The following is a 115,343-nucleotide window of genomic DNA, read 5'->3' on the forward strand; positions in this document are numbered from 1 at the left end:
AATTCAATACCGGAGATTAATCGCACACAACTGGGTTTTTCAGTGTCAGAGGATTGGGCTGGGGTTAACAAGCATAGAGTTATCAAAGCGAAAGAAAGGAGTGCGGCCAATCGAATCTCATTTTTTCTCATAAATTATCCAAATCCTGCTCTCCTCGCTCAAGAAGACTTTTGATAGGCTCTTAACGCGTGCAGGATTAATTATTCAAATCGACCAATGGCGTCAAGCGCCGACCAGAAATATGAATTTATTGCTCAAATTATTTGCAGAGCCCTTTAGAGTATGCGTCAACACTAAATGTAAATGCCGCCCGAGAAAATGTCCACTTTTTCTGGGGAATTCCACCTGGTATCTGGTTCCATCAGGATTGAAAGGATTGCCCAATGAAACTGTTGGCGCGGGTTTTTTGAGTCAAGATCAAGAACAATACGCTCTGCAAGATAAATTTGGAGTCTGGATAGATAAAAAGGCCTACAACAAAATGGATCATATGGCGCAGGCGCGCTTACTTCTTCATGAGTGGGTGGCTGGTCTCTACATTATGAAAAGAGTCCACACTCAAAAAGAGATATGCCGCTATTTTATGAGTGTGCTTGCAGGTATTCCAACTCTAAAAGATCAAATGGGTATAGATAAATCTGCCTGTGCTGAAGCTCCTGATGTGCCACTGAGTGAAGGTGGTCCAAGGCTTTTTCCTGATGATTATGCCCACATTCGAGCCGTCACCAACCGTATATTCAATTTAGACGAAAATGAAAACCCTGAATCTTTTAAAGCCTTCCTTCAGGCAAACCAGTTATGGTCTGAAGAAGCCAATGATACTCCTGAAGACGATTTGACCTTATACAAATGGTTCCAACAGACTGACAAGAAAATTACCGAGAAGTCATTTGTCGATATGATGGCAACAGCTAAGCGTGACGGAGAACTCTCAGGAAAGTGTTACGACATCCTCGAATCTGATCTTCCAAAGGGATCTCAGAAGATAATAGAGGATGTTTGCCGTCTGGAATTTAAAAAACTCTCAGAAAGCTCACAATTCTACAAGTTGAGTGCAACAAATTCAGCTGGAGAACTTGTGATCTCTTCACCCGCATTCTTGGGCGGTGGTCAGTTGATATATTCTAGGAATCTTCCCATCGGTAATGACATCTACGTGTACACAGACGTTGCTACTCATTCATTGACAGAGCAGCAATCAAGAACGGTAGGGACGGAAATCTCACAATTGTCATTTTTATTTACAAGTAAAATGCTCTTTATAGGCGTCGTTCACTTTTATAGTCAAATCAGCAGTATCACGACCACAGAAATACGCTTGAACAGCGGTGAACATCGTCAGGTACCTTATCTCAATTTAGAGACTCCCAAGCAATTAAATCGTCGATGGGTTACGACTTTCTTCCCAGCCAAATCAATTGAATTGAAAGAATTAAATCAAGAAATGGGAGAGGCCCTGTTGTCCTTGCATAAAAATGGAGTCACTTCGCCATTCGTGATGGATATCTCAGATGGCACCCAAAACTCAAAGCTAAGAAAGGCAGAAGGAACCAAATAGTACTCTAGGGGAATATACAGCCTCAATCCTCGATCTGAATGTGCTGGGACTGTCCAACGCAATACCGGTATCAGTGCATTCAGATTTGGTTCATCACAGTTTAAGTTAAGGCGGAAAGCGGTGCGTTATTTTCGTTTCAATGGATTTGAAAGATGAGGTTCATGGTGACCACGGCAAGGATTGAACTTGCGACCTGCAGTTTAGGAAACTGCTGCTCTATCCAACTGAGCTACGTGGTCAACTTCTACCCCGCTCAGCACTCGGCTTCGCAAGGATTTTCACTTCATATACCGCTTTTGGAGCAAAGTTAAGACCACATTTGGGTCATCATGAAAAAACCTGTCAGCCTGCTGCTTCCTCATCTATTTCGTCATCGCTGATTGTTCCGAGATTGTATTTCTCAACACGATAGCGCATCGAACGAAAGGTGATATTGAGCAGTCGAGCAGCCCTTTTTTTCACACCGTTGGCCGCATGGATGGCTTTGACCAAGAGCTCCTTTTCGATCTGACCTATTATCTTGTCCAGTTCTATCCCATCTTCAGTGATCTCTATTTCATGGCTCGAGGCCAATTTTCGACCGCTCGGGGTGTTAACAAAAGGAGGAAGAGATTCGGGTAAAATCGTCGCTCCGCCCTCAAGGGCAACTGTTCTTTCAATAATGTTTTCTAACTCACGCACGTTTCCAGGATATTGATATTTTTGAGCATATCCATCGCTTCTGCGCTGATACCACTTATAGATTTGGTCAATCTCTCGTTATACTTTGCTAAAAAGTGGTTCGCTAGAAGAGGAATATCACCGGCACGTTCTCTCAATGCTGGCATTCGAATGTTTATGACATTTAAACGGTAAAACAGATCCTGACGAAAATCACCGGTGCTCACCATTTCTTCGAGGTCTCGGTTCGTTGCCGCTATGATTCGCACCTCTACCTTGGTGTCGTCAATACCTCCGACACGACGAATGACTCGTTCTTGAATGGCGCGAAGAAGCTTGACCTGAATAGATGGGGGAAGTTCGCCCACCTCATCAAGAAATAAGGTCCCACCGTCGGCGACTTCGAATAGCCCTGCCTTGTCGACGACAGCCCCTGTAAAGGAACCCTTCTTGTGTCCAAACATTTCTGATTCCATGAGAGATTCAGGAATCGCACCACAGTTGATGGTAACAAAAGCCTTGTCCTTTAAAGGTCCGTTGTAATGTATGGCTTTGGCTACCATTTCCTTACCAGTTCCACTTTCGCCAGTAACCAAAATGTTCGTGGGCGTTGATGAAACCCGGCGCACCATCTCAAATATTCGGTGCATGGCATCCGAGTTTCCTACCACACTCTGAAAACTAAACTCTCGAGTCAGCTCTTTTTTTAGGACGCGATTTTCAACTTCAAGATCTTTGCTGCGTAAAGCATTTGCTATGTTGATTCTTACTTCGTCAATTTTAAACGGCTTTGTCAGATAATCATAGGCCCCCAATTTCATTGCCTCCACGGCATTTTCGGTAGACCCAAAGGCTGTGATCATCATAAACAACATGTCGGGGAACTGATCCTTCACCTGGCGCAGCAGCTCAATTCCCGTCAAATTCGGCATCTGCAAATCAGAGATCACCATGTCGATGGCTTTTTTCTTGAGAATCTCCAAAGCTTTCTGTCCATCTTCGGCACAGGTAACTTCATAGCCCTCCTTTCGAAGCATAATGTCTAGAAATTCGCGAATTGACTCCTCATCGTCCACAACCAAAATTCTCGGTTTCATTCCCTGATCCCTCTTCCAGTTTGTTTCCCATTTTCTTACGTAAACCTACTCTTTACAACATCTAACAATAAAGACCGGACAGGTGAACTCGACAGAGGGCCAGAAGAACCGCCTGGTCAGGCTATCCGCAAACGGGGCTTCTCCCCTTGGGTATCAGGACTAGGAAATTCTATGATGAAGGAGGTTCCCTTGTTTAGGGTGGATTCCACGCTGATCGTTGCCCCATGACTATCAAGAATCTTGTGCGCGATCGCAAGGCCCAAGCCTGTTCCGCCCGGCTTTGTGGTGTGAAATGGTTCAAAAATTCTTGCTCGATTTGATTCTGCAATTCCACAACCATTGTCCTCAACTCTCAATTGAACTCGCTGGACAAGATCGAGATCCTTCGTCTCTATTCTCAAGACAGGAGCACTTACCTCCCCCATTGCCTGGTAGGCGTTAATTACAATGTTGAGTAAGGCCTGACGAAGTTTGTCTTTGTGTCCATAGATCAAACGACCGCTCTTAAGTATGAGATCCCGTCTCACGGGAACACGCGAAGGAGTCCCATTCCCGACGAAATCAGAAATTTCCTGAATGAGTTGATTCAGATTTATCGGATCTTCAATTCGAGCATGAGGTCTCACATAGTCCAAAAACTCCGTAATTAAATCATTCAGCCTGTCGATTTCCTTGAGGACGATACTCATTAATTTCTTATCTTCACCAGAAGAAGCGAAATTAGAGGTTGATAAAAGCTGAATACTCCCACTGATGCTTGCCAAGGGATTGCGTATTTCATGCGCAATTCCGGCCGCAAGCTGACCAACGGCGGCCATTTTTTCCTGTTGTCTCATCGCATACTCAATTTTTTTAACTTGTGTCAAATCTTGAAATGTAAAAACATACCCTAGAACCATACTATCGGCATTACGCAAAAATCCAAGAGTTACCTCAATCGTGGATTTCTCTCCTCGATAATTTTTGTATTCAACTTCAAAACGATTATTCGTGTTCTGATCATGATGAACTGTTAATAAACTAAAATCGCTATTCAAATTAGGAAAAATGGAAAAAATTGATTTGTTCAACAAATCACGATCCTCGAGTATTCCAATCGCAGCCTGATTAACTTGGGTGACGAGTCCATCGAGACCAGTGGTAAGAAGCCCTGTTACCATGTTATCTACGATCATTTGATTGAGGTCACGGAGCACCTCAATGTCTCTCTGCCGCTCCGCCAACTCAGAACCCATGAAATTCAATTGTTCACTCAGTATCCCCCCTAGGAAGGCCACGGCATAAAAGGCAATGTTGTTCAATCCAACAGCAAAATAGAGAGTTTGGCCTTGGATTGATGGACCGATGATCATTAAAAAGCTAAAAAGAATAGAGGTCCAAAGAGCTAAAAGAAGAGCCCCCTTCCTCTGAAAAACCAGCCCACAGAGAATGATGTTCACTAGGTAAAGAAAAAGAAATACCGACTGGCTCGTGCCGGTAAAATAGATTAATACTGTTACAAATAAAGCATCAAATCCAAAGAGACCGGCATTGAAAAAACTGTGCCACTTTCCTGCGTTCTCAAAAAAATGTATGTAGATCGCATTAAAGGAAAACGAAAGAAACAGCAATAAATAGAACGGGAGCCACACATCAAGACTGATGAAAGGTCCCTGCGTTGATTGAAAAACGAGCGCAACAAATAAAATAGCAACAAGAAATAAAACCCGACAGGCCTCAATCATAAGTAAACGTCGCTTTTCGTTATCCAATCCCGTTGGACTTGTACCCGAAATGCTGGTTACCAAATTGAGGGTCGTCATGATTATTTGTCTCCGACGACGCTGGCCATATTAAAGATTGGAAGATACATGGCCACAACGAGGACCGCAATGATCCCTCCCAAAAAGACCATGAGTAAAGGCTCAATCATACTCGTTAATGTATTGGCTGCTTGATCTACCTCATCCTCATAAAAATCCGCAATTTTCCCCAACATTGTGTCCAAGTTTCCAGTCTGTTCTCCCACCGAGATCATTTGAACAACCATGTTAGGCATATACTTTTCCTGTTTGAGAGGCTCAGCGAGCGTTTTCCCTTTGCTCACAGAGGTCTTTGCTTTCTGAATGGCATTTTCAATTATCCAATTACCAGCCGTGTTGGCTGCTATCTCAAGTGAGTCCATGATTCGGACACCTGCTTGTAACAGAGTTGACAATGTCCGAGTGAATCGAGCAATAGAACCTTTAAGAATTAAGTCACCAAAGATAGGTACGTCCAGAATAAAGGCATCGAGAATCTTTCTTCCGTTTTCTGTCGCATAATATGCCTTAACGGAAAGTGGAATTCCGACCACAACCGCAATGACCAAATACCAATATTTCTGCACCATCTTACTGGCGTTAATCACCCATTGCGTGAGCGTGGGTAACTCCTGACCCATCCCCTCGAACATCGCGACAAACTGTGGAATCACAAACACTAAAATTCCGACGATGACCCCTGTCGCGACAACAACAATAGCTCCCGGATACCACAATGCACCTACAATTTTTCCCTTCATTTTGACGGATTTTTCAATGTATTCTGCAAGGCGATTGAGGACTCCATCGAGCATACCGCCCTCCTCGCCCGCCGTGATCAAATTGACATACATTCGGTCAAAAACATGACCGTGAACTCCCATGGCTTGGGCCAGCGGCTTTCCTTTTTCAACATCTTCCACAACCTTTTCAAGAACTCGACCTAATGCTGGACTCCTCGCCCCTTGAATCATGGCTTCCAGACTTTGCACGACAGGAACTCCAGCCCCGATAAGAACGGCCAGCTCGCGAGTAAATATCTGCAGATCTTTTCGACTGACAGAATCCTTAAAAGAGCAAACTTCTTAAGTTCCTTATTCAAGGCTGCTCGAGCGGTGATCTTGATCGGAATCATTTTTTGAGCGCGTATTTTTACCCGGGCCTCAGCCTCGTTAAGTGCCTCGACTTCACCCTTAACGAACTTCCCATCCGCAGACTTCGCTTGAAATATATAGATTGGCATAGCCTAACATCCCATCGCTGCTTCTAAATGCCAGCCTGTTTTAATAATTTATCAAGTTCCTCAGGATCGGCTGTGACCGAAAATGCACTACGAATATCTATTTTTCTTTTGAGAATAAAATTAAGAAGAGATTGATTTAGGGTCATCATTCCTGATTTTTCCTGTCCAACCTGCATCATACCATAGATTTGATGAAGCTTACCTTCCCTGACTAAATTCCGAATTGTCGTATTCATCAGCAAAAATTCGACGACTGGAACAACTCCCCCCTTGCTTCCAGGGACCAAACGCTGACTCACAATGGCGTTAAGGGTAAAACTCAATTGCACCCGAATTCTTGACTGTTGCTCACCGGGAAAAACTGAAACGATTCGATTGATTGTCTGCAAAGCTGAATTTGTGTGAAGGGTTGCAAAAACCAAGTGACCAGTTTCAGCAATGACCAAAGCCGCTTCAATGGTCTCCAAGTCTCTCATCTCACCCAACAGGCAAACATCAAGATCTTGCCTGAGTATAGCCTTGAGAGCGTCCTTATAACCATGAGTATCATGGCCCACTTCCCGCTGGCTGACAATGCAGTTCTTGTGGCTATGAACGTACTCGATCGGATCTTCGATAGAAATAATATGCCCGCGGCGCTCACGATTTACTTTGTCAATAAGAGCTGCAATAGTCGTTGATTTGCCGGACCCCGTAGGGCCCGTCACCAATACAATTCCCGAAGGAAAATTGGTTACCTTCTCCAGGACTGGCGGAAGAGACAACATACGAAGATCAGGAATTTCCAACGGAATTCTTCTAAAAACTCCAGAAACGGCCCCCCGTTGAAAAAAGAGATTTCCTCGAAAGCGAGCCATGTTTTTGATTCCAAAACTAAAATCAATTTCCTTATGTTCCTCAAAACTGCTCTTCTGCAAATCCGTTAAAATAGAATAACACAGCCTTCGCGTGTCCTCTCCAGAAAGATCACGAGTCTTAACTCGGACAATTCGCCCATCTATTCGCAAAACTGGTGGCGATCCAACAACAAGATGCAGATCTGACGCCCCCTGCTTAACCGCTGCCTTGAGCAACTGGTGAAGTGTAATCATTTTTGGTCTCCGACGGAAGAATTGATAACTTCCTGAACTGTAGTCAAACCCATCTGCAACTTTTTAAGCGCACTTGCTCGAAGAGTCAGCATGCCATCGGCGACAGCAGCTTTCTTCATCTCAAACGGAGTCGCACCTTTCAAAACGGACTCCTTCAAGGCGAGGGTCATGGGCATCATCTCATAAATTGCCACTCGACCCTTGAGCCCCGTTCCATTACATTCTCCACATCCTTCGCCCTTTTTCAAATCTTTAAATGCATCAATCTCATCGGGATTAACACCCAATGAAATCAAAACCTCAGGTGCCACGCGAACATCTGTCTTGCAGGAAATGCAAATTTTTCTCATCAGTCGCTGGGCAATAATCAAAGTAATCGCCTCAGCCACCATGAACCCAGGGACCCCCATGTCCAAAAGACGAGCGACTGAAGCCGGTGCGTCATTTGTGTGAAGGGTACTAATTACCAAATGACCCGTGGAGGCCGCCTTGAAGGCAATATTTGCTGTTTCCAAATCGCGGATCTCTCCTAACATGATGACCTCAGGGTCTTGGCGAAGAAAGGCTCTTAAAATCTCTGTAAAACCAACCCCAATTTCTGACTGAACCTGCACCTGATTGATCCCGTCAAGATTGAACTCAACGGGATCCTCGGCCGTCGAAATATTTCTTCTTGGTTCATTCAGAGCCGCCAGGGCTGAGTACAAAGTCGTTGTTTTTCCGCTCCCCGTGGGTCCCGTCACAAGTGTCATCCCTTGAGGGTGATGAATTGATGCCTTAAAAAGCTCAAGCTGTTGCTCATCCATTCCCAACTTGGCCATATCAACCTGAAGATTTGATTTGTCCAAGATACGGAGCACAATCTTTTCTCCGTAAATAGTTGGAACGCTATTCACCCGAAAATCGACTTCCTTGCCACTTTTCACTCGCACTTTCAGCCGACCATCCTGAGGTCGACGCTTCTCTCCAATGTCCATCTTACTGATAATTTTAATACGGCTCACAACGGCCGCAGCCGTTCCTGGCGGAGGCTGCGTCTTTTCATGAAGAATTCCATCGATACGAAACCTAATGCGAAAACGCTTCTCATAAGGTTCAATGTGTATATCTGATGCCTTCAATTTAATGGCCTCTGCCAATGTAGCGTTCACGAAACGAATGATGGGCCCCGCATCGGCCTCTGACTCCCGATCCACCACCTCCGCCGCAGATCCAGAACTCACAAATGATTCATCTGCATCCGCAATTTCGGACATGATGCTGTCAAACCGAGCGGATGTGCTTCGATAGTACTTATCGATGGCATTGGCAATGGAGACCTCTGAGGCCACGACAACATCAATCTTACAACGAGTCAGAAGAGCTAAATCATCTTTGACAAAAATATTTGATGGGTCGGCAAAGGCCACGACAAGGTTTTTTCCAGCTAAGGTCACAGGAATAACGTGGTGCTTTTCACAAACCTGTCCTGAAATCATTCTCAAGGCCTCAGGATCTATCTCAAAGGAGTTCAGATCAATCGTCGGCACCTCAAATTGCCTTCCCAAAAATTCTGCCAGGTCTTTTTCCGCCACATATCCCAGTCGAACAAGAGCCGAGGTCAGTCTTCCTCCAGAAGCTTTTTGCTCTTTTCTCGCTTGCTCCAATTGATCATAATCAATCAGACTCTCTTTAACTAAGATCTCACCCAGACCCTTTCTTGCCGCGCTCATCTGAATCCTTCCTCATTTTGATCGAAATGACTCGCTTTGAGGTATAAGAGGAAAAAAATGTTTAAATGCACGCCAACCCTCTTAAGCCTCCCAAACTTCTTGAAAAATATATCGGAGATTTCAGCGATAATTTTGAAGGCCTATTGTCTAATAAGATTGGCCGGAGGGCCCTTGCTCTGCAAGAGAGGGCTTTTTATACAGATTTGTCAGTTTACTTAAATACGTTTCTCGGTCGAGTTTCTCGCCAAAAGTCCAGTCCGCCCAAATAACGTCGGCCCAGCTGGCAATTTCAAAGCCTTGAATAACTTTGGTTCCAATCTGTCTGGCTTCGTTTATCAGAAAACTTGTCTCCTCTGTCAAATTGAGATCCCAAACAACCCCACCAGGTTCAAGAAAATTAAAATAAAGGAGTTCTGGGATGAGCTCGTTCTCTGGACCGCCCGGAGTCGTATTGATCATGATACTATTGGTCCCAGGCAACATGATGAGTTGGTTTACCGGGGTAAAAGAAAAACTGACACCAAAATAACTCTTTTTTAGATCTGCTATCAGACTCAAACCCTGGTCCAGAAATTGGTTGGTGATTTTAAATTCCCTGAAGCCTATTTTGATCAAAGAAGAGATCGCCACCCTTGCGGAAGCACCTGACCCCACAATCAAAGCAGAGGCTTCTACATTCAATCGGTCTCCGTACTGGCACAATACGTGATGAAAAGCTCCAAAAATAGCCGAATAGGTCCACCATTTGCCGTCGACCTCAAGAAGCGTATCGGCAGCGCCCAGACTCATCATCCCTGCATTCTCATGAGGAAAGGATCGTGTAACCAGCTCACCAAAGGGGCTCCCAATCCTAATTCCTCTGCACTGCCTGAGGGCTTCCTTCAGTTTTGAGTCAAAGGATTCAGGATCAACCACAAAAGACTCGTATTGATTTTTGCATCCAGCCTCATTCAGTTCGGTCGAAAGAAGATTCCACCTCTCATTCTGAGGATGCAAGGCTATTTCAGTCCAAGTTTGTTTCGTTGGCCCTCCCAAAATAACTTTGCCCCCTCAACATCAATTCTCATCTGTGTTTTCAACGCCTCAATGTCTGAAAATTTCCTTTCGGGACGAGAAAACTCATAAAAGGAAACCCTCACCTCTTGATTATAAAGCTCCTCACTTAAATTTTCCAATATGTGGGTTTCAATGCGAGGTCCAGATTCTTTACCCCCAACCGTCGGAGCTTCCCCCACATTCGTAATTGAAGGCCACGCCTGGCCATCAGAAAGGCTGAATTTTGTGAGGTAGACGCCATAAGGTGGCAGCAGCGTTCGCGGGCTTCCCAAATTTGCTGTTGGGAAACCAAGCTGCCTCCCCAATTGGCGCCCCTTGACCACGGTTCCGGATATCTCAAAACATCGACCCAAAAACTCCCTCACCTCTCTGACTTTCCCAAGACCAATTAACCCTCTTATGAGGGTACTTGAGACGATATCACCCTTGTGCCTAAATGGCGGCATTACGCTCAAATCAAATCCGTACCTGGAAGAAAGGGATCTCAGAAAGTCGAGATTACCCGCCCTCCCCGAGCCAAAGCCAAAGTCGTAGCCAACAACAACTTCTCTGGGTTCTAAAAAAGCTTGAACCCGATTTTCCCAAAACACTTCGGGTTCCATCTGAGCCAATTCCTCGGAAAAAGGCTCTACAACCAGGTGGGTAACTCCCAGCAATGCCAGTTGTTCCTTAAGATCATTTATGGGAAAGATCCTGAGAAAATTCCCCTGGGGCTGAAGAATTTCCAGAGGATGGGGGTCAAAAGTGAGAACAGCAGAGGCCGAAGAGTTATGGCGCGATGCGTTTATGCACTTCGCAATCAGGGCCCTGTGACCCAAGTGCACGCCATCGAAATTTCCGATGGTAAGCGTAACTCCTCTGAGCGGAGGCTGGATATTACGAAGACCCCTGATTGTTTCCATGGCCGGAAAAATATCAACTTTCTTCATCTAACCAATTGATTTCTTTCGAAACTATTGATACGTAGCGTTAATATGCCGCAAAGCTGGATTCGAAATTACAGAGCGCGCGTTTTGCTCTGGGGTCGCTACATCTGGAGACGCAATGCTATTTGGACCCGAATCATCCTATCCCTTGCAATAGGAACGGCTTTTGTATTGCTCGACGAAAACTCCAACTATGACCTCAGATTTCATATTCGCGGGATCCAAGAGATTCATCCTAAAATCGTTCTTCTGGAAATAGATCAAAATGAATGGATAGACTTTCACGGACGAAGTCGCAATCTCATTCGTCCATTAAAAGAAATCACTTCTCTGACCGACAGTTTTTTTTGGAACGAAAGATCCTGGCACAGACTTCTATCGAAGGTTCTTGCTTCTGATCCTCTTGCTGTTGGAGTGAGTTTTTATTTCGGTGAGAATCTCACCGAAACGAACCACAACCCCGCCGAGAAATCTGTGTTTTCAGATGACAGGGTCATCTGGTCAGCAAGTCAAGACAGCGAGGGACGAAACCTCTACCCCCCATTTTCGCAAAACTTTTCACAAGGCACAGGACTCAATCGACTTCGCGCTGACGAAGATGGGGTCATCAGACACTTTTCTTCAGCGCTAGTCCAAATACCTCATTTGACTCAACGTCTAGCTTCAAGACTTGCCTTAAGGCATTCAAGATCAATCCAGTTTGTTGCAGGAGAAAATTACCTTATTAACTTTCAGGGGAAACCTGGTTCCTATCCCAGAGTTAGTTTTGGAGATATCATCAATGGTCGGGTCGCTCCGGAATTCTTTCGCGATAAAATAGTCATCATAGGGGGAAGCGACACAGAAGGTCACCTCTATAGAACCCCCGTCGGCGAACTCAATCGTTCCGAAATTATGGCCGAACTTGTTGACAACATATTCAACCATCGCTGGATCCAAAAACCGGCCAGGTCTTCACTCTTTATGTATCTGCTGCTCATATTGCTCGTAGCAATCTGGATACAATTTGCATACCCACAGTCGGTGGCCTTTGTGTTTACGGTTTGGCTCGGCACAACGACAACAGCCTTCTCCCTTTGGATTTTCGATACCTTTTACATTTGGGTCCCTATCCAAGCAGTTCTTGTACAGTTAGGTGCAACCTACATTTCATTTCTGAGCTATCACTTGGCCGTTAAGGACAATTTAAATTGGAGACTTGAACAGGAAAAAATCTATTTCACTCAAGTTGACCAAATGAAACACAATTTTATCAGTCTTTTTAGTCACGACTTGAAAACACCTATAGCTAAAATTCAAGCCATCTGTGACAGGCTCATAGCAACTCATCTCGACAGCACTCTTCGAAAAGACCTTGTCTCTCTGCGACTGGAGAGTGCAGAACTGCACAAATACATCGAAAAAATTCTTCAAATCTCTAGGGTTGAATCCACAGATTTTAAGTTGCGCAAAGAGGGATCAGATATAAACGAAATCATTCTTCAAGTTATTGAACAATTGAAACCACTTGCTATTGAAAAATCTATTCGGCTTGATACTAAATTGGAACCAATGTTTTTGATTGAAATCGATAGTATTTTGATTCGTGAAGTGATAATCAACTTGGTCGAGAACGCCATTAAGTACACCCCCAGCGGTGGGACTGTGTTGATCTTTTCTCGGGAAGAGAATAACGTCGTGCAAATCATCGTCACCGATACTGGCGTGGGGATAGCGCCCTCCGAGCAAAGTAAGGTTTTCGGCAAGTTCGTCAGGGGTCAGCACCAGGAAATGCTCACAAAGGGAACTGGACTTGGATTGTATTTGGTGAAGTATTTTATTGAACTCCATGGTGGTTCAATTCGCTTAGAGAGTGAACTGGGCAAAGGAACCTCGATTGAGTTTTCGCTCCCGGTCGAAAATTTAGATGAAAGTGAAATGTTGGGTTTAGAAACTCGTCATTAATTGAAGGAGAGAAAAGTGACAGATAACATAAGGGCATTGATCGTGGATGATGAAGCTGAGCTTCGCAAAACCGTTGCTGGTATTCTTCAAGACTGTTTCAGTGAACTCAAAGTCAGCACTTCTGAGGCGAGCAATGGTCTTGAGGCCCTTGATAAGACGAGAGCTCAAGATTATGACCTCGTATTAATGGACGTGAGAATGCCTGCAATGGATGGTCTCACCGCATTGGCCGAGATCAAAAGGCAAGACCCGCGCACCTTTGTTGTCATAATGACAGCTCATAGCAATCTTCAAGATGCCGTCGAAGCTATTAAAAGTGGAGCTTATGATTATCTTGAAAAACCAGTTCAACCAGAAAAACTAAAGGAGTTGGTAAAGAAGGCCATTGAGGCACGTGAAATGGTTTCAAGTATTGCACTTTCTAATCCCATCTTTGACGATGATGTTGATAGCGAATTTGTTGGCCCCTCCGATAAGATGAGAGAAATTTTTGATCTCACAAGTCGTCTGAGTAAGGTAGATACAACAGTTCTTATTCGTGGAGAAAACGGCACTGGAAAAGAGCTTGTCGCGAGAGCTATTCATTACAATTCACCTCGCAAGCACGGTGAATTTGTGACCATCAACTGTGGAGCTATTCCCGAAAATTTGATGGAGAGTGAACTTTTTGGTCACGAAAAGGGAGCCTTTACGGGAGCGATTGAAAGAACCATCGGCAAATTTCAGTTTGCAAATAAGGGTACAATTTTTTTGGATGAAATCGGAGAATTAAAGCCCGACATGCAAGTGAAGCTTCTTCGCGTTTTACAAGATAGAAAATTCGTTCCCGTAGGCGGCACGAGAGAGATTAGAACCAACGCAAGATTTATTGCTGCAACCAATCGAAACTTAGAAAAAATGATTGAAGAAGGTCGCTTTAGGGAAGATCTTTTTATCGCCTCAACGTCATGCCCCTATTTCTTCCGCCACTGAGAGATCGTATTGACGATCTTGAGGGACTGGTTGATTTTTTTATCCGTCGCTTTAATCGAACATTGCATCGCAATATCAAATCGATAGAGCCTGATGCTCTGGCTGCTCTCAAAGCTTATAAATGGCCAGGCAATATTCGAGAACTTGAGAACGTTATTGAGAGGGCTTTTATAATTGAAAATGGGCCTTCAATCAGTCTACCTAGCCTCCCAGAATCAACTCGCAATTTGACGGAGTCGGCAGGAACCGGTGCGCAGCTTAATTTACCTAGCTACTATTCCGGTCCTTTGGATTTCGATCGCTTCAAGGAAAAATCTGAAAGGGAGTTTATTATTGCGGCACTCTCAGCGAATAGCGGAAGAATCAACAAAACAGTCGCGCAGGCCAACATTCCTAAAAATACTCTCCTACGTAAGATCAAAAAATATGGAATCAATGTCAGAGAACTTGGACGAGACTAGATCCATAGACCCGACATCGGATTGGCTCGCCCTTAGCCAATTCGTCTTTCGTCTGACCGACCGAAGACTGCGGCTCATCCTTAGTCCTGAACTTTTACCTGCGAAGGTCCTGAAAACCTCGACGAAAATACAGAACTGACTGGACAAAGCTCCTGATTTCCTCGTCCCGACTTAAGCTTGTGCTCGACCGGCCGAAAGAGTAGCTGTCACGAAGACAAGACCCCGACTAGATCACTGGACTCTCTGAGCTCTGGTGGACTTTTTCGAGTTCGAATCTGAGTGGCAGAGGGTCACACAAACAAAAATTTTGATGAGTGCTTCTGCACAGTGATGGTCACTGTGAAGGGCACTTATCACGCAAAACCGCAAGGAGAATACCATGGGTATCAGGGTCGCCACCAATATCGCCGCAATCAACGCGCAAAGATCAATGGCTTCTAGCCAACGAAGCATGCAAACTAGCTACGCTCAATTGAGTAGTGGTAGCCGAATCACCAAAGCAGCAGACGATGCAGCTGGCCTATCTATATCTGAGACTTTAAAGTCAACCATTCGTGGATACAGTCAAGCTCAGCGCAACGCAAACGATGGAATTTCGATGATTCAGGTCGCAGAGGGTGGCCTTGGAGAAGTGAGCAACATATTGACTCGCCTGAGAGAGCTGGGAGTTCAGGCCGCCTCCGACACCGTCGGCGATCAAGAGAGAAAATTTGTCAATATGGAAGTTCAACAGCTCAAATCTGAGATCCAACGTATCGCCGAATCAAATCGATTTGGAGACGCGAAATTGCTTGATGGATCAGGATCTGAATATGCATTTCAAATTGATGTGAATAACAATGACTTTCAAGATCGAATTGCCTTTGACGCCTCCAAACAGAACGCAACCCTTGAATCTCTCGGTATCGACAACTTCGACTTTTCGGATAAAGTCGATGCCCGCGAAGCACTCAGTGTTCTTGAGGCAGCCCAAAGAAACGTAAACGGAATGAGAGCCAATCTTGGCGCCATACAAAACCGTTTGGTCTCCACAAGTGATAATCTTGGTGTCGCTATCGAGAATTTCTCAGCTGCCAACAGTCGGATTCGTGATACTGACATGGCAACATCATCCGCGGAATTGACCAGAAACAGTGTGCTATTGAACGCTTCAATTGGAGTTCTGGCACAAGCCAATCAAACTCCAACCGCGGCTTTGAGACTTCTTCAATAAATGAAGCGGAACCAGACGTGAAAAATATTTGAATATAGCAGTTGACCCATGGGGTGGGAAGGCGATCTCCCACCCCAATCTTATCGGACTCAGCCTCTGGGCCTCAAGATTTCTTGATGAGACCCATTTTTTCTATCGCTGCCAGCACGTGCTGAGACTTGATCCGCTCCATGCATTCGTGAGTGCCTAAAGGACAGACCCGAGCCCCATGCTTTCCACAGGGTCGGCACTTGAGATCTTCTTGAACAACCTGTGCACGATCACTCCAAGGTCTGTAGCCCAACTTCAAGGTCGTCGGGCCAAACTGCGTAATGACGGGAATCGAGGCGCAAACCGCCAAATGAGATGCCCCACTGTCGTTTCCAACAAAAAAAGCCGACTGTGTCATAAGAGCAAATGTGCTAAATAGGCTCGTTCGTCCGGCCCAGTTTTTTGCTGAAGGAACGGCAAGGGATATTTGCTCGCAAAGATCTCTTTCTTGCTTTGATCCCGTCAAAACGATCCCAAAATTTTGCTTTGTCAGCTCTTTTATCAAATCTGAATACCCCGCAAGGGTCCATCGCTTCGTGGGCCAAACGCTACCTGGTGCCATCACCACATATTTTTGACTGTCTAAACCCAATTGGCTTCGCTGGGATCGCGCCTCCGCAGCAACTTTATCCCTTACCGCTAGACTAAGAACTCCTTCGTCCATGAGATCCATTGATGCCCATACGGGAATGGCAGGAGTTTGAGTAGAATCCCAGGAACTCAGAGTGGTTGGATTTTCAAATTGTTTTAAATCCGCTATTTGGAAAGCTAAATCTTGATCATCGCCCGCAAGCAAAGTTAGCTGTCTCAATACTTCAGGAAGCTGCAGAGGACGCTTCACTCGAAGATCAAAAAATCCAGAATTCCACCAATGTGAAAAACCAACGCGCTTTTGGGCATTGATTCGTCTCACGACGAGCGCACTCCGAACAGATTCATGAACACACCAAACGCGGTCATATCGTTCGGACAAAAGACCTTTCAATAGGCGACGGTAGGAAACATTCCCTTCGCTCTTATCAACTTCGAAGACCCGATCAACAAGACTCAATTCAATGAAAAACGATCCAAATCCCTTTCGACATACCAAATGGATTGGCACCTCTGGATTTCTTTTGCGCAAATGCAGAATCAAAGGGATGGAGAGAAGGAGGTCTCCAATAAATGCTGTCTGATAGACGAGTTGTGCCAAATCTTTCCCTCTTGGACTCCGGCAATAATTTGCCGCAAGTCGACCTGATCGTAGCACATATTCTGATTATGACAACTTCGACGCCAGCATGGTCCGCAGGGAACATCAGCCAATACTGCGACTCCTCTGTCATAGAAATCAATTTCGTGAGAACAGGTGGGACCGAACCACGCGACGACCCACTTTCTCAATCCAATTCCCATGTGCATGCCCAAACTATCTCCGGTGACGACTATATCACAAGCCGCTACGTTGACCAGTCCATGACGTAACCCCTCCTGTGTAGGAGACTGAATCACGGGAAGCCCCTTTCCAATTTCCAGATTTCGCGCGGCATCCTCAATGCCTCCAAGAAGGACTATGCGAATTCCATCTAAGAAAGAAAGATCACGAATCAATTCACGATGCTTTTCTATTGTCATTTTCTTATAAGGAATTGCCTGACTGCATCCCGTGTTAATTCCAATCAAAGTGTATCCTTCTCCACCCCACTCTTTCCGACGATTTTGAGAGAGTGCTTTTTCAGACTCACTTAGCTCAATGACGTAAGGATCCCTGACGAATGGGCCGAGCTCCAAACTCTCGATAAGCAGCTGAGTCTCAGGCTTTTTATTTTTGAAGAATTTCAAATGGTTATCCAATCCTATGCGCCAAAGCTCATCGGCGGCCGGTGTCGCTGGTAAAATAGCCCCCGTTTTGGAATCCGCAACAAAACCAAAAGCCTTTTCGAAATGAGTTTGTTTAGTTACCCCTATGGCCTTCAGTGATTTATCAACGACGAAACAAAAATCGAATTCCCTCGATGAGAGTTCCAGCAGGTCGTTGGGATGGGTCGTGAGAATTCGATCAATGTATGGATTGTTTTCCAAAAGTTTATCTGCAGGAGACTGGGTGACCCATGTGATGTGGCTCAATGGATATTTGCGCTTCATCGCCAAAAGAATCGATGTCGCCCTCAAAACAGCTCCGAGAGCCTCCAAATGAACGATAAGGATTCGCTCGTTGACTTGTCGATAATCCGCGCAATGAGAATCACAGGGACCAGGATATTGGCAAGGCTTATACCCTGTGAATCGCCCACAATCTGACTGTACCACTGGATCATTATAAGCTTGATCACCCGTTTAATTCACGACACAAGAAGCGAAAACAAGCCTATGGTTGAGAAAATATCAACTCTGCAGCTCTAAAGGCTAGGTTGAAGACTTTGAAGAGACCCCACCAAAGTACCAATTTTAATCTTACTCTCTATTCGAACGGGAAATTTTCGATCGTCCTTCGTGAGCCAAATAAAAACATCCCCAGTCTTTTGAAACACACCATCTTGTTCAAATTCAATTTTCAGGACTGAGGTTTGGATATCTTTTTCCTTAAATTCAATGGATTCTTCCCTCACAACTTCTGCACGGAATAAGATATTCTTTCCAGAATCGGCAATCTTGAAAGTTATGATCTTTCCCTGCTTCAAGCTGAAAGTCCTCAGGTAAAAGATTGCACTCAAGACATTTTGAGAATAGGGCTCTATTTTCCATGAAATTTTCTTGTTCTCTTCTCCCTGATCGCTGGTAACTCGCTTCTCCCAGAAATCTGCTTCGAGTTTGGCAAAATCATAAACAGATCTACTTTCCTTAATCTGCTTTGACTCTTTTAAATGAACAGCAAGATTGTAAGGAGTCAATTCCTCGTAGTCTAAAAATGTTTCGGCCCAATCATCGACTGCGTAGATACGATCAAATAAACTATGGCTCTTAATCCGCATTAAAAAGTGATAAGCTTTTCTGCCATTGACCTCAACCAATGGGCGGGACTCCAGGGAAAGCTCGCCAGCTCTCATTCTGAAATAGCTCACTGAAAGAACAATTTTCTCTCCCTGTACGAAGGGATCAACAAGAGGTCCCTTGGACCCTTTTGCCAAACTTGCTTCTGCAGACTGAACCGACCCCTGTGATACCGGGGCTAAGTCACTCACGGGCTTAGTTTGAGGAATTTCCTTAACTCGAATCATTTTATCGTATTCTTCATTGATCTCTAGCTTTTCTACCTGTTTATATTGAAGTACGCCCGACGCACACGAGAAGAGAAGGCAAAGTAAATAAAAAAGGAGTCCCCTGTGGACGATTCTTTTAGATTTACCCAAATCAGGGCCCTCCGATTACTAGTGGGTGAACTTCTTCCATCGGCGATGAACCCACATCCATTGGTCCGGATGCAGCCTCACAATTTCCTCTATCTTATCATTAAACTTCTGAGTCATGTGTACAAGAGTGGACTCTTTGTTTTCCTGCTCTTCCCAGATTAATTCGTCCTCAATCATGATAATTCCTCGACCGTCGTCCTGCCTGTAAATATAAATGGGCAGGATTGGAGAATGAGTTTTTCGTGCAATTACGGATAACCCGAGAGCACTTCCCGTTTCAATACCAAAAAATTTCGTTTTTGCCCCAATAGGAGGACCCATAAATTGATCTTGAACAAAAATAACAAAATGATTGGCCTTCAGGGCCCGCAAAATATCAAAACTGCTATGACGGGCTTTGATGAAACGAGTGCCCATTTTTTCCCTTAGCCCAAACCATAGCCGATTGATCCACTCAATTTTAAATTCCTTGGAGATCAAATGAACTGGCAAGCCCTTGAGAGAAAGTGCAGCAGTTCCAAAATCGCCAGCTCCCAAATGACAGGTCAACAAGCAGACCCCACGCTCTCTCTTTTGCGCTTCCAACAACTTGTCATAACCATAAATAGTGAAATAGCGAGACAAATTCTGAGTCTTCAAGAAAGGAAAATAACAAAATTCCACAGCTGTCCGACCCATGTTACACAATGAACGGCGGCCAATTTTCAAATGTTCTTTATATGTAAGATTTGGAAATGCTCTTTGAAGATTTTCAAGAACAAGCTGGCGTCGGATACGTAAAATATCAAACCACAAAATACCAATGAGGTCTCCCAAGGCAAGTTGGATGCGCCTTGGCAACGAAATGACGCATAAACACATTCCTTTAACTAACCAAGCACAAGATTTCTGCATCCAATTTGTCACGCCCGTCTCCCCATAACAGCCCTAGCCTTGCTTCAAAGAGAAGCCCCGTGAGGTCACTGTGCCCAATGAGTTTGGTCAAATCTTTACTCGTTGTTAATACCTTATTTACTTGGGCCTTTTTTAGGTCACTCAGAATATTTTGCACGTCAGCTTGAGAATAATCATGATGATCTACAAAGATCGAATGTCCCCTTATCGAATAACCCGCCTGCTTAGCTAAGGATTCGAAGGATGAAGGATTTCCTATACCAGAAACAAGCCAAACGGCCTCAGCTTTTTTCAAGGCAATGCCGTCCGCAACTGAGCGCGTTTCCAACAAACTATAGCTCACCTCTATAATCCGATCCAACGAAACCCATTTCTCTACTGCCTGTCGCCAAGCCGCGCAGTTTTCTTCGCTGCCTAGATTTCTCTTATTGAGAACAACAAAGTGAGCTCTTTCCAAAGAACTCAGCCTCTCCCGCGCTCTCCCTTTCGGCAAGGAATTTAAATGCCAAAGTGGGGCTGAAAGATCACAAACCACAATGTCCATTTGTCTATGGAGCCGCCGGTGTTGAAAAGCATCATCGGCAAGGAACCATCTCACGGGTGTTTGCTCTAGGAGCATCTCGCCTGCCAAAACGCGATCAGGATGAACAAACACAGGAATATCAGGAAATCTTCTCGCCAACATTGTCGGTTCATCACCCCAGATCGGTATTGCATGAACATCAGATGAGACTCTCTGAACGCCCTTGTAAGATCCCTTGTATCCTCGACTGATAACGCCGACTGGGATTTTCAATTGCTGGGACCAGGCCACAAGGTCCGCAACAATGGGAGTTTTTCCTGTTCCACCGGCCGTGAGATTACCGACGCTGACAACAGGTACGCTCAGTTTGTGACTCAGACAGATACCCGAATCGTAGAACCAATTCCGCAAACTCATGACTCCCTGATAGAGAAAGCCAAAAGGATCAGAGTCCATGTTCAGAGGACCTTTCATCTTTCTGAATCCCATTTTTGGGAGATAAAAACATTTCCAATTCTTCTGCGACTCTGACTGTTGCTCCCTTTCTTCCAAGGCGATTTTTTGCTTCATGCATTTCAAGAGACATCTGCTGCCGCGCCTCTGGCGATTCGACAAGCAAACTCAGAGATTCTCCCAGAACTGTCGGGTTAGCACGATCCTGAAAAAACTCAGGACAAGTTTTCTTTGCCCAAAATCAAATTGATCATTCCAAAGTACGGGATGTGTTTCACAAATTTTTTTGCCAAATATGCTGTGAGAGAATTCATGCGATACATGATAATCATGGGCTTCTCGAGAAGACCCACCAGAAGCGTGGCGGTCCCACTAGCAGCGAGAACAACGTCTGTCATTTTCACCATGTCGATCGGAGACATCTGAATAATCCTCAACGGTATTTTAATATCACCCATAGCAAGCTGTAGTTTTTCCTTATCCAAAGTGGGTGCAACCAAGAGCGCCACTTTCAATCGTGGAAATTTTTTAAGAAGCCATTCGGCCGTTTCGAGCTGGATATGAAGATGATGCTTAATCTCTGATTCGCGACTTCCCGGCATAAGCCCCAAAAGCACGTCATCAGATTTGATTCCAAAGCGATTTCGGACACGGTCACTCTCTTCCTCATTAGAACCTACCTCATCCAACTCATCTAAAAGGGGGTGACCAACAAATTGGCATGGAACTTTATGATTATCATAAAACTCCTTCTCAAAAGGAAAGAGGACAAGCATTTTGTCTACGCACTTTTTGATGGTCTTGACCCTTCCCTGTCTCCAAGCCCAAACTTGCGGGGAAATATAATAAACGACAGGTATTCCCAATTTCTTGAGTTTTGCTGCTAGCCTAAGATTAAAATCGGGATAATCCAGCAATAAAGCGACATCAGGACGTCGCTTCTTCGCCTCTGCCAAAAGGCTGTTAAAGGCCCCCTTGATAATACCCCAATGAGAAATCACCTCTTGAATTCCCACAACGGCCATTTCCTCAGATTTGCCAAGGCGCTCAAATCCAAGATCTTCCATTGCTCTGGTTCCAACACCAAAAGCTCTCAAATCTCTATTTTGTCTTTTCCAATATTCAAGCAATCGCTGAGCATAGAGCGCACTTGAGGCCTCCGCTGCAACTACCAGCACCTGAAAACTCATTGGGCCACAACCCGCTCCCGACGCTGGCGTATTTCTCGATCAATCTGTTCGGCCAGTCTCAAAGCAACAAGCCCATCATGCCCACTCACGATAGGTGCGGTTTGCTTCTGAATACAATCGACAAAAGCTATCGTCTCCGCCATGAGGGCGTCACCTTTTTCCAGATTCCAACTCTGCTGCTCCAGAGGGACGTTTTCACCACTCCAATCTCCCGTTTTGGTCAGAAGAGCCACTTCTCCCCCTCCAAAATCCATTGATAAGTATTGATTGGCTTGAAAAACTCGAAATTTTCTCTCAGATTTTTGTGATACGCGAGAGGCGGTGATATTTGCAACTGCTCCACACTTAAATTCAACTCTCGCGTTTGCAATATCAATCTCCCTTGTCAAAACAGGAGTGCCGATCGCTGAGACCGCAACGGGCTCGCTATTAACCAAGGACAAGACCACATCAAGATCATGAATCATAAGATCGAGAACAACAGAGACGTCAAATCCGCGAGGTTTAAAGGGCGCAAGGCGGTGACATTCCATAAATAAGGGATTTTTTAATCTTTCCCTTACCGCAATAAAAGCCGGATTAAACCTCTCAATGTGTCCAACTTGGAGCTTCAAGCCATGTGTCTCGGCCAGCCGACAAAGCTCCTCACCCTCTTTGGAGTTCATCGTCATCGGCTTTTCAACCTGCACATGAACCCTATTTTCTAAAAAAAATTTAGCAATTTCAAAATGAGAGCTCGTGGTAGAAGCAACCGTCACCGCATCTACCTGACGAACTAGCGATTTATAGTCGGCAAATGATGGGACTCCCAGTTCACGCCCAACCTCCTGGCTCCTCTCCTTACTTGAATCGCAAACTCCCACCAAATCGACATTGGGTAGGGCCTTATATTTTTGGGCGTGGAATCGGCCCAAATATCCAACTCCAATGACGGCACACCGCAAGGGGCTCTGCTTCATCGAGCAATTCCCTTTTTGGACTGTCGAACAAAGTCCAATAATCTTCCAATTTCGTCAGAGGGTTGGCAAAGTCGCTCAATTTTCTCAACGGCCTCTTCAATTGTTCCCTCGCCTCTAATCAAAAATCGAATAGCCCGATGAATACTTTCTATTGTCTCCTTAGAATATCCAAAACGCTCCAAACCAATTTTATTCGTGGCCCTTATTGTCGCGTAATTGCCTGCGGCAATTGAATAGGGAAGAATATCCTTATTCACAGCCGTATCACCCGCAATATAACAGTGCGTACCCAAAGTGATAAACTGGCTAAATAAACACCCACCGCTGATTTTCACGTGGTCCTCAACTATGACATGCCCAGCAAATTGGGCACAATTGGCGACAACAACCTCATTGCCAATCTTGCAATCGTGAGCCAAGTGAACATAGGCCATAAAAAGGCAATCGTTACCAATGACCGTCGTACCTCCCCCTTTCGGAGTACCTAAGTTCAGGGTGCAAAACTCACGAATCGTATTATTGTCACCAATTACAAGCTTGGTGACTTCACCCTTATACGTGAGGTCCTGTGGGGGAGTTCCGACCGAAGCACCTTGAAGAAAGTGGTTACCGCTCCCAATTTCAACAATTCCGGCTTCATTTCCAATGACAACATGACTCTCGATCACACAGCCCTTCCCAATTTTGGTCTTTCCCTTGATCACGGAATAGGGTCCGATGGACACGTCCATCCGCTAAATCTGCCTCTTTTGAGACAATGGCTGTAGGATGTATAGACAATTTGCTCACTCCAGAAAATCAGTTGGACTGGGGACTCACGTCTGTCATATAGGCCATAATTTCGGCCTCAGCAACCTTTTGATGGTCCACCTCAATAAAGCAACCCATGAGAATCATATTCTTACGCTCGCGCAAAATTTCGGCCTTTATGATCATTGCATCTCCGGGAACAACGGGAACGCGAAATTTGGCATTTCTGATAAAGGCAATCGCCACATCCATTTGTGGATCCGTTGGTCGATATGCCGCCAACGCCCCCGCCTGAGCCATCGCCTCAATGAGAATAACGCCTGGCACCACTGATCGATGAGGAAAATGTCCCGTAAAAAAGTGCTCATTGATAGTCATGTTCTTAAGGGCAATAATTTTCCACCCCTCCCGCGAATTCGGAGAGGGACCTTCAGTTCTAGCAATAAGCTTATCCACGAAGAAAAAAGGATACCTGTGAGGAAGAATTTTTTTGAATTTGATCAGCCCTCATACCCGGTTCTAACGGAAATCCCATTCCCAACCCCAATTCATCTTTTCATAAAATGTAATTGTTCAACTTCGAAAACTATTTTGCCGCCTCGAAGTCCTTGATTAAGCGGTCCGTCAAGTCGACCTCTTTTACCGCAAAGAGAACATTCTGCTCAGACTTCTCCAAGACCATTGTGTACCCTTCCTTCTGCGCCACCTTTTCAAGAATTTCCCTCAGTTTTTTTACAATCGGCAAAGTCAAGTCACGCTCCTTCTTTTGAATCTCAAGCTGACTTTGACCAACCAATTCCTGATATTTCATCATCTGTGTCCGAATTTCATTGGTCTTTTTTTCCTTTACTTCATCAGAAAGAACCAACTTCTTTTTTTCGAAATCTTCATTCATTGCCTTAATATCGGCTTCCTTCTTTTCAAGTTCTTTCTTTTTCTTGTTGAATTCTGCTTCAAGGGTCTCTTTCGCTTTCTTCCCCACCGTGGTTGTTTGAATTGCTTTTTGCATGTCCACATAACCAAGCTTTAAGGGTGTCTCCGCCCAAACAGAAGCCGAAAGAGCGAACAATAGCATCCCGATAGCACTTTTGCCGAACCTTGAAAATATCACTTTTTTTACCTCACTTTAACCTGGTCAATAATTAGTCTATGAAACCCGCTCATTAAAACACAATTTAGAATGGAGCACCAATAGCAAATTGGAAGTTAATCGAATCCTCTCTGAACTGCAATTTCCTCTCAAATGGGAATCCCCATTCGAATCGAAGTGGACCGATCGGCGAAAACCAACGAAATCCAAATCCCGCATCGCTTCGAAAATCACTCAATGCCAGGGTATCATCGGCATTACCAATATCATAAAAAACAACGCCATTGATATTTGCCTCGGTAATGAGTGGGAACTGAAATTCAAGGTTGTAATAGAATTGTTGAGTTCCGCCATAAGGACGAAGCGCCGTGTAGCTCGCATACTGATCGCCTGCTGCTATCGCTTCATCATAGGCCTTCTGACTCCTGACCTTTTTCCCTATCGAAAACCAATCATATCCACGAAGACTGTTCGCTCCTCCCAATAAAAATAATTCGTTAAAGGGCTCGCTCTTACCTGGATCATTGGATTGAATGAAACCATAAGTTAAATTGTTTCGCCATATCAAGTCCCAAAACAGCCTCTTGTAATACCTGAAGGTTCCGAAACCTTTGTGTAAGAAAGATCCCCACCGATCCCCGCATATTCAAGGTTTAAGCTTGAAAAGAGACCGTCTTTCGGTGCAAATCGATCATCTCGCTTGTCATATTCGAGTGTCACAGTCACAGAACTGGTGACACCGTTAACTGTTTCAACAGGAAAAATGGTCGGATCGCCTTCACTGCTCAGTTCAATATCCGTGTCGTCAATTTTATAACGCAAAAAGCCTTTGAGATACGGAGCGAGAGGATGCCCAATTCGAACCGCTCCTCCATTCTTAGTTTCTTGATACTCACTCAAAATACGTCGACTCTGATAAGCGTCAAATCCCACCGACCACTCGGTATCCCTAAAGTAGGGTTCGGTAAAGTTGATGTTAAACTGAGACTGTTTCTTACTGAGATCAAGGGAAACGCTTAATTTCTGCCCTTTGCCCAGCAAATTTGTCTGGCTGACCTGGCCATTAAATACAAAGCCCGCGTAGGTACTGTACCCTGCTCCAACTTGTATTGTTCCTGTGTTTCTCTCCTTGACGACAATGTCGATATCCATTCGATCATTGTTTCCTTTTGGAGTTCTACTATTGAAAGTGACGTCTTCAAAATAGCCGAGACGCTTGACGTTGGCTATGGACTCTCGCTTGCGAGTCTCATTGTAAAGCTCTCCTTCGTTTATCTGAAATTCGCGCCGAACAACCTTGTCCCGCGTTTTTGTATTCCCCAATACATTGATTCGTCCAATATAAACTTTATTGCCCTTGTCTATTTCAAAGGTAACATCCACCCTCTTGTCTTTTTCTCGAATTGAGGTCCGAGGAATAATATTGGCGAAAGCGTAACCCAGATCACCGTACTTTGCCTGCAAGACGCGTAAGTCATTTTGCAGAGTCTCATAGACGAACTGGTTGCCCTCCTTAATGCCCACTTGGGCCATCAATTCTTCGTTGGAAAATAAGAGATCTCCCGTGAAATCAACCCCACCAATGTCAAATTGGTCACCTTCATCAACCCGAATTGTGATGTAGATGCCCTTTTTGTCTGGGGTTACATAAACCTGAGGGCGATCTATTTTCACCTGAACAAATCCCTCATTAAAGTAAAGAAAATTCAAGATCTGCATGTCCCGATCAAAGGCGTCTTGCTTAAAAGATCCGGACCCCCCCAAAAAACTAAAAAAACCACCTTCCTGAGTGGCCATCACTGATTTTAACTTGCCGCTCCTCAGCTTTTTGTTCCCAATGAAGCTCACACGCTTCACTTTTACCATTTCATTTTCTTCGATATCGAATCGCAGATTAACGCTCTCATTTTCCTTTACAGTCACTAGGCTGTGATTGATGCGGGCTAAAAAATACCCTTTTTCTTCGTAAAGTTTTTCCATTTTCTGAACGGCTTCTCGAATCTTAGTGTAATCGAGTATCTGATAGGCTTTCAAACCCGAAGCTTCAGACAAAGCTGTGTCATCCACTTCGGAATTACCCTTGTATTCAATCGAAACAATCGAAGGCTTTTCGACCACGGTATAGGTCAAAACAGCTCCATCCCCTCTGTCTTCCTGGTCAACAACAACATCGTAAAAAAAGCCGGATTTAAAGAGTTCCTTCACGTCCTGTCGAATCTTCTCGGAACTCAAAGGTTCACCTTCAAGTGTTTTCAGACGGGCTCGAATGGCATCCTCTTCGATCTTTCTATTCCCTTTGATAGCAATTTTTCGAACAATTAAAATGGTGGGATGAATGGGAGCGGCCTTACTGACAGAAGTTACCTTTTTTGAAGAGCGACGAGCAGCAGGCTCCCGCGCTCCCTCGATCTCCTGTCCCAAGACCGCATGCAAGGGAACAATCATTGCCATCAATAAGCCAACTACGAGTCTCGTCAAGGTGAGAAATTCCTAATGGTTTTAAATACTTAAAGTCAGACTGAGACCGGAGCCTAGCCCGAAGCGGCGGGTTTGTCAAAATCTGCGAGAAGGGATGTTTCCATTTTTTTTCAGCAACGCACATTGCCGTCAAGCAAAACCCCTATAAACTCCCTGTAACACATTAAACTGGCCCACGTAATTGTTGTTCCAAACTCCAAGGGCGCCTGGCTCCGTGAGTCTTGAATACAACAGATTCACCGAAGGCTTTCGGCCAAGCCGCTGCATTAAAATCAAGATCCTTAAAACCTGGTGTACAACGAAAGCTTCCATAAACCTTGAGTATCATATGTCATGATCGCCTTCCGAAGTTGGAATCCTTGGTTGGCCCGCAAGCCTTCGGTGATTCGGTTGTGTCCAAAAACACAGGGAGCTGGCTGAAGCAATCTCAGGGGTTCAGGATCGAGTTCGGCTTGGTGCAGTGCTCACAACGTGAGCGCTGCTGCCGGACGTATGTTTGAAGATCCTGAACCCCTGAGATTGCTTCAGCCAGGCGCCCTTGGAGTTTGGAACAACAATCAAGTGGGCCAGTTTATGTTATGTAAAGAGAGCCGTGGCGTCCTTCACCCAGAGCCCATCTTTCATCCGATGCACCCGAGGAAACTGAGAGGCAAACTCCTGGTCATGCGTGACGACCACTAAAGTCAGCTCCAACCTCTGCTTGAGTTCAAAAAATAATTCCTGGATGCGGTGACTGTTCTTGGTGTCAAGATTCCCTGTTGGCTCATCGGCGAGCAGAATCTCTGGCTCGTTCAGAAGAGCTCTCGCTATAGCCACTCGTTGCTGCTCTCCCCCGCTCAATTCGGAAGGAAAGTGGTCTTTCCTGTCCATCATTCCCAACGTGGCCATGAGTTCTTCCGCCCGCTCTCGTGCCATTCGCTTTGAGCCTCCGCCAATGCGGGCAGGCATCATCACGTTTTCAATGGCAGTAAACTCTCCCATCAAGTGGTGAAATTGAAACACGAATCCAAGCTTTGAATTTCGAAATTTGGCCAAGTCTTCGTCTGATTGACGAAACAGATCCTTACCTCGATAGAGAACAGTACCCATGGAAGGCTTGTCGAGTGTTCCCATGATATGTAGCAAAGTGCTCTTTCCAGCTCCACTCGCACCCACGATGCATACTGCGTCCCCCTTGTTCACATTCAAATCAATTCCCTTGAGAATATCCAAACGCCCAGATCCCATAGGATAAAATTTTTGAATACCACGCGCTGAGAGCATAGGTAGGCCATCAATCATAACGAAGTCCTTCCACAGGAGGTAATTTTGCCCCACGCCTGGCTGGGGCCAATGTCGCAAGGTAACAGATCAACATGGAGACACCAAAAATAGCAGAGAGATCCGTCAATCTGAATTCAATGTCGACTCTTTCTAATTTATAAACTTCACCAGGAAGAAGCCCCCAGCGTTTTTCTGCGTAGAGAAAACCAAAACTCAAAGCGGCTCCGAGAAGAAGCCCCATGAGGGCGCCAATCCCACCGATGAGGAGACCTTGAATCGTGAATAATTTCACTAAAAACTTCTGCGTTGCACCTAAAGTCTTCAAAATCGAAATATCTCCAAATCGCCGCATGACACTGACAAAAAGGGTGCTGGAAATATTGAAACAGGCCGCGATAACCATGATCAACAAAACAAAAAATATAACAAGCTTTTCAAGTTTTACGGCCTCAAACAAATTGCGATTGACATCCTCCCAGTCGCGAGTCCAATAGGAGTGACCCAAAGTTTGACTGAGGGCAAAGGCAACTTCCTTTGCCTTGTCATCATCGTCAAGCTTCAGTCTGTATCCCATAATCTGATCACCAATCTGTGCAAAATCCTGAGCAGCCGACAGTTGGGTCAATACAAATCGTTGATTCCAATCGTGACGACCTAGGTCCAAGATGCCTCTCACAAAAAATTTTTTGAGCCGAGGGTGAATTGATGAATTGTCAAATTCTCCCGACAGAGGAATGACCACCCGAAAAACATCACCAACAGAAAGATGAAAAGACTCTGCCAAGCCTCGACCCACAAGTGCACCATCAACACCTTCGGCGTTGACCCCAAAGGCAAACTCCCCTCCAACTATTCTATTTTTCAATCGAAGTACATTCTCGTAAGTAGCGGGATCAATACCCTGGACGACAACTCCGGCCACTTTTTTTTGGTGAGCAATGACTGCCTCAAGATATACAAAAGGAGTTTCGGCCTTTATATGGGATGATGTATTGTGTATCTGATCAAGAAACTCCTTCCTGTCGTTAATGGGCGAGCCTCTCTTCATGACCAGAACGTGCCCCACAGAATCAATCACTGAATTTTTTAATGTTGTCTCAAATCCGCTGACTACGGCCATTGCGACGACCATTGAGGCCACCCCAATCACAAGGCCAAAAATACTTAAGATAGTGGTGAGGTTTAAAAACTTTTGACCAGACCGAAAAAATTTCCAAACTAGCCAAAGCTGATACACTAACCACCACCGGTTGAAGTTGAAACTGTGGCTTGAGACTTGAGAAATGCCTCAATAAATTCATCCAGATGACCATCCAGCACACGATCGGGATTCCCCGATTCTGCATCCGTCCGATGATCCTTCACCATCTTATAGGGATGTAAAACATAGGAACGAATCTGACTGCCCCATTCGTTCTCAGCCTTCGCACCCTCAATCATTTCCTTTTCCTTTTTGGACTCCGTTCATTCTGACACTGGACGACCACTCCAGTTGGCAAGTGCGTGATCCTCACGGCAGAATCAGTTCTATTCACGTGCTGACCACCGGCCCCGCCAGAACGATAGGTATCAATGCGAAGATCCTCATCTTTGATGACTATCTCAATGTCATCTTCAACCTCAGGCCAGGCGTAAACGGAGGCAAAGCTAGTGTGGCGTCTTGCGTTAGAATCGAAGGGGCTAATTCTTACCAAGCGATGAACTCCTGACTCTGATTTCAAATTCCCGAAGGCATAGGGCCCCTCAACCAGAAGCGTGGCAGATTTAATTCCGGCACCCTCACCATCGGTAAGAGCCAAGGTTTCTAATCGATAGCCCTTTTGTTCCGCATACCGAATATACATTCGATAGAGCATCTGAGCCCAATCGCAGGCCTCTGTTCCTCCGGCTCCTGCATTGATGCTCAAATAAGCACTGTTCAGGTCCGTCTCCCCGCTCATGAGTACCTTTAACTCAAAACCTCGAATCACAGAGCCAAGACTTGCGAGCTCTTGCTCGATTTCCTCGAAAGATTTTTCATCTTCTTCCTCGACAGCCATTTCCAGAAGAACGCCGGCGTCTTCAATTCTTTGGTTGAGAGTATGCCAATCAGACACAGATTTTTCTAGAAACACCTTCTCGGAATTAATTTTCTGCATTTCTTTGTGATTGTTCCAGATGGCCGGATTTTGAGCTTGCTGTTCTAATTCCTCTGCTCTCTTCCTTTTTCCCGCGATGTCAAAGATACCCCCTCAGATCAAGGGTTCTGACCTTATACTCATTCAATTGGGATCTTACTTCTGCTAAGTCTGTTGCTATCGACATGATTGCTCCTTCTGGTCCCACAAACACCAGAGACTAGCAAATCAAAGACTATCAGGCAACCACTGCCTGATTCATCGATGCCTCTGACAAAATTTTTCCCAAATTTCATCCTGAATTTTAAACATGCGCTGGGCATCGCGTTCAGATTTCTCATGCTCAAAACCTAACAGATGCAAAAGACCATGCAAAATAAGATAGGACAACTCCTCCTTGATTCCTAAATGATGCTCCCTTGCCTGACGACGAACGACATCAAGAGAAATTACCAGCTCCCCCAAACTGTCGTCATCAGTACCAGCGAAGCTAAGAACGTCCGTCGCGTAGTCTTTCTTTCGATACTTACGATTCAATTGCCGGGCTTCCGAGACAGAGAGAAACACAATCACTACCTGAGATACCTTTCCTGTGCCCTTTATTTTTCTTTTGGCGAGAGTCCTCAGGAAATAACTCACACACAAATCTGTAAAGGCTCTCGGTACTCGGCCCGGAGTGCGATTAATTATGAGGCAGTTCATGCCGTGTGAGCACCCTTCTTCTCGGACTTGACAACAGAGGCTTGCTGTTGAGACGAAGACTTCCCAGAACCATATTGGTACGGGTTCGTTTGAGGATAATCAATGCGCTGATGATAGATACCAAGCAAAATCCGTTTAAAGGATTTCTCGATGACGGATAAATCTGCCAAAGTCAGATTGCATTCGTTCAACTGACCGTCGAGAAACTTTCCCTGAATAATATTTTTGACCAAATTCTGAAGTCGTGTCGCCGTTGGCTCATCTAATGATCGCGCTGCCGCTTCTATGCTGTCAGCTAACATCACCAGAGCAGCTTCACGAAACTGCGGTTTGGGACCAGGATAACGAAAATCATCTTCAATGACCTGATCCACATTTCTATCGGCTTCATCTAAAGCCTTATTGTGAAAATAGGAAATCAATGTTGTGCCATGGTGCTGAAGAACCCCGTCAATGATTGGCTTACCAAGTTTGTGCTTGAGTCCCATTTCAACCCCATCTTTAACATGGGCAATGAGAATGGTCTTAGAGAGATAGGGAGAAATGTGATCGTGAGGATTATTTCCCTGCCTCTGATTTTCAATAAAGTATTGGGCATGCGGCATCTTCCCGATATCGTGATAATAAGACATTACTTTGCCCAAAAGAGCATTGGCACCAATCTCCTTCGCGGCAGCTTCCACCATGCTTCCCACAACAAGTGAGTGGTGATAGGTCCCTGGTGCTTTGACGATCATTTCCTGCATCAACGGATGATTGAGATTACTCAACTCCAATAGTTTTACATCCGTCGTGTAATTAAATCCCGTTTCGAGGAGAGGAACGATCATCATCGCCACCATTGAAGAGAGTAACCCACCCAACAAACCAGCCGGCACATTCCAAAGAAGATCATTCAAAAGAGCCTCGCTCCCGATTCCCTGGATGAGCGTGAAAAACGCGATAATCAGAGCCTGAATCAAACCTGTCCGAATTCCCGCCAAATAGATGTCGTTTCTCTTTTTGCAAGCGTAAACACCGCGGGCAGCCGCCACTCCCCCAATCAGCGAAACCATTAAGAAACTAAAATTAAAATCCACCATAATGGCCCCAGCCGTGGCGATAAAGGCTGTAAAAAGCCACACCACCTCACCCGAACTGATCACCAACCCCACGAGCATTGGTCCCGCTGCAAAGGGGGCCGCGTAAAGAAAAACACTCGGAGGAATCAATTTGCCATACTTTACAACAAATGCTGCATCCGTCATGAATAGAAACACTTTGGCAAGGAAAACTACCACCACTGTCACTAAGGCCATGACGGCGAAATCTCTATTTTCTACTTTGATTCTCTTTTGAGTGAATCGGCGAGAGTACGAAAAAAAGACGAGAATCAAGGTCAAGAACAAAAGGGCTGTCACCAGAGAAATAAAATCACTGCGCCGATCAGACTTTAAGTTTCGGATCTCTCCCAACAAAGTGACGTGAATCTGTTGAACAACAGCTCCCTCAGCAATGACCGTCTGGTTTTTTGCAACGCTGAGTTGAACAGGCAAAACAGAATTCCGGGCCTTGAGCTTTCGTGCTGTTGTTTCCTGTCGATTAAATGTCAAATTTGGAACCAGAAGGGAAAACGATAAGCTGAGCAAATGCTTTGCATCTTTCGGAGACAGTTGGTCCGCTCCTGGAATTCCCTCAAGATTAAAATTTTTTCGAGTTCTTAAATCCTTGAGTTCTCCTCTGACAGAGGTATATTCTTCGCCGCCTCCTTCACGATCAACCACTCTCACGGTCAGAGCTGAATCCGGCGCTGAAAGCAGATTATTGGACTCATCTATTATGCGGAAATTCGACCATTTACTGATTGCCTCTATAAGAATATTTTCAAGGCGTGCACTGAATCGCCTTTCAATGAGCCACTGAAAGAGAATATCTGACACTCCATAACCCAGCTCCTGTTCAAAAACCTTCTTATTTTGAAAGAATTTACTTTCTACATCCTCACGTTTGGACTCGCTGACCGGCCATTCGACACTTTTCACAAGCAAACGCATATGCCGCCACGATTTATAAATATTTCGCGACAGATTTTCATAAACGTCTGGATCGTAGTCAAATACTGGCAGCACGCCTTGTTCTGCCTCTTTTCTCTTTACTTCGGTGGCTATTTCATCCACAATTTGAAACCCGATGGGCGATTTGATATCTGAAGTCGCTACATCGCCTACCTGCAGGAAGTAGGGAAAATCAATGTCCCAAAAAAGCAGGGATGAAAGAAAAATTGAGAAAGAGAGCAACAAGGCCAAGCGCCGAAACTTAAACTGAGAATCCACCCTGTGGATGATCTTTCCAACCAGAGTCTGCTCAAAGCCCAATTTATCAACCCACTCCAAAAATCGACGAGAGTGGTCAATATACTTGGTTCGAGAATGAATTTCATTTTTACGCTTATCTTTACCCAAAGATCATGATTTCCTTAGTAAACTGCTCTATCTATTTTTCGGTATGCCCACGAAAAAAGATGCAAGTTCCTCGACTCAGTGGCATGAATCCGGACTTAAAGATAGACAATTGTCTCTCACATTTAAAGTCAAGGTGTGTAAAGGTGTTTAAGTGGCGTCTGAAATCCCAAAAAATCTAAATGATTTCAATTCATTAATAAATATTGTCGCCTCTTTGCGGGGACCTCATGGTTGCCCCTGGGACCAAGAGCAGACACACCAAAGTCTCTCTCGCTTTGCGATAGAAGAAGCCCATGAGCTGGCGGAGGCCATTGACAGTGGCCTAGACGAACATGTGATCGAGGAGCTCGGTGATCTGATGCTTCAAGTTGTTCTCCACAGTGAGATTGCCCGCCAAGAAAAGCGTTATAGTATCGAGGATGTTATTTCAAATGTTTGCAAAAAAATGGTCCGCAGGCACCCGCACGTCTTTGGCGACCTCAAAGTCCAAGGAAGCAAGGAGGTCCTAAGCAACTGGGCAAAGATAAAGGCCGAGGAGAAAGGGCTTCGAGAGGATTTTATCGAACTTCGTAATCCTGAAAAAATGCCCTCCCTCATCACAGCTCACAAAATTGGAGAAAAGACCGCCGAATATCATTTTGACTGGCAAGAACCTAAGGAAGTAATGGCTAAGATTGAAGAGGAGCTCGAGGAATTAAGGTCCGCACTGGCATCCAAAAAATCAGACGAGATTGAACATGAGATAGGAGACCTGCTCTTTAGCCTTGCCCAACTCGCCCGCCATCTTGAGATGGACGGAGAATCTGCGCTCCGAAAAACAAACCACCGGTTTACCCAACGATTCAAAAAAATGCAGGAGTTCTCTCGTCAGGACAATAAGACTTTCACTGAACTATCAAAGATGGAATTGGAATTGTACTGGTCCAAAGCCAAACAAACTGAAACAAGCACGCAACAAGAATTTCCTGAGTGAGTCTATATTCCCAAGTGAATCTATTTTCCTAAGTGAATCTACGTTTAAACAATTGAATAAACTGTCGCGCTTCCCTTACCCCAAAGTAAGCAGAAATGAATATGTATAGAGCTGCGCCTGGTCCAACGAGGATGGCTAGCTTCAGGCTTTTGATAAGACTACCTGCCTCAGGCAAAAGGCCAGAAAGCAACAAATGCATGCCCCAAAGCCAAACTCCCATCACGACTAGACCGGGAATCCATTTGAAGGAAGCCAACAAAATCTGCGCAACACCAAGTGGACCTATCATTCTTCGGTAACAGAGAGTTAGAATCAAAACATTGAAGATTCCGGAAAGGGTCGTGGCACCCACCAAACCCATAAGTCCAAAGGACCTTGTCATCAAAACAGCCACACCCAAATGAAAAAGGAGGGTTAAACCTGAAACGACCGCCGGCAACCAAGTATTTTTTCGGGCATAAAAGCTAGGAACTAAAACTCGACTAAAGCTCGACGCCAAGAGCAAAATTGTGTAAATTTGAATGACTTTGGCCGTAACAGTGGCATCCACTTTTGAAAACTGACCTCGCATAAACAAGGCCTCTGACAGAGGCTGCGCCACAAGAAAAAGTCCCACCGCGCACGGGACCGTCAGAAAAAGGAGAAATTGGAGATGGTCAGTAGCCGACTGAAGCATTTCCTGAAATTTTCTTTCTGCATTGAGTTGAGAGAGACTCGGAAGCATGGCGGCCCCAAGGCTCACGGCAATGATCGCCTGAGGCAATTCAAGAATCCTATCCCCCCAATAAATATAAGAGTGAGCCCCTTCGGGTAGTTCACTTGCTAAATTAACATTTACGATGGCGATAATTTGCAAGACTCCCAAGCCCGCTACTCCTGGCACCATATTCATCAAGACCCGCTTCACGCTTGGAACGCTCCACGGCTTCCATCTTAAGCGCGGAAGAAGCCCCATCTTCCAAAGCAAATGTGCCACAAGAAGCATCTGGCCCAAACCACCGACAAGGACTCCCCATGCCAAAAACTCTCCCGCAGGACGCTGTGCAAAACCATCGGGAATCAAGGCAAAAATAATGAAAATAGCATTAAATAAAGCCGGAGCAAGGGCCGGAATGAGAAACTTCTTTGAGGCATTCGCAATCGCCATGTAAAAGGCAAAGAGAGTCACAAAAAATACGTAGGAAAACATGACTCGAGCAAGCCATATGGTGGTATCAAGCTTTCCCGCAACGGCATTGTAGCCATCCCCCCCAACAAGTACACTCATCAATTGGGGCATCCAAATGATGCCAACAGCTGACAAAATTCCCGTCAATAAAACAAGAAGAGTAAATATGCCGCTCGCCAGGGCGGCGGCCTCGGAGCCAACCGTTTCAGATGAGGTCGCCTTATCTGCAGTTTTGCGATCTATGTAGATGGGCATGAAACTAACGGAGAGAGAACCCTCGCCCAACACCCTCCGAAACAGGTTCGGCAAACGAAATGCGACGACAAAAGCATCGGTTACCGTTCGGGAAAAATAGGAGGCAAGCACGATGTCGCGAGCCAATCCCAGGATTCGACTCACGATCGTGCCTACGGACATAGCCCCGGCGGACCTCATAACAGATTGTTTTCCCTCACGCTTTTCCAAAAGGCCTGCTCATTTCCCTTCTCCGGCTTTATGGGCTCTCCACTTGCGCTCCGCCCCAGTCCATGATATGTCCGGACGATGAGTGTGTTTAAGAGTGTATCTTTATTCAGTTTTTTCCCGTAAGACTCTCAATTACATAGAGTTAATCATTGGAGGTTATAATTGGCAAATCATAAGTCAGCCGCAAAACGGGCCCGCCAGACAGTAGCAAAAACAGCACGCAACTCACGCGGAAAGAGTTCCGTTCGAACCTATGAAAAGAACCTAAGAAAGGCCTTGGAGCTAGGAGATAAAAATTCAGTTCAGCAGTTACTGGTTTTGTTCTCTTCTAAAGCAGGAAAAGCGGCCCAAAAGGTGTTTGCACAGCTAAATCTGTCTCAAGAAAAATTGGCAGACTTTCTAAACAGGTTCACCAGCTGGTTTCATCCAAATAATTTTCGTTTCCAAAACTTTCTCTCACTGAATGATTAACACAATAAAATCTGCTATTCGGGTTGCATGACAACCCTGAATAGCCTCAAAATTGATTGGGGTTAAGCATTATACTTAGGGGTTTTCAGTTTCGGCCGCCATTTTAGAGGCAACATATATTCTGATTCTTCTTTTCATCTGAAAGTCTAAATTTTGAAACTCAATTCCGAATTTCTTTCCTTGGGGATGACAGTAACGCACAACCCCTCTCACGACCACATATTTGGAATCAAGCAAAAGAAACGTGAGAAGGACTAGCTGATTTTCGTACATTGGAGTATTCGATCCGATGAGCATTCCTCCCTCACCAATTTCCCAGCTGTTTCCAATGTAATATTGACCTTTAAGCATAATCCCAATTTGGCGCACAAAAACACGACGAGGAACTCTCCGTCGTTTTCTGCCGCTCTCCGCGGTCTGGCCTTCTATATTTATTTCTTCTGTTATCGCCATATTTGCCCATGCCAAATGCAATTCCGCACGTATGCTGGACCTATCGGCACAATATCGAGTGATCTTAATACTCTACTCTGCACTACCGGCAAAGAATGTCGCATTTCGCCTCAATCTGTCCCCTGCCTATTGTGCGCAAGTTCGAATGATGAAGTTTTCCAACCAAATATGACTTGAAAGAGGAGTGGATTTAAGAGCTCGATCGGTTTCGTGAAGGGCTACCAGAGTTCGATTGATCTTATCGAAGGACCAACTGCGAGACTGATTAATGTATTCCTGTAGAAAAAATTGAGAAACTCCCGCCTTGGCACTCAGCCTTTTGCCACCCAATCCTTCAGATAATCCCTCTCGCACGACATGGAGAATACGGACGTGGCGAGTGATCAAACTCAAGGCTCCAACCTCGCTTTGGCCATGTTCCAAAAGATTAGCGAGACAAATCAAAGCATGAGCCCGATCTTTCCGACCAATGGCGTTAGCCAAATCAAAGACACTGTCAATTCTTGAGCGAGAAACGAGCCGCATGACATCGTCTTCCGGTACTGGCCGTTTATCATCTCCCAAATATTGGGCCATTTTCAGCATCTCATTGTTAATTTAGCCAAGATTATTACCCACAAATTGTTGCAGCAGAAAAATCGCACCCGCCTCAATCTGAGTCCCGTGATTCAAAGCGATGTATTCAATCCATTGGGGCATTTGATTATCATAGGGCCTCCTCAGCTCGACGACAGTTCCAGTCTCGTTGACGACGCGAAAGTACTTTTTTCTTTTATCGACCTTCTCGGCCACAATTACAAACGTGGTTGTAGCAACTGGATTCTCTAAAACCGGAAAAAGTGATTCCCAATCCTTATCTTTTAATCCACTGCCAATTTTATAAAGGACAAAACGACGCGGACTGAGAATAGTCAAGGTCTCGACAGCATCCTTTACTTGCGAAGGGGAAGTGTCCGGATAGTGAAATTGATCACAGCTAAAGTCATCCGACCCATCAGAGAGAGTCTTTCGCTTGAGCAATCTGACGGTTTCATCAACCATATAGCCGTCATCACCATAAACGAAATAAAGCGGACCCGGAGACTTCTTCTCCAAGTGCTTTTGCAGTTTCCTCAAATCCCAAATTATTTTTGACATCAAAAACTTTCTGTCAATCGGTCGTGAACCTCAACCATCATATCCTCGGCCATTTTTGCAATATTTTGATGACGATCACTTTGATTGTAAAGTGCGTCTGCTGAATTAATTCCCGCTGAACCCAAATTGGGAGCAGAATAAGCACGTTCATTCTGAACAACATCCTGCCAAATAATTTTATTGTCTGAGATACGACGAAGTAGAACCCGCGCTGACAAATGAATCCGATATTCAGTGGTGAGAACAGCGCCCAAAGGAAGGAGTTTGATTTCGTTCTGAGTGGCCTTGGCACTGCGAACAAACCGCAGGTCTTCGACAATCCCTTCGAGAACGACGGCTGCATCCTCTTTGTCCACGACCCGCGCAACACCACTGCGGGCCATTTGGCGTATCAATTCGTTGGTAAAATATGTCTCGATTCCAACTTCGTTCGTCGAATTTTTAAATACCACAATTGCCACTTGATTATATCCACCCGGCAAAGCCCGCTCATGAAAACCCAGCCGGTACCCACAAGCAAGAGGCGAAAACAGAAGAATTAAAGCAAAGACTCTTTTCAGAAATTCCACGAACCCAAGCTATCGAGACTCAGCCTGCATATCAAGCCCAATTGAGAGTTGCCAGAGAGTGGCGAATAGTATATTTCTACTGCACTTTTGCTCAGGAATCCGATAAGACGGAGAGTCACCAGATGTACCCATACCGCCTTCTTGCCCCTGGCCCAGTTCCGCTCTCTGATGGAGTTCGACAGGCATTGGCCGAGCCAATGATTCACCACCGCAGCGAGGCTTTTCAGTTAATCTTAAAGGAAGCTCTTGAATTGCTGAGACATGTGTTTCAAACATCACAGCCGGTGATGATTCTGAGTGCTGCAGGAAGCGGAGCAATGGAGGCCGCACTGGTCAACGTTCTTTCTCCGGGGGACGAAGCCCTATTTATTGTTTCCGGTAAGTTTGGCGAGCGCTGGCTCAAGATGGGAAAATCTTTTGGGCTCAAATGCCAGGTATTGGAGACGCCATGGGGCTCTGCGACTCAGCCCGATGAACTTGCAGCAGCACTTGCTCAATACCCACAGGTGAAGGCCGTCTTTAGTCAGGTCTGTGAAACGAGCACTGCAGTGGTTCATCCCATCAAAGAACTGAGCGAAGTTGTCCACGCTCATCATCCCACAACTCTTTTTATTGTTGATGCAATGACGGCGATGGGTGCCATGGAGCTGCCCATGGATAAATGGAAATTGGATGTTGTTGTCTCGGGATCGCAAAAGGCATTTATGCTCCCGGCAGGTCTGTCGTTTATTGCGCTTTCAGAGCGAGCTTGGCTGGCCTATGAGAAAAGCCGCATGCCGAAGTTTTATTTTGATCTCGGACCAGAGTTGAAGGCAAATCAAGACAATGAAACTCGATTCAGCTCAGGGGTTGCTCTCATTCGCGGGCTTCATTGTGCCCTAAAAGAAAGCTTTGCGGGAGATGGATTGAGTCGTTCGATTCTTCGCTCGCAAACGCTGGCAAAGACAACCCGCGAGACTTTTATTCACTACGGCTGGAAAGTTTACGCCCAGTCTCCCTCCTCTTCAGTCACTGCGGCCTGGATTCCAGAAGAGCTTCAAGAAAAAAAAATAGGATCCTTACTGCTGAAAAAGTTCAATATCTATGTTGCCGGTGGCCAAGACAGCTTGAAGGGCAAGATCATCCGAGTCGGCCATTTGGGACATATTACAGACGAGGACCAAGTTTTTTTCGCTCAGGCATTGGGGTTGGTTCTTCAAGAATGCGGATGGGCAAAGGCTTCGGCACAACAAATTGACCAGGCGGTCCGACTCACCAAAAATCTCCTCAAAAGTGAAACTTCCATTTAAGTGACCACAAATATTTATCCACTCGACAAAATTTTGGTCACAGATGTCTTTACAGCCGATTCTCTCGCCCTTTTGAAGGCTAGATTTGGATCAAACATTTTTCTCACCAAAGACCGAAGGCCGACCTCTGAGGAACTGAAGGGAGTCCAAGGAATTCTGATCCGTAGCCGCACGCCCATTGATCAGGATCTTCTTGACCAAGCTCCTGAACTTCAAATTGTTGTCACAGCCACGAGTGGCTTTGATCACATTGATCTGTCAGCCTGCAAGGCACGAGGAGTACTTGTGATGCATACTCCCGATGCCAATGCGCCGAGTGTCTGCGAACTCACTTTTGGTCTCATGATCACATTGTTTCGACGACTTGACGAAATGAAAAAAACAATACGTAACGGACAATGGAAAGACTCTCTCCCTTGGGGAAGAGAGCTTTACGGTCAGCATCTCGGAATTTTTGGGCTCGGCCGGATTGGTTCCCGCGTTGCAAAAGTTGCCAAATGTTTTGGTATGCAGGTCTCCGCCCATGACCCCTACCAATCAGATGAGGTGTTCGCTCAACTTGATGTTGAGCGCCTCGGTCTTTCAGAGCTTCTAATCACTTCTGATGTCGTCAGCCTTCACGTGCCACTCACTCAGGAGACGCGTCACCTTATTAATCATCGAACCCTTGGAGTAATCAATCGCTCGGCCATTTTGGTAAACACTTCGCGGGGACCGGTGATAAATGACATTGAAGTTATCGAAGCCTTGGAACTCAATCAACTGGGTGGGCTGTGTCTGGACGTCTTTGAACGGGAGCCCCTTCATCATAGTTCAAAGCTCTTAAAACTACCCAATGTTGTCCTCAGCTGCCACATTGGCGCCTACACCGAAGCCGCATTTCAAAGGGCTTCTCTTGAAGCCGTACAAAAAATGATTTTGTGGTCGAAATCAGGAGAACACTCAGACGTCTTGCCTCCCCCAGTTATTTGGTAAAAATTCTCAGTGTCCCTATGAGATACTGCGCGCCGCGTCTCTTTCTTTGAAAAATTTAGAAATTCGAAAGGGACGTTTTTATTGAAAATTGAATTCGGATGCGTATTATGCCGAGCTGGTTAACAAATGGGGTCCCTCGAATTCTGAATCCTTCAGATGCGATGGACCGGTTTCTTTCTGTCGCTTTGCCTTAACGGCTCTGCGGATGGCGAGCTGTAGAGGTATTTATGCCAGGAATTGTTGTTGTTGGTTCGCAATGGGGTGATGAAGGAAAAGGCAAAGTCGTTGATGTTTTTTCTGCTGAAGCCGACTATGTCGTTCGATATCAAGGTGGTGCAAATGCTGGACACACTTTGATTGTTGACGGAAAGAAGACAGTTCTTCATTTGGTTCCCTCTGGCATCCTCCACCCCACGGCCACCTGTATCATTGCCGCAGGGGTCGTGCTCGACGTTGAAACCCTATGGGATGAAATCTGCGCCCTTAAGGTGAATGGGCTTCTTTCAAATCCCGCCCAGCTTCTCATTTCAGATTCCGCCACTGTGATTGGTGGCTATCACAAAGCCTTGGACCTTGCTCGAGAGACTGCGGCCGGAAACGAAAAAATAGGAACGACAGGACGAGGAATTGGCCCTGCCTATGAAGACCGAGCAAGTCGCAAGGCCTTGCTGTTCGGAGATCTGTTTCAAACAGATACCCTTCGACGCAAGCTTGAAGTCTCCCTTGAGGAAAAGAATTTTCTATTAGAAAAGTTTTACAAAGCCAAACCCATAAATCTCGACGAACAAATCGAAATCTTTAAAAAGCTCGCTAGCGATCTCGCTCCTTATCGTTGCCGCGACACCTCCTTGATTATTCACAAGTCCCTTAAAAAGGGGAAAAAAGTTCTATTCGAAGGAGCTCAAGGGTCTCTGCTCGACTTAGTTCATGGCACTTATCCCTTTGTGACAAGTTCATCGACTCTGGCTGGTTCGGCTTGCGTTGGGGCCGGTGTCGGCCCGGGGGCCATTGATAAAGTCATTGGAATCACCAAGGGCTACACAACCCGAGTTGGTAGCGGTCCCTTTCCAACTGAGTGCGACAACGATATAGGTGAAGAAATTCGGGAAAGAGGTCGTGAATTCGGAGCAACGACCGGTCGGAAGAGACGTTGCGGCTGGCTCGATCTCGTCGCTCTCAAATATGCGATTCGCATCAACGGCATTACTAATATTGCCCTGATGAAAATTGACGTTTTAAGCGGTTTTAACGAGATCATGGTTTGCACGGCCTACGAACTTGATGGCCGCAACATCAAAGAATACCCTGTCACTCCTGGCGATCTGGCCCGTTGTAAGCCCGTCTATCAAAAGCTCTCTGGATGGAAGGATGACATCAGCCAGGCACGTCATTCAGAGGACCTCCCAAAAAATGTCCGAGACTATATTGACTTCATCAGTCGTGAGCTCGAAACGCCGATCGACGTGGTTTCTGTTGGACCGGGCCGTGACGAAACCCTTTGGATAAGACCCCTGTTTTAACAGTACCTTACCGACTTGGGTGGATCGACCAAGGGTCCTGCCATTTTCTTGAATTGAGTGTTGACAGGCAGGGGCAAATACTTGAAATATGTGGACCCTTAGGCAAGTAAGTGAATCTTAACGGAAACGAACGAGCCCAAACATAAGTGATCCGCTAGCTCAGCTGGTAGAGCATCTCACTTTTAATGAGAGGGTCGATGGTTCGAGTCCATCGCGGGTCACCAACTAGTTTTTGTTCGTTTAGATTTTGTTCGGTTAGTTTTATTTCTGTTGAGTGGTTCTCTTTTTCGCCTAAGTTTTTTTGATCTCAGTTTTTTTTGATCTCAGTTTTTCCAGAGTCCCCTTCGTCTAGAGGCCTAGGACAACTCCCTTTCACGGAGTAGACACGAGTTCGAATCTCGTAGGGGACGCCAATCTTGTTTTTCGCGCATTTCAGCAATAGTAGCGAACGGCTTTCTCAAGCCGTATCGCAGGTTTACACCATCTAAAATCGGTTCTACGGTTCTACGGTTCTACTCGGTTCATGGTGGGTAATTCAAAAAAGTCATTTAAGCACAAGCACTTAGGTATCTGAGTCTGTACAATTTAAAACTTTTAACGCCGTAAGCCCTCTTCTGGATTAGCTTTGCGACGTTGTTAAAGCCTTCTGTTCTGGCATTGGTAATGCGATTGACGAAGTAATTCAAGATTTCATTTCTCCATTTCATGAGGGGTGCGCCTGAGGTTTTTTATTTCGGGGATTTGGCTTAAAGCCATTTGATCTGTAATTCAATTAACACTTTGGCAGCTGTTCTGTTTCCTTTGATTCGGTAAAATCCATGGAGGGCTTCTTTGTAATGGTAAATTTCCTTTAGCTGGGGATGAAGATTGAGCCATTCATAAAGAGCCTTTCGTTCATAAGACTCAAGCTTTTTACCATTTCTAAGCTAGGAGTTTTCGAAGGGGACTGGTTCTTTTGTCGCCAGTGACTTGTTTTCGGTAGCGATTAAGAGCTGGATTTAAAAGCCTGAGCACATGGAACTTATCAGCAATCATCTGGGAGTTAGGAAAAAACTCTCGAACAAAGCTTTTATAGCTATCTGACAAATCTAGAACGACGTTTTTACATTTTTTCTCTACCAGGGATATGTTTAAGTTGTTCAATGAGTTGCCCTTTTACTTTTCCATGAGCGAGTTCACGAACACGCTTATTGTTGTAATCAACAGTACGGTTGCAAACTCTCTAAACCCATTGGCTCGAGAAAGAAAGTGTTCATCTATGCCAATGGTTTTTGGCCACGGATAATTGATATGCCTCTTGAGGTTCGTCTCTAACCTCTCATAAAGAGTCTGATAGACCGTCCACGTTGAACATGCATAGGCCCTTCTGACCTTACTGAGATCCGTAAAGTTCTCACAGGCCCAAGAACACCTCGTTTAAACCTCTCGGTGGTTCTTTTTCCTTTTCTGATTCCTTGAACTGGTTCGGTGAAAGGCTTTCGGCAGGTCTTACAATAGAATCTGCGTTTTAAAACATGGAGCCAGACTTGATTGCCGTGGATGGGAGCATCGTGTGCTTTGGCCCACCTTCGATCATAAACAGTCTTAGAAGGTGTCGCACACTTTGGACAGATTTCAAAGCTGGATACTTTTTCAACCTGTTTGTGCTTTCGGCCAGATCGATCTCTCCCAAATTTTAAAAGTTTTAATTCTGGTAATAATAGAAATTGTGATATTTTTTCGTGCTGAGGCATAAGTTCTTTTCCTTTCAAAGGTTTGAGTTGTCAGGCACCCAAATCTTAGCTTGAAAAAGTCTTAGGCCTCTTCTTTTTTGACTTACCGCATCCCACCTCCAACCGTGGAGAACCAATGGTTTTTGGCCACGGATAATTGATATGCCTCTTGAGGTTCGTCTCTAACCTCTCATAAAGAGTCTGATAGACCGTCCACGTTGAACATGCATAGGCCCTTCTGACCTTACTGAGATCCGTAAAGTTCTCACAGGCCCAAGAACACCTCGTTTAAACCTCTCGGTGGTTCTTTTTCCTTTTCTGATTCCTTGAACTGGTTCGGTGAAAGGCTTTCCGCAGGTCTTACAATAGAATCTGCGTTTTAAAACATGGAGCCAGACTTGATTGCCGTGGATGGGAGCATCGTGTGCTTTGGCCCACCTTCGATCATAAACAGTCTTAGAAGGTGTCGCACACTTTGGACAGATTTCCTTGAGTTGTCAGGCACCCAAATCTTAGCTTGAAAAAGTCTTAGGCCTCTTCTTTTTTGACTTACCGCATCCCACCTCCAACCGTGGAGAACCCTAAAATCGGGTTCCAACAGACCTTCTTTAGGATTTCCAGTCGCTCTGTCATACTTCCCTTTTTCCATAATTCTTTCGCTTCTTTAGCGAGTTCCAATACAGTTTCAGCAGTAACCTTCCATGCATCAGAAATTTTGTACTGAGCATCTTCCAAAAGTTTTGTGAAATGTTTTTGGTCAGCTTCGATTTGTTCAAGCTTTACTGCATAGTCCTTTTCACTAATCACTCTATCAGCCAACAAATCAAATAACTCAGCCTTCGCTTATGCAAGTCCTCCAATGCCTTCCTATATCCATTCATTTCAGCGGCAATGGCCTCTTTCGCGATCCTATCGGTCTCATTCAAAGCATCAGCAATCTCTTGTGCTCTTTGCGCAGTAATACTGATTCTATCTAAAGCAGGTTCAAACGCTTTCATTAAATCCTCCTCAGTTGTGTACATACCCTTCAGAGATTCATGGACCCCCCTGGAATTTGAGCATCTGTAGTACTTGAATTCTTTTTTCTCTCCAGTCTCCTTAATCTTCTTTTTGGTATGTTCGCATACTATCTGCAATCCACACTCTGGATGACCACATCGAATCCAGCCCCCAGAAAATATGCCCTTTTCTACCGAAGCCCTTCTGTGGACTCTCTTGTGTCCAAATCTTTCGTCAACAGCATCAAGTATTGGTTTTGGAATAATGAGTTCGTGTTTGCCCTTGTACTCAATGCCTTGCCAATCAAATGACCCACGATAAAATTTGTTCTTCAGGCGAGCTTCAATTCCGTGCTTTGAGTATGTTTTTACTTTTGATGGCGGAACAAAACCTGCTTCGATGATGAGCTCTCGAATCGAGGCCACTGAGTACCCCTGAGCACAAAGTTCAAATTCACGCTGAACCTGCTTTACAGCGTTTTTGTTTGGGTTTTTAACGATTGTTGAACCCCGTTTCTTGGCTCTACCATTTTCATCAATAGGAAAGCTATGGATATAGCCTAGAGGTGCATGGTTGTTTGGAAACCAGCCCTCTTCTGCTTTTCTCCTCATGGCATCCACAACCTTAACCCTTAGCCTTCTAGAAAAGTCTTTGCTGCCAACTGCCTGGTAATCTCTTGCTGTAAAATCTGACTCAGGACTGTCTTTATGCAAAATCTTCCGCTCTTGAACGTAGTGAAGGACAATTCTGTCTTGTAAAACTAACTTTTCGTTGTACTCGTTGTCGGTTAAATTGCGAGCCTCACGGTCACCCATATAAAATAGGATGTGCCTAGCACCATTTTTTAAAGCCCACGAAATCGCGTGATGATACTTCTTTCGTGAATCCGAATCCTTCGCTGATTCATATATTTTGAAGACCTCTATTAGATCCAATCCCTTTTCTTTAATCCATTCAGCAACACGCTCGGCCTGAATAGTATGGGATAATCCCTCCACTTGCTTTTTTGTACTTACACGCAAAATTGCAATCGCTTTGTTTGAATTGCCAATCCACTCATTATTATTGTTTGAATATTTCATTTTATACCTCTCTATTATTTAATTTTAGTTTTGTCGAACACATGAGGAGTTCCAATCCCCTAGGACCTAACTAGCTTTGAGTTTGATTGCGTGTAGCAATGCAAACAGCTCTCTTAGGTTATTGAAGTCAGATGGGCTCAGTTCATTTGCTTCTGGTTTAGTTTTACTGTCTTTACCATCCAGTGGGTTCGCCTGGTTGGTCTCAACAACAGAATGCTCACTATAGCTATATAGAAAGGGGTCGCCTCTCTTGCCGCTACCTGTTCTGTTCACTAATTTATTCTCTAAGCAATACCGAACAACTTTAACTTTGTACTGCTTGCGACCAGTGACCCTTTCGAGCAGATCAGACTCACTCATGGGCCTTGGTGAATTTTTGACTGTTGATAGTATCCGCTCCATCAACGAAGAGAATTGCTGTGGAGGGATTCCTTGGATTCCTCCGATAACTGTTTTGGACATAAAAGTTCCTATCCAAGCTCTGTCCAAAACCGTTTGTTATGGTTTTATAGGGCTTATGGTTAGGCTCTGTCCTTTTGTTATCGGAGTGAGCGATATTTGATTTTTCCTATATCCAATCATACTAAATTCAAAAACATTTGTGAATAGCAGCTGAGTAAGAAAACAAAATATTTTTTGTGGATTTCATTTTTGAAAAAACGCGCTGTCAAAAAGATCTACGAAAATAATTCTGAAAAGAGAATTGAAAAAGTACTTCTCATGGATTTAAAAAAAATGATAAACCTGGACTGGAAGCAGTAGAGCACCTCTCGTAACTTCACTCTAATAAATTCCACACAACCAAACTAGATCTCAAGATGAGGCACTCGTCCGTCTTAAGGTCAAAATTTAACTAAAAGTAGTGTTCAAACGCGATGGTCGCATAAGGGCATTGCTATACACAAAACCATAGGAGGTAACTTATGGACGAAATAATTAAGGCTAGGCTTCACCAACATCTAAAGGTTGCGAAAGAAATTAATAAATTCTTAGCCCAGAATTGCGAGGCTGGAGCTGACTTCACCATTACTCAGGACGCAGTTCTCTTTGAACTTGGCTTCATAGAGTTCAGCAAACCAGAATCTGCTTATAGAACGGCATCACTTTTCTACATTGCTGGATTTGAAATCGAATGCATTGTTTCGATTACCTGCGCTCTGGCCACTTTGGGCTACGAGGTAAAAATTCAACCATTTATTGAGTGGAACGACGATGGAAAAGAAACAGAACTAGTCCCATTAGTACAAAGCAATGAAGAATCATTTGTCGATGAAACTGAAAAGGTCTTCTTGTGTGGCTATAAAATCTTGGAACCAAATCGACTAGATAGCCCAACTGCGCGGTTCTATATAAAGCGATTTTGCAAAACGCCAAAACCTGCAAACAAACTGGCAATCTAGAGCCAACAAAGGAGAACACATGAACACATCTTAAAGCCTATCTAAAAGCATATCTGGATATTAATGTGGGAGCGTACCTAGAAAGTAGTATTTCAATTACAGGAACACCTCTCTCTACTCCCTTTTTATCCTTTTATTCTAACCACACGCTACTCTTTGTATTCTCGTTAACCTTCTAAACATACCGTTTAGATACAACCAACTAACACCCAGTTAAACTGGAGAAAGTATAAATATGAAAAACAATGATATTAATAAGAATAGAGACAGAGAATTGGAAGCTAGGGTTCTTCAAAAACTTAAAGGCTTAAACTTACAGCTTCATAGTCATACTCTACTAGAAGATGCACCTGATGATGAGCTGTGGGGTCTAATAAGAAGACTTTACGAAGATGGTGAAAGTACATCAAAAATTATGGCAACTGTGCTGAACTACGCAGCGACATCAGGCCAAAGTGTTTTCACATTGTCGATGTCAATTCTTACGGCTCTAATCCGAGATGATGAGAATTTAGAACTAAAGAAGCCAAGTGATGCGACTTTAAGAAAATTCTTTGCGATGGCCAAGGGCTCAGTGCTGAAAGAGCTTTTCCCTTATCAAGAGGCCGGAGAAGGCTGCAGAGCAAGAGCTGGCCTCTATCTCATAAATGACGAAGACATCCGGTCTCTATTAGCTGACGAAACCTTGGATAAAGAAGAGAGCATTATTGAGCTTTACGCTAAATCCAATAAAATCGAACCTGAAGAAGTCAGCAATGACTGTGAGGTAACCGAAGAAGAATAAAGTAGAGACCACTTGGGAATGGCATTAGGAGGTAGTGCCGTTACCATTTTTTCTCTACTTTGGATTTCTTAAGGTGGTCTTAAGTGCCTCTTATTTCCTCTTACAGCTCGTTAGAAGCAGTTAGAATGAGATAGAGCCTCTTATTTTATTGGAGTTTTTCAATCAAAGATGCGCCAACTGAAATATATTGGAAATGACAGGAAAAAATAGCTTAAACGCTATACGCATCTTCTGCGATTGATGCCGAAGTTCAAAATCTTCCATTGGCTGAAGTAAATTTCAGTCCTCTCCCAAGTAGGTCCGAATTAATTGCTCAACAACTTTATTCATCGTCAGTCCTTTGCCACTTGCCTTAACTGATTTAGAGAACCGCTCATGAAGATCTGACGGAATTGAAAACGTTAGATTGTCCTTTTTGACAACTTTCTCCTTAATTTTTCGGTTGATTGCTGATTTCCTAAAAGATGTCTTGTTTTGATTCATTTCATCTCCAAACACGTATAAAATACACGTAAATATTACACGTATTTTTTACACGTGTAAATATTGCAACGTTGCGTTATAATAAAGGAATGGACTCAAATCGATTTACAGCACTCTATGCGAGAGTAAGCACATTGGCCCAAGGTTCTGGCCTTGAGTCTCAGCTAAACGCTCTGGAAACCCACTGCAAACGCAATAGCGTTGAATCCTATAGGATCTATACAGATGAGGGTATAAGTGGCGCAAAATCCAGCAGACCAGGTCTCGACAAACTAATGGATGATGTCCGGCAGGGACACATATCCCAAGTTGTGGTCTTTTCCTTCTCTCGATTTGCAAGATCAACAAAACACCTTTTACTGGCTTTAGAAGAATTCAATTCTCTAGGAGTTCGTTTCGTCAGTATTTCTGAATCATTAGATACATCCACTCCAATTGGCAAAACAGTCTTTTCAATTTTGGCAGCAATATCAGAGCTAGAAAGAGAGCTAATACGTGAACGTGTTCGTAACGGTCTGGTCAACGCCAGACGCAAAGGCAAAAGGCTAGGACGTGCTAAAACCAGAAACTCTGATCTGATTCAAGAACTGAGAGCCAAAGGTTTATCATATAGAAGAATCGCTAAACTCTGCAGATGCAGTATCTCAACAGTACACAAAGAATTGAATTCATCACCGTTCGATAAGTCGAAGCCAAAGGTTAAGTGAACGTTCTTGTAAGAAATGATTAACGAACACCCCACCCCGGCCATTTTCTGCTTGGGTAAAAAGGGGTGGTAAAGGAACATGCTATGAACAAATGGTCACTTGAGAATTTTAAAGTCTATAGCAAAATCATTCTGGGCCTACCTGTCCCACACTCACCCGTAGCAGTGTCTTGGCAGCTTGCTGTGGATCTTAGAAATTTGGGCTATGAAACAATCGATACAAACCGTTTTGATTCTCTACAAGTAGAGCTCATAAGAAATCAAGCTCCATACATTTGTGTGATTCATTCAAGCCTCTGTAAGCCTGATGGCAATAACAACTCTAGAATTGCTTTCCTTACAAATTTAGCCCAACGATTCGGTGATTGCGAATTCAGGATCATGAATGTGGATAGTGATTTTGAAAGCTCAGATGGGTTCCCTCCAAACCTCCAACTTTGGAATTTCACAAGTACCGACCAGATCAAGACTCTTATAATCACCCAGATACAGGTCTGGAATTAACCAATCTAATCGGATTGATTCTTATGAAATCGGATAACAATAAAAAATTCGACAGATTTAGAGAGACTATTCTGGTGAAAGAATTAAAATTCGCATCAGTTTTAAAACGTGAACTATCAGGAAAGAATCTTGCCCAAGTCGCTCGCGATATAGGTGTGGCTCCTTCATTACTTCATGACTGGTACGCAGCTCGACGTAGCCCTAATGCACGAAACTTTCCCCAACTACTAAAGTTAAGTCATTACCTAGGACTGACACTTGAAGAGCTAATATTCGACAAGCCATTAAATGATAAGGTTACCATCGCTTCTACAACTTTCACTTCTGATGGCAGCCAGTTCAGAGTTCAAATAGAAAAATTAAAAAGCAAGTGAGGCACTATGAAAGAATTTTTTATTTACGTCATTATATTGTCTGCTAGCATCTCTGAGGCCAAAGTTTCATTTTTTGTTGTGGATGAGGTTAAAAAGGGAATTCTTCCGTGTACAGAGACAGAATCTCCAGACTATGCAGCGTGGAGAAAGTTGGTATTTGATATTGGCGAAGAGCGTAAAATGACTTGTGCTCGCTCCCCAAAAGTAGACTATCTGGTTGAGTGTCACAAAGGTAAATCAAAAAAAGGATTTGTTTTTGTTGGATCAGAGTCATTATCCGAATGTGAGTCAGAGCGTACTGAAAAATCAAAGCAAATGAAATTTAAACTAGTTGGGGATACCCCCAAGCCGAAATCGGCAGAAACAAACTACTTTTGGAAAAAATCATCGTTTGGCGAAGGTTGTGTCGACATTGCCGCCGACGCTAAAATGTTTCGCGAAATGTGTAAAACAAAGTCTTCGTCTTCCTCAAAACTTATCCTGGACTGCACAAATGTACCGGATATGACAATGAAGGGAATTGATCTATACTCATCAGAAAATGAATGTGAAGCTGATAAGTAGAGGCTTGATTGTATAAACGACTTAGAATCATAAGTTCACTGATATCGATTTTTTTCTTTAGCCATTCATTAGCAACGGCATCAGAGAACTGTGCTCATGATCAAAAGACCTTCAGATGTGTAAAGTACATTAAAAACTATGACGGAGATACAGTTACAGTTGAAATCCCAGATATACACCCCCTACTTGGGAAGAATATTTCGGTACGGATTCTCGGCATTGACACTCCTGAGAAAAATGGAACCAAACCTTGCGAAAAGGCCAAGGCACGGGATGCCCGGAGGCTTGTTGAAAATTTGATGAAGCAAGCAAAGAGAATTGATCTTAAAAATATAGATAGAGACAAATACTTCAGAATCTTAGCTGATGTTTGGGTCGATAATAAATCCATATCCGAAGTACTTATCAAGAATAAATTGGCATACCCTTATGACGGCGGACGAAAGCCAACTAGCATTTCATGGTGTAAGTAGATCAAGACTAAGAGCCAGTAACCAATTAATCTTGATGGAGCTAATGAGGACCGCGTTTTAACTTCCATCTTTCTATTGCTATCGGAAAACTGAATCAAGCTTCCAGGTTGCCTTCAAAGCCTCTGGCCAACCGACTTCAGCGAAAATATCTAGCAAATGAATCACAGACTCTAGTTCGTCAGCATTTTTGGAAAGTTCATTCTTATGCATGGACAAGAGCGTTTCGACCAGTTCAACAACTTCCTTCACCGCCATTGAATCGATGTGATAGTCACCTGTCTTGCTCACTGTTACCAACTTGTGAGTCCAGAAGATTACACTTCGGGGCAAATACTCTACAATGTTACCCATCATTTGGACGAAGTAGTGAGTCGCTCCCGCATCTAAATATTTTGTTGCAACAGCAGTTTCAACAATCGAATCGATCAGCTTAGATATGCTTTGGAAGTATCCTTCAGCAACTTCAGCATCCAGGTCCTTCACTCCCTTAAGTTCAGAGTTAAAGTAAAGGCGAGTGATGAACTCGGTTACTACGCTATAAACATCCCGAAGATTTTCCAGTTTCCGTCCTGGCGCAGAGAGTACCTGCCGGCAACTACTGAGAAGCTGCTGAGAATATTCAAGAGACTTATGAAAACCAGGTTTGTCTTCAGCAAAAGAGGCATATACCAAATTGCTAGTCAGCCGAAGCGTAACATGGCGGAGAATAGTCGGATACTTCTGAGGATCTTTAATGACCTTCTTGAGCTCCTCGGTACCAAATGTACCTATGGACCCAATTGCCAGCTCAACAATACTATTCCCAAGATTTTCTGAAAAATGATCAGAGTGGCTGATGTCAAAAAGTTGCTTCAGCACAAGCTCGGATTTGCTTACGTTTTTAAGAAAAACTCTGCTTAGAGAAAGTACTAAAGCATCTTTAATCGTGCGCTTATCTTCCGTCACCGCTCTTTCATTCAACATTTCCCAGAAGAATGACTCGTCAAAGAAGTAGACTCGAAATAGCTCGGCCGACAGCAAATATCGAACGGCTGGGACCTTGTCTGAGAGAAGTGTCTTAATGATTTCGTTTATATCATTGTGCTTATATCGGAGACCCAATTTACAGACTATCTCCGCAGCTTCAGTTCTGGGCGCAGGAGACCATCCAGGACTATCAAAATCTGAATGATATTTCGGATCAAATGCAGGCTCTGGGTGTTTTGCAGCAAGCTTCAGTAGTTCATGCACCAACTTGAATGTTGTTGTCTGATTTTCAGGGATTTCAAAAAAGTGCTTATCAACTTTATCTAAGGTCCTTCTTATAATATCCGATTGAAGGTCAGAGTTTTTAATCTGACAAACGTTTTTCAGAAGTTCTTCGATGATCGATTGAAACTGCTTAGATTGTTCCGCTGTCATTTGCTCTTTTGAAAATTCCAGTTTTTCAAATTTATCGATCAAAGATAGATTGCTCTTTGTTTCTTGAGCATCCATGTTCACGCCAGCTTCTTTTAGGTAGTCATCGTGATCCCGCTTCGTCCAGCCAGATTCCATTTGAAAGTGCTTAACGAAGTAAGATTTGACATCGCTTTCATCCAATACATCTCGTCGATCCTTCAGCCCTTGATCGGAAATCAAATCCTTGGGCAGCGCCAGAATGTATTTATCCTTTGCTTGAGAGTGGTATTTGCGAATTTCTTCCGATGCGGTATCCATATCGATCGCCATAATTGCGCGTTCAATTCCTACGCGATCTGCCTGCACCAGATGACTGTAGAGAGCGCCAATATTATTTCCGATCACATAATCTAGGTCAGTGGCTCGTAACACTTCAGAAGAATGAAGGAGGAATGCAATCTTGGGAGCAAAGGATGAAGGATACTGGCTAGCTAGATCGAGAAGGAGGTTCCATGAAAATGCCACATGAGCATTGGCGACTGCTAAATCAAAAAGCTCATTCGTCAAATCAAGTTTGCCTTGTTCGACCATTGTTCCAATGTAACCAATTGCTTTATCGATGATCTGAAGACCATATTCTCCGAGTCTGTGACCGTCTCCCCAGATGCAGCTAAAATCCGGGACAATTTCGTAACTCTTCCCTCTGTAATCAATGCGAATAGTTTTTTCGTCTGTTCTGCCTCTTATGTGAGATCGATGAATCTCCTTTTCTCCGGCTTTAATTCCAGCCTTTAGGGCCTCCTTTGGTTCGACCTCAAGAAAGTGGCTAAAGGCTTCATCCAACTGGTAGAAGCACATCTCATAATCTTGGCGCTTGTTAGATTGAAGGGGGAGAATCGGAGTCCCCATTCCTACTGGGTCCTGGCTTTCTTCCTTGTAGCTAAATATCGCGACATATATTTCAGCTGCTAGAGCCGGATAAAAATCTACAATTTGCTCGATATGGGAACAAAGCCTGTACAACGGCTGCACATCGTAATTGGTCGACCCAATTGATTGAACAATGCTTTTAATGAAGGTTTCTTTATATTGTTGATCAATATCCAGCGTCTTGATAAATCCCGGCAGAATCCAATTTGCGATAAGTGGACGCGAAAAGGAGAACTCCTTACTCGCAATATACTTGTGAGCCAAAATTAATGCGCTCGAAAGAGTTTTACGTCCAATTTCGTCCTTAGCTTTGTCCATTTCCGATGAAACCTGTACGCACAGATTCCAGACAAACGACTCATTTAGGACTGCGGCCAAAGTTTCGTAGACTCTTGGACGAATCGACGAATTTACATCTGGATACACCTGAAAACCAAACATCAGATACTTGGCAAAATAGTTTCTAAATGCCTCGGCGCCCTTTATGGCAAAGTCGATTTCCGCAATATCGGTAAGTCCATTAATAATAGGTATGAAGGGAATCGTCTTCGAAATCAGAGAAATTGCAGGTTCTTTGTGGTTGTACATCAATGAAACTAAAGACCAATAGGCTGTCCGATCGTTTTCCCAAAGCTTGAAAAAGAAGAACTTTAGACTTTGTTGCAAGAAAAGAGAGCGTCGTTTGTCAGCTATTAAATATCCAATGAAGTTCATCGGATTAGAGTCAAAGCAGTAAACCGATACAAAGTAATCGAACAAAATATTGTGCTTGAAATGGACTCGGCTCGCTCCTGATGCCGAATATACAAAAACCTCAGAGCTAAATAGCCTATCGATTTCAGTTTTAGAACCGAGTGCACTCACAGCTCTGAGTTCCACATTTAATGTGCCCGAGTTCACCATGCTCTGGGTAACACCCGCTACGATCGTATTCACACCAAGGTCAGACCCTACTACTCGGTCAAAATATGCCTTCAGCAATTGAGACTCTGTATGAAGCGATAAATAGATGGCCTTATCTTTAGGATCAAAAATCCGACAGAACAACCAAAGGTTAAAAGGATTCTTAAGAAGGCGCTTTAAGCCAGTAGGATTTCCAGAAAGAATAATGTTTGCATCAAAACCAGCGCTTGTTAATCCTTCCGCTAGCTCCTCTTCGCTGAACTCATCTATTTTGAAGGCATTCTTTGTTTTGCCTGTTTTAATCAGGGCAAGGAGTCTCTGAAGAGTGAGATTTTTGTCTAAGTCATACTCACGAATCGTTATAATTAGATTCCAATTGTCAAATTTACTCTGAACGTCCCGAAGTGCCTTCTGTAAATTTGCTTCGACAACTGCATCTCTGGCGGCATCATATCCATCTAAGAAAATGATTCCACGCTCGCTGCCGGCTTCACTCGGTATCTTATTTACCGTTTCTACGTCCCCTAAATTGGTCTTGAGAAAGTCAAAAATTTCTTGTGAAGACCCACTTACAAACTGTTCGACTGAAATTACAATTGCGGGGATGCCTTTTGAAATTAGCGACTCCGCCAGAGTGCTAATAGCATACGATTTTCCAGCACCTGGCGCTCCATAAATAACCCCGTGGCCCTTGTTCACAAAAGCCACTAATTCATTGTTCAATTGTTCTCGCACTACTTTTAACTTACTCATGCGCGGGAACCGCCTGTTTATTTATCTTCTTCATTTTCTCAAAGACTTCTGGATTTGTCGCAGTAGGTATTGGCTTCGGATCTTCTACCTTTATTGTCGTGGATTCTTTCTTTTCTTGAAGCCACTGGAGCAGATCCAGGAGTTCTTCGTGGTTGTTTTTATCGTTATAGAAAACTGTCTGAATCGAATATTCTTTCAAAAAGAAGTTCTTCTTCGCTTCGAGAAGATCCTTCTTTGCAGGGTTATATGGGAACAACGCAAAATGCCGTTCCCTAAAATTACCCCAAACTTCAGCACATACTTCTTTTAGAATTTCATTCAAGTAATCGTCAGTAAGACTGAATCCGACGAATATGAGACAGCGAGTAGTCAACAGCGCCCAAAGAACTTTTCTGTAGAGAGAATCGCCGACGACTTTTTTTCCATCTACTTCTCGATTCTGCTTATAAGCTCTATCGTAATCATCTCTGGCCAAAATGATCGACTTTGCGCCTTCAAAGTCGCCGTGAAGGTGAAACACGCATTGAAGTTCACGCCGATCCTTAAGACCAAACAGAAAGTCCCCAACACTTCCCTCATAGTCGGGTAGAACTTTTTTGACATGGATGTTGCGACCAAGTTGGCGAGTGTAATACTCCAATGCATGGTCATAATTCGTTGTAACAATCGACCTGATTGGAAATGCGAACATCAACGCATGCAGCTTCGACTCTGGCCATTCTTCGTCTTTACCTAGGCCAGATTTTGGAGGAGGAACTCTGAAACGACCATGAAGATACGAATGATATTGGTGTAATTCACTTTTTGCTTCGAGAAAGGTCTTAACCTTTAAAGCGAGGTCTAAGTAATTGGTAGCCCCATCATAAGGGATTTCTCTTTTTGTAAGCTGCTCTACTAAGTCTTCAATCAGCTTGCCCCAACTCGGAAAGCCCAGTCCCTGACTGCAACCCGCGCCAGCAAAATACAAAGATTCGCCACAATTAAGTGCCGAGCTGAGAGATTCTAAGGTCTCCTCTGTATTAAGTTCTTTGAAGCTATCCACTTATTTTCTCCGGGGATTTGACCCCTAGGAAATTGTATCGAATCTGGCGCCTCGAGTTAACTCGAAAATTCCCTTAATCCCATGCTGCTATGCGCATCTGCCTCAACGATTACCCCCTAGGAGTCAATTTCAATAATCTAGTCAAAGCAGTGTTTTAAATTGCTCGTATCTAGGGGAAGTCCCGCTCATCTACAGATCAAAATTTGGAAATTGATACTGAAGCCCAACGTCACTTCTAGGCTCTACGGGTACCCCAGCAAATCGCCATCCATAGCCGTAAGCCTTTTTGCGATACCCATAGCCGGTAGTACATGGCTTTCGTAAGCAAACAGAACTAATTGATGAGACACAATTCATATTTTTGGCTATGCCATTTTCTACGAGCCATTTGGCAGCGGCATGTTGGCTCTCAAACTTTTTAAGGACTTTGCCAGATCGCAATTCGATCATTAGCACTTCTTTACTCAGTTTCACCGCTGCAGCTTTAGCTCTCTTTTGTGCATTAGCCTCTGCTTCTTCTGGGTTCCTATCTCTCCAGTTTTTCAGAGATGTCTTACGCCTTTCTTTAGATTCTTTGCTTGCAAGTGATTGCAGCCGATTCTTTTCCCATGCTGCATGCTTTTCTGGGTTTTCAGTAAGGTACTTTTTTAGACTGGCTTTTCGCTTATCTTGGACTACTTTGGACTTTACTGCTTCGTGATTTTTGCGTCTTGCAGCTGCATATTCTAAAGGACAATCATTCATCCACTTCTTAATTCGATCCGCAGACATCTTGCGGTATTCTTCCGTGCTCATTACTTCTTTTATTCTTCGACTTCGCTCACGGAGTGCTGGAGTATCACCTGATCGAAATGCCTTTCTTGCGGCCTCAAGCATTGGCTTGAATTGTTCAGGGTGACTTTTCATATACTGGCGCTTTTTTTCGCTTGTTTCAGCCACAGAGGGATGCTTGGTCGTTCCACCTCCTCCCGCAACTAAATTAAGGCATTTTTCGTCTGCTAGAAGGTCTTGGTCGACAATCGTGGCTTCTAGCTGCTCAGTCTCCTCAGCTGTTTTGCATGAGGCTATATAGTAACGTACAAACTTTCCCTTACTGCTCTTCAATTTATTTACGAATTTTAGACCTGACCCTTGATACCGCGTTAACTCAGACCACTTAGGACGGTTAACTTTACCGATATAGTATTCGCCACTATCCCAGTTTATTTGGATGTAAAGGGCTCTGTAGTAACCATCAGTATTGTTCCGTTTACGAACAAGCTCACTGTGGGTCAAAACATCAAACCAACGATCCTTAATGGCAATTCGCTCTTTATTGAAACCTAATCGCGCTAAAGAGCGCTTTGAATCATAGGAATTGAGAGGGCTTTCTTCATAGGACAATTCAAAGGGACTAAACTCCCTCCAAAGTCTTATATTTTCATTTATTGTGATTATATGCCCTGCTCGCTCTTCCAAATACCCACCCAATTAACATGCGTTGAAACCTCCCAAATGTGGGCTATTTAAGCTCTCTGTCAAGGAGAGTGCGGTTTTAAGGGAACTAGAATACTCTCTAGGAACCAACTAATTAATTGACCGGAACCACAATCAGGAACTAGATTCGAATCTGTAATTAACTAATGCTTTCGTAGTGTTATGCCTAAGCAACGTAAGCAAAACAGTCGTTCCTAAGCTTTAAGGCCAAGGGACGCCAATTTTGATTTTCACTCATTTCAGCAATAGTAGCGAACGGCTTTCTCAAGCCGTATCGCAGGTTTACACCATCTAAAATCGGGTTCCAACATCCTTGTCACGCCCTAGACCTAATTTAAATTTCCCACAGCCAACTCAATAAAGGCCTTCACTTTTGCTGGCACAAATCGATGTGGCGGGTAAACAAATGACATGACAACTTTGGCAGATGGGCCGATATCTATTCTCCACTCTGGCAATAGTTGAACTAGCTTTCCGCTTTTTATTTCCTGTTCACAAATAATTGAAGGCATAATTCCAATTCCATGGTCTGCTAATACAAATATTTTAACTGCTTCCATATCATCAAGTGTAATTCTGGGACTAATTTGAATTGTTGCTGTCTTTTTTCCATCAGTGAATTTTAACTTGTTACCAATTATCTTAAATCCCAGAAAATCATACTTTTCTAATTCTGAAATATTCTTAGGCGCTCCATGTTTATTTATAAATTGACTACTAGCCCACAATGAGCCTTCGGTTTCTTTAAACTTCTTTGTGATTAAAGTTGAATCCTTCATAGGCCCAGCACGTAAAGCAAGATCAACGGATTCTCCAACCAAATCAATCATTCGATTTGTTAAAATAAGCTCAATTTTGACTTTTGGATATTTGGCTAAATATTTTTTCACTAATGGTGGTAAAACAGCATGTCCAAGATCTGGAGCCGCTGTGATTCGCAAAAGCCCTTCTGGTTCTGCCTTTGAATCTTTTAAAGCATTTTCCGCCGTTGTCACTTCATTCAATGCTGTCAAGCAATGCTTAAAGTAAGTTTGGCCAGACTCGGTTATACTCAGTTTTCTAGTTGTCCGGTGAATTAACGTAACACCTAGCCTTCTTTCTAGTTCTCTAATTTTACCACTGACAGTTGTGACAGGCATATTTAGTAACTTTGCAGCTCCCGTAAAGCTACCCGCCTGAATGACTTTTACAAACACATCAATTCCATCTAATTGTCCCATAATTAGATTATACTATATGTCGCAAAGTATTTCCATATAATACCGTCTAATAAAATATATCAATATCGACGACACTAGACCTAGAGCCACAATTAACTGTGTGGAAAAAGGAGAAAAGAATGGCAAGCGCAAATCGAAAAGTAACTATTGGATCCTGGAAATTAACTCCACTGGTATTACTGACAACAAAAAAGCAGACACTAATTACAACACTTTCTGTTTTTGCACTGTTATTTGCAATGAACGCAAAAGCAGGTACTCTCGATATCGATCTAAGTAAATCAAGCATTGATTTCAAAATTAAACATATGCTGATGATGACAGCCGATGGCCAATTTAAAGAATTTTCGGGGTCGATAGATAAAGATGACGCAAATTTTTTAAATTCAAAAATAAATTTTAAAGTGAATACTTCGAGTATTTTTACTGACGAAGAAAAGAGGGACAAGCACTTAAGAACAGCAGATTTCTTCGATGTAGAAAAATATCCTGAATCTACCTTTGTTAGTACGAAAATCGAGACCGTCACAGATAGAAAGTACGCCCTCTACGGTGATTTGATGATCCACGGAAAAACTAAAAACGTTAAGTTTGATTTAGAAGAGTCACAGGTGGACGGAAAATCTATCTATACAGCTTCGACGACACTTGATCGCCTCGAATTTGGCGTCGGTCAAAGCAGCATAATGATTGGCGACAAAGTTAAGCTTTCAATAAAATTAACTACCAAATAAAGAATAGGAGCAAAATATGAATATCGCACTATGGGTTATACAAGGTTTACTAGCAGCCATGTTTGTCATGGCTGGAATGATGAAGGCTTTTCAATATGAAAAAGCTAAGGAAAAACTTCCGTGGGTTAAAGATGTTTCCAAAAGCTTGGTCACATTCATTGGAATAAGTGAATTGCTTGGAGGTATAGGTTTGATTGCCCCGCAAGCGGCTGGAATTCTACCGATTTTGACCCCAGTAGCTGCTATAGGTCTTTCGGTCATCATGTTGTTGGCGGCTCGGTTTCATCTATCAAGAAAAGAGATGCCTGGAGTAATCACGAACCTCTTTATTTTAGCTTTAGCAGCCTTCGTTGCTTACGGACGGCTTTCTTTATAGGAGACAATTATGAGCAAGACTCAACCCACATTTTTTCTCTCTCATGGTGGAGGCCCTTGGCCTTGGCTTAGAAAAGAAATGCCATTTTTAGACGGACTTCACCAGTCGCTAAAAGATGTGGTGATGAGTCTTCCTGAAAAGCCTAAGGCAATAGTTATTGTTTCAGGTCACTGGGAGGAAGACGAGTTTACAATTATGTCTAATCCCCAACCGCCGATGTTGTATGATTACTATGGTTTTCCAGAACACACGTACGAAATAAAGTATCCTGCCCCTGGATCTCCTGAATTGGCTCAAAAAATAAAAAATGTTTTAAGCGAAAATAATATTTCATCAGATCTAAATTCGGAAAGAGGTTTTGATCACGGCGTCTATAGTTTGCTCTATCCAATGTATCCAGAGGCAGACATTCCAATTGTTCAAATTTCGATGAAAAATGATTTTAATCCTAGTGAGCATTTTCGTCTAGGAGTAGCTCTTTCATCTTTACGCCAAGAAGGAGTGCTCATAGTTGGCAGTGGAAATCTTTTTCACAACCTCAGAGAAATGCAACGCTCTAAGGCACAGTCTGAGCAATTTGATAGTTGGATTAGAAGCGTTGTCTTGAGTCAGAACTTAGAATTTCGCAATAAAGAAATACTGAATTGGGAAAGCGCACCTTTCGCAAGGTACTGTCATCCAAGAGAAGATCATTTGGTTCCACTTTTTGTTGCTCTGGGCGCCGCTCATCAAGAGCTGAGCTCGCTTGTTTTTGGTGAGCCACTGATGGGCGTCGTATCGGTCTCTAGTTTTAAATTTGGAGAATAATAATTATGAGTACTAAGGGTAAGGGTCGTGGAATCGTAAAACCAGTTGTAGATTTTAATAAATGTGAAGCAAAAGGCCCATGTGTTCAGGCATGCCCTTATGACGTTTTTGAAATTCGCAAAATTGAAGATGAAGATTATAAAAAACTACCATTCGTTGGAAAAATTAAAAACAAAGTGCACGGCGGAAAAGTAGCCTACGTTCCAAGGGCCGATTCATGCGAAGCCTGTGGTTTATGTGTGACAGCATGCCCAGAGAGAGCAATAAAATTAGTTAAAGTTGTGTAGCGAAGACGAATTTTGCGGATAGTCGCAACAATTGATTTCAAGGGGAGGATCTCAAATGAAGAAGTTAAGCATGGCAATGTCGGCAGGCCTTTTGGTGTCTTGTGCGCATTCAGTTTACAAACAAACCGCTGATTCTAAGCTCTCGCCAATTTCAATCAACGACGCGCGGCAATTCGATGCTTCAGCGAAAGACGCTGAGATAGCGACTTTCTCAGATTACTTTTCTTTTGTTGGAATAGACGAAATTGGGCATGTAGCGTTTGCGATAGACTTAAATCGAGATAGATATCAAAAAAAGTATTTTGCGGATACTTTTGTTGCTCTCCATGAACAACACACAGGCTTTGTTAAATTAGATGGCAGAGGCGATCATCCAAACCCACAAGGCGAACTAGTTTCGATCCCAAGCTCAGAGTATTTTGAAGTCACAGAAACTGCTAACGGTGGTTTTCAAATAAAAGGCAAAAAGGATGACTTGGCGTTGATGGTTGATCCGCCAACACAAGTTACGGGACAAAGTGACGGGTCAACGATCTATGCAATGCGCGTCGCAGGCGCAACCTTGAATTGGCGAGGTCGTCAGCTTAAAGGTCGAGTCATAATCGAACACTTGGTTTCTACGACTCTGAGCAAGCGTGCTGGCTTAGGGATGTTTGGCCTTTTGCTTCGTAATTCATTTGGCGGTGGAGACGGGTTCCAAGGCCTATACCTTATTACTGATGACGGTCGTGACATATATATACAGAACTCTGACATGAACTTGAAAAATGCAAATCTCCCCAAAATGATTGGTTTTGTTGGCATCGGCGATGGAAAGTTTGATGTGAGCGAAAATTTAGTTCTGGAAGTGTCAGAACGACAACAAGGAGTGGGAGTTTATAGAAGGCCCGTGGCATGGAAAGCCAACTGGGGTAAGAACGCATTAGATTGTCGGGAGACGACACACAAAAGCTTTAGCAATTGGTTCCTGGGAGGCTTTGGAATGGGAATTGTTGAGGGGGAGATGGTTATCGATGGCGTAAGACACAAAGTCTATGGATGGAGCGAAATTATAATTTAAATATGGACTGGCACGCGGTTCGAAACTCCGTCATCTTAGAGCTCAAAGTTGTGGAAAAAATATTGCGCCATTCACACCGTTAAAATTCAGTTTTCGGGAACCTGAATTCAGCATTGGGAGCTACCATTTTCAGAAGCGGGAACCACAATCGGGAACCAGAAATAAATTTAAAAACTCGCGACTCTTCAATGAGTTATCATCTAAGCTGCTTCTGAAAAGCACGCGCTCCTAAGATCAGCAACCAGGGAACGCCAAGTTATCTCACTATAATTATTCGAAAAAACCGAAACTCACTGTCTCAAACGGAGCAGACACTCCAAATCCTGCTACCAAATGTTACCATTATTCTGTCGAAGCCCTGTAAATTGGCACTACCTTGCGATCCGCACTCGCCTCTTCCATTGTTTTGCGAAGATGACCACAATGCAAATGCAGGTAGTTTTGGTTCTACTCGGTTCATGGTGGGTAATTCAAAAAAGTCATTTAAGCACAAGCACTTAGGTATCTGAGTCTGTACAATTTAAAACTTTTAACGCCGTAAGCCCTCTTCTGGATTAGCTTTGCGACGTTGTTAAAGCCTTCTGTTCTGGCATTGGTAATGCGATTGACGAAGTAATTCAAGATTTCATTTCTCCATTTCATGAGGGTGCGCCTGAGGGTTTTTATTTCGGGGATTTGGCTTAAAGCCATTTGATCTGTAATTCGAATTAACACTTTGGCAGCTGTTCTGTTTCCTTTGATTCGGTAAAATCCATGGAGGGCTTCTTTGTAATGATAAATTTCTTTTAGCTGGGGATGAAGATTGAGCCATTCATAAAGGGCTCTTCGTTCATAGGACTCAAGCTTTTTACCATTTCTAAGTAGGAGTTTTCGAAGGGGACTGGTTCTTTTGTCGCCAGTGACTTGTTTTCGGTAGCGATTAAGAGCTGGATTTAAAAGCCTGAGCACATGGAACTTATCAGCAATCATCTGGGAGTTAGGAAAAACTCTCGAACAAAGCTTTTATAGCTATCTGACAAATCTAGAACGACGTTTTTTACATTTTCTCTACCAGGGATATGTTTAAGTTGTTCAATGAGTTGCCCTTTTACTTTTCCATGAGCGAGTTCACGAACACGCTTATTGTTGTAATCAACGAGTACGGTTGCAAACTCTCTAAACCCATTGGCTCGAGAGAAAAAGTGTTCATCTATGCCAATGGTTTTTGGCCACGGATAATTGATATGCCTCTTGAGGTTCGTCTCTAACCTCTCATAAAGAGTCTGATAGACCGTCCACGTTGAACATGCATAGGCCCTTCTGACCTTACTGAGATCCGTAAAGTTCTCACAGGCCCAAAGAACACCTCGTTTAAACCTCTCGGTGGTTCTTTTCCTTTTCTGATTCCTTGAACTGGTTCGGTGAAAGGCTTTCGGCAGGTCTTACAATAGAATCTGCGTTTTAAAACATGGAGCCAGACTTGATTGCCGTGGATGGGAGCATCGTGTGCTTTGGCCCACCTTCGATCATAAACAGTCTTAGAAGGTGTCGCACACTTTGGACAGATTTCAAAGCTGGATACTTTTTCAACCTGTTTGTGCTTTCGGCCAGATCGATCTCTCCCAAATTTTAAAAGTTTTAATTCTGGTAATAATAGAAATTGTGATATTTTTTCGTGCTGAGGCATAAGTTCTTTTCCTTTCAAAGGTTTGAGTTGTCAGGCACCCAAATCTTAGCTTGAAAAAGTCTTAGGCCTCTTCTTTTTTGACTTACCGCATCCCACCTCCAACCGTGGAGAACCATATGAAAATGGCACTTGAATGACATCACTGACAAAAATATGAACTCGACCGACTCTTCTAATAAGAAATGAGTTTTGTTTAATCTTAAATAAAATCCGCAAATCCCGAGCTATAAAAATAACTCCAAACATTAAGAGCAATGTACCCAAAATTGTCCAAGTGATTACAACTTGATCCGCTTGAAGAATGGATGTCCCCATTGGCGTGGGTAAACTCAAATATCCTCCCTTTTCAGAAGCTGAGTAATCCTCACCAAAACTTTTGATTGATTGAGCAGACCATACTTTAGCTGCCGGAGAAAAAATTTCGTTTCTCGGTAGGAATGGATGAATCACCGTGAACGCGAAAATCATCATCAAAAGGCCATAGTGAAGTTTGAGTTCTAATCCCGCTTCCATACGCATTTTGATTTTTTTGTTACAATCGAGCATAGTGCAAGGCCAACAAACCCAACCACGATTAACAAATTCATTTTCAAGTATGTAGATAGAGCCTGAGCCAAACTCACTTGCGATCTCCTGCTTGGTCAATCAAGTGCTTGAGTTCATTTAAATCATTTTCGTCTAATCTGCCCGATTCAAGAAGCTGGCGCACTAAGGCCATTGGTGTTCCATCGAAAACTCGGTCAACAACGTGCTTCACGGTTTTGGCTTCATATTCTGGCTTTTTGATGTGGGGAATATAGACGTGACCCCGTCCTTCTTTGCGAGTCTTCAGAATACCTTTTTGCTCTAAGATTCTAAGAATAGTTGAAACTGACGTGTAGGCGAGATCACGTTCCTTGGGCAGGTGATCAATTACATCCGCAACAGTTCCCTCTTCTAATCTCCACAGAATTGTCATTAACTCCAATTCAGTTTCAGTAAGAAGCTTGCTGTCGGATTCTTTTGTTTTCGCTTTTTTCATAAATCCCCCACATTGAAATGACTAACTAAGAGTTTAGTAGTTAACAACTAAAACTTTAGTTAACGCGACTTACGGCCCCATACAAATTGGGTTTTTGTATCCGCAGTATTACTTTTTAATGGAATAAGTATCAGAAAGCGCATTAATGGGCTAATTCATCCAGTTTTAACTATATAATAATACTACATTATATATTATATTATCAGAATAATTCAATTTTTGGATGATTTCATCCGATAATTCGGTTAGGATTAATTCTAGGAGCAAATGATGCAACAAACAGTAACTAAGGAATTGCTAAAAGATCAGGACGCCAACAAAGATCTACAAGTAGCCCTCGCTGACATTCTTCAGGGAATTAGAGAAGAATGGGACCTATCCACTGCAGACATCGCTGCCATTCTTTCTCTACCGGAAAGCACGGTAAAGGGCTGGCTGCGCCCTGGCGGGCACATCGGTTTGAGTACCGTCGTCGACCATAACACCCAGGCTATCATCGATTTCATAGACATTTACAATATGGTTGCGTCTTTCTTCGTGAAAAAAACTGATCAAATTTCTTGGTTTAAGAGTCGATCTGAGCGATATGCCAATCAGTCTCCTATGGAAATGATTATTACCAATCCACATAATCTCGTTATAGCCAAACAACTAGTCAGCAGGATGCTTAATCCGTGATTCTGTTTAGAACGTGTAAGATTGCTAGTAGCACTCCCGCCCTTCGGTTTGTTAAGCGAGCCAAGAATATTTCGACTATTGTAAAATTGCTTGGCACCAGAGATATGATTGATGAAGTTTTCAAACGTCCATTACCACTCTCCAAACAATTTGAATCAAGATTTGGTCCAGAGGGGTTAAATAAAAATGTTTTTTATACCTCTGAAAAAAAGGATACCACTCTTTACGAATATGGATTCCATCTTCTAACCGACCCAAGCCTCCTTAATAAACCAATCTACGCCAGCACATATAACGTCGAATTGATCGCGTCGGGCCGCCCACTGGATGTTACCCAAATCAAAGATAATGCACCTATCCTTAGTAGAACTTCTTATGCAGAGGCACATTCTTGGATCCTCTCGCTGGATGTGAGGTCGCTTGATGTAATTCGTTATCCAAATGTTCGCGATCCTAATCCTGGAGGATTTAATTTTGCGATTTTTAATAGAACTTCAGTGCAAGAAACAGGGCAAGGGCCTGACCCACTGATTTTAACTACCCTTTCTGGCAATAGGGTAAAAATTCAGCACAGCGACGACACTGAACAAGAAATTAGCCCCATTATAACTTAGGGAACGAGAAAGCCTCTCCGGAACCTTAGTTCCCGACTACAGGAACCACAATTGGGAACTAGAAACCAATTCCAGTTTTCATTGACCATTCGGAGGTTTAGCCACTAGGCTGCGTACAGAAAACACTCGTTCCTAAGCTTAGAAGCCAGGGGACGCCAATCTACATAACCAATTGAAATCACTATCTTTCTTGCGTCAGCTAGTTCGGACCCATTTAGCAGGCTCATAAGTTAATATTTTATATGTACTACAATATAGACCATTCGTACTACTTTGTGCTACTATTTAATCATGCTAGAAACTCTCTTTGGCAATAAAACAGCCGAACGAACTCTACTTTATATAATCAACTATGGCGAAGGCCATACTTCTGGCATTGCTCAAACTTTTGATCTGCCCAAATCACAAGTACGCAAGCAACTCATTAAACTTGAGAATGGCGGCATTTTGGTAGGAAGAAACGTTGGCAACATTCGAATGTTTCAAATTAGTCCGAGATGTCCATACAAAAGGGAGCTTGAAGCTTTGCTTGAAAAGGCTCTGTCATTGTTATCTTCAAATGAAATTGAGAAATACTACCGACAACGCCGCAGACCACGACGTACTGGGAAAAAGCTCTAATGCAGCTCAATAAGAAAATGAATTTAGAACAGTTCGCAGTAGCCGTTGCGACCGAGCTCAAAAAACATAACATTGATGTCATATTGACTGGCGGCGCTGTCGTTTCAATATATTCCACAGGCAAATATGTTTCTAAAGATGCTGATTTTTTAAGTGCCACTGACCACATAACGATAACACAGGTCATGCACACTCTTGGTTTTAAAAATGTCGGTAAAGATTTTTATCACGACGATACAAATTTCTCTGTAGAATTCCCTGGCTCTCATCTGGTGATTGGCAATTCCCCAATGAAACCTGAAGGAAAAATTGAGAGAAAGGGGTTTACTTTACGACTTGTCAGATTTCCTCCATCTTGTGCCACCCAATTTCCTGTGGCACAAGATGGAGGAAATCTGACAGCCAACTATTTTTTCCTTTATGGGCAAGCAGTTGCACGGTACGCCTTAGTGGCCATTCGAACCAGGGGGGTACCATGACTCAAAAATTCTTTCTTTTGATCAGCATTATATTTCACCTTGTTTGTTCAACCACATCCCATGCTAGTCCTTTGGCAGAAATGACAATCATGGCCCATCGAGGTATTTACCAGACCTACCCTCGCGAGAATATCAAACCAGATACTTGTACTGCCGAGATTATTTATCCGCCTATGCATGATTTTCTGGAGAATACGGTCCCATCAATGGCCAAAGCCTACGAACTGAATGCGGATACAATAGAACTCGACATCCAAGCGACGACTGATGGCAAAATCGTGGTCTTTCACGATTGGACACTTGAGTGCCGTACTAATGGAACTGGAGTGACACAAGAACAGACGTTTGATTACTTGAGAAATCTCGACATTGGATATGGATACACCTCTGACAAACATGCAACTCATCCATTCCGATGCGAAAAGAACTCGGAAGACTATTCGGCGTGCATGAAGAAAAATCAGATGCCAACGCTGCGAGAAGTCTTTCAGGAATTTCCGAACAATAAGTTTGTGATCAACATGAAAAGTAAGAGCCAGTTCACGCTCGATACGCTGGTCAATGAATTAAAGATCCTCGCGTCCGATCTTAAGTTTAATCTGCGAAATCTTTCCTTTTACTGCAATGACACCTCTATCAACGAAAAAATGAGAAAGCTCCTCCCGGAAATCGATGTTCCAAAACTAGGAATGGCGGAGATGAAAGCCTGCCTCGGTGCCTATTTTAAGACGGGATCATTTCCATCAACATGTGGCGATGCTTATTTAGGACTTCCAGTTGAAGATTTCCGCAATTTGGGCGACGGGAAGGCAAAGCAACTCATTGATGACGTCCATGCTATTCGAGGAAAGTTCGTCGTTCTTAGAGTAGACTCTGTCAGTGATGCTCAATATCTTGAGAAATTCGATGTAGGTCTCTTCTGGACAGACAGGATTGATATTGTTGGTCCCCTTGTAAAATTTTATCGCGTCACTGCCGATCTCAAAGCTTACGACTCGAAGGTGGAATCTCTTAAAACTGAATTCTCTAAGATTCCTCCAGAACCTCAAAATAAGTCGTGGGTTAAACAGAAACTCGCGCACATGGTAGGAGTCGATCAGTTCATGCGTAAGTATCTGTCGATCACCTACGAACACAAATACACTCCTAAAGAAGAACGTCATTTCTGGAAAGAATTCGGTCCAAGATGGAAAGATGTGGACACCACCAATACCAACGACCTTAAAGAACTGATTAAAACATATGACTGGTTCAGAATTACGGACTTCGACAAAACAGCAGATCAGAATGCGTGGCTATTGGTTCAACACGCCGATCATGATCCAGTCTTTCAGAAGGAGACTCTCAGCAAACTAGAGAAGCTCTACAAGAGTGGAGACACAAATCCACAGAACTACGCCTATCTAGTGGATAGAGTTGCAGCTTCCTGGAACGACATTACCAAAAGACAGCTTCAGCTATATGGAACCCAGGGCACGTGTGTCGCCCCAGGGAAGTGGGAGCCTATTCCAATGGAGGAACCCGCTAACGTTGATGCTCGACGCAAAGAAGTCGGACTTGGCCCGCACAAAGACTACGTTGATAGCTTCAAAGACATTTGTAAGTAGACAAGCTGCTGGAAATAGACGTTTTTTCAGTTAAGTTAACTCGCGTACTCCAGCAGCTCAGTTCGAAGACGAGGTGCTAGGGGACGCCAATTACCTTGCCCAGTAAGTATTTCCGTGCAGAGAACGAAGCCCTCCATTGACAGCCATAGAAGCTGGCCTTTTCATGGCATCGTGCCGCGCTTTCGGGGTCCACTATAGATAGGTTGGTCATAATCCTAATCCATTTTCATTTTTGAATCGGGTTGATCCTCTGAAGATTGCCTTCCAACAGTCTTCTTCGAATACTTCACAATAGCTTGCAGAAGTTTTCCCTTTTCTACCGGTTTCGCAACATGGGCTGAAAACCCGGAGTTTAGGATTCTTAGAACATCGTCTGTCCCAGCGTAAGCGGTTAGTGCAATAACTGGAAGTTTACCCCCTTGTTCTTTTTCAAGCGCACGAATGCCTTTGATGAGGCTATACCCATCTTCCTCCGGCATCGATATGTCGCTGATCAAAACATCCGGCAAAAGATCGGATAACATTTCTCGCGCCTTTTTGGCCGATTCAGCCAGTCGCACCTCTGCTCCACTTGATCTTAGCATGTCATCAAAGAATTCAAGATTATCTGGATCGTCATCCACAATCAGTAATTTCATCCCATCCAAACGCAATCGAGTGAACTCAGAATAGACGTTTGTAGGAAAAAGAGGTGGCGGAATGTTTTCCTCGGGAACCAGAGGAAAATCGACTGTGAACCTTGATCCTTTCCCTTCTCCCTGACTCTCAACCGACACCGTTCCATCCTGTAATTCGACAAGATTCTTGACGAGGGTCAATCCCAGCCCCAATCCTCCATATTTCCTAGCCATGGAGCTATCCTCCTGGCTAAACCGGTCGAAGATACGCGGGACGAACTCTTTCTTGATCCCTCTTCCATTGTCGATGACCTGAATTTCTGCAATCCTACCGTTCCGTGATTCTTTCGTTGCTAGATGAACGCAAATCTGTCCGCCACTTGGAGTGAACTTAATCGCGTTGGTCAGGAGATTCCAAAATACCTGCTGCACACGAATAGGGTCCGCAAAGACCATACAACGAGTTGTATAAAATTCTGCCTTGATGGTTACTGATTTCGCATCAGCGGTTCTTTGAATCGATTGGATTGCGAGTTTTAGAATTTCATCAAGTTCAACGATCCTTGCCTCAAGAACCAACCTACCCACTTGTATTCTCGAAACGTCGAGAAGGTCATTGATCAGCTGCCCCTGAACGTGTGCATTTCTTTCTATAACCGTCAAACCATCCCGCACAGGTTCGGAAACTCCTGGCTTGGAAAGAAGTATCTGTGACCAACCCAGGATCGTCGTCAATGGCGTTCGAAGTTCGTGGGATAAAATGGCCAGAAAATCGTCTTTAGCACGATTCGCCTTTTCAGCGTCTTTTCTTGCCAAATCCAAGGCTTCAACCTTACGCTCCAGTTTCTCGTTGAGATTACTAATTTTTTCATAGGCTTTCTGAAGTTTCCTATTAACGGCCTCTGACTCGCCCTGCGCCCGCTTGAGAGCTGCTTCGGCTTGCTTTATTTCTTCAACGTCTGTGCAGGTACCGAACCAGTTTACGATTTTACCATTTTGATCATGCAATGCCTCGCCACGTATTAACCACCAGTGATAAGTCCCATCTTTCCTACGTAATCGGCACTCAAGAGAATAGACCCCACCTGTTTTCACGGCGTTCCGCCATGCCTCCCACGCCCGCTGTTGGTCGTCTGGATGAAAAGGTTTGTTCCAGCCGTGCCCAGAGCTTTCCTCCATCGTCATGCCGGTGTAGTCCACCCACTTCTGATTAAAGAAAATGTTCAAACCCCCTGGGTCGGTAATCCACACGATCTGAGGTACGGTTTCAGCGAGCATTCTGAATTTGATGTCTGTACGACGGGCTTGTTCCTCCTTTTGGAGCGAAATTAAAGCTTGGCGGTTCGCACGCTCCAACCGGCCTCGAATCACGCTGATTATAATTCCCATTCCAAAAAATACGGTCGTTGATAGCAGTCTCGAACCTTCGGATGATACCTGATAGGTTGCTGGAAGAAAATAGAACCAGACAATTGCAGTGGACAAGAATGTGGAAATGATTCCACTAAAGACTCCTCCAACCCATGCGGCAATGAAAACGGTTGGGCAGAATAAGAACCACGCGAAGGGATAAATCAGCCCCCAAAACTCCGACTGAATGACAAGCGTAATGGCCGCCGGACCCACCGCCGCAAAAACGAACCGAAGTTTCGCGACGTGCTTTTTTAAAAGCTCCCGCAGAGCTCGATCTTGATCGGACAAATACGTTTCCCCCTGAAAAAGTTAGTGTTCGTTTCGTGCCGTAGCTGCACATTCAGGGCCAAAAATGCTGGTGCTTTAAGCAGGTACATTGAATCTCGGGAGCCCATCGCGACAATGTGTCTCAGACGTTTACTCCACTGAGGTGGAATGTCCCGAACTTTGTTGAAGCATCGCAAGCAGTTGTGAAATACTGCTTTAAAACCTTTGAAGTGAATCGAATGCAAGCCCGTTGCAAGATTGAAAACAAAGGCTGTAGCCGTGTAAAATATCTTGGTGCTATTCCCGATCTTGATGTCTATGTTTATGAACCACAGGGAATGGCTATCACAAAGGAGGACGCCGAAGCTGTTGGCGCTGATCCCCAGGTTGACATTGATAAAATCTCGGCACGTCAGCCAGAACCCTGAGCCAGCCCCTGCCGCCCCCAAAGCCCACTCCGGCACACAGAGGGACTTGCTTTTCCTGCACTTTTTGGGACAAATGGAAAGCAGTTCGAGCCAATGATGCTTAACTTTCACTTCTGCGCCATGGCGGTTTCGCTGTAGAGGTAGGCTCTACAGAAGGAACTATAGGAACTCTACTACCAAATTTTAAAAGTTTTAATTCTGGTAATAATAGAACTTGTGATATTTTTTCGTGCTGAGGCATAAGTTCTTTTCCTTTCCAAGTTTTGAGTTGTCAGGCACCCAAATCTTAACTTGAAAAAGTCTTAGGCCTCTTCTTTTTTGACTTATGCATCCCACTGCCAACCGTGGAGAACCCGAGATTCGAACTGTAGGGGGATTTCGTGAAAAGGATTTTTTTAATCATCTGGATATTTACAATCTCATCGCACTCGTTTGCGGATACATTTGCAGTTCCACGAGCTGATGGAACTCAAATTACAGTTTATCTCGATGCCCCCAAGACAAGTAGCTTCCCTATCCTCATTGGATTTCAAGGTTCTACTTGTGTGACGTCATTTCCCATGCACCAAATGCTGAAATCAGCACTCCTCCCGTTGAACATCGGCATTCTCTCTTTGGAAAAAAGAGGCTTGGCGTCGACATCCACCACCTGCCCCGACGAATATCTTCAGGAGAATACGATTCAAGACCGAGTTGCAGATCATCTTCTGGTGTTAGCCATCCTGCGAAAGAATTTTCTCAGTTGGAATCATACGCTTGGACTCGCGGGAGGCTCTGAGGGTGGTATGATAGCGGCTCTCGTTGCCCCTCTTATTCCTGATACCTCCGCAGTTGCAATACTGGCTTCCGGTGGTGGCCTTACAATGAGTGAAGAAATGCTTTTACTGACTAAAAAGGAAATGCAACGGCAAGGATCTAGCGAAGAAGATATTCAGACTGCTTTGGCTCAAATGGAGAAACAATTTTCAGAGATGAAATCCCATCCAGTCTCTGACAGGGAATGGCTTTCGGATGGAAAAACGGCGCGGAATACCTTTAAGTGGTGGGCGTCCATTCTCGATGTGAAACTTGAATCTGTTCTCGTGTCGCTGACAATTCCAATTTATGTAGCTCACGGAACCGCAGACACATCCTGTCCCGTGGAAAGCTCTGATATTCTGGCGCAAGCCTTCTTAAAGGATCAAAAGTCCAATTTGACCTATCAGCGGTATGATGGCCTTGAACACAATTGGACCGACAAACAAGGGAATCCGCATCCCGAAGTTTTGAACAACGCCATGGCCTGGATGATTCAAAGCCTCCAATAGCTGCGCTTAGCCGGAGTATTTCAATGCTTTCTAAGACGCGGCATCATGGAACGCCAATCTTCTTTTTTGACTTACCGCATTCCACTGCCAACCGTGGAGAGCCCAGCTGTTCCTCCTCTTCTGGACTACTCAAGAAATTGTCAGAGCATTAGAATTTAGGATATGCGCTATCGAACACTGAGCTATAAACTTGCCTTAGTACTTTGTATTTCTGTTGGCATAAATGCTTGCGAAAACAAGAAGGATGATCCTCCGCCATCCACCCCAGCAACCTTCAGCGGAGTACTTGCATTTAATCTTTCAATTTCAAGCAGCCCCACATGTGGCGAGGCCCTTACACTTTACACAACAGAATACCAAAATGCGTACACGTTTGGGGCAAGAGGCGCACAAACTGCCGCACCTTGGTCGAGCATGGAAGATGATGGCACTGTTGAGGCGGGGGAAAATGCGGACGGCTTTGATTTAGCTATGGTCAGCAATTCTTTCTTTGGTTTAGATGCGATTGATGGGTATGGCTTTACTCACATCTTTTTTAACCTTCCATCTCTCACCCACACAGGACGCAAAATACCTAACGACATTTCTGGATTGGCTTTTAACCACGCAACAATCAAAACACGCTATCGACGTGCCATTGATAATGTCCTGCCCTACCTGAACGATAGCGTGAAATACTTTTCACTTGGAAATGAAGTCGATTCGTATTTAAAAACCCGCCCAGCAGCCGAGTGGACAGAGTACAAAGAGTTAATTGAGGACGCTCGAACCTATTTGAAAAGCCTAAAACCCAACATCACAGTTGGAGTTACTACAACATTCGAGGGTTTTAGCGGAGCTGAATCAGCTGAGATTGCGGAGCTCAATGAAAACATGGACGCGATATTTTTGACCTATTATCCAATTTCAGGCGCATTTGTGGCTGATAGCCCTAGTGTCGTCAGCACGGATTTTGCCGCGATGGTGACACAATCTGGTAATAAGGCTGTCCTCATTCAAGAAATTGGATATCCTACGAGTGCAACAAACAGCGGCACCGAGGCCAATCAAGCCACATTTATCTCTAATGTCTTTGACCAATGGAAACAGCGTGGCTCAACCAAATTTCCATTCATCAGCTTTTTCAAACGGCGCGAGTGGAACGCCTGCGAATGTGCCGCCCAAACAATATCAAGTGCTCCCAACAATATCCCAGGTCAGCCCTTCTATGAGTTTATGTGCTCACTAGGAATACTAAACAATAACTCAACTGCGAAATCTTCCAATGCCACCCTCATCACGAAGATGTCTGAGGTTGGAATACCCAACTGATTGATAGCAGCAAACTTTTCTGGAGGAGAAACAGTAAAACCCATGGAGAGCGCGAACTTCATGGACTTGCTACTTGTCTTTGCCATTCATAAAATTCGATAAAATTCTATTAACTTCATGGGGACGCTCGAGAACTATTCCATGCGAAGCATCTTCTATTTCAAAATACTTCGCGTTCGGTATTCGACGAGTTAGATCCTGACCGAATTTTGGCAGAGCAATGGGATCTTCCTTACTACTAACAACAATGGTACGAATGCCAACAAGCTTTGACAATTTCTCAGATGAGTCATGTCGACTGATTGCTTTCAATTGTCGCATAATTATCCGCGGAGAATCAGCAAGATCACGCCCAACAATGCTCCCCGTTTGCGCCGACAATTGATCAAATGAGTCAACTCCTGATAAAAATTTTTTGGAATACAAAATTTCCAGAAACGCTTTTCTCCTCATCCTTTTTGTACCAACGCGAGTTCTTAGACCAAGCCAAAAAATCCGTGAGTTCATCTGTATTGCTTGGTGACCTTGCGAAAAGGTGCATAACAGTGATAGCGATTTCACTCGCTCAGGGTGCTGTATAGCAAATTCGTGCGCAATTGTGCCGCCCATCGAGTGCCCTACAATATGAGCGGACTTCAGCTGCAAGTGATCCAAAAGGGCTACTGTGTCAGTGACCATACTCTCGATAGTAAGATCTCCGCTCCTGTCTACACTCTGTCCGATACCACGATTATCAAACGTGATAGCCTGGAACTCTTTAGATAGCTCCTTAACTTGAGGTGACCAACCACGACCGACGACCCCTACCCCTTGAATGAAAATCACAGGATCACCCGCCCCAGTGACTTCATAGAATAAATCGACATCTTTAGTTTTCAAGATTGGCAAGACCGCTCCGCTGTAAATAAAATCCTATTGCATATTCAAACATAGTTCAACCGCAGTTTGAAGCTCCCGAATTGGGGACACCAATCACTTCTTGACATTTCGATGATTTACGCAAGAAAACTGATCTTCTCCCAAGAAAAAGACAAAAAAACCGGCACAATTTTCAAGAAGCCAAATCCACTTTTTCAAACTCAACCGAAGTCATGCGCACAAGAGCTGAAAATCGTCTGCAACGTTTGTATCAAGTCTCGATCCACTCAAAGATAGCATGCTTAGCCTCTTTTTGAGATCAAAAATTTCGTCTGTAGACCAGTTCTGTTTTTAGCGAGGCGAAGAAACTCTCGACATGGGTATTATCGTAGCAAATTCCTTTACGAGACATAGCGGCAATGATTCCCTCTAGGCGATTCAAGGACATTTCCAGAGCCTTCAAAATTAGGTCAGCTTCCATGTCTTCATCACATGAGAAGCATCCTACTTTACAATGATAAATATCAAGAAAGATTGCAAGAAATAGTCATCCTCTTTGCAGTGGGAATATCGGATATTTCTCCGCCTCGAATTTCGCTAGGGGGATCGGCGTTGGCCTCCAAAGTTCAGAGCAACATGCAGGATCAAGCCTCAAGAATTGACATATCGAGCGAGCCTGACAATAATTTGCCATGGCACCAAAGAGACAAATCATTTCTCCGGAGCACACTGCAGTACGAGTTGCTTTATGGAGAGCTCTGCATGTGCAGATTGACCCGAAACCGCATGTACTTACTGATGAGATCGGTTCAAAACTTGTTGCTGAAAAAGATTGGCTCAAACGTGCTGACATGAATCCCGAGTTTTCAATGCCAATGCGTGCGTCCGTAGTGGGAAGATCTCGCTTTATTGAAGACATGGTTGCAGAAGAGACAAATAAAGGGAACGGAGCAATACGTAATTCTCGGTGCCGGGCTAGACACCTTTGCACAGCGACGCCCGGAGATCGCCTCACGTCTGCACGTCTTCGAAGTTGATCAACCTGGTCCTCAGGCCTGGAAGCGAAAGCGACTGACAGAAATTGGTTTCGAAACCCCAGATTGGCTTCATTTTGTGCCAGTCGATTTTGAGGCTGGCCAATCCTGGTGGGAAAAGCTAAATGAAGCTGGTTTTGATGCAAATCAACCCGCCATTGTTGTTTCAACGGGGGTCTCGATGTACCTAACGAAAAATGCAAACTTAGCTACATTTGAGCAGATTGCAAAGCTAGCTCCGGGTTCAATCTTCACAACAACCTTCATGCTAACACTTGAACTTCTTGATCCTAAAGAGAGGTCAATCATGGAGTTCGTGTTGAAAAAGGCAGAAGAATCAGGAACTCCATTTTTGAGTCTCTTTTCTCCACCTGAAATATTGAGTTTGGCAAAAAGGGCTGGATTTAGAAAATCTCTCTATGTATCCGCCGATGAACTTTATCAAAAATATTTTTCTAAGCGCTCGGATGGTCTAAGAGCCGGAAGCGCAGAAGCTTTCTTGATTGCCACGACCTAATTGAATGGACATAATCTAATAACTCAACTCAAAAGAGAGCCAATAGGAATATTGGTACTTGATTCATCGATCTCGGCAAGTCTAAGTAAACAGTTCGGGCACCGTTCCTTGCATTTGCCCAAGTGTTTCGCTGTTGTGTCCAACAGCTTTCATCGCCGAAATTGTGACTAGAGCGGGATGGACGCCGGTCTTAACAATGTGTTTGCCTGGCTTAAGACCACCTACGCGTCCTGCCACCAACATCGCCATATTCTCCGTGGAATGTGTACCAATAGCAGCTCCGGTATCACCTGGACTATTTAAAAGGCGTCCATGTCCGCCTTCAAATACAAGTAGCAAGGCTGAGCTATCGAGCAAGGTACCGGTTCCTTCGGCTGTCGATTTCAATTTGGCAACGAGGTAGGCAAATTGATCGACATGCCAAGCATGGATCAGAGACATAGCATAGGAATTACTGTCAGATGCAGACAAGTTGGGATTCATTATCGTGACGGGAGTACCCGCTGGCGCCTGTCTTGGAGCTCCCCCTGCATTGTGACCAATTTCATGCGGTTCGCAACCATCTGTGATGTTTGAAAAGGAAGGATTTACCGACAATGCCGACATATGACATTGTGAGGTCGTTAACATCAAAGTGGCGGCCCGAGTGAGATCACAAACAAAGGCCATGTGAATAAGGTCCATAAATATCAAATTTCGCTCCCTTTCGTTGCTGTAGCGAGCCGCAATATTGATGGTTGGATCGGCTCCTGGGTCTGAGGGCTTTGAGCAAGCAGACATGGAAGGAGGAGGAATGCTATTTGATATTCTCGACTCAAGACTGCGAATTTCATCCAAATGTTGAGTGAGCCTCTGCTGATCAGACACGCCCAGCAAATTTAAGAGACGATTACGATCATTTAATACGGCATCGAGAATGCTTCGACGCTTGACTAACTCGGCAGCCACAATCGGATCGATATTGCCACCTGGCGGGGTAAAACTACCAAACAAGGATAGAAAGGCCGCATGAGGAGAAGTCTGATTAGATATTCGAGAGATACTTCCATTGGAGTTTCGCTTGAAAGCCATGATATCTCTGCCGTAGAAATCATACCCAGGCAAATAGAAATTTGGTTGCCCCTGATAATTCAAAGATAGAAATCGCGTGTTAGCGCCGAGCGTGCGACCAATGATCTGATCGGCACTTTCTCCAATATTGTCTCCCTCCTGAGCGCCTGAAGATGCAATATTGCAGGTTCCATTGAGCATCGGCCAATGAGCATAAGGGTGATATTCGGGGCCACGATTTCCAGGTCCACTTCCTGTTGGAATGTAGAGTCCCGAAACCACGCTGACATCACTCTTAACATTACGAGTTTCAAGAGGACGAAGTCCAACCGATGTGACGTAATTCGCCCCAGCTGAGGGAGGGACAAAAAAATTCCTCCTGTCTCCGTCGGCACCAAGAGATTGACCCACAAAAAAAACACCAATTCTTTTGGCTGGGGCTGCCTGGGCATTTGCCAATTGGCCATCCAACATAATTTCAAGAGTTGGAAGGGCAATGGAAATACCTCCCAAGCCTCGCAAAAAAGTGCGCCGGTTTAGTTTGATATCTTTCATGGTGCCCCCAGACGAAAATTTGAATCGCCGACAAATTCGAGAACAAAATCCTGGAATGTTCCTTGGCTTGTTATCTTGCGAGCGAGCAATTCAATAAAGGCGGCGTCTTTCGATGAGGATTTCAAGCCAAATGCGAAGTGAAAATACTGCATCGCCATGCAGGTCTGCAGGCGACCACTATTAGAAACAAGATCTGAAAGAGCAACTGGACCATTGAAATCACCATGGCCGACGAGACTTCCTTGTCCATCAATCGGACAACTGGTGTTATCTGTTCCGTCTCCATTTTTATCAAAAGTTCTAAACCTACCAGCAAAATCGTACTGCTCCAATCCAAAACCAATTGGATCCATATGGTTGTGGCAGCTGAAGCATGAGGTGTTAGTGGCCGCATGGGCCTGGTATCTGATTTTTTTGCAGTTGGGTCCATTTTCAGGAGGCTTTGGAGGCTGGTCAACATCGGTGGTGGGAGGGGGTGATGGAATCTCCTGACAGAGCAATCTATTCTTAACAAACTTACCTCGTTGCGTTGGGCTGGTGTCTCCAAATTTCGCGCCAGCAGAAAGGTACGCACCGGTAGACAGAATTCCGCGTCGACCTGCTGGCAATGTTCGCCAAGAAGTGCTTCCTGTTTGAGACAGTCCGTAAACAGCTGCTACATTGTCATCCATAAGCGATTCTGTTATTTCAAAAATTTGTTCCCAGGGCTTTTATCTGTAAACACAATTTTTTGAACGATTGAATCAGCTTCCGATTTGAGTGATGACGAAAGACTGGCCTCATGTCCAAGTTTTTCATAGGCTAACCATTCCGCATGAAACTGTTTAGCGCGATCAACAGCTCTTGGATCTCCAAGCATCGTTCGAGCCTTGTTCTGAACCTGTTCTCGTGTATGGAGAATGTTATTTTCGGCGTCCTCTAAAAGTGAAACGCTGGGACTTGAGCCCCAAATCAGGAAAGCCATTCGCTCAGCGATGATAAAATCCAGTTCTCTGGCATCCGTGAAATTTTCAAATCGATAAATAAATTTGGGGTGTGAAAGAAAAAATCGCAGTGCGAAGTCAACACCGCTTTCAAAACTTCCTGAACTAGCAGCCTGGGACAAGGCCAAATCTACCCAATGACCAATTAATTCAGGCGCCTCCTTGCGGCGAAATAACTGCAGACTCAATTGAGAGACAATTCGAGACATGCAAGATCGATCGGAGGTTGAAGATCCCCGACAAGCAAGCTTGGAATCTCTTCTGGCCTGATCAGTCAAGAGTCTTGAGCTGACATCCTGAGCCAGACGTTCAATTCCTTCGATGAGAGGAGTAGAGGTCGTGTGAGATTCGACATCATTATCATATGGTGCAACGGCATCTGCTGGTAGGAGACGAAACGCCGGATTTGTTGTTTCCCCAAAAAAGTCGCGAAGAGAACGGTCAATTTCGGAATTTGACAGTCTCTTAAACGCGCCCTGATCGCCAAAAATAGTGTTTTCGCTTGAATTTCGACTGCTCGAACTCTTGTATTTTCCACAATTTTGAAAACTCAAAACGATTGTCACTGATAGTAACAGAAACGCAAAGTATAGCCCCTTACCAACCAGCAAACGAACCATAGAATTCGCCCCCAAAAAGTCCCAGAATGCGGCAGTCGCTTCATGCTCTGCTCATCATTTAGCCTTGCAAAGACTGGACCCCTGTTGACGGCATATCGGCCATCAGAGAACGCAATTCTATTGACAGTGTCAATGAACTGGGCGGACTAATTGAACCAGAGTATAAGCTTGAAACAGTGTCAAATTGAAGCAAACGCACCGAAACCTATTGCGATCGAAGGAATGCCTACTTTGAAATGTCGCTCTTAAACGAAATCAATCGCTCTTTGATTTCATTCTTTGCGCGTCGGAAGGCACTTTTCTTTTCTGATTCAGGAGATGACGCTGGATCTTGAATTGGCCAATGAAGTCGCTTCGCTCTTGAAGACAACATGGGACAAACCTCTTCGGCACAAAGCGTGATGACATAATCCAGATTTGCAAGAAATTGCTGAGGCAGTTGATCCGTCGATTTTGACCAGTTCTCTGAAATGTCGATCTCATCCTCCTTGAGAATTTCAATGGCCCAAGGCTGAACCTTGCCCGATGGCTCGGAGCCAGCACTTTCAACTGTAGCAGCGCTACCTAAAATGGATTTCGCTAATCCCTCGGCCAATTGGCTTCTTGCAGAATTCGCAACGCAAAGAAAGAGAATATGAACTGGCTTAGACATTCTGTGGCTCCTTAAAATATTTTCCTTTAATCCATAAAGAAACCGAAACGAGAAGAATCAAAACAGGAACTTCCACTAAAGGACCAATGACTGCAGCAAAAGCGGCACCGTGATGGATCCCGAAAGTGGCAACTGCGACCGCAATTGCTAATTCAAAATTATTTGAAGCTGCTGTAAATGAGAGTGTTGCCGCCTTCTCGTAATCTGCTCCCGCTCTTTTGCTCATATAAAATGAAACCAGAAACATCAAGACAAAATAAACGAACAGTGGAATTGCGATTCGAAGAACGTCTAATGGCAACTGAACGATTTGGTCACCTTTAAGCGAAAACATCACGACGATAGTAAAGAGAAGAAAGACCAGTGTCAGCGGAGAAATTTGAGGAATAAATACTTCCTCATACCATTTGCGTCCTTTTGAGCGAATCAATATCCTTCGACTAAAGTAACCAGAGATAAATGGAATGCCAAGATAGATCAAGACCGCAAGGGCAACATCCAAAATAGTGATCGACACTTCAACCGAAGCAAGTCCGAGCCACTTCGGCATCGTCGTCAAAAAGAAATACGCCATAAAGGGAAAAGTAAAAATCTGGAATATGGAATTCATCGCGACAAGCCCAGCACAATATTCTCTGCTCCCACCAGCCAGATCATTCCAAACGATCACCATTGCAATACAACGTGCAAGGCCGATGAGAATAAGCCCAGTCATGTATTCGGGATATTCGCGCAGAAAAATCGTCGCGAGCCCAAACATCAAGATGGGTCCCAGAAGCCAATTCTGGACAAGCGAGAGCAAAAGAATTCTGGTGTTGGAAAAAACTTTTGGCATCTCCTCATATCTTACCTTCGCCAGAGGTGGATACATCATGAGTACCAGGCCAACAGCAATTGGGATTGAGGTAGAACCTAATGACAACTTCTCAAGAATGAGCGGGATTGCGGGCACGAACCTGCCAAGCAGCACTCCAAATGCCATTGCACTGAAGATCCAAAGAGTTAAATAGCGATCGAGAAATGATAGCCTTCGTAACACTGATAGGTCGTTCTCACCCACAAATTTCTCCGTTGCTTATCGTTCGCATACGATATATCTTCAGTTCATGGCATTGGCAAGAACTGATGAATTTCCCGATAGAGATGTTCAACTAGCGGAGTGGTGCAAAGCGCTAACTCATCCTGCACGTATTTTTATTCTTCGCACTCTCGCAAGTCGTGGCGAATGCATCTGCGGTGAGCTGGTAGTCGATCTTCCCCTCTCTCAAGCATCCGTAAGCCAGCATCTAAAAGCCCTCAAAGCGGTGGGACTCATTAAAGGCGAAATTGAAGGTCCTCGTTCTAGATATTGCGTGAACAAAAAGGCCTTCGAAAAGCTTGTCAAGGCTCTGGGAGATTTTAGCACGAAGGTCATCGAGGATCTTGATGACGAAGCCTGCCGCTAAGGAGTGATAACGAACAAAAATATTAATTTATCTTCAGTTATTTTGAAAGCGCAGCGTTTATTGCGCCAATCAACTGAACATCATCTGGCTCTGTTTTTGAAGAAAATCTGTTGATCAGCTTACCTGACCGATTAACTAGGAATTTCTCAAAATTCCAAGCGATTTCTTTTTCTGCATTTTCAGATTTCGTCAGCCACCTAAAAAGTGGATCCTTTTGAGAGCCACTAACAACCATCTTGGGGGTCAAAGGAAAACTAACCCCATAATTTAGCTTACAAAATTTCTTCACCTCATCATTGCCCTCCGGTGTCTGCGACCCAAAATCATTACTGGGAACTCCCAAAACCACAAGTCCCTTATCCTTGAACTTCTGATAGATTTTCTCTAATCCATCAAGCTGTCCAGTATATCCACAGCGCGTGGCAATATTCACAACGAGGACAACTTTGCCCTTATATTCACTCAAGTCCATTGCAATTCCTTTGTTAGACAAAATTAATAGAATAAATGCAAAAGCAGTTCTCATGTCTTCCTCGCTAGCAAAGATTTAGAAAAAAATCTGGGTTTTTCCTCGACCACCGCTAAATTATTACTCAATAGAGTACGCAATGGAGTTTGAATATAGTTAAGATCCAGAAGCTGAGCAGTCAATCGCATCATATCCAAATAAGTCAAGGGGCGGCAACCAGCTAAATCATATGTGCGACCTAAATGCTGCTCACTCTTTGCTGCGGCCACCAAAGCTACCACTACCGCGCGCAAATCCACCGGAGAAGTCAAAGTCTGAGTCCACGACGGACAGATCATCACATGAAGACGGCTGATGAGTTTCAATAGAATCTGAAACGAAGCCCCCTCTTCTCCGATAATCAAACCCGCACGAAAAAAGTCTCTCGGCGCGTTAACACTTCTGCGCGCGAGCGATATTCGGTAGTGAGGGCAGTCACAAAAGAGAGTATGGCTCTTATGACGGTGGTAGACTTCAGGTTGATCCTAATTTACCCTATCTCCTGCAGGATCTCTATCTTGTTTGCATTGATACTAGGTTTTCCATTTTATAGGTTTTCCATTTTGGAAGACGGCCGCGAGGCCCTCTTGCCCAAAGCAAAAGCAAAAGGCGTATCCACTTGGGGGCTTTGTGAAAGCACCATTCAATGAAGCTTCTTACTTAGCTCAGGTCCGAAGACTCCGAAATTTGGCAAGGATAGCGATTTCTCAATATCCAGTCCAAGTTAAATCCATCAACTTCATTCGACACGGCGAAAACACCACCTTCCGAATTGACGCCAAAGATGGTCGAACATACCTCCTCCGTATCCACCGAAATGAATATCACACCAAGTCCGCTATCGAGGAGGAAATGTCTTGGCTGGCACTACTCTCGAAGGCAGGTCTGACAGTGCCGAAACCCGTCATTTCAAACCACGGGGATTTGGTGAGAACGGTCGCACATTTAGATCTTCCCACATCTCGAAACTGCTCCCTATTCGAATGGATCAAAGGTCGACTTATTGGAAAGTCTGTCAGCACCAATCACTTGCACCAAGTGGGCGTGATCTTAGCGAATCTTCATACGCATGCGCCGCGAACCGCAGTTATTCATAGACGATATTGGACTGCGGAGGGTCTTGTTGGAGAAAGGCCAAGCTTTGGCTCAATTGACTCGCTGGCAGGCATTCGCCCGAAGCAACAAGAGGCAGTCAGTAGAGCCAGGATACTCGTACTCAAAAAGCTGCGCCGGTTTGAAAAGGATTTTCCGCAAAAACAGGGGCTCATCCATGCAGACCTTCATTTCGGCAATATTCTTTCGATCGGAAAAAGCCTCGGCGCGATTGACTTCGATGATTGCGGCTATGGCTTTCATTCATATGATCTCGTCATCCCGCTTTTATCTGTCGAACGATTGCTCGGCGAAAGAAAATCTAATAGGCTGTCAGAATATAAAAATGCTCTGATTTCGGGATATCAGACAAAAAAGAAATGGGATGCCGAGGACGAAAGGATTTTCCCCTACCTTTTCACTGCGAGGCGGCTCGCCATGTTGGGCTGGCTGAACTCTCGTTCTGATAATCCGCGATTGAAGGCGCAATTGAAAAGCGCCGTTGACAACGGACTAAAGCATCTACGGCTCGAACATCATCTGTGATAATAGATAGGCACGATTTTCCTATCAGGCTCCAGTAGAAAGATTCCAATAGACATAGCGCTATCTCACATGTCAGTCTTCCTAAACCATTTGTTTCTCAAAACGAAACATATATTTCTATATCGTTTCTTTTTTGTTCTGAGGGTCTATGGCAAATTCTCTTCATGTCGCAATTATGTGGCGGTCACCAAGGAGACAGTTATGATCGAAAAAAATAGCGCTCGTATTTTAGTCGGAGCCATGAACCTTTTGGCAGTGGGCAGTCCAATGCTGGCGAGTCAGGTATCTCATGCGTCGCCAGCAGATGAGAAAATTGAGAAGCTGAATGTTTCCTCGCTCAGGTCGATTGAGAGCACTTGGCTTAAAGTTCCGAACTCCTGCAAGGCCCGTGTGTTCAACGCGAGTCCAATTTCTTTAGAAAACAAAGCTATCAGTGCTCAGGTTCAAAATATCTATGCATCCTTCGGAGTTTAATAGGATGGAACCGAAGATCATTCGATTGTCTTCGGAGGAGGTTATCCTCCTCCGAAGACAGTTCGAAAACTTGCTGAGATAACACCTTTCGACTCTGATATAAAGCTGGCGTCGAGAGTCGCAAGCTACGGTATTTTTCGAGAAATCGGTACAATCAATGATGAGTTGGCTCGTTTTATCTTTGACGCTGAATCGGCGAAACCGGTTCGCTTGGAATCCTTAAAGGCAGAATTAGTTGAATGGAATGGACTTTTCGGATTACGGGTGTTCTCTAGTGACACCCATCAATTGGAATTAAGAACAAAGGGATTCTACGAATTAGTTCATCCCGAAATCTCTAAAAATGCAAATGGCACACTTCACTCATTATTCATCTTCCCGGAGATCATTAACAAAATCGCGCAAAGCGAAGGGGTCGAGTTAGTTCTTGTAAGGTCATGGGGAATGAATTCAATCTTTGGTGGATTTGATCCATCAAAAGAATATTACCAAACGAACCTTTGGGAAATTGAAAATAACGATGCACTAAAGTTTTCGGATCTTGTTCGACAGGGGAAAATTGCGTTCATGGGAACCCATGATTTAGTCGCCCACATTGCGGGTATTGATCGACGTCATTGGCCGCTTCTGAAAAAAAATGCACAAAAGGCGTATCAGGCGATCCATTCTTATTTCAAGTCAGTTTCTAAGCCGAGTATATCGGCTCTTATTTTGCCCTACACAATAGGAGTTGTTCTCGACGATCTTGCGCAGCCGCCAAGCTATAGTTCTAAAAACCACATTGCCGTTTTAGATGAATTGCTTTGGAAAGCTTCGAGGAATGAAATCCCGGCAAACTTACCGACTTTGTTGACTAAGTTTCCGAAAAGCTTTGAAAAAATCATAGATCTGTCTCGGACAAAAAATATCGAACAAAGGCCTGCTGAAGTTAGAGCTGTGATCAATGATCTGGTTCAAGAAATCCTAAAGGCTTCGCTCGTACAACCGATTTAGAAGCTATGCCAAATCTTACTCATCCAACCTAATGCTTCGGGGTCTCTGCAAATCAACTTAACGGACTGTTGGCAACTGTATGGACAGCCCGTGACATTCAGATAAACGAGATCGAGTTCTTTCACATAGTAGTCAGGAAGATATGCGAGAGCATGGCCTCGCTCAAGCAGCTTCTCCATAATTTTAAGTCCACTCGACCGATAGCGAATCTGTCTAGGAATTTGTCATCTCGCCATCCATCCAATGAGGCGGAAGTAGAAATCTTTCCGAGCATAGCGGATTCGGGCGATACGAATGGAAATTTTAGAACTTCTTCGACCGGAATCTTGGAGATCTGAGAGAACTTTTTGAAAAGTGGATGCTTCGGTGATGCACAGGTTTTAAATTCAACTTTTGATAGAATTCTTGACTTAATACCTTGCGGTACTTCACCAGTGAGGATGCCGAAGTGAGCTTCGCCATCTTCTATTTGTTGTATGACTTTGGATTCAGTGTGGCTTAAAAATTGAAATCTCGAATGCGCAAATGACTTTTGAATGTTTTCAGAAAGGTGAATTCCAAAATGGGTGTGAAGGATTTCTTCAGCGCTAATGACAACGTTCAAGGTTCCTTTTTGTCCGCCCAATTCAATTTTAGCATCTTCTTCAAGCTGCACAATCAAGGCTGCTCGTTTCTTAAGAACTAAGCCTTCGGACGTGAGCCGGATATTTCGGCCTTGCTTGTAGAAAAGAGAAACTCCTAGCTCGTCCTCTAAGCGGGAAATCGCCTTACTCAGAGAACCTGGAGACACATTTATGCCTTCTGAGGCTCGATGCACATTCTCATTCTTGGCCACCGCTAAGAAATAACGCAATTCAAATATTTCCATAAGCGAAACATATAATTCGAATACGTTTCTTTTTCAAGGTGTATCCTTAGGCTGATATTGGTCAAGTAAATGACATCATCCTAGATTTTGACAAAAGTTATCAAAATGAAGTCAATTTTTTAATTCAAGACATTTGAGCATTGTATTGACCTCTCAATTCCAAGAAACTAACTGATCCAAATGCGACGCAAGACCATCAACATTTTGGTTAGCCATTTACAGAAGCGGCCTGGTGGTCAAATAGCATCACCGCCTTGCCGATAAACGCTGGAACACTCTCGAACCTCAATGCGCCCGGAACGATTTATTACGCGAATGCCGATACAACTTCCCTTGGATACAAGGTCACAGCCCCGAAAATTGCGGTCGTAACTTTAAAAGGGCTACAAACTTCAGTCCACCGGTGCTTCCACCAATAATTTTAATGCGGATGACTGCTATTCTGGATCTGTCGCGGCCGCACAAATGATTTGCTCTGGATCTGTGAACCACCTGTGGATCGAAGCGACAGTCAACGGAACCAACGGCACTTGGCCTCTCGTCATTGGAATGCGACTCAACGCGAGCAAATATAGCCGCATTCACGGATCAGCGGTTCTTGATCTCAAGAATAACAGCAATAACATGGCCGCCTATGAAATCGAGTCTTGCAACTTGGTCATGGTCGATGAATCAATTGCCAAAGGCGTCGGCAAGCAGGGAGGGATGCGCCTTTCGGGATCCAAAAACATCATTCGCCGTTTCGATGTCGCTCGCAATACCGACACGACATCGACAGCGCAGTCTCTGATGGTTCTAACGGGTTCGGCGACTTACAATCGTCTTCAAGATATTCGACTCTCGTACCAGCAGGCAGGAACGACTAGCTTCGGTCTGAAAATTCTTGGAAGCAACAATGTCGTCACCGGACTCACAATCACCAATATCAACGGTAATTCCGGTCTTGCCATTCAGGGCGTTTCCAATACGATTGTCGTCAGCGCTACCATTTCTGGTACCGGCGACGCAGGAACCCTTCTCGACGGCACAACAGCTTTCTCCGGCACGATCTTGAGCCATATCACGACCACCAACAATACTTGGAATGGCATCTATGTCACGGGCGGTCTTTCAAGCACTTATGCTCACTCGATTGTCATGGTCAACCAAGATCAGGCGATTCAATCTCCAGGCGGAGGTAGCGGCAGTGGAAACATTTATCATGACATCGTCGCGGCAAACAACGCAGGCGGGATCGCAGTCAATCTCGCTGGATCACAGGCCTCAAGTTTCACTGGATTTCTCAACGTAGGACCTAGCGGCCCAACCTGCGGTGGAGGAGGATTATCTGGCTCCTGTAGCAGCCCATTGACGAGTTCCTTCGCCTCGGCGTTTGGAGCTAAAGTTACAACCAACGACCCGATCAACTCGAGCGACACAGTTGGAACGGCGCCATTCGCAACGTCTCTCGATTGGCTCGGCTTTGAAAATCCTTTCAGGGGATGGGGAAAAGAAAATGCTGCAGCTTTCCCCTCGAATGTTCATAGCGGGGCTTGTATCTCGGCAACTTGTCGCATCTGGGATTGGCGCGCGCTGAGTGGAGGTCCCATCCACAATGTCAGCGGCGATGGATCGACCACGAACGGCACGTTCACTGCCGGAAGCGCCTGCCCATCGGTAGTCGACGGCAACCAGACAATCACAGCGAACAGTAAAACCTATCTTAAGCACGCGATCGAAATTCATGCCGATTTGGTCGGAAATAATGACGGTCTGTGCGAAAGCGGAGAGATCTGTATTTACGCTCCGAATGTGGGATCTTACCAGGGTGAAGGAACGGTGGTCGGGCCCTGCACATTCACAGGCGGAACCGTCACGGGCGTGCAGATATACGCATTCCCAACGACTGGTATTTAAACTTAAACGCTCTATAAGTCAGCACCGCCTCCACGACTCCCTTTACTATTGAATATGGCAGGCGGAAAAGGAATGAAAATAGAAGTCCTTCTTGCATAATCAGAAAATCCAGGTCGATCCTTCATAAGCTCTTCAAGCATAGATACCCCAGAGACTTTTAGAATCAAATAAGTCACTCCAATAGGAGATATGATCGTTGCCCAACCCAAGGGTAAGTCAATAACCATGATCCAAATACCCCACCACTGCAAAACTTCTCCAAAGTAATTGGGGTGTCGCGACCAACTCCAAAGCCCTTCGGTCATCAGTTTTCCCTTGTTCTTAGAATTGCGTTTGAATTTTCTCAGCTGCTCATCTGCAATCGCCTCAAAGAGAAAACCGGCTGCAGCAACAGTGAGGCCAAACCAACTGATCCAGGACAATGGTGCAGAAGAAGCTTCATCTATGGCTAGGAGAACCGGAGTTAAAAACAAATAGAGTATCAACGGCTGGAGAACAAAAACTTGCAGATAGGACCGCCAAAGCCAGTTCTCGCCCCAAGCCTTTCGCCAGTTGTTGTAGCGCACGTCTTCAGTTCTGTGAGAGAGGTTGCGCCAGCCCACATGCATAAAGAGTCGCACTGCCCATAGGGTCAAAAGGACAAGAACAGCTGTCGCCCTGTCGCTAAGAGACGAGAGTCCTTCAGGAGTTCCCCATATAGCGGCCGCTAAGGCGGTCAGTATAAAAGCCGGTCCCCAAAGGACGTCAGCCAAGTCGTTTTTCCTTAGCAAGAGAGCCGGTATAGAGACAACTTGAAACAAAACAATCACAACAATGAATCCAACTGACCAAACGTTCGCGATCACAAATCCCCCTCAATCATATTTGTACTCAATAACGACGTTTTGCATTTGATCCCGGTCATTAGTGATATTCGATAACCCTGAGAATTGAACAAGTCGTCGGTCCGATTTCCTGTACTTCAGGTCCAATGAAGACGTGAAAAGTCTTAGGAAGAAATTGTCGATGGAAAGTTTGAGGTAGATATATTCCTGATCCTCGCGATCCATTTTTAAAATGAACTTATAGTAATCGAGTTTTCCTGGAATAAAATAGACGATTGGGATTGTCTCCCGTTCTTTCACGAGATTTAGATTTTCAATCAGATAATAGTGTAAGCCTTGACAACCAACGAGCAGAGTTTCCCTCTGAAATTTACTTTCAAAAAATTCTGAGTTTTCAATTTTCCCATCTTTGCCCTTGCGCCACAGAGTTATCTTATCACCGGTAAACTTTATCCCGTGAGATAGACCAGTGCGAAGATCATAGTATTCATAGTCGGGGATAGTGACTCTATTCGAAAAGTCTGAACTCATCACTCCGATCAGGCGACCACTCGGATCAAGGTACTGACTCTTGGCCGTCTGAACTCGCTGATCTACAAATACAACATCATGATGCTCTTGATAGACATTCGTACCGTCCTTACTCTGAGCTTGGCTGGAATACCTTTCACGTTTCTCATCAGCCTGCACTCCCATTGAAATCAAAATCGCGGCAACTGTAACTGCAACTGCACCTGCACCTGCACCTGCACCTGCACCTGCACCTGTACCTGTACCTGTACCTGTAGCTGTAGCTGTAGCTGTAGCTGTAGCTGTAGCTGTAGCAATATGAAGCATGAACTAACCCCGCTTTCTAAACTAAAATGTAAATCGACAAAAACCCGCCGAAAATGAGACAGCTGACCCAATCAGATCAACCGCTTGTTCATATTTGCGGTCGCAACTCTTTATATCCACGTGCTAATTATATCAGAAGCAATAAATTTGTATAGAATTATCTATACAGACCGAAGATCTTGATGTAATATTGCAGAGGGTTCAAACGGGAGCCCAACAGGAGCATAGATACGATGGCCTTAGCTTAAACTCGAATTTCGTCGATTATTGGATCCGGGCTATGATCGGCTATTCCATAAATCCTTTCAAAGGTAAGATATGCTAAAGATAAGACAGTTTTTTGTGGCTTTAGTTCTATTTGCGGTTTTTGATTTTTTATGGCTTGGCTTTGTCATGAAGGATTTTAATATGCGACAGTTAGCCGAAATCGGGAGAATTGAAAACGGTATTTTTCAGATGTATTATCCAGCCGCTTTGGCCACATATTTTTTGATGGCATTGGCTGTGCCTCTTTATGTTTTGCCTAAATTGACGAAGCAGAACTCTCCGTTAAAAGTGTATTTTTCTGGCGCAATCTTGGGATTGATAATTTATGGCGTGTTTGACATGACGAATTTGGCGATTCTAAAAGACTACCCACTGGCCTTTGTTGCACCCGATATCGCATGGGGAACATTTGTCTTCGGCCTGGTGTCAGTATTAACCTTAAAATTGGTCAGGTGAAGATGAATATTTTTTCAGTAGCCTCAATCTGTAAAATAATTATTTTAATAATGCCACTGTATTCGGGAGTAACTATGGCCACCGAAGAACCAAAATATATTATAGAGTCCAAAAATGATCTGTACGAAGTGCGGAATTATGAAGCTACTTTAGTTGCGGAAACAAGGGTCGATGCGAACTTTGAGGAAGCGGGCAATCGGGCCTTCAAAATACTGGCTGACTATATTTTTGGCAACAATACGATTGAGACTAAAATCGAAATGACCGCGCCCGTTTCCCAATTGAAATCAAAGAAAATCGAAATGACTGCGCCGGTAAATTTAACCAAGAATGATACGGGCTTTTTAGTCCAATTCACCATGCCAGCCATATTCACCTTAGAGAATATACCCAAGCCCAATGATGAGAGAGTTCAAATTCGGGAGATTCCAAAGCGAAAAGTGGCGGTGTTCAGCTATTCGGGCTCGTGGTCTGAAGATCGCTATAAGGAAAAACTTGCAGAATTTCAGTCAGCTCTAGAAAGAGATCATGTCAAAACCTTAGGTGAACCGATTTTTGCTAGGTTTAATTCTCCATTTCAACTTTGGTTTTTAAGACGCAATGAAATTTGGGTTGAGGTCGTTCATTGAAACAGTCCCGCATTTGCCGAGAAAGCTTTTCATCAAGACACATCGAAACTGATTCTCATTCATTCGCGCTCATCTACACCCATCGACTCCAAACTCCCGACATCGCTTCTCGGCATTCTCAACCTGATCAGAAATTCTAAGCAGAAGCTTCTTCAAAATTCGCTCAATAGACAGATACCGTCCGCCGGCAACAAAGGGATCTAAGTAACCATTCAAAACGCCATCAATTGACTGAGGTTCCACAGTGCCTTCCATTCGCGTATCATTCACGAACCCAATCTTCCTTTTGTAGGATCTAGCAAAAGAGACCTTGGCCCCGGTATTTTCCAATTTAGCTACCTCACGTCTTCTTTGTTGGCGAGCCAGCTCCTTTTGCATCTCCTCCATTTGCTTCACTTTCGCCCGCAAAATCCTCAGAGCCACCTCTTTGTTTTGATGTTGCGAACGATGCTCTGAGATCACCACTTTAGTGCCAGTGCGAATATGAGTCACTCGCACCGCAGATTCTGTCTTATTGACGTTTTGCCCGCCCGGCCCACTTGATTTTTTGAGCGGTTCGATAGAAAATTCTTCATCTGTGAACCTCGTTGTATCTGCTACAGCCTGTGATGGATCGAAATATCCAGGCAACACAGTAACCAAAACATTTACGGTGGTTATTTTTTCTTCGTTCCCCTTCTTTACGGTAGCTCCGCGCAATTCGCCCATCGTGGCCATCAGTCTATGAAAACCAGATTCCCATTCTAAGGCTCGAAAGACCCCTGGGCCCTCGACTTTTATCACAACATTACTAAGACCCTGACTCGATCTACTAGAAGAGCTTTTGTGAATGGTCTCAGATGTGGAAATAACTTGTGTCTTCCACTTTTTCTTCTGGGCAAAATTAAGATACATGTTCTTAAGCAGGACAACAAAAGGATCAGAATTTGGGTCTTGCATACTGATTTCAATAAAGGCCAAATCCTGGTTTACGTCTGAGTGCCATGTGTTTTCCAGTTGGATAAGGCGATCCAAGATGGTATCCCAATATCTTCTCACAGAATCAACCCAGGTGTTGGATTCGTCACGAAACATAGAAATCAACTGTAGTGAATTCGCTCTTTCGCCTGCCCCCTGCACTTCTGCCATACCCGATAGACTGGCTTCCATATTACGTACTTCAGCCTCATTTCTTTCAATTTCATCAACTTGCCCTGCAATTTTCGTGAACGTATCCAAGAGAGCCAATTCAAAGAAGACTTCTGGATCGCCCGATTTCAAATGACTGTATTGAGACCTGTAGTTGACCCCTAGATCATTAATCGCTTCCCATTTTTCTTTGAGAGCCACCAAAACCTGAATAAGCAATTTCTGAGTAGATTCGGGCAACTGAGCTTCGCCAGATTTTAGCTTGTGACCAGTCAGAAAAAATCGGCAGGTGACGTTACTATGACCTATTCCTAAATCTTGCGCCTGAGCGAGGCCAACGTGCAAAAAAATGAGGTTGCAAAGTACCACCAAGAACAGAGAAAGTCTGATCCTGTCTCCGACCCGTATTGTGTACCCTGTCCGTTTTATCCGTCGAAAGGATGATTCTGAGGAATTCGCTTCACGGCACTTTGCTATAGGAGATAGAAATGGCTTCATCCGGGGACTGGCTTGCAAATTCAGTTCCACATTGCCAATTATCCTCGTTTCAACCAGGACCGACTGCGGGGCCTTTTAAAAATGCAGGCCTCCGCTTTGCTTCAATACACTGAGATCATTATTTTTTTCATTTGTGATTCAAATTCTGGCTGGCATTTTAGCAATAGGCCACCGGCTGCATTTATAGCAAAGTGCGGCACGGACAAGAGAAGATTCGGATGAGCAAAAGAAATATTTTTTCATTCAGATCCCCTAACACAATGTATATTTTACGCGATCCATCTTAGGGCGTATAAGGCGTATAATTGGGTCCGCCAGTTAGCGAGTGGAACTTCATTTCGAGGCAGGGGAAATGGCTGAAACGTCTGAGAACTCAAATTGCTCGAAACCTTAAAAACACGCGAAACGTTCGAAGACTATTCTAAGGTTCGAAGACTATTCTGCCGAAACCTCTGTTAACGCGAACAGCTTCCCTGGGTTGGTACCGTTATACCAAGAGCCCCTTTCATTCTCGCATACGGGACTTGACATCATTTTTTTTGGCTTCAAAATGTTGAGGTGGGGGTTTTTTGTGTCGAAAAATACTTTGGAAAAGAGAAGATTCCCATGACCCAAAATATTGTTCTTTCCCCGATCACAGTCGGATCTTTATTGCTTCCCAATCGGGTCATCATGGCGCCGCTGACTCGATGTCGAGCAAGTCAAAATCATATTCCAAATGAAATGATGGCCGAGTACTATTCCCAACGAGCGACAGCAGGATTGATCATTGCAGAGGCCACGATGGCGATGAAAGGGAACTCTTCTTTTATTGCAGAGCCGGGAATTTATTCTCAGGAGCAAGTTGACGGATGGAAGAAGGTAACAAAGGCAGTTCATCAAAATGGCGGAAGAATTTTCTTACAACTTTGGCATGGAGGGCGCGCATGTCATCCTATTTTGAATGAGGGCCAGGAATCTGTGGCCCCCTCGGCGATTGCTATTGAGAGCGATATTCAGACACTTCAAGGCAAAGTACCCCACGTTGTGCCGCGAGAACTCCGAGATGATGAAATTCCTGGCATTGTAGCTGGTTTTATATTTGCCGCACAAAACGCCAAGGACGCTGGGTTTGACGGAGTTGAAGTGCATGGAGCTAACGGATACCTTTTGGATGAGTTTTTGCGAGAATCATCCAATAAGAGATCTGGCCCCTATGGCGGCTCACTGCAAAACCGTGCTAAACTTTTGCTCGAAGTCACCGATGCAGTGACTGGCGTTTGGGGCGCGGGCCGCGTGGGCGTCCGTATATCTCCTCTAAACAGTTACAACAGCATGAAGGATTCAGATCCTCTGGGCTTGACCCTTTATGTTGCCCAGCAACTCAACCAGAGAAGAGTTGCTTATCTTCACCTCATGCGAGCGGACTTTTTGGGCAAGCAAAGTGGCGATGTTGTGACTTCCGCTCGCAAGGGATTCTCGGGCGTACTCATCGGAAACATGGGCTACACCCCTGCGGAAGCCCATGAAGCTATCAAACAAAATATCATTAATGCCGTCTCATTTGGGCATCATTATGTGAGCAATCCCGACCTTGTAGCTTGTATCGAAAAGGGCATTCCATTTGTAGAACCAGATGTTTCAACATTTTATACCCCAGGCCCCAAAGGCTATATAGACTACCCAAGAAGGGTGCCAACTGCCGATTCTGATCATGTTCGTCTTTAGGGGGTGAACCAGTGAATATCGCCCTTATCCTCGCTGGACTTTTTCTATCTTTGATTATTGCCTTTATTGCGGGCATGGTATTTCTTCCTGAACTCTTCGGAATTTCAAAGAAATCAAAACCAGCTGAAGAGGAGAGCGAAGACAAAGACAAAGACAAATTGTGAGTCGTATTTTTTTGGTCCAATCAAATATCACCTCTCAAACCAAGAGTGAGAGAGTGAATCCAGGCGTAGTTAAAGACCTTGTCATTGTCAGCACCACCTTCGACCGTACGATAGCCTCCAAATAGTACAAACTGAGAATTCGTAACGGGCCGTTCAATAAACAGAGCGAGGTCAATCGCCCTTCCCTGTGGGGCCGCAAGAGCATCAACATCAAAACGAAACAAAAAGTTGTCAGATAAGCTTCTGGATGCTTGAAAGTTGATTAAGGGAACAAAACCTAAATTGCTTTTAGCCGCCACCAAGCTTCCTTGCGAGAGAGTGACTTCAGCATCGCGGATTTTTGCCGTAAATCCCCACCGAATATCCCAATCGCCTCCTTTCTCAAGGCCGTAGGAATACGTCAAGCGATAGGAGTTAAATTGGTAATAGCCCTCGGTTTCAACACCTGCCTGAAAGACGGAGTCATCAAAAACCGTAGTCTTCTTAAGTCTTGCACTCTCGCGTATTGAAAAAGGGGCATACAGAGCACGCAACTCGTGCCGTTCCCAGCGATTCCCAAGATAGATCCGATAACTCGCAAACGGGCCTTTTCCAAATTCAGTAAATGAAAAATCTGTTCCACCTTTTCCTGGAATTCTTTGGTCATTCTGTGTTTGAACTGTCGATGCAAACTCAAGGGTGTAAAAATATTTGGCCGCTGCGCAATTACCAAAAAATGTACTGGCTATTAAAAATGCGATCCTCTTCATCTCCTAATTTCCTCCGCTAAAAAAATAAACGAGATTATTCTCTTGAAATTCTGTTGGCAAATTATTCGATCTCGGATCTTCTAATAGCGAAGACTTGATAAAGTACTGAGTCATCGGTCGGACCTCCTGAGAATTAATTGAAAATTCGATCGGTAAAAATTGTACGTCCAATAACTCATCAGCTTGAACAATAATCAGCGAATCATCTGAGCGCTGCACGCGAAATACCCAATAGAACCTGTCCGTCCTCGATAAGCAAACATCCTACTCCCAATGTTGAAGTGGGATTCAATTTGAACCTCGCTTGTACATCTGAAGAAAGCGCATTTTTTGGTGCGAATGAACAACAATCGGCTCAGGATAGTCTCTTCCAATTTTAAAGGATTTGATTGGCTGTTGCGGCGCCCCTAAAGACAGACAATGTATTTCTGAGGGAGAAAGGGATTTGAGCTCCGGCACCCATTGCTTTATATACTTACATTCTGGATCAAACTTCTTCGATTGCAGTACTGGATTGAATATTCGAAAGTAAGGTTGGGCATCGCATCCTGTTGAAGCACACCATTGCCAGCCACCATTATTTGCAGCTAAATCAAAATCCAAAAGCTTTTCTGCAAAATAAGCTTCACCCTTCCTCCAGTCCACGAGTAAGTCCTTAACCAAAAAAGAGGCCGTGATCATTCTCAAGCGATTGTGCATCCATCCAGTCTGATTCAACTGCCTCATCCCCGCATCGACAATCGGAAATCCCGTTCGACCTTCACACCAAGCTTTAAAATTTGCCCGACTTCCCTCCCAAACGATTTTGTCGCAATCCCTCTTAAATGAACCCTGGACAACATACGGATAGCGATCAAGAATCATTTGATAGAAATCCCGCCATATCAACTCCGATAACCAAATCGCAGTCCCCCGATTCGGGCTTTTGAAACATAGACGGACACATTCTCGAATTGAAATGGTCCCAAACCTAAGGTGCACAGACAATCCCGAGGTGCCTTGACTCAATCCCGGAAAATCGCGGGTTTTGTGATACTCAGGCAAACCAGAGGCCCATTTATTTAAACACCCAACTCCATTTTTTCTGCCTGGCCTATGGGACCGAACTAAAATCGATGATCTTTCAAATCCCAGGTCTTCAAGTCTCGGAATAACTGGGAGAGATGAAATATTTCCGGACGCTAGAAATTTCCGCTTATCCCCCTTTTTTGGAAGATAATCGCTGGGTGTTAATCTCTTCAGCCACGCGTTCTTGTAGGGAGTGTACATCTTGTAAGGGCTGCCATCGGATTTATTCAGCTCAGGTCCAGAAAATATAACATGGTCTTTAAGGGAAAATCCCTTGATATTCTCCTCTTTCAAGAATTTAAGAACTGCATTGTCTCGTAATTTTGCGGATGGCTCATAGTCCTCATTAAAAAATACAGCATTGGCCTTCATTTTTTTTGCCACTTTAGGGACCTCAACCTCTGGGTCGCCAATCAGAACAATTAAGCCTGATCCCAGTTTCTTCAGTTGATTGTCAATTTCTCGAATTGAGTCGGAAATGAAAGATACCCTGGGATCTGATTTTGATTTTAGCTTGCCCAGGATCTGGGAATCAAAAACAAAGATCACGGCGATTCGATTGGATTCAGAACAGGCCTTGCTCAGCGCCTGATGATCCTCAAGTCGAAGATCACGTCTGAGCCAAACGAGACTCAAATCATAGTCCATCTCTTTCCTTTTGATTAAAAACTAGTGTCGAATACTTCTACTTCGGATTTCCGTCTTGAACCGTAGTTTATCGCAATATATTTCTATTGTATAGATTGTTGTATACAATAAGATAGGATATGGTAGCATTATCCGATGGGCAATGGCATAGAAACATATAAGATACGGCAAGTCGTTGACCTTACCGGAGTGAGTGAATTTTTACTGCGCGCCTGGGAAGACCGTTACTCGGCGATTAAGCCGGCACGTTCTAAAACAGGACGTCGCCTTTATACCCAAAACGATGTTCTAAAGGTACGGGCCCTGTTCTCGCTGACCCAGATGGGACATCGGGTGGGAGATATCGCTGAATTGAGCTTGAGTGAGCTCAATCAGATGCTCAATCAAAATCTTGGAGAAAGAAGTTCTGCAAATCCGAAATTGAGCCCTTTCGTGAAGGAAATAATGACTAAAGCCAAGCAATTCGCCTGGCAAGATGTGCGCAATTTGATATTGGAAAATCACAAAATAGGGACACAGAAAAGAGAAACACCTAAGCCATTAAGTTGGGTAAACTGCCTCATCGTACCCCTCCTCTCTGAGATCTCTCAGCAGGCGGATTCCGGTCACCTCTCAATTGCAGAGGAGCATATTCTATCTGCCATCATCAAAGAAAGCTTGGCCTTTAAGTTTGATAGAAAATCACCAAGAAATAAGAACGGGCCACGCATCATTTTCGCCGCTCCTGAGGGAGATTATCATGACATCGGGATTGCAATTGGCTTTTACATCGCAGGCAGTCTGGGCGCTAACACTCTTTTTCTTGGAGCGCACATGCCAAAGACTGAGCTCGCGGCGGTCTGCGTTCGATACAAAGCGACGCATTTGGTTCTCAGTTCCACATCCGACAGGAAGGACGGGGCAAAGGATCAGTACCTAAAATACTTAAATTTTTTGGATCGTAATTTGAATACCAAAGTTACGCTTTGGTTGGCCGGGAGGAATTCTCAGAAATATATGGTTTCATTGAAGCGGCCATTTCGAATCATTGAGTCTTTCGATGCCTTCGAAGCAGAAGTGAGAGCAGAAGACAGAAAATATCTTGGTTGACTTGAATTACATAAAAATGACTTTCATTTACAGGCGACCCCGGGCCTGAGCCGGCACCCGCACCACAAGCCGCAAGTTTCAGGAATCAAGGCGAGGAATTGACACTAAGAATCAATAGGTCTTGTCATATAGCAATTGCATTTTACTTCTGCGCTAGCTATAAGGACCTGTGAGAACAAGGTTGTTTTTTTTTCATTGCTGCTCTCGTTTTCTGTTTTCACTCAATTTTCATTTTGTCCCACTTGCACTTTCAATCTGGCGCCAAACACTCGCTTGAAAGCGAATGTCTGCTTTGCACACTCATTCATACTTCCTCAAGCGCAGATACGCCAAAAATTGATTCGATTCAAACTAACACTATTAAACACTTCGCAAATTTTAAATACGACTCTTCTCTCTTCCTTGAATTTGAGAACGAAAATGAATTCGCTCGTGGACCACCTCGTCCAGATATTTCTCATTTCTCACTAAATTAGGAATTTCACAATTTCAAATCTAATTTGAATATTTGATCGTTATCGATCGGAGGGTCTCTATGAAGCAACTCATTTCATTTATTATTCTACTTTCCTGCTCTTTCAGTCATGCCCAAGGCAGAGCGAATCCAGATGTCAGCGTTAATTTTCTCGGACTCTATCTAAATGGAAGCGGGGTCTCCAGCGACCCGCAGGAGCCAGCACATAAAGGCTTTTCTCTGCAAGAGGCTGAACTCCAATTCATGTCTGACGTAGATTCATATTTGCGGGCCAGTGCCCTCTTTTCTGTGGGTCAAGAGGCTGGCGGCGAATATTCCATCGATCCAGAGGAAGTTTTTCTTGAGACAATATCGCTTCCAAAAATCACACTACGTGCTGGTAAATTTAAGATGGCGTTTGGCAAACACAACCAACTTCACACACATGCTTTCCCTTTTATTGATGCGCCTCTGATTCTCCAAAAATTGGTTGGTGATGAAGGACTCAACGAAAGTGGAATTTCGGCTTCCCTGCTCTTGCCTGCTTCTTGGTATTCTGAATTGACGCTCCAGGCTTTTAGTCTGACAAATGAAGAACTCTACGGCAGCACGGATTCGAACCACACAGGCGGACTCGTTCACTTCAAAAATTTATGGGATTTAACGGACGATCTCACACTGGAATTTGGCCTTTCAAGTACACAGGGCAAAAATGAACTGAATGAAATTGCCGAGCTTACTGGTGCAGACCTCACTCTCAAGTGGCGTCCAGCCAAAGGCGGAAAGTACAAGGCTTTTATTTGGTCCACAGAATATTTGGATGGTCGTCGACCTGGCCGATTGTTTGACCCAGCCGATTCTAACTCCCCATCTATTGCTGAACTCGCCGGATATGCGTCTTGGGTCCAATACCAATTTGCTCAGCGCTGGTGGGCCCAAGCGCGCTATGAAGTCCTGGGCACGACCCACTCCGAAGGAATACCTAAACAAAATAAGCAGAGTTATTTGGTTGGCTTCTTTCCCACTGAGTTTTCCGGGTTCCGGCTTCAATATGATCACCTCGAGACATCTGGAAACGATAGACATGAGGACACCCTTGGATTGCAGTACAACGTCACCATTGGCGCTCACCCCGCACATTCCTACTAATCATTCTTAAGAAGGAGATGTCAGTGAAACAAATCTTTTTGGTTACAATTCTTTTGCTTTTTTTCTCGCCATTGGCTTTTGCAAAATTAAATGTGGTCACAACTATTAGTGATTTACGAGCTGTCGCTGAAGAGGTTGGTGGAGAACACGTTTCTGTTGAGGGCATCGCAAAGGGCACTCAGGATCCTCACTTCATCGAGGCAAAGCCTTCTTTTATGATTAAAGTGAGCCGGGCAGATCTCTTGGTTTCTGTGGGGCTTGATTTGGAAGTTGGCTGGCTGCCCAGTCTCATGCAAGGAGCACGAAATCCAAAAATTGCAAAGGGTAAAAGTGGATTCCTCGAGGTCGGTTCACTCGTTCAGCCGATCGAAGTGACGACTGGTAAAGTTTCACGGGCAGCAGGAGACGTCCACCCGCTGGGCAATCCACATGTCACTCTCGATCCGAAGAGGCTTGGAGATATTGCAGTTATTATTTCCAAAAGACTTGGTGAACTCGATCCCGGGAATGCTGTTCAATATGAGAGAAACGCAAAGTCTTTGCAATCGCGTTTAATAACGAAAAGCGCAGACTGGAAGGCACGGATCGAGAGGTCTGGAATTAAGAAAATTGTGTCCTATCACAAAACCTTATCCTACTTCTTTGATCGATTTCAAATCTCCAACGAAGTAATACTTGAACCTAAACCAGGGCTACCCCCCACCTCTGGTCACATTCTGAATGTGATAGATCTGATGAAAAATCAAAAGATCTCACTTATCTTGGTCGAAAACTATTTTGACCCTACTGTAACTAATAAGATTGTGAAGGAGCTTCCAAATATCAGAATAGAAACTGTGGCCGTTGCCGTTGATGGATCACCTCAAGTGAAAACAATTGATGATCTCTTTGAGAAATTGGTTGCGTCCATCGAGGGTAAAAATTAGGGAGTAGTTTCTGATGCAGCACGATTGGATCCAGGTATTTCACTTTTTAGCGGCGCCATTTGCTATGTGTCTTATTCTTGCTGGGATTCATTGCTACCTAGGCCTTCACGTTTTGGCTAGAGGTGTTATCTTTGTTGATTTAAGTTTAGCGCAAGTCGCCGCCTTTGGCGCAACTCTCGCCATTTATTTTGGATTTGATCACCACTCGCCTGCCACTTACCTGACTTCTCTCGGCTGCACATTTTGTGCAGCCGCATTGTTTGCAATCGCTCGAAAACATGAGAAGCAGTTCTCACAGGAAGCCATCATTGGGATCGTGTATGCTCTGGCTTCTGCTACGATCGTTCTTGTCGTCGACAAAATTGCACATGGTGCTGAACACATCAAAGATATCTTGGTCGGGCAAGTTCTTTGGGTCACCTGGCCAGATGTATTTAAGACAGGACTCATTTATTTGGCCGTTTCGATGATTCACTATATTTTTCGTCGCCAACTTTTGGCCGCTTCGTTTCATGGTTCCAATAATATTTCAGGTTTTTGGGACTTCTTGTTTTATGCCCTTTTTGGTGTCGTTATTACTTCTTCAGTAAGCGTGGCCGGGGTGCTACAGGTCTTCGCTTATTTAATAGTTCCATCTGTCGTCGGTTCTCTTCTGTTCAAAACCATTCGTTCCCGTCTTCTATTTGGTTGGACCCTTGGATTTGTCTTGAGCTTTTCATGCCTCTGGCTCAGTTACATCTGGGATCTTCCGGCCGGCGCATTTATTGTCGTCTGTTTTTCGTCATTGCCAATCCTGATGCTTGTGGGAAAAATCATTCATCGCGGAAAGGCCTCCGAACAGGAATAATCGTGCGCGTAGGAGCAATCATCCGCATAGGAACGATCATCGGCATAGGAACAATCCGGAGATGAATACAGGGATAATAACAAGATAAAAATTTGTCGGAAATCGCAACTAAAAATTATTTTCTATTTACTGCTGGCTGCGATGCCATCAAACATCAAACCTACAGTAAAATAGGTCCCAGTAAGATCTATTGTGTTAAGACTGTTCACTGTTCCAGTACTCTTAAAGCCATTTACCTCATTGGATTCAACTCCGCCTTCCACAACAAAATAAAATTTATTGTAACCAATCGCCACAGATCCTCCATAGCTGGAGTAGGGACTCGCAAACCAGGCATTGGTATCCTTTCGAGTCAACTCTCCATCTTGTGTAGCAGTCTTGATCTTGTAGGTTGTGTTGGTACCACCGAATCCAGCAAAGACATCTATTCGAAGGATGTTCGTTTTAAGAAATGGAACTCGCACCACGGCCAAAGCCGAATCCTGATCAATCTGAGACTCGAATTCAGTTGACGAAACCGAGATTAATTCATCTCGCGAAATATTGCGCTTGGTGTAGCGAAGCCCAACATCGACATATTTAAGAACAGGATATAAAATTTCGACGCCGACCTGTGGCATTGAATCCACTTCCTTTAATCCTTGAGTGTTCAACTCCGCGTTGACGTTTACTGGATCGACAACAGTTGATCCGATAAATACTCGCCCTTGAACAGGGACGTTGTGAGCCGAGGCCACATCTGCCGAGATGATCATCAAAAGAAAAGTCAGAAGGGAAATATAATGAAAACGAACCATTGCCACAGGCTCCTTCAATAAGATGTTCGCTTGAACATCTAAACTCTAGGCATACATGAGGTTTGACGCAAGTCCAGAGCGAGTCAGGTCGAGAGCCCATCAGGTCCAGAGCCCGTCAGGTCGAGGGCGCTTCAAGTCTAGACTCATTTGCAAACCGTCCGGCCTCGACTATTTAATAATATGAAATGAGAGAAACAAAAATCCTAGCAGGGGAGGTATCGCTTGCAGTAATGCAGCCGCACGCAATCGGGGGACCGAAAGCCAAAGTACGCACCCGGAAACTATCATGGAGACGCCACAAAAACTCGTTAAAACACCTGCAAGCATGATTTGCTTCTGCATAACAAAATAAAGTCCAGTCAGCGTACCCACACTGAGATACAAATTATAAAAGCCCTGATTTAAAGCCCAAACTTTTTGAATTTGATGGTCACGTTCAGAAATACCCAATTTTTCATGAAATCCTCGACGCTGATAGAGAATTGCCTCGAAGAAAAAGAAACCAAAATGAATGAGAGCCGCAATACCAAAAAGAAAAAAGCTGATCCACTCCACTTTCATAGAATCGACCAAAACATGAATTGAATCAAATTTCAAGACTTCGTTTGAGTTCCATTACGCGGCTCAATTACCTGGCCCAAATTACCCGGCTCCATTACCCGACTCCATTACCCGACTCAATTACCCGACTTACTTTCTCGACTCACTTCGCTTCCCTGGCGTGAGCGGCCCAACTGGTCCAGATCCTCATGAACTAACTGCACCATTGTGGCCCACTGGCTTGCGCCGACGTGATCCTCGTCAATGACCATGTGATAGGCATGTCGCTCATCGAGGGGCAAGGCCTGGATTTCGATAAATTTAAAATTTGGAAAAAAAGTCTGAGTGAGTTCCTTCACTCCCTGGGCATTTACCACGAGATCGCGAGGATCAATAAAAATAACTCCCTTGAGAGGAATATCTCTTTTGACACTGAGCTCTTTGTCAAACTCTGAAAGTATATCAAAAACAGAAAAAGTCGGCATCAATCCGATGAAATCAAAATGACGATATTTTAAAGGAATACCGCTTGGAACAAGAACTCTACTCGGCCAAACCGCTCGAACAGTGTCTACAGCCCAAGAGGGAATATGAACCGAAAGCGCAGGTGAAAATCCGATGTAGTAGTCACAATGGATGTTCTGAGAGATATGCCTTTCCAAGAGAATCAGGCCGCCGAGCGAAAATCCGACGCATAAAAAAGGCCTCGCCAGTCCCCTTGACCAAATCTCAACCTGCTTATTCCACGCCTCTCTCTGCAGCGAAAAAACTGATTCCGGATCGGCCTTGTGCCCAATCAAACGCGGAGCGAGAACATTGTACCCCGCACTCTGTAGCAATCGAGCAATCGGCCTCATTCCCTCCGCATCGAAGTTCAGTCCGTGAAGAACGAGGGCTGAACCAATCGGATTATTTGCGGACATGACGACATCTTCCGTCCTCTTAGCGTGGAGTGACTGCTCAGATAGCGATCTCGTCAAACCTCCGATATAGGCACTGATTCCCCAACCCCTGAAGGCAAAAAATCCCAATACACCACCAGTCAGGAGCAAAATGGCCAGGTATTTCATATAGATAACACTATATTCGAACAAGTACCTCCTTACAACTGCCTCTCTTGATTGCGTTTCCAGTCCAAGTCTTGTCAAGAAATCTCCACACCTCCTTTAAACTGGATTCACACACCTCTGGTAAATGAGTCAGACTTGCTACAATTGGATTCACGGAGGTCTGCCTTGAATAACGATAAGGAAAAGTTGGTCGTTCTAGTGACCGGATGTAGCTCGGGAATTGGGTTCGCCCTTGCTCAAGAGCTCCACTGATTGAATTCCTTTCGAGTGGTGGTTACCGCGCGCCCGACCTCAGTTCATCGCTTGCGGCAGGTATTTACAGAAAATGAAAATTTTATCATTAAAGAATTGGATGTTAGGTCTGAGACAAGTCGGGGTGCCATCGTTTCCGATGTCTATAGGAAATGGAAGTCCATTGACGTGATTATCAATAACGCGGGGATTTCCTATCGCTCAGTCATGGAACATATGGATGCGACTTCAGAACTCCATCAAATCGAAACCAACTACATTGGGCCGATAGACCTTATCCGTCGCATTATCCCTTCAATGAGGGAGAAGGGGTTTGGACGAATTATTAATGTTTCCTCGGTCAGCGGATTTGTCGCAATGCCAACAATGGCCTCCTATACGGCTTCAAAACACGCTCTTGAGGGAGCCTCAGAATCTCTTTGGCACGAGTTAAAGCCCTTTGGAATACATGTCAGTCTCGTCCAGCCTGGCTTCGTCAACTCAGAGTCCTACAAAAAAGTATACCTCACAAAAACGGCGACTTTGAGCCAAGAACTCGAGGGTCCGTATTCCGACTATTACCATCACATGGCACCATTTATAGAGAAACTCATGCTGCTCTCTCAGAGGAGTCCGCAAGATATCGCAAAAAAAATTGTAGGACTCATCCTCAAGCGAAATCCGCGTCTCTTCATCCCAGCAACTCCTGACGCATTACTTTTTGGTTGTCTGAAAAAAATGATTCCAAGACGTGTTTTTCATTTGCTGATGTTTTGGCTACTACCCAATTCAAAGCGGTGGGCCACAAATCATCAATCGCTATCTAAAACCGGACTGCTCGCCTTTCCTCCGGCGAGCAAATCTTAAAAATGAGAGAGTGCTAAGTACGGCCTGGCTCGACGACAACTGAATAACCGACACCCTTGATGGTAACCAGACCAACCCTTGAGCCTTTGATTTTACGTCTGAGATTTGCAATATGAGTGTCAACGGTTCTGTCAGTTATGCATGTCCCTGGCCACACAGTATCCAGAATTTTCTCCCGGCTAAACACAATCTCTTGTCTTCTTGATAAAAGATCTAGAATTCTCGTTTCTATGAGAGTCAATTGCAAGTCCACCCTTGCTCCCCCTTTATCTAGAAACACCTTGTATTTCGCGAAATCAATTATCAGATCACCAACGCGCCTTATTTCACCCTGGGCCATATCTCTCCTGCTCTTTTCGATTTTAGAAAAAAGCCTCGCCCTGAGTTCAAGCGGTTCAAATGGTTTCATAATAAAGTCGTCGGCTCCCAGGCTAAATGCCGTAACCTTGTGAGAAATGGAAGGTTCTCCCGTGAGAAAAACGATTGGAATATCCTTTAGAAGCCCCTTAGAAATATTATTGAAAATAAAATCAATCCCGTTTCCATCCGGCAACTCAATGTCTACGAGAATGGCATCGAATTGGAACGAAAGTAATGCCCTTTCCGCCTCCTTAATTCTCTCCACAACCAAAAGATCAATGCCTGGTAGGGTGCCCCGGACAAGCACGTGGTAAACAGGGTCATCCTCAATATACAATATTCGGGCACGCATCTCGCCACCATATTTGGTCTGCTCAGACTCGTCAAATTCATATGGAGAAAACTTCATGCTGGCTCCATTCCCAATTAAACTTAGCCCCTTAAGCTCGCGACGGGACGTCATCAAAACAAGCGAAAAGGCCGGCCATCATGCAGCAAAAAGAAGATTTTTCAATGCCGACAATTCCTTCGACGGAGAATCTAGAGCCCGAAGCCAGCTCACTGTCGCCTGTGAAAATCCTGATCGTCGAGGATGATTTTACCTTTGAGCCTATATGGGAATTCATTTTTTCCTCGCTGGGAGTGCCTGTTCAATATAAATGGGCGATTAGCTACACTGAAGCCGCGCAATTGATGGTGCACACTCTCACTCAGGAGCCATTATTTCATATTGTTATCTCAGACATTTTTTTGTCAGGACCGGAGTCGGGCTTGGATCTTTGGAAAAAATTCGCAAAACATTTTCCTAAAACCTTCCTGTTGATCTCTCGATCAGAAGAATCTAAGGTGCGGAAGCACACGGATGATCATGCTGATTTTTCTCCCACTTATATCCGGAAGCCTTTGGAGCCTCATTCTTGTATCCAGATTTTAAAGGAAATGATTGGAATGATATCAGTTGCTAATAAGGATTCTAGAACTTGAACTTTAAAAAGGGATTCTTGTGGAAGTTTGTCTTATTTTTTGGAATGGGTGCACTCGCCCTGATCTCGATACAATTGCAGCGTGAAAACTCAAGCGCCAGGGAATTAATCAACAGAAGGTACGAAGCTCTAAAGAAGCAACAACTATTGAGTTCAATTGTCTCCGAATTGAGAACCTGGGAGCCATTCCTCAAGCTTGTCACCTCCCACAGAGAGAACTCTTTCTCTTCATTGGATTTCTTGAAAGATTCGACAAAAAAAATTGATTCCCATTTCCAGACGCTAAATTCTTTGGAATCAAATAGTGCAGAAGAAAATACCTTGTTTCATTCCCTCAGAAACGAATGGATCGAAAAGTCATTAACGATTCAATCACTTCAAACTCTTGACTCTGTAGGCCAAATTAACTTAGCTAAAATCGGGTTTTTGATTGATCATTTAAGTAACTTTAATAGAGAAATTGTTGAGGCTGTCCATCCGATAGTCCTCTCTGAGTCTTCATTTGTTGAAAGGCATATCGACTGGCTTTTTTATGGATCTTTGTCTTTGACCCTGCTTTCAGGCCTCATTCTTCTTAATGACCACAGATTAATGCGCGCAGATCTCCTTTCGCTCAAAAAGTCTAAAAGTGAAACTTTGCGGTCGTCGAATCTAAAAACCCAATTTCTTGCTACGATGAGCCATGAAATTAGAACACCACTCAATGGGATTGTTGCTTTGTCTGACCTCCTTATCAAGAGGCAAGATGAGAAACCTGATCCACAGTTTCTCCAGACAATATCTGATTCTGGCAGGACTCTGATGAGAATTGTAGATGATATTCTTGAATTCTCCAAGTTTGAGGCTGGCATGGTGGACATCAAGAGCAAGGATTTTGACTTGAAAAAGCTCATCGAGGGTATTTTAAATGGACTGAATCCAAAAGCCGAAGCCAAGGGAATTTACTTGGTCTCAAAATTTCGGCCTGAATTTCCAGTAATGGTAAACGGAGACAGGGAAAGGCTAGCTCAGATCTTGTTCAATATAATTGGAAACGCGATTAAATTTACAAGTACGGGAGGTGTTATCCTCACGGTCGAAAGACTCAAAAAAGAAGTGCAGGAATTCAGGTTTGCAATCCAAGACACAGGCATTGGCATGACACCCGACCAAACTGCAAAGATCTTTCAACCCTTTGTCCAATTTGAGAAATCCGGCACATCTGGCGAACCCGGATGCGGACTAGGTCTCTGTATCAGCCAGAAGCTTGTCCAAGCTATGGGTGGAGAACTCAAAATCTTTTCAAAAGTTCAAAGTGGAACCGAGATAAATTTCGAAATCCCACTGAAAGCAGCCAAGGTGACTGTTGCCCCTACCTCAAAAGTGAAGAAAATTAAAAAAATAAAGGGAGAAGCAGAGTCACTGGATCAGAATGGCCGAGATTTGATTTTGGTTGCTGAAGATGTGAAGTCAAATCAAATTGTCGTTTCAGCGATCTTGAAGGAGTTGGGTTTTCAGTCCGTTATTGCCACAAATGGAAGCGAGGCCCTTTCTTTGATTATTCAAAAAGGAAAATCATTTTCTATGGTCCTTATGGATTGCCAGATGCCTGAGATGGATGGATTTGAAGCAACCAAAAGGATAAGAAAGCTTGGAAATCACTTTATTCCTGTATTGGCAATGACTGCTGACGTAAGTACTCAAAACAAAATCGCATGTATGAATTCAGGAATGGATGAAGTGATTTCGAAACCAATTTCTTTGGAACACGTAAAGAACCGATTGGATCGCTACTTGAGTTCTGCGAGCGAGGCGACGCTACCGATGGCGCTGGAATCTCTCAGTGAGAAAATAGGGAAGGTGGCTACAAGTAAGGTATTGAAATTCTATTTGAAAAGCCTCAGGGAGGTTTTGTCTTTTGAAAATACCTATGAGCAATACAAGGACCTGACTGAACTAACACGGCTTGGGCACAAGCTCAAGTCATCCTCATATACGGTTGGAGCCATAGAATTGGGAAAGGCATTCGAAAGACTGGAATCCTGTGATGACTTCGATTCGGCCATCGGGTTTTTCAATGAGGATATCCGACCACTTATTTATAAAACTCACAGAGAGATGAGTTCCTTATCTCTAAATTCCACACGTGAGAAGAAAACGATCCCTCTGAGTTCCTACAAGAATATTGAAGCACAGGCCAGCCATTTTGGAGGATAAGAGCCGAAGTGAAATACCGACAGCACCCTTAAAAAATTAAAAGTAGTCTGTTCCCTTGACTACTTGAGAGCTGCTAGAAGGATACGGAGCAATTGATCGGCAAATGTTTCAGCCGATGGCAGGACGGCGTATCGTTTGAACATGAGAGAAAAATAGTTTTTTTCTTTTTTATCGATAGTGAGGGCGTAAGGGAATATACCAATTTCCTCCGCTTCCAGACATGCCTTACGCACGTCGTTTAGTCCATGTGTGCCCTCATAGTGATCGAGGTCCGTTGGTTTGCCATCAGTTAGAATGAGTAGAATCTTTTTCCGCGATCTATTTAGCCTCAAAATCTCAACGCTATGACGAATCGATGGCCCCAAGCGAGTGTATCCCTGTGGCGTTATCGACTTACCAACCTGATAAAAATCCCGCCATGAATTTTCAAAATTCTTGTAGACATGGTAATCGCAATGATGACGGGTGGCACTCCACGTACCCGCAACCATAACATCTCTGATTATTTCCTCGAATAGAAGTCCCGCAAGTCCAATTGACTCTAAAATAATATCAAGAACACGCAAATCTCCAATCCAAGAATCGGTCGATAAGGATTGATCAAATAGAACCAGCACAGACACGTCTGACATCAATTTTCTCTTTGTGGCGTAAAAGCGTCCGTCATCAGCACTCTTGGTTTTCAAATTCACTAAATAGCGAATGACAGCATCTTCGTCGAGCTCAACACCATCTTTCTGACGTCGCTGCCAAAGTGGCTCATTCACGACACTTTGTATGAGACGTCTCCACTCTTGCAATTTGGATTGTCTCCTTCTTTTATTCTTGCTTGAAACGATTGATCATCTGACGGCGCAATCGGAATTCTATTCAGAAAGATGCGACAGTGGTTTTCTAAATATCGACCACTGCTATGACTCCATTCTCGATACACCCTTTCTTTCGCCAAACTGGAAATGCCTGTCCTGAGCGATTGGCGTTGAAAAAGTACAATACTGTCTGCCTTGTACACTGACTTGGCCGTTTCGCCACCAAGGGTCACTTGTTTCATTTCAAGTTCCTCGAGAGCATTGGCATGAGACTCAATTTCATCATCACCAGAATCAAATCGATATCCGCCTTGATAATCGTCTAAGGTCTCTATTTTCTCAAATGAATGAGAGACTGGATTCGCATTTTTTTTCTGCTCTTCCAAAGAAATATTTTTTGTCGGATCGATCGCTGCTTTCTCCTTTTCGGTGCCCTTGGGACGCTGACCGTCCAAAGCCTGATTTTCATCGACCTCGACAGAACCAGTGGAGAAAGCCTGGCACAAAAATGGTACTGTCATCGCGACAAAGGCAGGAACAGCCTCGTTGACTCTGAAGCCCTCCCTCTTTTTAACAGAAAATGGAGGATGAGGCGTCCGAGTCGTCAAGGCCGAGCGCCAATACAAATAGAGATCCTGAAACTGAGTCAACTTATAGTCCGGACACTCCTTTAATAGGTGCGAAATAAACTCATTTTCAAAACTCGCAAACCCAGGAAATTGATTGTCCAAAAAAATATTCACATCAACTGAACGAGACAAAAAATCGATCCTCCCTTCCAAAGGCGAAATGGTCTTCATTTTTGAAACAAGATTTAATCTTTTTGATGCACAGGATTTTAATACCAAATAAAGGTAGGCCTTTCGGTTGAGGGCTGCGTCTGAAAATTGACCGACCCATTCGGGCAAAAACAAATGCCCCTCAGCGAAACCCACAAAAGTTCGGGCTGGAATAAGTTGAACGGGCTCACCCGTCCCCAAAATCACCTGAGCAACCGTCTTAAGGTAAGCTTCCTGTTTTGAAAACTCGACAGTCGACGGCTGACGTCTTCGTCGCTGAGATGGCGAAGTCCAATATTTCTGAAAAATCTTTTCAAGAAGATCCACTATAGACTCAGGTTGATCATGTCTTTCAACGCATCAACAACAAGACCATCATCTGATAGAGATTCCGCAATTGCGGCATGGCAAGCTCGTCGTGGATTCATACCATCCACGATAAGACGGCAAGAGTTAACCATCAGGCGCGTAGAAAGGGTCTCTTTGAGGTTATGTTCTTTCATCTTCCGAACATTCTGGGCTAGCAGGCACATGGCTTTTGCGACTTTAAACTCAACACCCGTCAACTGAACCAAAAGATTGGCTTCCTTTTCTAAGGGTAAATAGCTCATGCTGATATTAACAAAGCGTTGTCGCGTGGAAGGTTTCAACTCCTTCAAACCCCGTTGATAACCGGGGTTAAAGCTTGCAACAAACATAAACCGAGAAGGAGCGACCACCACCTCGCTTATTTTATCCAGGTACACTTCGCGACGATGGTCAGTTAAAGGATGGATCGCAACAACCACGTCTTCACGAGCCTCTGCTATCTCATCGAGGTACAAAATTGCCCCCGTTCGAACAGCCTGGGTGACGGGACCGTCCTGCCACACCGTTTCCCCACCTTTAATTAAAAACCTACCCAGAAGATCAGCCGAGTTCGTATCCTCATTACAGGCCACTTTTACGATTGGAAGGTCCAGATGATCCGCCATAAACTCGACAAGTCGAGATTTACCACATCCCGTTGGACCTTTTATCATCACGGGCAACTGATTTTTAAAACAGCGCTCAAAGACCTCAATTTCATTGTCGGCAGGCACAAAAATTGTGGACAAAAACACTCCTCGATTTTCTAGCTACGAACTTGACCGACAGGACCCCCGAACCGAATGAAATTCCAAACAAAGGCACCGATTCCAAGAGAAAAAAGAGAGGCCGCAAGCACGAGACCAAAAAAATGGACTTCGAGTTCCTTCTGCACAACCAAGAAATCTAAACCCATCTTCCTTTCGAGATATACTTGCGCAATGCCAGCAACCCCAAAAGCCAGTGTCATCGAAATCATTCCAATATTTGAAGTCCAGAAAGCGAATGAGTTCATGCTTGAATCCTGCAGCTTACGACCCGTTAAATGCGGCATAGCATAAGTGATGATCGCTAAAACCACGCAGGCATAGGCACCCCAAAAGGCCATGTGCCCGTGCATTCCGGTGACGAGAGTCCCATGAGTGTACATGTTAACTTGAGGCAAAGTATGAGCAAAACCTAGAAAGCCTGCTCCAACAAAAGAAAGTACCGCGCAGCCAAGTGTCCAAAGCATTGCGATCCGATTGTCTGGCGTTCGCCCTCCCTTTTTTGCCATCGACAGGGCGTAAATCGCCATACCTAAGAATGCCACAGGCTCCAAAGCCGAAAATAGTCCACCAACAATGAGCCAGTATCGAGGAGTCCCAATATAATAATAGTGATGGCCAGTGCCCAAAATACCGCTCAAAAAGGTAAATCCGACGATTATATAAAGCCACTTCTCAATGATCTCTCGGTCAACCCCTGTCAACTTAATCAGTAGAAATGACAATATCGCACCCATGATCAATTCCCAAACACCCTCCACCCAAAGATGTACAACCCACCAACGCCAGTAAGAGTCCATCGTTTGATGATCAGTGTCGATCATGCCCGGCAAATAGAGCAGGGCAGCTGTTAGCAGACCAAAAAACAAAACAATGCTTGTAGTTGTGTAGCGGCGACCCTTCCAGATCGTTCCACCAATCAAGCCTATAAACAAGAGCACATCTACAACAACGAGATAATCAAGTGGGCGTGGTATCTCGAGAAATTTTCTGCCTTCCCACCAATTGAAATGAAAACCAATGACTGCCGTGACTCCCACGGTTACAAATGCAATCAATTGGACATACGCCCATTTTACCGAAAGTAGTTCCCGATCCGCCTCTTCAGGAATGATATAGTAGGCAGACCCCATAAAGCCCGCCAGCAACCACATTACCAACAGATTGGTGTGAACAGCTCGGGCCGTGTTAAACGGGATAACAGCATGAAGCCCATCGTATCCCATGTGGGCAAACCCCATGATAAAGCCATAAACTAACTGAAGACTCAACAACAGCATGCAAACGGCAAAAAACCAGTAAGCGACCTTTTGTGACTGATATTTCATAATTTATTTCCCACCCTTCAAGTTCGAAAGGAATGCAGCTAGCTCAACAATTTGCTCTTCGGACAGTGGCATTTTCGCCATTTTGGAGTCTGATTTAACTGACACAGGATCTCTTAGCCAAAGTTTTAGAAACTCAATATCGCGGGTCGCACCTATCGAATCAAGAGCAGGCCCCACTTGGCCGCCTTGCCCGCCAAGAGAATGACAAGCCACACAAAGTTGGTTGAAAACCTGAGGTCTGTCTTCCCTTTTTACCAAAGGAGAAGAAGCTGTGTCTCCCGAGTTCCCAACTGAGGCAATTTGCCCCAAATCAGGCTTAGGCGGAAAACCATTGAGATCCATTTCACCAATCCATTTTAGAAAAGCCGTGAAATCGCCAATCTCTTCTTCTGTGAACTTGTAGTTCGTCATTTTACGCTGACCCGGATACATCGACTCAGGATCACGCAGCATGGCCTTAATAAATACTTCTCCACGCCGCTCAAAAACTTTTGTGAGTTCGGGCGCATAATAAGCCCCCTCACCCAGAATTGTGTGACACCCCATGCAATTGTTGCGATCAAACAAGTGCTTCCCGCGTATCACCTCTGGAGTTAGATTTTCTGACCTCGTCTGAGCTGGGATTCTCTGAAAGGTATCAATCGTTAAACCCACAAAAATGGCAGAAAACCCCAGGGTCCCCACCAGAAAAAATGCCTTCGCCTGCGACTTCGACAACATATTAATGACCCCTCCGAATCCGCGTTTTTTGATTGCTAAAACATCTACTCACCGATCGAATAGAATAATCAAGCTTTTTATTTACTAAGATCTCTAATTATCAAGATCTTTCATTTATCAGATTTGATGAATTACAAATCATCTGATAGTTAGTTAAGGTTCCATATGGACAATCTATACTCGTCTTAATTCTTCTCAAAGGAGCTTCAAAATGATTCGCGAAGTCGAAGGGGATATCTTACTCTCAAAGGCAGAGGCCCTCGCTCATGGTGTCGCTGTAGATGACGATTTCAAACAAGGTCTGGCCTTACAGCTTCGTGAACGATGGCCCTCACTCTATAAGGACTTTCGTCACTACTGTCAGTCTCGATCACCGAGCGAAGGAGACTCCTGGACCTGGAAGGGGCCGGGAAGCAGTGCCATCATAAGTCTTCTCACCCAAAAGCCACCTCTCTCCAAAGGACAACATCCGGGCAAGGCAACCCTGAGCAATGTTGGCCATTGCCTGAAGAAATTGGCCTCGGAAGTAAAATCAAATGGATACAAAAGCCTCGCCATCACAAAACTTGCCACGGGAGTCGGAGGTCTCGAATGGAAAGACGTAAAGCCTTTGATCGACCAACATTTAGGTTCACTTGATATTCCCGTTTTTGTGTATTCCAAATATGTAAAGGATAAATCGGGCGAGCAATAACATTCAAAATGGGGGGCATACAATGGGTAAAATGGATTTGATCACGGGAGCAAGCGAGGGGAACTGAAATAAATTTATTCAGTTTCCAATCCAAATCGTCTAAATATTTCCTGAACGCTGGTCAGTTGCTCTCGGCTTGGGGGCAACGTCTTGTCTAATTCATATTTAAATCCCATTTGCTTCCACTTGTATTCTCCCATCTTATGAAAGGGAAGCACCTGAACTTTCGCAATGTTCTTTTTATGCGATATTATATTTGCGAGGGAGGTGACCTCATCCACTGAATCGGTCA

111 protein-coding genes, 3 tRNA genes and 9 pseudogenes (2 of these 123 running past the window's edge) are annotated in these 115,343 nt (G+C 44.3%); 48 read left to right on the forward strand and 75 right to left on the reverse strand.

What is annotated here, in order from left to right; all coding sequences use genetic code 11:
- On the reverse strand, nt 1-26 hold the 5' portion of the coding sequence (locus IPJ71_12245) for a hypothetical protein (protein ID MBK7844450.1). 289 nt of this gene lie to the left of the window's left edge; the window shows 26 of its 315 coding nt (coding positions 1-26); it begins with the start codon at nt 24-26; its stop codon lies beyond the left edge, outside the window.
- Nucleotides 27-367: 341 nt separating this feature from the next.
- On the opposite strand from IPJ71_12245, the gene IPJ71_12250 reads away from it, so the two are divergent.
- A complete protein-coding gene (locus IPJ71_12250) occupies nt 368-1,558 on the forward strand; it encodes a hypothetical protein (GenBank protein MBK7844451.1) in 1,191 nt (396 codons plus the stop codon).
- A gap of 162 nt (nt 1,559-1,720) precedes the next feature.
- On the opposite strand, the gene IPJ71_12255 is transcribed toward IPJ71_12250, so the two are convergent.
- The 8 genes and pseudogenes from IPJ71_12255 to IPJ71_12290 all read right to left on the reverse strand — a co-directional run bounded on the left by IPJ71_12255 (nt 1,721) and on the right by IPJ71_12290 (nt 11,127).
- Nucleotides 1,721-1,797: transfer RNA gene (locus IPJ71_12255), tRNA-Arg, on the reverse strand.
- A gap of 103 nt (nt 1,798-1,900) precedes the next feature.
- Nucleotides 1,901-3,315, reverse strand: a pseudogene (locus IPJ71_12260) (sigma-54-dependent Fis family transcriptional regulator).
- Between the two features lie 116 nt (nt 3,316-3,431).
- Nucleotides 3,432-5,117, reverse strand: coding sequence for a PAS domain S-box protein (locus IPJ71_12265; GenBank protein ID MBK7844452.1), 1,686 nt, complete (start codon nt 5,115-5,117; stop codon nt 3,432-3,434).
- A gap of 2 nt (nt 5,118-5,119) precedes the next feature.
- Nucleotides 5,120-6,339, reverse strand: a pseudogene (locus tag IPJ71_12270) (type II secretion system F family protein).
- 23 nt (nt 6,340-6,362) lie between these two features.
- Nucleotides 6,363-7,430, reverse strand: a complete 1,068-nt coding sequence (locus tag IPJ71_12275; GenBank protein MBK7844453.1) for a type IV pilus twitching motility protein PilT — start codon at nt 7,428-7,430, stop codon at nt 6,363-6,365.
- Nucleotides 7,427-9,142 carry a type IV-A pilus assembly ATPase PilB gene (pilB, locus tag IPJ71_12280; protein ID MBK7844454.1) on the reverse strand — a complete coding sequence of 572 codons (1,716 nt, stop codon included), beginning with the start codon at nt 9,140-9,142 and terminating at the stop codon, nt 7,427-7,429. Before pilB ends, IPJ71_12275 begins: the two co-directional genes overlap by 4 nt.
- A 147-nt stretch (nt 9,143-9,289) precedes the next feature.
- Entirely contained in the window at nt 9,290-10,138 is an 849-nt protein-coding gene (locus IPJ71_12285) for a hypothetical protein (GenBank protein ID MBK7844455.1), read from the reverse strand.
- A 2-nt stretch (nt 10,139-10,140) separates the two neighbouring features.
- The gene (locus IPJ71_12290; GenBank protein ID MBK7844456.1) at nt 10,141-11,127 is read right to left on the reverse strand and encodes a bifunctional riboflavin kinase/FAD synthetase; all 987 of its coding nucleotides are present in this window, start codon (nt 11,125-11,127) and stop codon (nt 10,141-10,143) included.
- Nucleotides 11,128-11,172: 45 nt separating this feature from the next.
- On the opposite strand from IPJ71_12290, the gene IPJ71_12295 reads away from it, so the two are divergent.
- From IPJ71_12295 to IPJ71_12305, 3 genes and pseudogenes are all read left to right on the forward strand, one after another.
- Nucleotides 11,173-13,068 (forward strand): CHASE2 domain-containing protein, encoded by a 1,896-nt coding sequence (locus IPJ71_12295; GenBank protein ID MBK7844457.1) that lies wholly within the window; start codon nt 11,173-11,175, stop codon nt 13,066-13,068.
- 15 nt (nt 13,069-13,083) lie between these two features.
- Nucleotides 13,084-14,501, forward strand: a pseudogene (locus IPJ71_12300) (sigma-54-dependent Fis family transcriptional regulator).
- Nucleotides 14,502-14,880: 379 nt separating this feature from the next.
- The gene (locus tag IPJ71_12305) at nt 14,881-15,714 is read left to right on the forward strand and encodes a flagellin FliC (protein MBK7844458.1); all 834 of its coding nucleotides are present in this window, start codon (nt 14,881-14,883) and stop codon (nt 15,712-15,714) included.
- Between the two features lie 103 nt (nt 15,715-15,817).
- Here IPJ71_12305 and IPJ71_12310 read toward each other — a convergent pair whose 3' ends face one another.
- The 17 genes and pseudogenes from IPJ71_12310 to IPJ71_12390 all read right to left on the reverse strand — a co-directional run bounded on the left by IPJ71_12310 (nt 15,818) and on the right by IPJ71_12390 (nt 33,933).
- On the reverse strand, nt 15,818-16,936 hold the full coding sequence (locus IPJ71_12310) for a glycosyltransferase family 9 protein (GenBank protein ID MBK7844459.1): 1,119 nt from the start codon (nt 16,934-16,936) through the stop codon (nt 15,818-15,820).
- The gene (locus tag IPJ71_12315) at nt 16,876-17,931 is read right to left on the reverse strand and encodes a glycosyltransferase family 9 protein (protein ID MBK7844460.1); all 1,056 of its coding nucleotides are present in this window, start codon (nt 17,929-17,931) and stop codon (nt 16,876-16,878) included. The genes IPJ71_12310 and IPJ71_12315 overlap by 61 nt, the downstream gene beginning before the upstream one ends.
- A gap of 191 nt (nt 17,932-18,122) precedes the next feature.
- Nucleotides 18,123-19,073 carry a DUF3108 domain-containing protein gene (locus tag IPJ71_12320; protein ID MBK7844461.1) on the reverse strand — a complete coding sequence of 317 codons (951 nt, stop codon included), beginning with the start codon at nt 19,071-19,073 and terminating at the stop codon, nt 18,123-18,125.
- Nucleotides 19,074-19,091: 18 nt separating this feature from the next.
- Nucleotides 19,092-19,979: a lysophospholipid acyltransferase family protein gene (locus IPJ71_12325; GenBank protein ID MBK7844462.1), complete on the reverse strand. Its 888-nt coding sequence runs from the start codon at nt 19,977-19,979 to the stop codon at nt 19,092-19,094.
- Nucleotides 19,939-21,060, reverse strand: a complete 1,122-nt coding sequence (gene lpxK, locus IPJ71_12330; GenBank protein MBK7844463.1) for a tetraacyldisaccharide 4'-kinase — start codon at nt 21,058-21,060, stop codon at nt 19,939-19,941. The genes IPJ71_12325 and lpxK overlap by 41 nt, the downstream gene beginning before the upstream one ends.
- Nucleotides 21,061-21,158: 98 nt before the next feature.
- The gene (lpxB, locus tag IPJ71_12335; GenBank protein ID MBK7844464.1) at nt 21,159-22,133 is read right to left on the reverse strand and encodes a lipid-A-disaccharide synthase; all 975 of its coding nucleotides are present in this window, start codon (nt 22,131-22,133) and stop codon (nt 21,159-21,161) included.
- Nucleotides 22,130-23,092 (reverse strand): Gfo/Idh/MocA family oxidoreductase, encoded by a 963-nt coding sequence (locus IPJ71_12340; GenBank protein MBK7844465.1) that lies wholly within the window; start codon nt 23,090-23,092, stop codon nt 22,130-22,132. The genes lpxB and IPJ71_12340 overlap by 4 nt, the downstream gene beginning before the upstream one ends.
- Nucleotides 23,089-23,881 (reverse strand): annotated as a pseudogene (gene lpxA, locus IPJ71_12345) (acyl-ACP--UDP-N-acetylglucosamine O-acyltransferase). Before lpxA ends, IPJ71_12340 begins: the two are co-directional and overlap by 4 nt.
- 9 nt (nt 23,882-23,890) lie before the next feature.
- A complete protein-coding gene (fabZ, locus tag IPJ71_12350; protein MBK7844466.1) occupies nt 23,891-24,298 on the reverse strand; it encodes a 3-hydroxyacyl-ACP dehydratase FabZ in 408 nt (135 codons plus the stop codon).
- Nucleotides 24,299-24,428: 130 nt separating this feature from the next.
- Entirely contained in the window at nt 24,429-24,917 is a 489-nt protein-coding gene (locus IPJ71_12355) for an OmpH family outer membrane protein (GenBank protein ID MBK7844467.1), read from the reverse strand.
- Nucleotides 24,918-25,017: 100 nt separating this feature from the next.
- Nucleotides 25,018-25,500 carry a BamA/TamA family outer membrane protein gene (locus tag IPJ71_12360; GenBank protein ID MBK7844468.1) on the reverse strand — a complete coding sequence of 161 codons (483 nt, stop codon included), beginning with the start codon at nt 25,498-25,500 and terminating at the stop codon, nt 25,018-25,020.
- A complete protein-coding gene (gene bamA / locus IPJ71_12365; GenBank protein ID MBK7844469.1) occupies nt 25,497-27,410 on the reverse strand; it encodes an outer membrane protein assembly factor BamA in 1,914 nt (637 codons plus the stop codon). Before bamA ends, IPJ71_12360 begins: the two co-directional genes overlap by 4 nt.
- A gap of 576 nt (nt 27,411-27,986) precedes the next feature.
- Nucleotides 27,987-28,673 carry an ABC transporter ATP-binding protein gene (locus IPJ71_12370; GenBank protein MBK7844470.1) on the reverse strand — a complete coding sequence of 229 codons (687 nt, stop codon included), beginning with the start codon at nt 28,671-28,673 and terminating at the stop codon, nt 27,987-27,989.
- Between the two features lie 10 nt (nt 28,674-28,683).
- Nucleotides 28,684-29,910, reverse strand: coding sequence for an ABC transporter permease (locus IPJ71_12375; GenBank protein ID MBK7844471.1), 1,227 nt, complete (start codon nt 29,908-29,910; stop codon nt 28,684-28,686).
- Nucleotides 29,910-30,977 (reverse strand): annotated as a pseudogene (gene prfB / locus IPJ71_12380) (peptide chain release factor 2). The gene IPJ71_12375 and the pseudogene prfB overlap by 1 nt, the downstream one beginning before the upstream one ends.
- A gap of 71 nt (nt 30,978-31,048) precedes the next feature.
- Nucleotides 31,049-31,492, reverse strand: a complete 444-nt coding sequence (gene ybeY / locus IPJ71_12385) for an rRNA maturation RNase YbeY (protein ID MBK7844472.1) — start codon at nt 31,490-31,492, stop codon at nt 31,049-31,051.
- Nucleotides 31,489-33,933 carry an HDIG domain-containing protein gene (locus tag IPJ71_12390; protein MBK7844473.1) on the reverse strand — a complete coding sequence of 815 codons (2,445 nt, stop codon included), beginning with the start codon at nt 33,931-33,933 and terminating at the stop codon, nt 31,489-31,491. Before IPJ71_12390 ends, ybeY begins: the two co-directional genes overlap by 4 nt.
- A gap of 151 nt (nt 33,934-34,084) precedes the next feature.
- On the opposite strand from IPJ71_12390, the gene mazG reads away from it, so the two are divergent.
- Complete coding sequence (gene mazG, locus IPJ71_12395; protein MBK7844474.1) at nt 34,085-34,906, forward strand: nucleoside triphosphate pyrophosphohydrolase; 822 nt, start codon at nt 34,085-34,087, stop codon at nt 34,904-34,906.
- A gap of 28 nt (nt 34,907-34,934) precedes the next feature.
- On the opposite strand, the gene murJ is transcribed toward mazG, so the two are convergent.
- Entirely contained in the window at nt 34,935-36,539 is a 1,605-nt protein-coding gene (gene murJ, locus IPJ71_12400; protein MBK7844475.1) for a murein biosynthesis integral membrane protein MurJ, read from the reverse strand.
- Nucleotides 36,540-36,701: 162 nt separating this feature from the next.
- Here murJ and rpsT point away from each other — a divergent pair.
- Nucleotides 36,702-36,973, forward strand: a pseudogene (gene rpsT, locus IPJ71_12405) (30S ribosomal protein S20).
- A gap of 112 nt (nt 36,974-37,085) precedes the next feature.
- On the opposite strand, the gene IPJ71_12410 reads toward rpsT, so the two are convergent.
- The 4 genes from IPJ71_12410 to IPJ71_12425 all read right to left on the reverse strand — a co-directional run bounded on the left by IPJ71_12410 (nt 37,086) and on the right by IPJ71_12425 (nt 39,169).
- On the reverse strand, nt 37,086-37,478 hold the full coding sequence (locus IPJ71_12410) for a PilZ domain-containing protein (protein MBK7844476.1): 393 nt from the start codon (nt 37,476-37,478) through the stop codon (nt 37,086-37,088).
- Between the two features lie 111 nt (nt 37,479-37,589).
- On the reverse strand, nt 37,590-38,039 hold the full coding sequence (locus IPJ71_12415) for a hypothetical protein (protein MBK7844477.1): 450 nt from the start codon (nt 38,037-38,039) through the stop codon (nt 37,590-37,592).
- A 21-nt stretch (nt 38,040-38,060) separates the two neighbouring features.
- Nucleotides 38,061-38,600, reverse strand: coding sequence for a DNA polymerase III subunit delta (gene holA, locus IPJ71_12420; protein ID MBK7844478.1), 540 nt, complete (start codon nt 38,598-38,600; stop codon nt 38,061-38,063).
- Complete coding sequence (locus tag IPJ71_12425; protein ID MBK7844479.1) at nt 38,600-39,169, reverse strand: hypothetical protein; 570 nt, start codon at nt 39,167-39,169, stop codon at nt 38,600-38,602. The genes holA and IPJ71_12425 overlap by 1 nt, the downstream gene beginning before the upstream one ends.
- A 122-nt stretch (nt 39,170-39,291) precedes the next feature.
- Between IPJ71_12425 and IPJ71_12430 the strand changes: the two genes are divergently transcribed.
- The 5 genes from IPJ71_12430 to IPJ71_12450 all read left to right on the forward strand — a co-directional run bounded on the left by IPJ71_12430 (nt 39,292) and on the right by IPJ71_12450 (nt 43,366).
- Entirely contained in the window at nt 39,292-40,458 is a 1,167-nt protein-coding gene (locus tag IPJ71_12430; protein MBK7844480.1) for an alanine--glyoxylate aminotransferase family protein, read from the forward strand.
- Nucleotides 40,459-41,433, forward strand: a complete 975-nt coding sequence (locus IPJ71_12435; protein MBK7844481.1) for a hydroxyacid dehydrogenase — start codon at nt 40,459-40,461, stop codon at nt 41,431-41,433.
- 227 nt (nt 41,434-41,660) lie between these two features.
- Nucleotides 41,661-42,953, forward strand: coding sequence for an adenylosuccinate synthase (locus IPJ71_12440; GenBank protein MBK7844482.1), 1,293 nt, complete (start codon nt 41,661-41,663; stop codon nt 42,951-42,953).
- 148 nt (nt 42,954-43,101) lie between these two features.
- Nucleotides 43,102-43,177 (forward strand) — tRNA-Lys (locus IPJ71_12445).
- Between the two features lie 113 nt (nt 43,178-43,290).
- Nucleotides 43,291-43,366: transfer RNA gene (locus tag IPJ71_12450), tRNA-Glu, on the forward strand.
- Between the two features lie 135 nt (nt 43,367-43,501).
- Here the strand turns inward: IPJ71_12450 and IPJ71_12455 are convergent.
- From IPJ71_12455 to IPJ71_12490, 8 genes and pseudogenes are all read right to left on the reverse strand, one after another.
- Nucleotides 43,502-43,660, reverse strand: a complete 159-nt coding sequence (locus IPJ71_12455) for a transposase (protein ID MBK7844483.1) — start codon at nt 43,658-43,660, stop codon at nt 43,502-43,504.
- A gap of 39 nt (nt 43,661-43,699) precedes the next feature.
- Nucleotides 43,700-43,873 (reverse strand): annotated as a pseudogene (locus tag IPJ71_12460) (transposase).
- Between the two features lies 1 nt (nt 43,874).
- Nucleotides 43,875-44,096, reverse strand: a complete 222-nt coding sequence (locus IPJ71_12465) for a transposase (GenBank protein MBK7844484.1) — start codon at nt 44,094-44,096, stop codon at nt 43,875-43,877.
- A gap of 167 nt (nt 44,097-44,263) precedes the next feature.
- Nucleotides 44,264-44,686 (reverse strand): transposase, encoded by a 423-nt coding sequence (locus IPJ71_12470; protein MBK7844485.1) that lies wholly within the window; start codon nt 44,684-44,686, stop codon nt 44,264-44,266.
- A gap of 161 nt (nt 44,687-44,847) precedes the next feature.
- Entirely contained in the window at nt 44,848-45,150 is a 303-nt protein-coding gene (locus IPJ71_12475) for a transposase (GenBank protein MBK7844486.1), read from the reverse strand.
- Nucleotides 45,151-45,214: 64 nt separating this feature from the next.
- Entirely contained in the window at nt 45,215-45,472 is a 258-nt protein-coding gene (locus IPJ71_12480) for a hypothetical protein (GenBank protein MBK7844487.1), read from the reverse strand.
- Entirely contained in the window at nt 45,469-46,746 is a 1,278-nt protein-coding gene (locus tag IPJ71_12485; protein MBK7844488.1) for a recombinase family protein, read from the reverse strand. The genes IPJ71_12480 and IPJ71_12485 overlap by 4 nt, the downstream gene beginning before the upstream one ends.
- A gap of 66 nt (nt 46,747-46,812) precedes the next feature.
- Nucleotides 46,813-47,208, reverse strand: a complete 396-nt coding sequence (locus IPJ71_12490) for a hypothetical protein (GenBank protein ID MBK7844489.1) — start codon at nt 47,206-47,208, stop codon at nt 46,813-46,815.
- A gap of 461 nt (nt 47,209-47,669) precedes the next feature.
- Here IPJ71_12490 and IPJ71_12495 point away from each other — a divergent pair, with 461 nt between their 5' ends.
- A complete protein-coding gene (locus tag IPJ71_12495) occupies nt 47,670-48,146 on the forward strand; it encodes a hypothetical protein (protein ID MBK7844490.1) in 477 nt (158 codons plus the stop codon).
- Between the two features lie 235 nt (nt 48,147-48,381).
- A complete protein-coding gene (locus IPJ71_12500) occupies nt 48,382-48,930 on the forward strand; it encodes a hypothetical protein (GenBank protein ID MBK7844491.1) in 549 nt (182 codons plus the stop codon).
- A gap of 279 nt (nt 48,931-49,209) precedes the next feature.
- Here IPJ71_12500 and IPJ71_12505 read toward each other — a convergent pair whose 3' ends face one another.
- Nucleotides 49,210-49,413, reverse strand: a complete 204-nt coding sequence (locus IPJ71_12505) for a hypothetical protein (protein MBK7844492.1) — start codon at nt 49,411-49,413, stop codon at nt 49,210-49,212.
- An 89-nt stretch (nt 49,414-49,502) separates the two neighbouring features.
- Here IPJ71_12505 and IPJ71_12510 point away from each other — a divergent pair, with 89 nt between their 5' ends.
- The 5 genes from IPJ71_12510 to IPJ71_12530 all read left to right on the forward strand — a co-directional run bounded on the left by IPJ71_12510 (nt 49,503) and on the right by IPJ71_12530 (nt 52,034).
- Entirely contained in the window at nt 49,503-50,120 is a 618-nt protein-coding gene (locus IPJ71_12510; protein MBK7844493.1) for a recombinase family protein, read from the forward strand.
- An 83-nt stretch (nt 50,121-50,203) separates the two neighbouring features.
- Nucleotides 50,204-50,623 (forward strand): hypothetical protein, encoded by a 420-nt coding sequence (locus IPJ71_12515; protein ID MBK7844494.1) that lies wholly within the window; start codon nt 50,204-50,206, stop codon nt 50,621-50,623.
- Between the two features lie 23 nt (nt 50,624-50,646).
- Nucleotides 50,647-50,997, forward strand: coding sequence for a helix-turn-helix transcriptional regulator (locus IPJ71_12520; protein ID MBK7844495.1), 351 nt, complete (start codon nt 50,647-50,649; stop codon nt 50,995-50,997).
- A gap of 6 nt (nt 50,998-51,003) precedes the next feature.
- Nucleotides 51,004-51,561: a hypothetical protein gene (locus tag IPJ71_12525; protein MBK7844496.1), complete on the forward strand. Its 558-nt coding sequence runs from the start codon at nt 51,004-51,006 to the stop codon at nt 51,559-51,561.
- Between the two features lie 8 nt (nt 51,562-51,569).
- Nucleotides 51,570-52,034, forward strand: a complete 465-nt coding sequence (locus IPJ71_12530; protein ID MBK7844497.1) for a thermonuclease family protein — start codon at nt 51,570-51,572, stop codon at nt 52,032-52,034.
- Nucleotides 52,035-52,112: 78 nt separating this feature from the next.
- Here IPJ71_12530 and IPJ71_12535 read toward each other — a convergent pair whose 3' ends face one another.
- From IPJ71_12535 to IPJ71_12550, 4 genes are all read right to left on the reverse strand, one after another.
- Complete coding sequence (locus IPJ71_12535; GenBank protein MBK7844498.1) at nt 52,113-56,000, reverse strand: ATP-binding protein; 3,888 nt, start codon at nt 55,998-56,000, stop codon at nt 52,113-52,115.
- Nucleotides 55,993-57,042 carry an SIR2 family protein gene (locus tag IPJ71_12540; protein MBK7844499.1) on the reverse strand — a complete coding sequence of 350 codons (1,050 nt, stop codon included), beginning with the start codon at nt 57,040-57,042 and terminating at the stop codon, nt 55,993-55,995. Before IPJ71_12540 ends, IPJ71_12535 begins: the two co-directional genes overlap by 8 nt.
- Nucleotides 57,043-57,231: 189 nt before the next feature.
- On the reverse strand, nt 57,232-58,500 hold the full coding sequence (locus tag IPJ71_12545) for a hypothetical protein (GenBank protein ID MBK7844500.1): 1,269 nt from the start codon (nt 58,498-58,500) through the stop codon (nt 57,232-57,234).
- A 347-nt stretch (nt 58,501-58,847) separates the two neighbouring features.
- Nucleotides 58,848-59,738, reverse strand: coding sequence for a LysR family transcriptional regulator (locus IPJ71_12550; protein ID MBK7844501.1), 891 nt, complete (start codon nt 59,736-59,738; stop codon nt 58,848-58,850).
- 119 nt (nt 59,739-59,857) lie between these two features.
- Here IPJ71_12550 and IPJ71_12555 point away from each other — a divergent pair, with 119 nt between their 5' ends.
- The 5 genes from IPJ71_12555 to IPJ71_12575 are packed head-to-tail and all read left to right on the forward strand — an operon-like array spanning nt 59,858 to nt 63,002.
- Nucleotides 59,858-60,472: a YceI family protein gene (locus tag IPJ71_12555; GenBank protein MBK7844502.1), complete on the forward strand. Its 615-nt coding sequence runs from the start codon at nt 59,858-59,860 to the stop codon at nt 60,470-60,472.
- A 16-nt stretch (nt 60,473-60,488) separates the two neighbouring features.
- Nucleotides 60,489-60,848: a DoxX family protein gene (locus tag IPJ71_12560; protein ID MBK7844503.1), complete on the forward strand. Its 360-nt coding sequence runs from the start codon at nt 60,489-60,491 to the stop codon at nt 60,846-60,848.
- Between the two features lie 9 nt (nt 60,849-60,857).
- Nucleotides 60,858-61,655, forward strand: a complete 798-nt coding sequence (locus IPJ71_12565; protein ID MBK7844504.1) for a dioxygenase — start codon at nt 60,858-60,860, stop codon at nt 61,653-61,655.
- A gap of 5 nt (nt 61,656-61,660) precedes the next feature.
- Nucleotides 61,661-61,942 carry a 4Fe-4S dicluster domain-containing protein gene (locus tag IPJ71_12570; protein MBK7844505.1) on the forward strand — a complete coding sequence of 94 codons (282 nt, stop codon included), beginning with the start codon at nt 61,661-61,663 and terminating at the stop codon, nt 61,940-61,942.
- Between the two features lie 55 nt (nt 61,943-61,997).
- Entirely contained in the window at nt 61,998-63,002 is a 1,005-nt protein-coding gene (locus IPJ71_12575) for a hypothetical protein (GenBank protein MBK7844506.1), read from the forward strand.
- 483 nt (nt 63,003-63,485) lie between these two features.
- Here the strand turns inward: IPJ71_12575 and IPJ71_12580 are convergent, their stop codons facing one another.
- The 4 genes from IPJ71_12580 to IPJ71_12595 form a co-directional block, all read right to left on the reverse strand.
- On the reverse strand, nt 63,486-63,971 hold the full coding sequence (locus tag IPJ71_12580; protein ID MBK7844507.1) for a transposase: 486 nt from the start codon (nt 63,969-63,971) through the stop codon (nt 63,486-63,488).
- Nucleotides 63,968-64,420 carry a transposase gene (locus IPJ71_12585; GenBank protein MBK7844508.1) on the reverse strand — a complete coding sequence of 151 codons (453 nt, stop codon included), beginning with the start codon at nt 64,418-64,420 and terminating at the stop codon, nt 63,968-63,970. The genes IPJ71_12580 and IPJ71_12585 overlap by 4 nt, the downstream gene beginning before the upstream one ends.
- Before the next feature lie 293 nt (nt 64,421-64,713).
- Nucleotides 64,714-65,181, reverse strand: a complete 468-nt coding sequence (locus tag IPJ71_12590) for a hypothetical protein (protein MBK7844509.1) — start codon at nt 65,179-65,181, stop codon at nt 64,714-64,716.
- Between the two features lie 106 nt (nt 65,182-65,287).
- Entirely contained in the window at nt 65,288-65,689 is a 402-nt protein-coding gene (locus IPJ71_12595) for a BlaI/MecI/CopY family transcriptional regulator (protein MBK7844510.1), read from the reverse strand.
- Nucleotides 65,690-65,956: 267 nt separating this feature from the next.
- On the opposite strand from IPJ71_12595, the gene IPJ71_12600 reads away from it, so the two are divergent.
- The 4 genes from IPJ71_12600 (at nt 65,957) to IPJ71_12615 (ending at nt 69,688) form a co-directional block, all read left to right on the forward strand.
- A complete protein-coding gene (locus tag IPJ71_12600; protein MBK7844511.1) occupies nt 65,957-66,367 on the forward strand; it encodes a hypothetical protein in 411 nt (136 codons plus the stop codon).
- Nucleotides 66,368-66,471: 104 nt separating this feature from the next.
- A complete protein-coding gene (locus IPJ71_12605; protein MBK7844512.1) occupies nt 66,472-66,981 on the forward strand; it encodes an RES family NAD+ phosphorylase in 510 nt (169 codons plus the stop codon).
- Nucleotides 66,982-67,619: 638 nt separating this feature from the next.
- Entirely contained in the window at nt 67,620-68,081 is a 462-nt protein-coding gene (locus IPJ71_12610; protein MBK7844513.1) for a hypothetical protein, read from the forward strand.
- Complete coding sequence (locus IPJ71_12615; protein ID MBK7844514.1) at nt 68,078-69,688, forward strand: hypothetical protein; 1,611 nt, start codon at nt 68,078-68,080, stop codon at nt 69,686-69,688. Before IPJ71_12610 ends, IPJ71_12615 begins: the two co-directional genes overlap by 4 nt.
- Before the next feature lie 215 nt (nt 69,689-69,903).
- Here the strand turns inward: IPJ71_12615 and IPJ71_12620 are convergent, their stop codons facing one another.
- Nucleotides 69,904-72,006 carry a response regulator gene (locus IPJ71_12620; protein ID MBK7844515.1) on the reverse strand — a complete coding sequence of 701 codons (2,103 nt, stop codon included), beginning with the start codon at nt 72,004-72,006 and terminating at the stop codon, nt 69,904-69,906.
- Between the two features lie 116 nt (nt 72,007-72,122).
- On the opposite strand from IPJ71_12620, the gene IPJ71_12625 reads away from it, so the two are divergent.
- From IPJ71_12625 to IPJ71_12635, 3 genes are all read left to right on the forward strand, one after another.
- Entirely contained in the window at nt 72,123-72,413 is a 291-nt protein-coding gene (locus IPJ71_12625; GenBank protein MBK7844516.1) for a hypothetical protein, read from the forward strand.
- Between the two features lie 380 nt (nt 72,414-72,793).
- Nucleotides 72,794-73,720 (forward strand): alpha/beta hydrolase, encoded by a 927-nt coding sequence (locus IPJ71_12630; protein MBK7844517.1) that lies wholly within the window; start codon nt 72,794-72,796, stop codon nt 73,718-73,720.
- 162 nt (nt 73,721-73,882) lie between these two features.
- Entirely contained in the window at nt 73,883-75,031 is a 1,149-nt protein-coding gene (locus tag IPJ71_12635) for a glycosyl hydrolase 53 family protein (protein ID MBK7844518.1), read from the forward strand.
- 69 nt (nt 75,032-75,100) lie between these two features.
- Here IPJ71_12635 and IPJ71_12640 read toward each other — a convergent pair whose 3' ends face one another.
- Both IPJ71_12640 and IPJ71_12645 read right to left on the reverse strand, forming a co-directional pair.
- Nucleotides 75,101-75,910 (reverse strand): alpha/beta hydrolase, encoded by an 810-nt coding sequence (locus IPJ71_12640; protein ID MBK7844519.1) that lies wholly within the window; start codon nt 75,908-75,910, stop codon nt 75,101-75,103.
- 298 nt (nt 75,911-76,208) lie between these two features.
- Nucleotides 76,209-76,370, reverse strand: coding sequence for a hypothetical protein (locus IPJ71_12645; GenBank protein ID MBK7844520.1), 162 nt, complete (start codon nt 76,368-76,370; stop codon nt 76,209-76,211).
- Between the two features lie 211 nt (nt 76,371-76,581).
- Between IPJ71_12645 and IPJ71_12650 the strand changes: the two are divergent.
- Nucleotides 76,582-77,440 (forward strand): annotated as a pseudogene (locus IPJ71_12650) (class I SAM-dependent methyltransferase).
- A gap of 81 nt (nt 77,441-77,521) precedes the next feature.
- Here IPJ71_12650 and IPJ71_12655 read toward each other — a convergent pair.
- From IPJ71_12655 to arsB, 5 genes are all read right to left on the reverse strand, one after another.
- Nucleotides 77,522-79,045, reverse strand: a complete 1,524-nt coding sequence (locus IPJ71_12655) for a DUF1552 domain-containing protein (GenBank protein ID MBK7844521.1) — start codon at nt 79,043-79,045, stop codon at nt 77,522-77,524.
- On the reverse strand, nt 79,042-79,716 hold the full coding sequence (locus IPJ71_12660; GenBank protein MBK7844522.1) for a DUF1588 domain-containing protein: 675 nt from the start codon (nt 79,714-79,716) through the stop codon (nt 79,042-79,044). The genes IPJ71_12655 and IPJ71_12660 overlap by 4 nt, the downstream gene beginning before the upstream one ends.
- 11 nt (nt 79,717-79,727) lie before the next feature.
- Nucleotides 79,728-80,648: a DUF1592 domain-containing protein gene (locus tag IPJ71_12665; protein MBK7844523.1), complete on the reverse strand. Its 921-nt coding sequence runs from the start codon at nt 80,646-80,648 to the stop codon at nt 79,728-79,730.
- Between the two features lie 226 nt (nt 80,649-80,874).
- Entirely contained in the window at nt 80,875-81,300 is a 426-nt protein-coding gene (locus IPJ71_12670) for an arsenate reductase ArsC (protein MBK7844524.1), read from the reverse strand.
- On the reverse strand, nt 81,293-82,282 hold the full coding sequence (gene arsB, locus IPJ71_12675) for an ACR3 family arsenite efflux transporter (protein ID MBK7844525.1): 990 nt from the start codon (nt 82,280-82,282) through the stop codon (nt 81,293-81,295). Before arsB ends, IPJ71_12670 begins: the two co-directional genes overlap by 8 nt.
- Before the next feature lie 124 nt (nt 82,283-82,406).
- On the opposite strand from arsB, the gene IPJ71_12680 reads away from it, so the two are divergent.
- Complete coding sequence (locus IPJ71_12680) at nt 82,407-82,745, forward strand: helix-turn-helix transcriptional regulator (GenBank protein ID MBK7844526.1); 339 nt, start codon at nt 82,407-82,409, stop codon at nt 82,743-82,745.
- 37 nt (nt 82,746-82,782) lie between these two features.
- Here IPJ71_12680 and IPJ71_12685 read toward each other — a convergent pair whose 3' ends face one another.
- Both IPJ71_12685 and IPJ71_12690 read right to left on the reverse strand, forming a co-directional pair.
- Nucleotides 82,783-83,271: a redoxin domain-containing protein gene (locus IPJ71_12685; GenBank protein ID MBK7844527.1), complete on the reverse strand. Its 489-nt coding sequence runs from the start codon at nt 83,269-83,271 to the stop codon at nt 82,783-82,785.
- Nucleotides 83,268-83,579: a hypothetical protein gene (locus IPJ71_12690; GenBank protein MBK7844528.1), complete on the reverse strand. Its 312-nt coding sequence runs from the start codon at nt 83,577-83,579 to the stop codon at nt 83,268-83,270. Before IPJ71_12690 ends, IPJ71_12685 begins: the two co-directional genes overlap by 4 nt.
- A gap of 304 nt (nt 83,580-83,883) precedes the next feature.
- On the opposite strand from IPJ71_12690, the gene IPJ71_12695 reads away from it, so the two are divergent.
- From IPJ71_12695 to IPJ71_12705, 3 genes are all read left to right on the forward strand, one after another.
- Nucleotides 83,884-84,891: a phosphotransferase gene (locus tag IPJ71_12695; protein MBK7844529.1), complete on the forward strand. Its 1,008-nt coding sequence runs from the start codon at nt 83,884-83,886 to the stop codon at nt 84,889-84,891.
- Between the two features lie 201 nt (nt 84,892-85,092).
- Nucleotides 85,093-85,365 (forward strand): hypothetical protein, encoded by a 273-nt coding sequence (locus IPJ71_12700; GenBank protein ID MBK7844530.1) that lies wholly within the window; start codon nt 85,093-85,095, stop codon nt 85,363-85,365.
- A 210-nt stretch (nt 85,366-85,575) separates the two neighbouring features.
- Entirely contained in the window at nt 85,576-86,358 is a 783-nt protein-coding gene (locus IPJ71_12705; protein MBK7844531.1) for a hypothetical protein, read from the forward strand.
- A 121-nt stretch (nt 86,359-86,479) separates the two neighbouring features.
- Here the strand turns inward: IPJ71_12705 and IPJ71_12710 are convergent, their stop codons facing one another.
- Nucleotides 86,480-87,226, reverse strand: coding sequence for a LysR family transcriptional regulator (locus IPJ71_12710; GenBank protein MBK7844532.1), 747 nt, complete (start codon nt 87,224-87,226; stop codon nt 86,480-86,482).
- A gap of 483 nt (nt 87,227-87,709) precedes the next feature.
- Between IPJ71_12710 and IPJ71_12715 the strand changes: the two genes are divergently transcribed.
- Nucleotides 87,710-89,122 (forward strand): right-handed parallel beta-helix repeat-containing protein, encoded by a 1,413-nt coding sequence (locus IPJ71_12715; protein ID MBK7844533.1) that lies wholly within the window; start codon nt 87,710-87,712, stop codon nt 89,120-89,122.
- Nucleotides 89,123-89,133: 11 nt separating this feature from the next.
- Here IPJ71_12715 and IPJ71_12720 read toward each other — a convergent pair whose 3' ends face one another.
- Both IPJ71_12720 and IPJ71_12725 read right to left on the reverse strand, forming a co-directional pair.
- Nucleotides 89,134-89,967 (reverse strand): DUF1295 domain-containing protein, encoded by an 834-nt coding sequence (locus tag IPJ71_12720; GenBank protein ID MBK7844534.1) that lies wholly within the window; start codon nt 89,965-89,967, stop codon nt 89,134-89,136.
- A 9-nt stretch (nt 89,968-89,976) separates the two neighbouring features.
- Entirely contained in the window at nt 89,977-90,783 is an 807-nt protein-coding gene (locus IPJ71_12725; GenBank protein ID MBK7844535.1) for a hypothetical protein, read from the reverse strand.
- A 342-nt stretch (nt 90,784-91,125) separates the two neighbouring features.
- Between IPJ71_12725 and IPJ71_12730 the strand changes: the two genes are divergently transcribed.
- The gene (locus IPJ71_12730; GenBank protein MBK7844536.1) at nt 91,126-91,506 is read left to right on the forward strand and encodes a DUF2177 family protein; all 381 of its coding nucleotides are present in this window, start codon (nt 91,126-91,128) and stop codon (nt 91,504-91,506) included.
- A gap of 74 nt (nt 91,507-91,580) precedes the next feature.
- Entirely contained in the window at nt 91,581-92,135 is a 555-nt protein-coding gene (locus tag IPJ71_12735; protein ID MBK7844537.1) for a heme-binding protein, read from the forward strand.
- A gap of 69 nt (nt 92,136-92,204) precedes the next feature.
- Here IPJ71_12735 and IPJ71_12740 read toward each other — a convergent pair whose 3' ends face one another.
- Nucleotides 92,205-93,761 carry a PCRF domain-containing protein gene (locus IPJ71_12740; GenBank protein MBK7844538.1) on the reverse strand — a complete coding sequence of 519 codons (1,557 nt, stop codon included), beginning with the start codon at nt 93,759-93,761 and terminating at the stop codon, nt 92,205-92,207.
- A 606-nt stretch (nt 93,762-94,367) separates the two neighbouring features.
- Here IPJ71_12740 and IPJ71_12745 point away from each other — a divergent pair.
- Both IPJ71_12745 and IPJ71_12750 read left to right on the forward strand, forming a co-directional pair.
- Nucleotides 94,368-95,468, forward strand: coding sequence for an alkene reductase (locus IPJ71_12745; GenBank protein ID MBK7844539.1), 1,101 nt, complete (start codon nt 94,368-94,370; stop codon nt 95,466-95,468).
- An 11-nt stretch (nt 95,469-95,479) separates the two neighbouring features.
- Nucleotides 95,480-95,632, forward strand: coding sequence for a hypothetical protein (locus tag IPJ71_12750; GenBank protein ID MBK7844540.1), 153 nt, complete (start codon nt 95,480-95,482; stop codon nt 95,630-95,632).
- A 20-nt stretch (nt 95,633-95,652) separates the two neighbouring features.
- Here IPJ71_12750 and IPJ71_12755 read toward each other — a convergent pair whose 3' ends face one another.
- The 3 genes from IPJ71_12755 to IPJ71_12765 all read right to left on the reverse strand — a co-directional run bounded on the left by IPJ71_12755 (nt 95,653) and on the right by IPJ71_12765 (nt 98,097).
- The gene (locus tag IPJ71_12755; GenBank protein ID MBK7844541.1) at nt 95,653-96,381 is read right to left on the reverse strand and encodes a hypothetical protein; all 729 of its coding nucleotides are present in this window, start codon (nt 96,379-96,381) and stop codon (nt 95,653-95,655) included.
- A 3-nt stretch (nt 96,382-96,384) separates the two neighbouring features.
- Nucleotides 96,385-96,600 carry a hypothetical protein gene (locus tag IPJ71_12760; protein MBK7844542.1) on the reverse strand — a complete coding sequence of 72 codons (216 nt, stop codon included), beginning with the start codon at nt 96,598-96,600 and terminating at the stop codon, nt 96,385-96,387.
- Nucleotides 96,601-96,669: 69 nt separating this feature from the next.
- On the reverse strand, nt 96,670-98,097 hold the full coding sequence (locus IPJ71_12765; GenBank protein ID MBK7844543.1) for a deoxyribodipyrimidine photo-lyase: 1,428 nt from the start codon (nt 98,095-98,097) through the stop codon (nt 96,670-96,672).
- Nucleotides 98,098-98,232: 135 nt separating this feature from the next.
- Here IPJ71_12765 and IPJ71_12770 point away from each other — a divergent pair, with 135 nt between their 5' ends.
- The 4 genes from IPJ71_12770 to IPJ71_12785 all read left to right on the forward strand — a co-directional run bounded on the left by IPJ71_12770 (nt 98,233) and on the right by IPJ71_12785 (nt 102,562).
- Nucleotides 98,233-99,186: a MerR family transcriptional regulator gene (locus tag IPJ71_12770; protein MBK7844544.1), complete on the forward strand. Its 954-nt coding sequence runs from the start codon at nt 98,233-98,235 to the stop codon at nt 99,184-99,186.
- 535 nt (nt 99,187-99,721) lie between these two features.
- Entirely contained in the window at nt 99,722-100,789 is a 1,068-nt protein-coding gene (locus tag IPJ71_12775; GenBank protein MBK7844545.1) for a hypothetical protein, read from the forward strand.
- A gap of 23 nt (nt 100,790-100,812) precedes the next feature.
- On the forward strand, nt 100,813-101,715 hold the full coding sequence (locus IPJ71_12780) for a zinc ABC transporter substrate-binding protein (GenBank protein ID MBK7844546.1): 903 nt from the start codon (nt 100,813-100,815) through the stop codon (nt 101,713-101,715).
- Nucleotides 101,716-101,728: 13 nt separating this feature from the next.
- Entirely contained in the window at nt 101,729-102,562 is an 834-nt protein-coding gene (locus tag IPJ71_12785) for a metal ABC transporter permease (protein MBK7844547.1), read from the forward strand.
- A 122-nt stretch (nt 102,563-102,684) separates the two neighbouring features.
- On the opposite strand, the gene IPJ71_12790 is transcribed toward IPJ71_12785, so the two are convergent.
- The 3 genes from IPJ71_12790 to IPJ71_12800 form a co-directional block, all read right to left on the reverse strand.
- Nucleotides 102,685-103,359, reverse strand: a complete 675-nt coding sequence (locus tag IPJ71_12790; GenBank protein ID MBK7844548.1) for a hypothetical protein — start codon at nt 103,357-103,359, stop codon at nt 102,685-102,687.
- Between the two features lie 168 nt (nt 103,360-103,527).
- Nucleotides 103,528-103,956 carry a DUF1304 domain-containing protein gene (locus IPJ71_12795; GenBank protein ID MBK7844549.1) on the reverse strand — a complete coding sequence of 143 codons (429 nt, stop codon included), beginning with the start codon at nt 103,954-103,956 and terminating at the stop codon, nt 103,528-103,530.
- 80 nt (nt 103,957-104,036) lie between these two features.
- The gene (locus IPJ71_12800; protein MBK7844550.1) at nt 104,037-104,969 is read right to left on the reverse strand and encodes a hypothetical protein; all 933 of its coding nucleotides are present in this window, start codon (nt 104,967-104,969) and stop codon (nt 104,037-104,039) included.
- 135 nt (nt 104,970-105,104) lie between these two features.
- Between IPJ71_12800 and IPJ71_12805 the strand changes: the two are divergent.
- Nucleotides 105,105-106,067: pseudogene (locus IPJ71_12805) on the forward strand (SDR family oxidoreductase).
- Between the two features lie 13 nt (nt 106,068-106,080).
- Here the strand turns inward: IPJ71_12805 and IPJ71_12810 are convergent.
- A complete protein-coding gene (locus IPJ71_12810; protein MBK7844551.1) occupies nt 106,081-106,836 on the reverse strand; it encodes a response regulator transcription factor in 756 nt (251 codons plus the stop codon).
- A gap of 80 nt (nt 106,837-106,916) precedes the next feature.
- On the opposite strand from IPJ71_12810, the gene IPJ71_12815 reads away from it, so the two are divergent.
- Together IPJ71_12815 and IPJ71_12820 are read left to right on the forward strand one after the other, a co-directional pair.
- The gene (locus tag IPJ71_12815; GenBank protein ID MBK7844552.1) at nt 106,917-107,411 is read left to right on the forward strand and encodes a response regulator; all 495 of its coding nucleotides are present in this window, start codon (nt 106,917-106,919) and stop codon (nt 107,409-107,411) included.
- A gap of 44 nt (nt 107,412-107,455) precedes the next feature.
- Entirely contained in the window at nt 107,456-109,606 is a 2,151-nt protein-coding gene (locus tag IPJ71_12820; GenBank protein MBK7844553.1) for a response regulator, read from the forward strand.
- Between the two features lie 59 nt (nt 109,607-109,665).
- On the opposite strand, the gene IPJ71_12825 is transcribed toward IPJ71_12820, so the two are convergent.
- The 5 genes from IPJ71_12825 to IPJ71_12845 all read right to left on the reverse strand — a co-directional run bounded on the left by IPJ71_12825 (nt 109,666) and on the right by IPJ71_12845 (nt 114,357).
- Nucleotides 109,666-110,406, reverse strand: a complete 741-nt coding sequence (locus tag IPJ71_12825) for a hypothetical protein (GenBank protein ID MBK7844554.1) — start codon at nt 110,404-110,406, stop codon at nt 109,666-109,668.
- The gene (locus IPJ71_12830; GenBank protein ID MBK7844555.1) at nt 110,370-111,521 is read right to left on the reverse strand and encodes a hypothetical protein; all 1,152 of its coding nucleotides are present in this window, start codon (nt 111,519-111,521) and stop codon (nt 110,370-110,372) included. The genes IPJ71_12825 and IPJ71_12830 overlap by 37 nt, the downstream gene beginning before the upstream one ends.
- Nucleotides 111,521-112,216, reverse strand: a complete 696-nt coding sequence (locus tag IPJ71_12835) for a CbbQ/NirQ/NorQ/GpvN family protein (protein MBK7844556.1) — start codon at nt 112,214-112,216, stop codon at nt 111,521-111,523. Before IPJ71_12835 ends, IPJ71_12830 begins: the two co-directional genes overlap by 1 nt.
- A gap of 92 nt (nt 112,217-112,308) precedes the next feature.
- Nucleotides 112,309-113,637 (reverse strand): cbb3-type cytochrome c oxidase subunit I, encoded by a 1,329-nt coding sequence (locus IPJ71_12840; GenBank protein ID MBK7844557.1) that lies wholly within the window; start codon nt 113,635-113,637, stop codon nt 112,309-112,311.
- 3 nt (nt 113,638-113,640) lie between these two features.
- Entirely contained in the window at nt 113,641-114,357 is a 717-nt protein-coding gene (locus IPJ71_12845; protein MBK7844558.1) for a cytochrome c, read from the reverse strand.
- 211 nt (nt 114,358-114,568) lie between these two features.
- Here IPJ71_12845 and IPJ71_12850 point away from each other — a divergent pair, with 211 nt between their 5' ends.
- On the forward strand, nt 114,569-115,051 hold the full coding sequence (locus IPJ71_12850) for a macro domain-containing protein (GenBank protein ID MBK7844559.1): 483 nt from the start codon (nt 114,569-114,571) through the stop codon (nt 115,049-115,051).
- A 74-nt stretch (nt 115,052-115,125) separates the two neighbouring features.
- Here IPJ71_12850 and pflA read toward each other — a convergent pair whose 3' ends face one another.
- On the reverse strand, nt 115,126-115,343 hold the end of the coding sequence (pflA, locus tag IPJ71_12855) for a pyruvate formate lyase-activating protein (protein ID MBK7844560.1). 520 nt of this gene lie beyond the right edge of the window; only the last 218 of its 738 coding nucleotides appear in the window; its start codon lies off the right edge, out of view; its stop codon occupies nt 115,126-115,128.

The sequence above is a fragment of the Bdellovibrionales bacterium genome (assembly GCA_016714165.1).
Lineage (GTDB): Bacteria > Bdellovibrionota > Bdellovibrionia > Bdellovibrionales > UBA1609 > JADJVA01.

Excerpts from the sequence above, each read along its gene's own strand:
- IPJ71_12835 (MBK7844556.1), bottom strand. The coding sequence starts at position 112,216 with ATGATAAAAGGTCCAACGGGATGTGGTAAATCTCGACTTGTCGAGTTT.
- holA (MBK7844478.1), bottom strand. The coding sequence starts at position 38,600 with ATGTCAAAAATAATTTGGGATTTGAGGAAACTGCAAAAGCACTTGGAG.
- lpxK (MBK7844463.1), bottom strand. The coding sequence starts at position 21,060 with ATGAAGCAAAAAATCGCCTTGGAAGAAAGGGAGCAACAGTCAGAGTCG.
- lpxB (MBK7844464.1), bottom strand. The coding sequence starts at position 22,133 with ATGAGTTTTCAGGTGCTGGTAGTTGCAGCGGAGGCCTCAAGTGCGCTC.
- IPJ71_12765 (MBK7844543.1), bottom strand. The coding sequence starts at position 98,097 with ATGGACTATGATTTGAGTCTCGTTTGGCTCAGACGTGATCTTCGACTT.
- IPJ71_12840 (MBK7844557.1), bottom strand. The coding sequence starts at position 113,637 with ATGAAATATCAGTCACAAAAGGTCGCTTACTGGTTTTTTGCCGTTTGC.
- IPJ71_12660 (MBK7844522.1), bottom strand. The coding sequence starts at position 79,716 with ATGGATGACAATGTAGCAGCTGTTTACGGACTGTCTCAAACAGGAAGC.
- IPJ71_12290 (MBK7844456.1), bottom strand. The coding sequence starts at position 11,127 with ATGAAGAAAGTTGATATTTTTCCGGCCATGGAAACAATCAGGGGTCTT.
- IPJ71_12615 (MBK7844514.1), top strand. The coding sequence starts at position 68,078 with ATGACTCAAAAATTCTTTCTTTTGATCAGCATTATATTTCACCTTGTT.
- arsB (MBK7844525.1), bottom strand. The coding sequence starts at position 82,282 with ATGGCATTTGGAGTGCTGCTTGGCAGGTTCGTGCCCGCAATCCCGCTC.
- IPJ71_12610 (MBK7844513.1), top strand. The coding sequence starts at position 67,620 with ATGAATTTAGAACAGTTCGCAGTAGCCGTTGCGACCGAGCTCAAAAAA.
- IPJ71_12550 (MBK7844501.1), bottom strand. The coding sequence starts at position 59,738 with ATGGGACAATTAGATGGAATTGATGTGTTTGTAAAAGTCATTCAGGCG.
- IPJ71_12845 (MBK7844558.1), bottom strand. The coding sequence starts at position 114,357 with ATGTTGTCGAAGTCGCAGGCGAAGGCATTTTTTCTGGTGGGGACCCTG.
- IPJ71_12775 (MBK7844545.1), top strand. The coding sequence starts at position 99,722 with ATGAAGCAACTCATTTCATTTATTATTCTACTTTCCTGCTCTTTCAGT.
- IPJ71_12685 (MBK7844527.1), bottom strand. The coding sequence starts at position 83,271 with ATGAGAACTGCTTTTGCATTTATTCTATTAATTTTGTCTAACAAAGGA.
- IPJ71_12505 (MBK7844492.1), bottom strand. The coding sequence starts at position 49,413 with ATGAATCAAAACAAGACATCTTTTAGGAAATCAGCAATCAACCGAAAA.
- IPJ71_12800 (MBK7844550.1), bottom strand. The coding sequence starts at position 104,969 with ATGAAATACCTGGCCATTTTGCTCCTGACTGGTGGTGTATTGGGATTT.
- IPJ71_12815 (MBK7844552.1), top strand. The coding sequence starts at position 106,917 with ATGCAGCAAAAAGAAGATTTTTCAATGCCGACAATTCCTTCGACGGAG.
- IPJ71_12455 (MBK7844483.1), bottom strand. The coding sequence starts at position 43,660 with ATGAAATGGAGAAATGAAATCTTGAATTACTTCGTCAATCGCATTACC.
- pilB (MBK7844454.1), bottom strand. The coding sequence starts at position 9,142 with ATGAGCGCGGCAAGAAAGGGTCTGGGTGAGATCTTAGTTAAAGAGAGT.
- IPJ71_12600 (MBK7844511.1), top strand. The coding sequence starts at position 65,957 with ATGATGCAACAAACAGTAACTAAGGAATTGCTAAAAGATCAGGACGCC.
- IPJ71_12370 (MBK7844470.1), bottom strand. The coding sequence starts at position 28,673 with ATGCTCTCAGCGCGTGGTATTCAAAAATTTTATCCTATGGGATCTGGG.
- IPJ71_12535 (MBK7844498.1), bottom strand. The coding sequence starts at position 56,000 with ATGAGTAAGTTAAAAGTAGTGCGAGAACAATTGAACAATGAATTAGTG.
- IPJ71_12850 (MBK7844559.1), top strand. The coding sequence starts at position 114,569 with ATGATTCGCGAAGTCGAAGGGGATATCTTACTCTCAAAGGCAGAGGCC.
- IPJ71_12670 (MBK7844524.1), bottom strand. The coding sequence starts at position 81,300 with ATGTCTAAGCCAGTTCATATTCTCTTTCTTTGCGTTGCGAATTCTGCA.
- IPJ71_12655 (MBK7844521.1), bottom strand. The coding sequence starts at position 79,045 with ATGAAAGATATCAAACTAAACCGGCGCACTTTTTTGCGAGGCTTGGGA.
- IPJ71_12525 (MBK7844496.1), top strand. The coding sequence starts at position 51,004 with ATGAAAGAATTTTTTATTTACGTCATTATATTGTCTGCTAGCATCTCT.
- IPJ71_12510 (MBK7844493.1), top strand. The coding sequence starts at position 49,503 with ATGGACTCAAATCGATTTACAGCACTCTATGCGAGAGTAAGCACATTG.
- IPJ71_12555 (MBK7844502.1), top strand. The coding sequence starts at position 59,858 with ATGGCAAGCGCAAATCGAAAAGTAACTATTGGATCCTGGAAATTAACT.
- IPJ71_12635 (MBK7844518.1), top strand. The coding sequence starts at position 73,883 with ATGCGCTATCGAACACTGAGCTATAAACTTGCCTTAGTACTTTGTATT.
- IPJ71_12595 (MBK7844510.1), bottom strand. The coding sequence starts at position 65,689 with ATGAAAAAAGCGAAAACAAAAGAATCCGACAGCAAGCTTCTTACTGAA.
- IPJ71_12745 (MBK7844539.1), top strand. The coding sequence starts at position 94,368 with ATGACCCAAAATATTGTTCTTTCCCCGATCACAGTCGGATCTTTATTG.
- IPJ71_12565 (MBK7844504.1), top strand. The coding sequence starts at position 60,858 with ATGAGCAAGACTCAACCCACATTTTTTCTCTCTCATGGTGGAGGCCCT.
- IPJ71_12820 (MBK7844553.1), top strand. The coding sequence starts at position 107,456 with ATGGGTGCACTCGCCCTGATCTCGATACAATTGCAGCGTGAAAACTCA.
- IPJ71_12590 (MBK7844509.1), bottom strand. The coding sequence starts at position 65,181 with ATGGAAGCGGGATTAGAACTCAAACTTCACTATGGCCTTTTGATGATG.
- IPJ71_12645 (MBK7844520.1), bottom strand. The coding sequence starts at position 76,370 with ATGGAAGCTGACCTAATTTTGAAGGCTCTGGAAATGTCCTTGAATCGC.
- IPJ71_12265 (MBK7844452.1), bottom strand. The coding sequence starts at position 5,117 with ATGACGACCCTCAATTTGGTAACCAGCATTTCGGGTACAAGTCCAACG.
- IPJ71_12490 (MBK7844489.1), bottom strand. The coding sequence starts at position 47,208 with ATGTCCAAAACAGTTATCGGAGGAATCCAAGGAATCCCTCCACAGCAA.
- IPJ71_12680 (MBK7844526.1), top strand. The coding sequence starts at position 82,407 with ATGGCATTGGCAAGAACTGATGAATTTCCCGATAGAGATGTTCAACTA.
- IPJ71_12770 (MBK7844544.1), top strand. The coding sequence starts at position 98,233 with ATGGGCAATGGCATAGAAACATATAAGATACGGCAAGTCGTTGACCTT.
- IPJ71_12340 (MBK7844465.1), bottom strand. The coding sequence starts at position 23,092 with ATGAAGCAGAGCCCCTTGCGGTGTGCCGTCATTGGAGTTGGATATTTG.
- IPJ71_12415 (MBK7844477.1), bottom strand. The coding sequence starts at position 38,039 with ATGGCCCAATATTTGGGAGATGATAAACGGCCAGTACCGGAAGACGAT.
- IPJ71_12570 (MBK7844505.1), top strand. The coding sequence starts at position 61,661 with ATGAGTACTAAGGGTAAGGGTCGTGGAATCGTAAAACCAGTTGTAGAT.
- IPJ71_12755 (MBK7844541.1), bottom strand. The coding sequence starts at position 96,381 with ATGAAGAGGATCGCATTTTTAATAGCCAGTACATTTTTTGGTAATTGC.
- IPJ71_12500 (MBK7844491.1), top strand. The coding sequence starts at position 48,382 with ATGAAAAACAATGATATTAATAAGAATAGAGACAGAGAATTGGAAGCT.
- IPJ71_12700 (MBK7844530.1), top strand. The coding sequence starts at position 85,093 with ATGATCGAAAAAAATAGCGCTCGTATTTTAGTCGGAGCCATGAACCTT.
- IPJ71_12275 (MBK7844453.1), bottom strand. The coding sequence starts at position 7,430 with ATGATTACACTTCACCAGTTGCTCAAGGCAGCGGTTAAGCAGGGGGCG.
- IPJ71_12470 (MBK7844485.1), bottom strand. The coding sequence starts at position 44,686 with ATGCCTCAGCACGAAAAAATATCACAATTTCTATTATTACCAGAATTA.
- IPJ71_12735 (MBK7844537.1), top strand. The coding sequence starts at position 91,581 with ATGGCCACCGAAGAACCAAAATATATTATAGAGTCCAAAAATGATCTG.
- IPJ71_12710 (MBK7844532.1), bottom strand. The coding sequence starts at position 87,226 with ATGGAAATATTTGAATTGCGTTATTTCTTAGCGGTGGCCAAGAATGAG.
- IPJ71_12790 (MBK7844548.1), bottom strand. The coding sequence starts at position 103,359 with ATGGTTCGTTTTCATTATATTTCCCTTCTGACTTTTCTTTTGATGATC.
- IPJ71_12295 (MBK7844457.1), top strand. The coding sequence starts at position 11,173 with ATGCCGCAAAGCTGGATTCGAAATTACAGAGCGCGCGTTTTGCTCTGG.
- IPJ71_12785 (MBK7844547.1), top strand. The coding sequence starts at position 101,729 with ATGCAGCACGATTGGATCCAGGTATTTCACTTTTTAGCGGCGCCATTT.
- IPJ71_12430 (MBK7844480.1), top strand. The coding sequence starts at position 39,292 with ATGTACCCATACCGCCTTCTTGCCCCTGGCCCAGTTCCGCTCTCTGAT.
- IPJ71_12810 (MBK7844551.1), bottom strand. The coding sequence starts at position 106,836 with ATGAAGTTTTCTCCATATGAATTTGACGAGTCTGAGCAGACCAAATAT.
- IPJ71_12440 (MBK7844482.1), top strand. The coding sequence starts at position 41,661 with ATGCCAGGAATTGTTGTTGTTGGTTCGCAATGGGGTGATGAAGGAAAA.
- IPJ71_12305 (MBK7844458.1), top strand. The coding sequence starts at position 14,881 with ATGGGTATCAGGGTCGCCACCAATATCGCCGCAATCAACGCGCAAAGA.
- IPJ71_12580 (MBK7844507.1), bottom strand. The coding sequence starts at position 63,971 with ATGATTGCTGATAAGTTCCATGTGCTCAGGCTTTTAAATCCAGCTCTT.
- ybeY (MBK7844472.1), bottom strand. The coding sequence starts at position 31,492 with ATGAACTGCCTCATAATTAATCGCACTCCGGGCCGAGTACCGAGAGCC.
- IPJ71_12725 (MBK7844535.1), bottom strand. The coding sequence starts at position 90,783 with ATGCTTCATATTGCTACAGCTACAGCTACAGCTACAGCTACAGCTACA.
- IPJ71_12605 (MBK7844512.1), top strand. The coding sequence starts at position 66,472 with ATGATTGATGAAGTTTTCAAACGTCCATTACCACTCTCCAAACAATTT.
- IPJ71_12740 (MBK7844538.1), bottom strand. The coding sequence starts at position 93,761 with ATGAAGCCATTTCTATCTCCTATAGCAAAGTGCCGTGAAGCGAATTCC.
- IPJ71_12485 (MBK7844488.1), bottom strand. The coding sequence starts at position 46,746 with ATGAAATATTCAAACAATAATAATGAGTGGATTGGCAATTCAAACAAA.
- IPJ71_12355 (MBK7844467.1), bottom strand. The coding sequence starts at position 24,917 with ATGCTATTGTTCGCTCTTTCGGCTTCTGTTTGGGCGGAGACACCCTTA.
- IPJ71_12520 (MBK7844495.1), top strand. The coding sequence starts at position 50,647 with ATGAAATCGGATAACAATAAAAAATTCGACAGATTTAGAGAGACTATT.
- IPJ71_12665 (MBK7844523.1), bottom strand. The coding sequence starts at position 80,648 with ATGGTTCGTTTGCTGGTTGGTAAGGGGCTATACTTTGCGTTTCTGTTA.
- IPJ71_12575 (MBK7844506.1), top strand. The coding sequence starts at position 61,998 with ATGAAGAAGTTAAGCATGGCAATGTCGGCAGGCCTTTTGGTGTCTTGT.
- IPJ71_12515 (MBK7844494.1), top strand. The coding sequence starts at position 50,204 with ATGAACAAATGGTCACTTGAGAATTTTAAAGTCTATAGCAAAATCATT.
- IPJ71_12495 (MBK7844490.1), top strand. The coding sequence starts at position 47,670 with ATGGACGAAATAATTAAGGCTAGGCTTCACCAACATCTAAAGGTTGCG.
- IPJ71_12560 (MBK7844503.1), top strand. The coding sequence starts at position 60,489 with ATGAATATCGCACTATGGGTTATACAAGGTTTACTAGCAGCCATGTTT.